Source organism: Shimia thalassica (assembly GCF_001458215.1).
Taxonomy (GTDB): Bacteria; Pseudomonadota; Alphaproteobacteria; order Rhodobacterales; family Rhodobacteraceae; genus Shimia; species Shimia thalassica.
In genome coordinates, this window is the sequence record NZ_CYTW01000003.1 from 55,233 (window position 1) to 164,776 (window position 109,544).

A 109,544-nucleotide genomic window follows, 5' to 3' on the forward strand; every position below is an offset into this window, starting at 1 on the left:
AGGGTCAAGGTCCAGACTCAGGGCCTAGGTCTCGGAGATTTCGTCTTTTTGCCGGCGCCACTTTTTACGGGCTTCCATCTTGGCGCGGTTCAACGCCTTGATGTCCAGATCGCTCTGGTTCAGCAAAAGAATTTCCGAGGTCAAAGGCTTGGGCAGACCTACATTTACAGGCGCAACCGGTTTGATTTTTTCGCAAATCTCGCGCGGCCACTGGAGCAAATCGGCGATAGGTTGCAGCGGACCCAATGGCGCATTTTGCGTATCATGCAGCCATGCGGTTTCAATGCGATGGGGGGCCACGGCAACGCGTACCCGGTCGACTGCATGTTGCAGGTCGGCCGCTTCGAGATGATCCGCAAAAAAGTCTTCTTTAGATTGGGTCATGCGCACGACACGTACATGGTGCGCGTGGCAGCTGGTCAGCCAGGAATGTGGATCACGAAGTGAATAATAGAAGATCAGCTCCGGCGGTTCCGGCAAAGCCTCTTCCAAGCTGAGCAACATGGCCTTCATCAACAAGGGCGCTGCGCCATACGATGACTGGTTTCGCCGCCCTGGCATCAGCCCGCTCAGGTCTTCGGCACTGATCACGATGTCGCGCGGATCATCCTTTGGCAGGGATTGAAAAAACGTCTTCATTCCTGCGGCGAATTTCTTGAGCGCAACAGAGCGACGTTTGGCAGAAAATGTGCGCGCCGCGTTGCAGGTCTCGGCCAGTTGCTCGTGCAGGTAAACTTGGGCCAGGGGCGCAAGTGTTTCACGATTTACGTCCAGCATTTTCTGAACGGTCGACGTGCCGGTTTTGTGAAAACCCGCATGTATGAGCATGCGAGTCATATCAGAAAAGGCCTTCTGGTGGATCCACGATGATCCGCCCGCCTGCGATGTCGACAGTGGGGACCGCTTGTTTGGTGAAAGGCAACAGGACCGTTGTTTTCAGGCCGGGGCCGTAAATCTCGAGAAGATCGGTTGCGCCGTGGTTCTGAACAGATTTCACGCGCCCAAGAACGGTGCCGCCAGTGTCGCGCACTTCGAGGTTAACCAGATCGGTGTAATAGAATTCATCGTCTTCCAACTCGGGAAACCTGTCCCGTGGAACAAACAGTTGCAGCCCTTTGAGGGCTTCAGCCTCTTCTTTGGTGCTGATTCCGGTTAGACGTGCGGCCAACCCGTTTTTAATGGCGCGGGTCACGGTGACTTCAAAACTGCGGCTGCCGTCTTCGGACATCAGTGGCGCGTAATCCGCGATGGCCGCTGCGTCGGCGGTAAAGCTTTTCAGGCGTACTTCGCCCCGAACGCCAAAGGCACCTGCGATAGCTCCGACACAAACCTGTTCCGACATAATGCGATCCGATTTTTAACTATGGGCCCTGTTTTCACTCATTGCGGGGGCAAGAGCAACCCGTTGGGCCCGTGAGTGCGACAGAAAACGTCTCGAATGCCGAGGGCTTAGCGCGTTTCCAGCGGCAGTTCCTGCCGGCGGGCTTCCCAGCCGACGGTTTCAAGTTCGGGCGTGTCCGACATCGCCTGAGGATATCCCACACAAAGGTAGGCCACCAGTGACCAGTTTTGGGGCACTTCCAGATCACGGTTCAATTGCTCGGGGTCAAGAATAGAGACCCAGCCGACACCAAGACCACGCGCGCGGGCGGCCAGCCAGAAAAGATTGATCGCCCCAACCACGGAATACCGCCGCATTTCCGGCATGGTGCCAGCTCCAAGACCGTGACCCTTGGGTGTGGTTTCATCACAGTAGATGGCAAATTGAACCGGCGCGTCCGTCATTCCGGACAGTTTCAGCTTGGAATAGTGCGCGGCTTTTTCGCCGGCATATCCTGCCAGGGCATCCGCATTGGCGGTTCTGTAATTCTCGAATGCGGCCGTGCGTGCGGCGGCACTGTGGATACGGATAAGACGCCATGGTTCGGAAAGCCCCACTGAAGGGGCCATCAGAAACGCGTCGAGGCACTCTGATAAGAGTGCCTCGTCCACCGTATCGGTGCGGAAGCTGCGTACATCACGCCGCCACCGCATCAACTGTGCGAGGTCGTTCTGGAACGATTCGGTAAATTCGGTCATCCCAGAGCGCGCCCTGCTTAGTCTTCTGCAGGTGCTTCAGCAGCGTCAGCGGCCTTGGCTGCTTTTTCTTCAGCACGTTCTTTGGCTTTTTTGCCTGGCTCACCCTTTTTAGGGTTGTTGCGGTCGGCTTTTGGCAATGTGCCCGAAGCTTCGAGGAAACGTGCAACACGGTCAGTCGGTTGAGCGCCTTGGTCCAACCAGTACTGAACGCGTTCCATGTCCAGTTTCACGCGCTCTTCGCTGTCTTTGGGCAGCAGTGGGTTGTATGTGCCGAGCTTTTCGATGAAGCGACCATCGCGAGGCATACGGCTGTCAGCCGCAACAACGCGATAAAAAGGACGTTTTTTCGAGCCGCCGCGGGCGAGACGAATTTTCATAGCCATGGTGAATACTCCTGTTTTAGCTATTTGAGGGGCAGCGCCCCGTCATTCCTGTTGTGCCTGTACCAGCGTTACTGCTGGTGTTTCTTGTGGTGCCTGATGACCTCATCGATGATGAAGTTCAGGAATTTTTTTGCGAATTCCGGATCAAGATCGGCGCGTGTGGCCAGATCTTCCAGGCGTGCAATCTGCGATGCTTCGCGGTTTGGGTCCGAAGGCGGCAGGTCGTGCTCTGCCTTCAGTTTGCCCACCGCTTGGGTGTGCTTGAAACGCTCGCCCAATGTGTAGACGAGGATCGCATCCAGACGGTCGATGCTTTCGCGATGTTCTTTGAGCACCTCGGCGGCGCGGGTCACGGCGTCAGTCAAGAGCGTATCCTTTCGGTTTGAACATCGGGTCGGCGTAATGGCTGATTTCCATTTCGATCCCGTGATTGATCTGGCTGTCAGACAGTTGTTCGGCGCTTGGGTGGCGATACACAACGTCATGGTTGTCGACAGTTTTGGCGGACTTGTCTTTTTGGGCGCCAAGACGTTCGGCCAAACGGATCGAGTCGAGGTTTTTCGGGTCGAGATACGACACGGCGCTGTCCCATCCGAGCTCACCATAAAAGTACTTGCGCGCGGCATGTGTGGCCTCAAGCGCATAGCCTTGACCGGCGGCGTCGGGCCAAATGATCCAGGCAAGTTCTTTTTCGGGCCAGGCTGCTGGCATCCAGCCACCCGCCATACCGTAGGTTTCGTCGGTTTCTTTGTCGTGGATCATCCACATGCCGTACCCGCGAATGTTCCAGTGGCCGATCTCGGCCGCATAGAGCATCCACGTTTCATAGGCATTCAACGGACCGCCCATAAACCGCGAACGATAAGAGGCAAAAGTCGCCTTGAAGTTCGGGTAATCCTCGGGCTCGGGGCCGCGCAGGACAAGACGTTTGGTTTCGATAATCGGGATGTTCTTGGTTGCCATTACGCGTAGGCCTCCATGCCGCCATTCACGAGCGAATCCGGTGAGGGATGCCGCCAGATTTCGGTCGTGCCGTATTCGGGTTCTTCGTAAAACTTTTCGAACGAGGCTCCGAGCCGCCGTGCGACGGCCTTGGAGGCCGTGTTCTCGGGGGCGATGCATGAGATCGCCGTGTCCCAGCCCAGCACGTCATAGGCGTGGGCGCGCGAGGCCATGGCGGCTTCGGTCGCCAGACCCTTGCCCCAGGCATGAGGCATCAGCGTCCAGCCGATCTCACGTCCGATCCATCCGTCGGGATACCAGAGACCGACACGCCCGACATACTGGCCGGTTTCCTTGTCTTCGAGAGCCCAAAGGCCAAAGCCACGCAAAGCCCAGTGACCGGTGACCATTGCGATCGAACGCCACGCACGGTGCGGCGGCATCGGGCCGCCGACAAAGCGCGAGTCTTCGGTGGCCAGAAACGCCTTTTCGAAGGTGATATCGTCTTCGCAGAACGCCCGCATGATCAGGCGTTCGGTTTCAAGTGTCGGGATGGTGAAGGTCGTTGCGGTCATGCCACGGCCTCCGCCTTGAATGCCTCTGCGCCCAGATGGCGGAAAACCATCTCTTCGCCCATGTGGACGTTGTCATAGGTGCGCTCGTGGTGCGCGCCCATACGTTTCGCCAATGCAATAGACCGCGCGTTGGAAGGAACGATCTGCGACGTCATCGTGGTAAAGCCCATGTCGTCATAGGCCCAGGTCAGTGCGCGCTGTGCGGCTTCATAGGCAATACCTTTGCCCTCGGCCCCGTCAAACACGACCCAGCCCAGCTCGGGTTCGGGCCAGCCTTCGGGGTTCCAAATGCCAACAATGCCAGCCGGAGCGCCCGTGGCTTTGTCCACAACCGTAAAATAGCCGTAGCCGTGGATGTGCCAATGTCCCACGCTCAGCGCGAACCAGCGCCACGCATCACTGCGGTTGGTGCAGTGCCCAAACCCTTTTGCGCGCTGTTCATCGCACAAAAACGCGATCACGGCCTCGGCATCCCCAACGAGGGGGCCGCGCAAGATCAGGCGTTCGGTTTCAAGAGTGGGGGCGTTGGTCAGCATGGTCTTACTTTTTCTTCCCGAATCCGCTGAGACCGGGGGGCAGGCCGCCGCCGCCAAGACCGGGCAGACCACCGGGCAGCTTGCCGCCCATGGCCTTGGCCGCTTGTTCCAGCGCCTTGGGGTCCATTGCAGACGGGTCCATTCCGGCAGGCAAATCGCCGCCTTTGCCCATCATGCCTTTCATGGCTTGCTTGAGCATGCCGCCTTTGCCCATTTTGCCCATCTTCTTCATCATGTCGGACATCTGACGCTGCATCTTGAGCAGTTTGTTCAGCTCGCTCACTTCCATGCCCGCACCTGCGGCGATCCGCTTTTTGCGGCTGGCTTGCAGGATCTGCGGGTTGGCGCGTTCCATCTTGGTCATCGAATTGACCAGCGCGACCTGACGTTTGATCATCTTGTCATCAAAGCCGGCTTCGGACACCTGTTTCGACATCTTGGCCATGCCGGGCATCATGCCCATCACGCCTTCCATGCCGCCCATCTTTTGCATCTGTTCCAGCTGCATTTTCAGGTCGTTCATGTTGAAGCGGCCCTTCTGGAACCGTTTCATCATGCGTTCGGCTTGTTCGGCCTCGATGGTTTCCTGCGCCTTTTCGACCAGCGCAACAATATCGCCCATGCCGAGAATACGGCCTGCGATTCGATCCGGCTCGAAGGTTTCCAGCGCGTCCATCTTTTCGCCAAGGCCGACGAACTTGATCGGCTTGCCTGTGACCGCGCGCATCGAAAGCGCTGCACCACCGCGACCGTCACCGTCCATACGTGTCAGGACAACGCCCGAAATGCCGATCTTGCCGTCAAACTCTTCGGCGACCTCGACAGCGACCTGACCGGTCAGACCATCCACAACCAAAAGCGTTTCGCGGGGTTTAACCACATCGCGGACATCTTCGACCTCTTGCATGAGGACTTCGTCAATTTGCAGACGGCCCGCAGTGTCGAGCATATAGACGTCATAGCCACCCAAGGTGGCCTGCTGCTTGGCGCGCTTTGCGATTTGTACGGCGGTCTCGCCTGCAACAATCGGCAAAGTGTCGACGCCGATCTGTTGGCCCAGAACCTGCAACTGTTGCATCGCGGCCGGACGATAGATGTCGAGCGAGGCCATCAGAACGCGTTTGCCGTTCTTTTCCGTCAATCTTTTCGCAAGCTTACCGGTTGTCGTGGTCTTACCCGAACCTTGCAGACCCACCATCAGGATGGGGGCTGGCGCATTGTCGATCTTCAACTCGCCACGTTCGTCGTCGTCGCCTGCGAGAACATGCTGCAGCTCGTCGTGAACGATTTTGACAACCTGTTGGCCGGGGGTGATCGACTTGGTCACCGCTTGGCCGGTTGCCTTGGATTGAACCGCTTTGACAAAATCGCGAGCCACCGGAAGCGAGACATCGGCCTCAAGCAGGGCAACACGCACTTCGCGCAGGGCGGTTTTGACATCGTCTTCGGACAGGGCGCCTTGTTTTGTCAGCCGGTCAAATACACCGGAAAGGCGTTCGCTTAGATTTTCAAACATCGCTCTTTCGGCTCCTTTTCACCGTTTCAATGTGGTCCGAACATAAGCACGCACCGCTCAAGTACCAGTCCAAATGCACGAAGGCCCCCGTGGGCGAAACTCGCTGACGGGGGGCGATCCCTGCACTAGGCAATGGGACCGGAAGCATTAACAGACTTCCGGATGTGGGCCGCGTTTATCTCTGGTGTCCCCAAGAGTCAAGCAACACAGGTCTTGGCCTTCGCCCGAAAGGTTCCCCGAAATCGTCCTAGGCTCACCCTAGTTCGACCTCAATCGCATTCTACCAAAATAATGAGGCAGTGTGTTGAGGTAAAAGCGAGCAAAATGCTCAATCCGGGAGACATCATATTCGTCGGTTGGGACGGGGATCACGACGACGTCGCGTTTGTGACGACGGTCGATGTGCCTGCGGGCGAGGTGATCTATTTTACCGACAGCGAATGGAATGGTTCCAGCTTCAACAACGGCGAGCAGCTCATTGAATGGGTGGTGCCCGCCGGAGGAATTGCCGCTGGTTCCCTGATGACGCTGGACATGGACAATTCCACCAACAGCGCACAAGTGATCGAAGGGGGCGATTTGTCCGGCCCCACCAGTGGCACAATAGATTACATTCAAGGCGGCGGAAATCTGGCGCCTGTGAACGAAATGATGTGGGCCTTTCAGGGCACGCGCGTCGGTGATGATGTCACGGCCGAGAATTTCATTTCCGTCATCGGCAACGAAGCAGACGGCGGCAACAATGCCACGCCAAACCTGTCAAACACCGGGCTCACCTCGGACAATGGCGCGATCATTATTGATGGCGACCATGACTATATGGTTTTCGATGGCTTCGATGCCTTGCCGGATCCGCTTACAGGACAAGGTGTCATCGACGCCGTTTCAGACACGTCGAACTGGACCGTGGATGGCGGTGGCCGAAATGGAGATGATAATAATCCTCTGATCAATGACGGCTTTACAAACATCACCCCGGTTCGGGTTTATGATGAAACCGACGTTACAACGCTTTACTTCTCTGGCGACAATGTCGCCTTCATTTCTGACGTATCCTCAAGCGATAGCGATGTTTCAACAGATTTGACGGTGTCCGAGCAGCCGTTTCTTTCCACGGATGTTATTGAAATAGACATTCTAAACAGTTCTATCCGTGCGGATGGAGAGTTTGATTTTGATGAGGTGATCTTTACCTCGGTGCGTGTCACCCGAGACGGTGCGACCTATGAATTTGTGGTGAACGACGGGTCAAAGGTTAAAGAATCCGGCGCCGAAGAGGATGAGTCCGGACAGGCGATTGAGCAGGGCGACACCTTCTTTATCACCAACGATGACGTGAACAGCTTTGTCGCGGCTCCTCTTGGTTTTTCGCCCTTTGCGGGGGTTCCCAGCGGGCAAATGGCGTTCGCTTTAGATGCGGTGTTTGTTGACGGCGGTGTGACCAACATCGTGCGCGAACAGGGCTTGGTGGATGGGGATGGTGATCCAGTCGGGACCATCAATGCCAATTTTTTCACCGGATTAAGCGAATTACCCCCTCCGCCTTGTTTTACGAGGGGCACCTTGATTGAAACGGCTTTGGGGTCTGTCGCCGTAGAGGATTTGTGCATCGGTGATCTTGTCGTCACGAAAGACACAGGCTTGCAGCCTGTGCGATGGATTGGGCGGCGCGAGGTGCCTGCCACCGGCAAGCTGCGACCAGTGGTTTTCGCGGCAAGCGAAATTGGAAATCAGCGCGAAATGCGTGTGTCGCAACGACACCGGATGCTGGTCTCTGGATGGAAGGCCGAACTGGTGATGGGTGTCGAAGAGGCATTGGTTCCGGCACGACACATGGCGGAAATGGGCATCGGTCGCATTTGTGGCGAGGGCGGGCAGGTTGAGTACTTTCACCTTCTTTTTGACCAGCATGAGATCATTTTTGCCGAAGGGGTGGCAACCGAAAGCCTTGATCCGGCTTGGCTCAGCAGTATGGCGTCGGATGACCCGGGCATCGAAGAGGTGCGCAGCCTCTTTCCCGAAGTCTTTGAAGGTACCGTGGCAGGTACAACTGCACGCCCTGTTGCGCGGGCCTTTGAGGCGCAGCTGATGCTGAGCTGATCAAATTGGCGATTTTGTAACAGTCAGATTGCGCATGGCGTCACATTGAGGCAAACCGCCTCTAAGACTTGCTTGGACCAAACGGGAAATCGCGCATGGACGCTTCTTCGACATATCAGGACAGTTTGCCAATATCTTCGGATGCTTTGCTGGAACAGCTTCGCTCTCTGGGCCTGTCCTTTACCTATCACGAGCATGTGCCACTTCGGACGGTTGAGGACGCAAAGGGCGTTGAACGCGGATTGATCGAAGATGGGGAAATCCCGTTTCGCGTTAAAAACCTTTATCTGCGTGACAAGAAAAAGCGCAACTACCTGATCACGCTCGAACAGGATCGGGAGATTGATCTCAAGGCGCTTGGGGCGCGTTTGGGGGTTGGAAACCTGTCATTCGGATCTGCGGATCGATTGCTTGAAAATCTTGGAATTCGACCGGGTGCCGTGAGTCCTCTTGCGATGGCGACGGGCGGGTCAAAAGGCGTGCGCCTGTTCATTGATGCCGCCGCCCAAAACGCGGATCGCATTTACATGCATCCTCTGGTCAATGATCGGACTATCGGCATGACGCCTGCGGATTTGCTGACCTATTTTGCCCAGATCGACGTTGCCCCTGAATGGCTTGATCTGGACGCGTGAACCCGATTTGCGGCGGGGTTTCAGCGTTGGCAAGTAAAAGTGTGCGAAAAGCGGACCCGCGCCGGGGTCCGCTATTCCCGTGTCGTGCTTACGCAGCCTTGGCGGCAACCTCGTTGCCCTCAATGTCGAGAATAGTCACGTCAGTGATGCCCACAAATCCGAGAACCTGACGCAAATAGGCCGAGGCAAAGTCATACTCGGTTCCCAGTTGCACGCCGCCGGTGGCAATCGTGATGATCGCCTTTTTACCTTCCAGCAATCCCTTTGGTCCTGTTTCGGTATAGGTGAACGTGACTCCGGCGCGGGCGATTTGATCGATCCATGCCTTGAGCACGGCCGGAATTGAAAAGTTATACATCGCAGTGCCGATCACGATTGTGTCTGCTGCCTGAACCTCGGCCACAAGTTCATTCGAAAATTCGAGCGCTTTGACCTGCGCCGCATCGCGTTCGTCGGGCGCCATGAAGGTGCTTGTGACCCAGGTCGCATCCAAAAATGGCAATCCTTGAGCAAGATCGCGCGTGAGCACGGTGTCTGCATTCTGGTCCGCGACGATTTCAGATGACTTGATACGTGAGAGAGAGCCTTCGGTGCGGGCCGAAGAGTTGATGTGCAATACTGTGTGGGTCATTGGGGTGTTCCTTGCTGAATGTCTTGTCTGCTATCTAAATTGGTCATTGCAAAATTGAACGCAATCTTATCAAATGCACCTTGTCTGTTTATAATTGCACAGGATCGCTGGTATGGATAACTGGGATGAAATACGCACGGCCTATCAGGTTGCGCGCATGGGCACCGTGAGCGGGGCTGCCGAAGTTCTGGGCGTGCACCATGCCACCGTTATCCGGCATATCGATGCGCTTGAAACGAAACTGGGGGTGAAGCTTTTCCAGCGTCACGCGCGGGGCTATACGCCGACCGAGGCTGGCGAAGACATGTTGCGTGTCGGCAAAGCCACGGATGACCAGTTTTCGCAACTCGAGGGCCGCATCAAAGGGGGCGGCGATGCCATGTCCGGAGAGCTGGTCGTGACCTCTCTTGAAAGCATGTCGCCGTTGTTGGTGCCGGTACTGACCGAGTTTCAGGAAGCGCATCCCGATATCGTTGTCAGATACCTGACCGGCACGCGGTTGTTCCGTTTGGAATATGGTGAAGCACATGTTGCCCTGCGCGCCGGACCGGCGCCCGAAGAACTCGATAACGTCGTACAATCACTGGGGCGTCTCGAGATCGGGCTTTTTGCAGGTGCTGCCTATATCGACAAACACGGTCTGCCCAAAAGTGAAGATGATCTGGCAGGGCATCGGTTTGTTGGGCCTGACGACTCACGTGTCAAAGCCCCGTTTCTGCAATGGATGAACGACAACGTAAAACGGGATCAGGTCGTTTTTCGGACAACGGACTCTCTCGCCAATGAAAACGCTGTGCTGGCTGGTGCAGGTATCGGGTTTTTGCCCAGATGGGTGACCATCGAGCATCCCGAGCTGGTTGAGGTTTTCCCCGCCCGTCCCGAATGGAGCGGTCAATTGTGGTTGGTGACCCATGTCGATCTGCATCGCACCACCAAGGTGCAGGGCTTTCTGTCGTTCCTGAAAGAGCGTGCAAAGGGCTGGAGCTGCGAATGACGCCATCCGCTCGCGGCCATTTGGCCATGCTTTTGTTCTCGGCACTTGTGGCGGGGTCATTTTCCCTTGGGGCGCTTGCTGCGAACGAGATTGCACCTGCGGCCCTGAATGCCGTGCGATTTTTGATCGCGGGCGTGGTGATCGGAGCGGTCGCATTGGCAACCACGGGCATCCCGCGGGAAGCGTTAAAGGCCCCTTGGCGTTACTTGGTCCTTGGCGGTTTGTTCGCGGCGTATTTTGTCTTGATGTTCGAGGGGCTGAAAACGGCGGTTCCTGTGAGTGCTGCTGCGGTCTTTACGCTGACTCCGATTATGTCAGCGGGATTTGGCTATCTTCTTTTGCGGCAGATAACGACGCCACGCATGGCATTGGGATTATCGATTGGCGCCGTTGGCGCGTTGTGGGTGATCTTTCGTGCAGATTGGCAGATTTTCCGAGAGTTCAGAATTGGTCAGGGAGAGGTTCTGTACTTCTGGGGCTGTGTCTCGCATGCGATCTATACACCAATGGTGCGCAAACTAAATCGTGGCGAAGCGCCGGTTGTGTTCACCTTCGGGATGCTGGTTGCCGGCTTTATTATACTGACGGTCTATGGCTGGAGCGATATTCGCGCCACGGATTGGGCTGCTCTTCCCGCAATTGTGTGGATCACGGTGGTGTATCTCGCGATTTTTGCATCGGCGGCCACATTCGTGCTTTTGCAATTTGCTACGTTGAACCTGCCGAGTGCCAAGGTGATGGCCTATACCTATCTGGTGCCCAGTTGGGTCATCTGCTGGGAGATCGTACTGGGCCATGGCGCACCGACGGGTCTTATTCTTGTTGGTGTCGCAATGACAGTGGTGGCCCTGTTGCTTTTGCTCAGAAATGAACACGACTAATCACGGTTAATCGCGTGTTTTAGGCGATTTTGGCGATTTGATGTATCGTGCCCGCATATTAACTTGGCGGCTTGCCGCTCTCTTATAATGAGGAGGGTATAGTATGCGTTTGAACTTTGTTGCTCTGTTTTTATTTATGACGACCTCGTGGGCTATGGCAGAAGTGTCAGTTGAACGTGGGGAATACCTTGTGCGCGGGCCTGCGGGATGCGGGAATTGCCACACACCGCAGACACCGACAGGTCCGGAAATGTCCAAAGAATTCGGCGGCACTCTGGTCGAGAAAAATCCTGCATTCGAGGCATGGGCGGTGAATATTACGCCCGCAAGCAGGATCGCCGGCTGGAGCGATGACGAGCTTGCCAAAGCCATCCGCGAGGGCATCCGTCCGGACGGTACGGTGATCGGGCCACCCATGCCAATGTCCCTGTATCGCGGTTTGTCAGATGATGATCTTTATTCGATTGTCGCCTTCATGCGCACGGTGCCAGCCGTCGAGAACGAAACGCCTTTTTCCACCTACAACATCCCGCTGCCTCCGGCCTATGGGCCGCCGGTGACGAGTGTGTCTGCGCCCGCGCGTGAAGTAAGCGTTGCCTATGGTGCCTATTTGGCAGGACCTGTCGCGCACTGCACGGAATGCCACACGCCAATGGGGGAACGTGGCCCTAAATTCGACACCCACCTTGGGGCAGGCGGGTTTGAGTTCCACGGTCCTTGGGGCACCTCGGTTTCGCCGAACCTCACTTCGCATGCGGACGGGCTGGCCGGATATTCTGATGAAGATCTTAAAGCTATGATCACCAAAGGCATGCGTCCGGACGGTTCACGTATGATGCCACCAATGGGATATCATCACTATGCGGCCATGACGTCTGACGATCTGGACGCGGTTGTCATGTACTTGCGACAGTTGCCGCCGCTTCCTGACGGGCACTGACCCCTGTCAGGGATCAACTGTCTCTTGAAGTTCCTCTTTCAGGAACCTTTCGAACGCGTCGAGGTTGACGGGTTCGAACTGACCAAACCCCTGCATCCAGACACTTGCAGACCGCATGGCGTCGGGCTGCAGTTTACACCACTTGACCCGGCCTCGTTTCTCTTGGCTGATGAGGCCCGCTTTGGTGAGGATCACCAGATGCTTGGAGATCGCCGCCAGTGACATGTCAAACGGGTCGGCGACATCGGTGACAGCCATGTCATCTTCCAGCAACATAGAGAGGATTGCTCTGCGTGTTGGATCGGCAAGAGCGGAAAAGACTGAATCGAGCGCATCTGACATGCTTTCCATAAACAGCGCCCCTCGCGTATCGTCAACCATTTGGTTGAATAACGCAAAAGCCCCAAATCCATCGAAATCTGCCTGCGACGGAATCGCACCGTAAAACCTAGCGCTCATAAACTTGTTTTATTTCAGCGTCTTAGATCCGTTCAGGAAGGGGCGTCTGCGCGGTTGACTCAGAGCGTGCTGCACCGTAGCAATGCCACAACGTTTGAACGGGGAATATGCGTGTGACCGATCCCGAACACCAAGAGCGCATGGCGCAACTGGAGCAAAGGATTGAGGCGGTCAAAAAGACCCAAGCCCCTAAGCCCCGGGCAGACGAGCACTATTCGGCGGCCAATCTGGCATGGCGCATGGTGATCGAATTAGTTGCCGGTCTTGGGATCGGTTTTGGCATCGGATACGGGCTTGACCTGTTGTTGGGAACTATCCCGATCTTTCTGGTGCTGTTTACAATGTTGGGTCTGGCCGCCGGTATCAAGACGATGCTGCGCAGCGCCAAAGAGATCCAAGAGGAACAAGAGGCCGAATTGGCCGAGAGAAACGAGAGGGACTAAGACGTGGCAAGCGAAGCACACGGCGCCGAAGAGGGCGGTCTTGTATTCCATCCGATGGACCAATTTATCATTAAGCCACTGTTTGGTGGTGATACGATTGCTTGGTACACCGTCACCAACGCAACTTTGTGGATGGCACTGTCAGTTGTAGCTGTCATCGTGCTGATGGTTCTGGGGACACGTAGCCGCGCTATCGTTCCAAGCCGCTCGCAATCGATTGGCGAGCTGGCATACGGCTTTATCTACAAAATGGTTGAAGATGTGGCTGGTAAGGACGCGATCAAGTTCTTCCCGTACATCATGACACTGTTCATGTTCATCGTAATGGCCAACTTCCTTGGCTTGCTGCCAATGTCCTTCACAACCACTTCGCACTTTGCGGTGACAGTTGTTCTGGCGCTGCTGGTGTTCCTGACAGTAACCATCGTTGGTTTCGTCAAGAACGGCGTTGGGTTCCTTGGCCTCTTCTGGGTTTCGTCGGCACCTCTGGCGCTGCGTCCGATCCTGGCCATTATCGAACTGATTTCCTATTTCGTGCGCCCCGTCAGCCACAGCATTCGTCTTGCTGGCAACGTGATGGCGGGCCACGCCGTGATCAAGGTTTTCGCAGGCTTCGCCGCGATCGCCGTTGTCAGCCCCGTTTCGGTGGTTGCGATCACCGCGATGTACGGTCTTGAGGTCCTCGTGGCCTTCATCCAGGCCTACGTCTTTACCATTCTGACTTGTGTGTATCTGAAAGATGCGCTGCATCCTTCGCACTAAAGTCTGAACTCGAACACTACCTATTAACTTCCAATCGTAAGGAGATACCCACATGGAAGGTCAACTCGCACACATCGGCGCAGGTCTCGCAGCAATCGGTTCCGGCGCAGCCGCCATCGGTGTTGGTAACGTTGCAGGCAACTACCTTGCAGGCGCACTGCGCAACCCTTCGGCAGCAGCATCGCAAACTGCCACACTGTTCATCGGTATCGCATTCGCAGAAGCACTGGGCATTTTCTCGTTCCTCGTTGCTCTGCTGCTGATGTTCGCCGTCTAATCCGAACGGAACCATCCTTACGTGCGGGTGTGGGCGCCGCTTTGTAGCGCCCCACTCGTAATCTAACGGAAGTTCCCAGGAGGACGACATGGCGACACAAACGCACGAAGCCGCAGGCCACGCCGCAGAAGTAGCCTCTGCGCCCGGCATGCCGCAGCTCGACTTCTCGAACTGGGGCAACCAGATTTTCTGGCTTTTGATCACGCTCACCGTGATCTATTTCGTCCTGTCGCGCATCGCGCTGCCGCGCATTGCCGCGGTTCTGGCCGAGCGTCAGGGGACAATTACGAATGACATCGCCGCAGCCGAAGGGCTGAAGGCGAAAGCCGTTGAAGCTGAAGAGGCCTATAACAAGGCTCTTGCAGATGCGCGTGCAGAAGCACAAAACATCGTTGCTGAGGCTAAGGCCGAGATTCAGGCCGGTCTGGATGCTGCAACCGCCAAGGCGGATGCCGAAATCGCAGCCAAAGCTGCCGAGTCGGAAAAGGCAATCGCCGAAATCCGCGCTGGTGCTCTGGAAAGCGTTAAGGAAGTGGCAACCGATACGGCGAACGAAATCGTCGCAGCACTGGGTGGACAAGCAGATGATGCTACCATCGCAGCCGCTGTAGACACACGGATGAAGGGGTAAGAGACATGCGTAAACTAGCAACTCTCGTCGCTCTGACAGCTGCTTCACCAGCTTTTGCTGCAAGTGGTCCGTTCTTTTCGCTGACAAACACGAACTTCATCGTGACGATGGCGTTCATCCTCTTCATTGCTGTTCTGTTCTACTTCAAAGTTCCTTCCATGTTGGGTGGAATGCTGGACAAACGTTCAGAAGGCATTCAATCCGAATTGGACGAAGCGCGCGCCCTGCGTGAAGAAGCACAGACTTTGCTGGCCTCCTACGAGCGCAAGCACAAAGAAGTGCAGGAACAAGCAGACCGCATCGTTGAACATGCTAAATCTGAAGCAGCAAATGCCGCCGAACTGGCCAAGCAGGACCTGCAAGAATCGATTGCGCGCCGTCTGGCCGCTGCCGAGGACCAGATCGCATCTGCCCAAGCTGGCGCAGTGAAAGAAGTTCGCGACCAAGCGATTGCCGTAGCTATCAGTGCCGCAAACACAGTTATCGCCAAACAGATGACTGCTGCCCAAGGCAACAAGCTGATCGACGAAGCGATTGCTGAAGTGGACGCTAAACTGCACTAATCAGCGTTTAGCTTATTGAATTTTGGACTCGGCCCGAAAGGGCCGGGTCCTTTTTCTTTGCCAAAGGTGAATTTGAAGTACTTGTTTTAAAGTGGAACTATTTATCGCAAAATACATCTTAAGATAGAAATCTTTAGCGCGTTCCCAGTTATTTTTTTAGAAGACACTGAAAATGGGAAGGGTCATATGATGGTCCCAAAATTGGTTAAAAAGGGAGGTCAGCCTTCCGAACCCGAAGCCCCAGGTCGGAGCTATCAGGTAGGTGAAACTCAGAAAGATACGCCCAAACGTGAATACCGTTTGCCTGAAAAGCTTTTAGTTTTTACAGTGGGCGTCCTGACGATTGTTTTGTTTTTAGAAATTTTCGGCGTGATTTGAGGATGTTGCGCTGAAGCTAACGCACAGGATCAAATCGCGCATTTGACAATGAACAATCTCTAACGACATCTTGGCCACATGGAACAGGCGAGAGATCTTTAGACAAGCACACTCGCGCCTCTTGGATAAAGCTGTCACGACATGTGATCGTTATCATGTCGGGCTCAAGCTGTGGGTTTGCTTTCAAAAAGGCATCTTCAACAACTGAGGCGGGCAGTTTGATCGTCTTGTCCAGTTTGCGAAAAACAGCGGGACGAGTGACACTTTCATAGGCTTTCCGCGACAACGCATAATACCCCTCGGCAGACAGGCCAGAACAGCGCCCGTGCTTTTTCCACTGATACCAAGCAAGTCCGGATGTCCCCATGATGTCTGCCATTTCATGTGTCATGGATTTTGGGGGATTCCGGTGTACGGTGTTACAGAATTCAGGCCATCCGCGATGGTATTGCGGCCAGAGACCGTGCAGCACCCAGCCGAAGTCTTCATCATAGTCACATTGGGGCGAGTTTCGTGCATCGCCTTCGATGGCGCACCAGTTCGGTGACCAGCTCAGTGCCATGACATAATAGTCGAATTCGCCCGATTTGTGGGTTTGTGCCGACGCCGAAGTTGCAAGCAAAAGCATGCCGAGCAGGATTTTCACGATTTGCATTCACTCTTCCCTTATTCCAACGTTGCTACTATATAGGCCAGAAGTTCCCCGACAACGGAAACCCGCACCCTTCAAAAGGTGCCGCCTGCGAAGTCAGGCAACGGGGAAGATATATGTGAAGGAGAAGTGCAAATGGCTAAATTGCTGCACCCCAAGGCGACTGCCGTATGGCTTGTGGATAACACCACACTCAGCTTCAAACAGATTGCTGATTTTGTCGGTATGCACGAACTGGAAATCCAGGGCATCGCTGACGGCGATGTGGCAACCGGTGTGAAGGGCTTTGACCCTGTCGCCAACAGCCAGCTGACCCAGGAAGAGATTGACGCGGCCGAAAAGAACCCGCTGCTCAAGCTCAAGCTGAAATTCAACGCCGCTGCTGCTGGTGAAGAAAAGCGTCGTGGTCCTCGTTATACACCGTTGTCGAAACGTCAGGACCGTCCGGCCTCGATCTTGTGGTTGGTCAAATTCCACCCGGAACTGTCCGACGGTCAGGTTTCGAAACTTGTCGGAACAACCAAACCGACAATTCAGGCGATCCGCGAGCGGACGCACTGGAACATTGCCAACATTCAGCCGATTGATCCCGTTGCCTTGGGCCTGTGTAAGCAGTCCGAGCTTGACGCCGTTGTGCAAAAAGCCGCTGCCAAGAAAGCCGCAGACGGTAGCGTGATGAGCGATGATGAACGTCGCAAGCTGGTGTCGACCGAACAGTCGCTGGACATGGAAGCCGAGCCCAGAATTCCTTCGGCGATTGAAGGTCTTGAGACATTCTCGCTTACTGACAACGACACCAACGATGAAGATGATCCAAGCAAGAGCGACTACTCGGACGCTGACAGCTTTTTCAATCTTCCCGGAAGCGATACCGACGAAGACGAGCAGCCCTGATTTTCAGGTCCGCAATCAAGTCTCTAGGCCGTTCCGATTGGGGCGGCCTTTTTTGTTTAAGAGGGGAGGGAAGCGCACCTTTTGCGCCTGACAGTGGCCTAGAGCGCCTTGCGCGCCGTAAGCGCCGCGCCGATGGTACCTTCGTCCAGATAATCCAGCTCGCCACCAATCGGGACACCTTGCGCCAAGGATGTCAGGCGCACGCGCTCCTCGAGTTGATCCGCGATATAATGGGCTGTGGTTTGGCCATCCACAGTAGCATTCAGCGCAAGGATCACTTCGGAAATATGTTCGGACTCCACCCTGTCTAGCAATCGGGGGATCGAGAGGTCTTCGGGACCAACGCCGTCCAGCGGAGACAAAGTTCCTCCCAACACATGATACCGGCCTCGAAACACATTGGCTCGTTCCATCGCCCACAGGTCAGAGACGTCTTCCACCACGCAAAGCTCGCCCGTTGCGCGTTTTTCATTACTGCAAATATCGCAAATCTCGGTTGTGCCGACATTCCCGCAATTCAGGCATTCCCGCGCTGTGACAGCAACGGCCTGCATCGCATCTGACAAAGGTGTCAAAAGCAATGCGCGTTTGCGGATCAGGTGAAGCACCGCACGGCGGGCAGAACGAGGGCCAAGCCCGGGGAGCTTGGCCATCAGTTCGATAAGGTTTTCAATTTCATTGTTGCTCATGACACACCCTATGCATCGCGCAGTTTAGAGAAAAGCTGACGCATTCTGATTGGTGAAAGCAAGATGAAACCGGGGGTTGGCACCCGTTTAGAAAGGCATCTTGAAGTCAGCCGGAAGGCCAAGATCACCCGCGATCTTTTGCATTTCTTCCTGAGCCCGTTCTGCGGCCTTGGTTTGCGCGTCTTTGATGGCAGCAAGGATCAGGTCTTCGACAACTTCTTTGTCGTCACCGTTAAAGATCGACGGGTCGATATCGAGCGCCTTGAGTTCGCCTTTGGCGGTGGCGGTCGCTTTGACCAGGCCTGCACCGCTTTCGCCGGTGACCGTCACATTGTTCAGGTCTTCTTGCATCTGGGCCATTTTGGCTTGGGCTTCCTGAGCCTGCTTCATCATTTTGGCCATGTCGCCAAGTTGACCGAGTCCTTTAAGCATTCTTTGTCTCCTGCGTATTCGGGGCGGCTCTGCCGCGGAAAGGGGTGAAGTCTATATCGTATCTGTTGCGGCGAAGGGCAAGATCAGTCCTCTTCAAAGGGATCCCATTCGTCTTCGACCTCTGGCAGCGCATCGGCCAAAGCTTCGTTAGCAATCTCTTGTTGGGTTTTGATCTCGGTGATCTTGGCTTTCGGGAAAAGCTCGATCACGGCTTGTACCATCGGATGCTTTAGGGCTTCGTCCCGCAGAGCATTTTCGGCGGCGTTCCGTTTTTCAACGATGGTTTCTGTGCCGCCCTGATTCACCAATGTCACGGCCCAACGATTACCGGTCCACGACTGAAGCCGCGCACCCAAGCGTTGTGCAAGATCGGAAGGGGCCGTCGGGGTGGGTTCGAATTCAATCCGCCCGGGGCGATAGCTGACCAAACGCAGATCCGCCTCGACATCCATCAGCAGCTTGCCGTCACGGTTTTTGCGGATCAATTCGATCACATGGTCAAACGTGGCGTAACGCGCCAGTGCATCATCCACCTGCGGCGCCAAAGCCGTGACTGTGCCACCCGCCGCGCCGGAAACCTGAGACGTGCCATAGGCCGTTGCATTCCCTCCTGCGCCACCGGCAATCTGGCCTCCGCCACCGCCGGGTCCACCTGTCGGAACAGGCGGCACAGGCGTATTTTGCAGTTTGCGCACCAATTCCTCGGGGCTGGGCAGGTCTGCGACATGGGTCAGGCGAATAATCGCCATTTCGGCCGCCATCATCGCATTGGGGGCAGCGGCGACTTCTTCCAGCGCTTTCAAAAGCATCTGCCACATGCGTGTCATCACGCGCATCGGCAGCTTGCCAGCCATATCAATACCGCGTCCGCGTTCATCCGGCCCGATTGTAGGATCATCAGCGGCGTCAGGCGTGATTTTGACAACACTCACCCAGTGGGTGATTTCTGCCAGATCCCGCAGCACAGCCATCGGATCGGCGCCATCCGCATATTGTGCGGACAACTCGGAAAGGGCCGCAGCAGCATCCCCTTTCATAATCATATCGAAAAGATCGAGCACACGCCCACGATCCGCAAGCCCGAGCATGGCACGCACCTGATCGGCGGTGGTTTCTCCGGCGCCGTGGCTGATGGCCTGATCCAGCAATGACGTCGCATCCCGGGCCGAGCCTTCGGCGGCGCGCGTGATCAGGGCCAGCGCCTCGTCTGTGATCTCTGCACTCTCGGCCGTGGCGATCTTGCGCAGGAGCGCAATCTGGTCTTCAGGTTCGATGCGGCGCAGGTCAAACCGCTGACACCGCGACAGAACGGTAACGGGCACTTTGCGAATCTCGGTTGTCGCAAAGATGAATTTGACGTGTGCGGGCGGTTCCTCCAGCGTTTTAAGCAATGCGTTGAAGGCGCTGGTCGACAACATGTGAACTTCGTCGATGATGTAAATCTTGTAGCGGGCACTGGCCGCGCGATAGTGCACACTGTCGATGATTTCGCGGATGTCGTTTACGCCGGTACGGCTGGCGGCATCCATCTCCATGACATCGACATGGCGCCCTTCCATAATCGCCTTGCAGTGCTCGCATTCGCCACAAGGTTCGGTTGTCGGGCCACCATTTCCGTCGGGGCCAATACAGTTCATGCCCTTGGCGATAATACGGGCGGTGGTCGTTTTCCCCGTTCCGCGAATGCCGGTCATGACAAAGGCTTGTGCAATCCGGTCCGCCTCAAACGCGTTTTTAAGCGTGCGCACCATGGCCGTTTGCCCAACGAGGTCGACAAAGGTCTCGGGGCGATATTTGCGGGCGAGTACCTGATAGCCTGTGTCGGGTGTGTCGGTCATAAGGTGCTTTCGGTGCAGGTTCGGATTCGTAGTCGATTGACAAGGTATGCCGGGCAGAGCGGCGCGTCTACCGGATTGCCAAGGCTTTCTGTGTCATCCGCGCCGTTGGGCCAATGTTGCGCTGGCAAGTGTCGCGCCCTATTGGCCAGAGACCCGTGGTTGGGGTAAAGTTTGCAGGGATTAAAGTGAGTAGGGTACGGTATGCGTCTGCGCGGGGTTCGAAAAAGTCAAAATGTAGAAGATCGTCGCGGACGCGGTGGCGGGCGTGGTCTTGGTCTTGGTGGGGTTGGGCTTTTGGTTGTTCTGGCAATCGGATATTTCGCCGGCATCGATATGACCCCTTTGCTTGAGAACGCGACTGCGCCACAACAAAGCAGTGCATCCCGTGAATTGTCAGACGAAGAACAGCAAGCAGGCGCCTTTTCCGCCGCGGTGCTGGGAACAACCGAACAGGTCTGGGACCGCGTATTCCAAGAGCAATTGGGGCAGGTCTATCAACCGCCCGTCCTTGTCTTGTTTTCCGGTGTGACCCAAAGCCCTTGCGGAGGCGCGAGCGGCGCGACAGGCCCTTTTTATTGTCCTGCCGATGAAAAGGCGTACCTCGACACAGACTTTTTCGCCACCATGGCCCGCCAATTGCAGGCAGGAGGTGATTTCGCTGCGGCTTATGTGATCGCGCATGAGGTCGCCCACCATGTTCAAAACGAACTAGGTATACTGGGCGAGGTAAACAGAGTGCGGCAACGGGTTTCCGAAGTCGAAGCCAATGCGCTGACCGTTCGGTTAGAGTTGCAGGCGGATTGCCTGTCCGGAGTTTGGGCGCGCAACGTTGACGGATTGTTGGAACCCGGTGACATGGAAGAAGCCCTAAACGCGGCGCGCATGATTGGTGATGACCATTTGCAGGCGCGCGCAGGGCGCGTCCCGCAACCCCACACCTTTACACACGGGACGTCGGCCCAACGCGCCGGTTGGTTCAAGCGCGGATACGATAGCGGTGAAATTCGGGTATGTGACACCTTTGGAGCATCACGCTTGTGAGCTTTGAAATTGCGTCTCTAGAAGCAGGCGGGGGCACCTTGGGAATATGTCCGATTCCCGGGCGGGACGGGGGCTATGCCGCCGATTTGGATTTGCTACTTCAATGGAAGCCGCAGATGGTTTTGACCATGACCGAACGGGTGGAACTTGAGCGTGTTGGCGCGAGGGACTTTGCCCAAGACCTTAGAGACGCTGGCATCGACTGGATACACTTGCCGATCCGAGATTTCGGGGCACCACAGGGCCAAACTCTGGATCGATGGGCGCAGGCCAGTGCAAACGTCAAAACCATCTTGAACGATGGCGGGCGTGTTCTGGTGCATTGTTTTGGGGGATGCGGACGGTCGGGCATGGCGATCATGCGAGTGATGGTGGAACTTGGTGAAGAACCGGATGCGGCGCTGGCGCGGCTGCGCAGTGTGCGGCCATGCGCCCTTGAAACTGCACGCCAGATAGACTGGGCGCGCAACGGTCAATAGAGCACGCCGGCAACAGAAGGGCGTTCAAGCCGCGCGCAAATGCGAGTTCGCCGGGCTACAAAACGTAAGAGGGAATAAGGTGAGAGGTTGGACATCGACCCAAGCGGGGCTCGTTGTGGCTGCTTCCTTCCGGACCTGACCAGGTTGGCGAGGCGCCTGCCCGCGCCAACCTCTCGAGGGGTCATATATGCGGTCGGTGCGTCTGATGCAAGCCGAAGCCGTCACGCAAGATCATAACGACAGAGTAAAAATCCGTCGGGCTGTTTCGAGACAAGGGTCACATCCGATGACGTCTGCAAATAGGGTTGCGCGGCGGGCCCGGTTGGAAACGTGGCCGCCGCACCAGAAACCGGCGCGAAGGCCCATGGGCATTGTGGTTTGCCCAACCTCCCATCAACATCTACCAGATAGGCAGTGATCAGATCGCGTACCTTGGTCGTCTTTTCCAGAATGATCCGGTCGGGCGTGATGTGAGGGACATACCCCCCGCCTCCAGCGCGATAGTTGTTTACCGCAACAACGAATTTTTGGGCCGGATCAATTGGTGCCCCTTCAAACTGGACGTCATGTATGCGGTTTGCGGCTGGGTTCTGAATACTGCCATCGCGGCCATATCGGGCGGGTTGGGACAGGTCGATTCTGTACCGCACTCCAAAAATTGTATCGCTGTTGTACGGGGGGAACTCAGGATCAAGCAAAGGCTGGTCCCCTTGATCCGGCAGAATCTGGCGATAGATGCTCGCGGACATTTCTAACCAGTCTACAAGCTCGGCTCCTGTCATGACCAACGCACAGATGTCATTCGGGAAGTATTGGAGATCGGTAATGTGGCTGAGGGCGATAGGTCCCGCCGGTATGTCGGTGAAATGCGCCGTCCCGCCACGACCGCCGCATTTCTGTGGCGCACTTGCCGAGAGCAGCGGAAGTTCCGCATAGGGGGTGCCGGACAGCTGTGCCTTTACGTATCGGGCTTGTGCTTCGGCCACGACCTGAACGCCCATGTTGCCGGGCAGCAGACCAAAATAGCTGTGAAGGGGTTGATCAACGCGCCCCACGGGGCGGCGAATTTCGTCCAGAAGCCAGTTGTGGGCTGGTTGCAGGATCTCGACCAAAGCAGGGTCTTCTTGGGCCGCCTCGGGGGAGGCATCCAGCAATTCGGCATGCACCGAAGTGACGCTCCATCCGGAGTCTGTTGGTGATAGAGTCAGGTCGAACTTGCCGAGAAAACGCCCGCCCGCCGCCGGCATTAGTGCCGGAGTGCCATGTATACGCGCGTTTTCAGGATCAAGTGCGGGGTGATCCGGTTGACCTTTACCCGGAAAGGCGAGGTGGGAATGTCCCAGAACAAGCGCATCAATCCCTTTGATGTCCGCGACGCCAACACCGGCGTTTTCCATGCCCGCAAACACCGGCACACCACTTAGGCCGGTATGGGCCAAGGCAATGATGACATCTGCCCCCTGCGATTTGAGGGAGGCCACACAGTCACGAGCCGTTTGCACGATGTCATGAGCAACCAGTTTTTCACCGATCCGCGAGCGATCCCAGCTTAATACCTGCGGCGGCATCACACCAAAAATCCCAATCTTGATGGTGTGCTGTGCACCTTCTTGATCGGTGACGGCCCGCTCAAGCATGACGTGGGGCTGCCATACACCTTTTGTTTCCGCAGCACCCGCCTTGGTTGGCACAAGATTGGCGCAAAGGCAGGGGAAATGGGCACCGGACAATGTACCCTTCAGGGCGCTCAGAGACAGGTTGAATTCGTGGTTCCCCAAAGCGGCCGCATCATATTTCAAATGGTTCATTGCCGAGATCACTGGATTTTCGAGCGTGTCCGGTGGCGACAGGTCAACGAACAGGTCCGACAAAGGAGTGCCTTGCAGGAAATCACCGTTATCCAGCAACAGCGTGTTTTCTGATTTGGAACGTTCCGTGGCAATCACGCTGGCGACACGGCAAAGCGCGGGACGGTCGGATGCTGCATCCGCGTAATAGTCATAAGACAGCAGGTTGGCGTGCACATCGCTGGTTGCGAGGACCGTAAGAGCAACATTTTTCGAGTTTGAATTGAGCACTGTATTGGCTGCCATTTCTGCATCGATAGTATTGAAAGAAAACAAGAAAACGAAAACGCACAAATTACCTGATTACAGAATCACCCTGACAGAAAATCTACAAGAGTAGAAATTCAGAAACTCCCCGGATCGAAAAGATATTGTGCATTCACATCTTTATGACGGTGAACGGCCACCTTTCGATTGCCCGCCCGCGCAAGGCATGGCAATCGGAAGGGAACAGGAGACGCACATGAAACATGCTGAAACGGTCACTTTTGGTGGTTCAGGTCTGGACCGGTTCGCGCATTTGCGCGGTGATGCCCAAGGATTAAGCAAAGCCAAGCAGTCTGCCGGAACAACCGCGATTTTGCTGTGGCGCGGCAAACCGTTGGTACATGCCGAGGATCGCGGGACACTTGTCCGGCTTCCGATGGATCATGTTGTGCTGAAGGAAGCGATTTCCGAGCCGATTTATCTCGGGCGGGAAGACAGCGGAGACTGCTTCGCCTACGATATTTCAAACTGGACGCCTGACGCCTTGGATAGTGATGCGCTGGACAGTTTCCTTGATCGCAGTGAACAGCATCATCCGCTTTTGGACGCGGGGCAGGTGTTTTGTGAACTGCGCGGTATCATGCCCGAACTGAGCGCAAGAGATGCGGAGCTGGCCGCGACGGCCAAGGCGGTTTTCGGCTGGCATCGATCCCACCGGTTCTGTGCCTTGTGTGGTGAGCAAAGCGTTATGGCTATGGCGGGTTGGCAGCGCGATTGCCCTTCTTGTGGGGGGCATCACTTTCCGCGCACCGATCCGGTTGTGATCATGTTGATCACGCGGGGCAACAACGTTCTGATGGGGCGCAGCCCGGGTTGGCCCGAAGGTATGTACTCGCTTCTTGCCGGATTTGTGGAGCCCGGAGAAACGCTTGAGGCCGCCGTGCGCCGCGAGGTTGTGGAAGAGGCCAACATCAAGGTCGGTGATGTCGAATATGTCGCCAGCCAGCCTTGGGCCTTTCCTTCATCCTTGATGTTTGGCTGTCGCGGCGAGGCATTGAGCGAAGAAATCACAGTGGATCCGGCCGAGCTGGAAGATGCCATGTGGGTCAGCCGCGAAGAGATGATGCAGGCCTTTACAGGGCAGCATCCTGTGCTGAAACCCGCGCGAAAAGGTGCAATTGCGCATTTCCTTCTGCGCAACTGGCTTGCAGACCGGATCGATTAACGCGAAACTGATAAAAACACCCTAAGAGCAGTGATATGGATATTTCAACAAAAGCAGATATGGACGTCCCGATCGCACAGGCTTTCGAGATGGTGACGGATTTTCCACGCCACGAGCGTTCGGCAATGCGACGCGGCGCCGAAATCTCTAGAACTGACACGCTCAAAGCGCCCGGTGTTGGCGCGGCCTGGAACATCCGGTTCGAATTGCGTGGCAAGACACGTGACATGTCTTTGGAGGTTGTTGAGTTTGACCGTCCGAACCAATTAGCGCTTGAGGGTACGTTGCAGGGTCTTGATTCGCGCATTGATGTGGAGCTTGTCGCCCTATCCCGCACCCGGACACGCCTGAACCTGCGGGCGAATCTCAAACCGCGCACTTTGACGGCGCGCCTGTTGCTGCAATCGGCCAAGCTGGCGTCCGGCAACATCAACAAACGTTTGAAGAATCGTATGGTCGCTTACGCAGAAGACATGGAAGCCCGCTATTCCAAGCTGGCTTAAACAGCCTTCAACCGGTCTTTTGGGCCGCTTATCTATAGATGGCGCGGCTCGGCAGACGGATAAACGCCCAAAATCGACAGCGAGTTGGTGAAATAATCCAGCTCTTCCAGCGCCCGCCGTACGGGCGGATCGTCGGGGTGGCCTTCAATATCTGCATAAAATCGCGTCGCCGTGAACGATCCGTCGACCATATAGCTTTCCAGTTTTGTCATGTTGACGCCGTTGGTCGCAAAACCACCCATCGCCTTGTAAAGCGCAGCCGGAATGTTGCGCACCTCAAAGACAAAAGTCGTCATCATCTCAAGTTCGCCACGGCGCGACATATCCGGTTCACGCGACATAATGACAAAGCGGGTGGTGTTGTGGCCGTGGTCTTCGATGTCTGACGCCAGAACATTGAGATCATAAATCTCGGCTGCCAACTCGGATGCGAGCACGCCTTCGGTTGTCGCGTCACTTTCCGCAAGCACTCTGGCTGCGCCCGCGCTGTCGGCAGCGGCGACGCCTTTGATGCCGTGCAGTTTCAGAAAATTCGCGGATTGTGGCAGCAAAACAAGGTGCGCACGCACCATGTCGATGTCTTCCAAGGTAACACCGGGTTGTCCCAAAAGGCTGATGCGGACGCGCACGAAAGCCTCGTCAACGATATGAAGCCCGCTTTCAGGCAAAAGACGGTGAATGTCGGCAACACGTCCATAGGTCGTGTTTTCGATTGGCAGCATCGCGAGGTCGGCCTCGCCGGTGCGTACAGCCGCGATCACTTCTTCGAAGGTATTGCACGGAAGGGCTTCCATATCCGGGCGGGCTTCGTGACAGGCCTGATGCGAATATGCGCCGGGTTCTCCCTGAAATGCGATGCGTTTGGTCATCTGTTGCTTTTCCGTCCTTTGCGCCAGCGTGGGCGTTTCGTCGCGGTAACTATACCTTGCGTTTGGTAAGAGGAAGCGGATAGATACCCCGCAAACGCCACGAGACGGAAACGTAGCATGTTTGACACGATGACAATGACCAAGACCCTCGGCGCACTGTGCGGGTCTCTTTTGATCCTTCTGCTGGGTGCATGGGCCGCAGAAACCCTGTATCACGTTGGTGGCGGTGGCCACGGCGATCACGCCGCACAGGCATATGTGATCGAAGTCGAAGGTGAAGACGGCAACGGTGCCGAAGAAGCCGAAGAAGGCCCGTCGCTTGAAGAATTGATTGCTTCAGCAGACGTTGCCAAAGGCGCAAAAGCCTTTAGCAAGTGTAAAGCTTGCCACAAGTTGGAAGACGGCGCGAATGCGACCGGCCCGCACCTGTTTGGTGTTGTGAACCGCGCAGTCGGTTCGGTGCCCGGATTTGGGTACTCTGGCAAACTGGTTGCAGTTGCAGACGTATGGTCGCCTGAAAACCTGAACGGATTTATTGAAAACCCCAAGAAATTCGCACCAGGCACCAAGATGTCTTTCTCTGGCATGAAAAAGCCAACAGATCGCGCAAACCTGATCGCTTATCTGGACAGCATCGGCAACTGATCGCGCGTCACAACAGAGTTAGTCAAAGGCCGCTGTAGAAATACAGCGGCCTTTTTCGTTTTGATCCTGCTGTGATTTGCATGGGGTTGCAGGCGCGCTAAATCCATAACCGCAGGCGGTATCACATCCGGAATGCCCCCCGCTTTGGGATCGCACGGGCATTTCACAGCTTGTTTATGCAATCTCACCTTGAAGTTGGGGGGGGTGGCACTTTAGCTTGAGCCACAAGAATAACGACGAAAAGTCCGGCAGAAAAAGGAAGAGCCATGTCTCGCACACGCGTTCAGGCTGTTGAAATACAGGGTTTTGCACATTTTGGTCGCTGGCTGGCCGCGGGTGCTGCCGCGGTGGCGCTGATGATCGCCGGGCAATCCGCCCGTGCCGAAGAGGGCAAAATCATTCAAAGCCACGGCTATTCCTACTTCGGTGATTTGTCTTATCCCAAGGACTACACGCATTTTAACTATGTGAATCCGGATGCCCCCAAAGGTGGTGAAATCGCACTTTGGGCACCAGGCACCTTTGATTCGATGAACCCCTACAGCCGCAAGGGCCGCGCGGGGCGCTATAGCTGGATGATGTATGAAAGCCTTCTTGGAGAGGCCCCTGCAGGTGGCGCAGGGCTTCCTGCCGATGTGTATGGCGAAACTTACGGGTTGCTCGCGGAAAGCCTCGAATACGACGAAGGCAAAACATGGGTCATTTTCCATATGCGTCCAGAGGCGACCTTCTCGGATGGATCGCCAGTTACCGCTCATGACGTGGTCTTCAGCCACAATCTTTTGCTTGAGCAAGGTCTGCCGTCTTATGCGCAGGCTGTGAAGAAACGGGTTCTAAGCTCGGAAGCTTTGGATGATCACACGGTCAAGTTTACCTTTGCCGAAGGCATTTCGCGGCGCAGCCTGATTGATCAGGTTGGTGGCGTACCGGTGTGGTCCAAAAAATGGTTCGAGGAAACCGGTGCTCGTCTTGATGAGCCGCGTATGGAGGCATCAATCGGGTCGGCACCCTATATGGTCGACAGCTATGATGTGAACCGGCGGATCGTCTATAAGCGTAACCCTGATTACTGGGGGTGGCATTTGCCGATCAACAAAGGGCGCCACAATTTTGATTTTATCCGGATCGAATATTTTGCGGACGACTCGGCGGCCTTTGAGGCTTTCAAAGCTGGTGAATACACATTCCGCGCCGAGGGCAATTCCAAACAGTGGGCCACAGGGTATGATTTTCCGGGTATCCAAAAAGGTTGGGTTCTGAAGGAAGAGCTTCCGGACGGCACACCGCCCACACCAAACGGGATTGTGTTCAACCTTGGCAAAAAGGATTTGCAGGACCGGCGCGTGCGCGAGGCGATTTCTTTGGCTTATAACTTTGAGTGGACCAATGAATCACTCCAGTTCGGCCTTTTCAAACAGCGTCATTCGTTTGTGCAAGGTGCCCCACACGAGGCAATCGGTGTCCCAGAGGGCAAAGAGCGCGAATTGTTCCTGAGCCTTGGTGATCTGGTGCCCGAGGAAATTCTGAGTGAACCCGCTGTGATGGCGCATGAATCAAGCCCCAAACGCGAGATCGACCGGCGGAACCTGCGCACCGCAATGGCATTGTTGGACGAGGCGGGCTGGGACGTTGGTGATGACGGCATGCGCCGTAACGCTGCTGGTGAAACGCTGAAGATCAACTTCCCACTGCCGTCTTCGGCATCAGGCACGCTGGGTGCTTTTGTGGAAGTATTCATTCAAAACCTGCGCCGCATGGGTGTTGATGCCACGACGGAAAAAGTTGACCCCGCACAATACACCTTGCGAGAGCGGGACCGTGATTATGATCTGGTCTTTGATAACTATGTCGCGTTTTTGGATACCGGAACAGGCCTGCACCAGCGCTATGGCTCCGCAGAAGCGGCGTTTAGTTTGTTCAACCCTGCTGGCCTTGCCAGTCCTTTGGTCGACAAGATTATCGACATCTCGTTGGAAACCGAAACCAGTGAAGATCGTGACGTCGCCCTGATGGCGCTGGATCGGGTCCTTCGTTGGGAACGGTTCATGATTCCCGTGTGGTACAATGACAGCACATGGGTTGCTTATTATAACCAGTACGAATATCCTAAACCGCTGCCGCCTTATGCGCTGGGCGAATTGGATTTCTGGTGGTTCAATGCAGATAAAGCGGCCAAGCTTAAGGCCGAAGGCGCGCTGAGGTAATAGCTGAATGGGCGCCTATATCCTAAGACGGCTGTTGTTGATCATTCCGACCTTGCTCGGGATCATGATTATCAACTTCACATTGGTTCAGTTCGTGCCCGGTGGTCCGGTCGAGCAGGTCATTGCCCAAATCCAAGGGCAGGGTGACGTGTTCGAAGGATTTGCCGGAGGCGGACAGGATGCCGGTAACCTTCAAGCAGATGACTTCACCGGTGGTGCAGGGGGCAGCAGCAAATATGCGGGCGCCCAAGGGCTTCCGCCAGAATTCATTGCGCAACTCGAAAAAGAATTCGGGTTTGATAAACCTCCGCTCGAGCGTTTCATCACCATGTTGGGCAACTACATGACGCTGGATTTCGGCGAGAGTTACTTTCGCAAGATTTCCGTGACCGATCTGGTTCTGGAAAAGATGCCGGTGTCGATCACGTTGGGGCTGTGGTCCACGCTAATTGCCTATCTTGTGTCCATCCCGCTGGGCATCCAAAAGGCCGTTCGCGACGGATCGCCCTTTGACACATGGACCAGTGGCGCCATCATCGTGGCCTATGCCATCCCCGGTTTCCTGTTTGCGATCTTGCTTCTGGTTCTGTTTGCCGGTGGATCATACTGGAAAATTTTCCCGTTGAGGGGGCTCACCTCCGACAACTTTGACGACCTGACGGCCATTGGCAAAATTCTTGATTATCTTTGGCACATCGCGCTGCCGGTGGCAGCATCGACGATTGCGGCCTTTGCAACATTGACCTTGTTGACCAAAAACTCGTTTCTGGACGAGATCAAGAAACACTATGTCATCACGGCCCGTGCTAAGGGCCTTTCGGAAAGCCGTGTTTTGTATGGCCATGTCTTCCGGAATGCGATGTTGATTGTGATTGCCGGTTTTCCTGCGGTCTTTATCGGTGTGTTCTTTGGCGGATCGCTGATTATCGAGACGATTTTCTCTCTGGATGGATTGGGTCGACTGGGGTTTGAAGCCGCTGTGGCGAGGGACTATCCAGTGATCTTTGGAACGCTGTTCATTTTCGGACTGATTGGCCTTGTTGTCGGAATTCTGTCGGACATGATGTACGTTCTGGTTGATCCGCGGATCGATTTTGAGAAGAGGGAGGGCTGATGGCTTTGTCTCCTCTGAACCAGCGCCGCTGGCGGAATTTCAAGCGGAATCGGCGGGCCTATTGGTCGCTGATCCTGTTTTCCATCGCATTCTTCGTGACCCTGTTCGCCGAAGTCTTGGCGAACGACAAACCCATCGTCGTCAACTATCGCGGCGAATACTATGTGCCCGTAATCAAGTTCTATCCCGAGACGGCCTTTGGTGGCGATTTCAAAACCGAGGCGGATTACAAGGATCCGGTCGTGCAATGTCTGATTGCCACCGGCGGTGTAGATTATTGTTTTGATGAACCGGAAGAGATCATTTCCGAGGTTAAGGCGGGCAACTACGCGGAAGACGGGTATCAAAAAGGCTGGGCCATATGGCCTCCTATTCCGTATTCTTTTGACACACCGGTTGATCGGCCCGGCGCGGCACCTTTGCCACCGAACGGCCATAACTTGCTGGGCACGGATGACCGAAAACGCGATGTTCTGGCGCGTGTGATCTACGGGTTCCGTCTGTCGATTTTCTTCACGTTGATCGTCACCACTCTGGCCAGCTTTATCGGTATTATTGCCGGCGCCATTCAGGGGTACTTTGGCGGTTGGGTTGATCTGATCTTCCAGCGGGTGATCGAAATCTGGAGCTCTACACCCAGCCTTTATATTATCATCATACTGTTCGCGATCTTGGGGCGCAGTTTCTGGCTGCTTGTGTTCCTGACGGTGCTGTTCGGCTGGACGGCCTTGGTGGGCGTGGTGCGGGCAGAATTCCTGCGCGCCCGTAACCTCGAATATGTTCGCGCGGCCAAGGCTCTTGGCGTCAGCAACCGCGTGATCATGTTCCGCCATATGCTGCCTAACGCGATGGTGGCGACGGTCACGATGCTGCCCTTTATCGTAACGGGAACGATTTCGACTTTGGCGGGTCTTGATTTTCTCGGGTTCGGCCTTCCGTCAACCGCCCCTTCGCTGGGTGAGTTGACGCTGCAGGCAAAGCAGAACCTTCAGGCACCATGGTTGGCATTCACGGCCTTCTTTACCTTCGCTTTGATGTTGTCGCTGCTGGTGTTCATCTTCGAAGGTGTCCGTGATGCCTTTGACCCACGAAAGACGTTTTCATGAGCGCGCCTGTCTGCGAAAACAAGCTGCAATGCCAGCTGAACGGGGTGGTTGGCACGGCTATGTTCCTGTCTGTCATGATCCTTCTTTGGGCGGGATATGACATGCTGAGTACGAGGATGTCTCTTAAGGGGGCGGTGTTTGCGACTCTATTGCTCGCACCAACGCTGGCGTCTGTGGCCTTCGCTGCCTTGATGAAACAAACGGGGCGGTCCATGGGCTGGGCCGGTTTGGCCTTTACTGCAGGTGGCGCGGCTTGGGGTGTGTTTGTCTTGAACGGGGTTACGCACCTATGAGCATTCTTGAAGTCAAAGACTTGCGCGTTGCCTTTCGCCAAGACGGGGAATCTGTCCAGGCCGTGAAAGGTGTGTCTTTTTCCGTTGATCGGGGAGAAACCGTTGCTTTGGTCGGTGAGTCCGGTTCGGGGAAATCCGTAACGGCCCTGTCGAGCGTGTCGTTGCTGCCCTCCAGTGCCGAGATTTCCGGCAGCATCACCTATGACGGCCAAGAGATGGTCGGCGCGGAAGACAAGTTGCTGCGCAAGGTGCGGGGGAACGATATTTCGTTCATTTTCCAAGAGCCGATGACATCTCTCAATCCGCTGCACACTCTTGAAAAGCAGTTGGAAGAATCCTTGGCCTTGCATCAGGGCATCGTTGGAGATGCCGCCCGCGCACGTATTCTTGAATTGATGGCCAAGGTTGGCATCCGCGATGCCGAAAGCCGGTTGGGTGCCTATCCTCACCAGCTTTCCGGTGGGCAAAGACAGCGGATCATGATCGCGATGGCCCTGGCGAACAAGCCCGATGTGCTGATTGCGGACGAACCGACGACGGCCCTCGACGTGACCATTCAGGCGCAAATTCTTGAACTGTTGGCAGATCTGAAAAAGACCGAGGATATGGGTCTTTTGTTCATCACGCATGATTTGGGGATCGTGAAACGTATCGCCGACAAGGTCTGCGTGATGAAAGGCGGCGAGATCGTCGAGGCAGGGCCCGTTGATCAGATTTTTGGCAATCCACAGCACGAATACACAAAAACCCTTTTGAGTGCCCGCACCGTTGGGGCGCCTGATCCTGTGTCGCAAGATGCGGAAACGATTACTGAGACGGAAAACCTCAAGGTTTGGTTCCCAATCCAGCGCGGCTTCTTTCGCAAAACAGTGGGCCATGTGAAGGCCGTCAACGATGCGACCATTTCCGTGCGCTCAGGCGAAACGCTTGGGATTGTCGGCGAATCGGGATCCGGGAAAACGACATTGGCTTTGGCCATTATGCGTCTGATTGCATCAGAAGGCGGGATCACCTTTAACGGTCAAGATGTGCGCAGCTGGTCGAGCCGTGAACTGCGTGATCTGCGCAAAGATATGCAGATTGTCTTTCAGGACCCGTTCGGAAGCCTTAGTCCGCGTATGACGTGCGAACAGATTATCGCAGAAGGCCTTGGGGTGCATGGCAATCCCGACGGGCGAAGCGAACGTGATCTTGTTGCGGAAGTTATGGAAGAAGTCGGATTGGATCCGGCCTCGATGGATCGTTACCCGCACGAATTTTCCGGTGGCCAGCGTCAGCGCATCGCAATCGCGCGTGCAATGATCCTACGGCCCAAGCTGGTAGTGCTGGATGAACCCACAAGTGCGTTGGATATGACGGTGCAGGTTCAGATTGTGGATCTGCTGCGGAATCTGCAGCGGAAATACGGGCTCGCCTATCTCTTTATCAGCCACGACCTGCACGTCGTGCGCGCGATGAGTCACAAGATCATGGTGATGAAGGCAGGGGACGTGGTCGAGCAGGGAGAGGCGGAAGCGCTCTTTCAAAATCCACAAACCGACTATACCCGCGATTTGCTGGCTGCAGCGCCTGATCTTTGAGTGATTTAGCAGGAAAAAGAACGCCCGCCTTTCATCAAAGGCTGGCGTTTTCTGTTCTAAATTGCCGAACTGTGCCCGGCTTTATCCAGATCATAGGCGTCAAATGCGCGCGCAATCATGCGCGTCAATGCCCGTGCTTCCATCGGAATTGAAAGACCGTCAGCCGTCAGGTTAAGCATATCAGGAAAGGCTTCCATCACGCCGCGATAGAGCTTTTGAAGATCGGCCTCTGGCAGGCCAAATGACTCTCGGATTTCGGCGGAATCAATTTTGAAATCGCACATCAAGGCTTCGATCAGGCGGCTGCGCAGCTTGTCTTCGCCGCTAAATACGTGGCCGCGGCTGGTTGAAAACCGTTTTTCCCGTACGGCGGTGGTGTAAGCGGACGTTGCAGGCGCGTTTTGTGCGTACCCTTGGGGGAAGCGCGAAATAGAAGAGGCCCCAACACCGATCAGCACCTCTGCGGTGTCGTCGGTGTAGCCTTGGAAATTTCTGCGCAGGGTTCCGTTTTTCTGGGCGATGGACAGACCATCCTGTTTGGTGGCGAAGTGGTCGATGCCAATTTCGTCATAGTTGTCCCAAAGAAACAGCTTCCGTGCGGTTTCGAACAGATCAAGCCGTTCCTGAGGAGTTGGCAAAGCTTCGGAGGGGATCATCTGCTGACGTTTTGCCATCCATGGAACATGGGCATAGCCGTAAAGTGCGACGCGATCCGGTGACAACGACAACAGTTTTTGCACGCTTTCCGTGATGCGGGCATTTGTCTGATGCGGCAGCCCGAACAAAATATCGGCATTGAGACTTTTGACGCCATGGGCGCGGATCATCTCTGCGGCATCGCGGGTGATTTCGTATCCTTGAATGCGGCCAATGGTCTTTTGGATTTCGTCGTCGAAATCCTGAACCCCGATCGAGGCGCGATTCATACCGGCCGCGGACAAGACCGCAAGGCGTGCGTCGTCAATCTCGTTCGGGTCAATTTCAACCGAGAATTCACCATCGGCAGCCATCGGTGCCACGTCAAAGATCGCTCCGGCGAGGTCTTCCATCATGGCAGGCTCGAGAAGGGTCGGTGTGCCGCCCCCCCAGTGTAGCCGCGACAATGTGATGCCGTCGGGCAGATTTGCCTTCAGGATCGCAAGTTCGGACTTGAGGGTCTCGACGTAGGCCGCCACAGGCGAGGCCGTTGCCGTGCCTTGTGTCCGACATGCGCAGAACCAGCATAGCCGCCTGCAGAACGGGACATGCACGTAAAGGGAAATCTGCGAATCATCTTTGATCGCACTGATCCAATTCCCGAAAGTTTCGGGAGTTACATCATTATGAAAATGCGGTGCCGTCGGGTAACTTGTGTAACGCGGTACTTTCGCGTCAAATAGACCCAGCTTTGCCAATTGTGTTTTCGTCGCCATGGAACTAGGCTTATGCGCATCGGGTCAAGGCTAACCTTGACACAGATCAAGCGCGAACAATGAATATGCTCAAAGAACCTTCACTAAGTAATCCGCATGATTGTGTGGATTGTCCCATCCGTCACCGGGCCGTTTGTGCACGGTGCGAAACGGATGAGTTGGAAGCGCTTGAGCAAATCAAGTACTATCGCTCGTTCCAGGCGGGACAGACCCTTATTTGGTCGGGCGACCAGATGGATTTCGTTGGATCGGTTGTGTCTGGAATTGCGACGCTGACGCAGACAATGGAAGACGGTCGCACCCAGATGGTGGGGCTTTTGCTGCCTTCGGACTTTGTCGGACGGCCCGGTCGTGATGGTGCGGCATACGATGTTGTTGCAACCACTGATCTTGTTATGTGCTGTTTCCGCAAGAAGCCGTTCGAACGGATGATGATGGAAACCCCCCATATCGCACAGCGTTTGCTCGAGATGACTCTGGATGAACTGGACGCCGCTCGGGAATGGATGCTTGTTTTGGGGCGTAAAACGGCTCGTGAAAAGATTGCATCTTTGCTGTCTATTTTTGCACGCCGCGATGCATCGCTGAAGGTCGACGTCTCGAAAGACACGCTGGTTTTTGACCTGCCACTCACCCGTGAAGCGATGGCGGATTACCTCGGACTGACGCTTGAAACCGTGAGCCGCCAGATCTCGGCGCTCAAGAAAGACGGCGTTATCCATCTGGAAGGCAAGCGCCACGTCACGATCCCGAATCTGTCTCGTTTGCTGGAAGAAGCCGGCGATGACGCAGACGGCGGTATCATGGTCTAAGACGGAACAGCCGCGACCTTTCTATTTAAATTCCGTATGTTGCAAAGAAAAAGCCCGACACTTGGCCGGGCTTTTCTATTGTTTCTGGGCCACATTATCAGTGGGCGAGGAAGACCGGTATGTCTGCCTGTTCCAGCATATTACGTGTCGCGCCGCCCAAGATGGCTTCGCGGAACCGTGAGTGTCCGTATGCGCCCATCACCAGCATGTCACACTCGGTGTCCTTGGCGTGGCGAATAAGAACATCCGAAACACGTGGCAGGGTCTTTGACAGCACATCAATCTCGACGCGCACACCATGCCGCGCAAGATATTGTGACAGCATGCCACCGGGATCAGACCGGTTCGGGCCATGGGTTGGTGGGTCAATCACAACCACATGCACCGAATCCGCTTTGACCAAGAAGGGCATGGCGGCGCGAATGGCGACCAGGGCCTCGCTGCTTTCATTCCAGCCGATCGAAATCTTCTTGGGGGTGCGGATCGGATCGCCTTCTGTGGGGATCATCAAAACCGGTGCCTGCCCTTCAAACAGGGCCGCTTCCATCGTTGGCTCGAGCTCTGCTCCGGTCTTTTCGCCGTATGGTTGGGGCAGAATGACCAAATCAGAAAAGCGCGCACGTGCCGCCACATGGCGGCCTAAGTCCGCGATCTGTGCAACACCTGCTTCGGTGCCCCACCGAATACCGGACGCCCCCAAAAGCGCGGTCGCCTGGGCTTCGAGTTTCTCGCTCTCTTTTTGGGCGCGGCTTAGCGTCTCTTGCAGGATCATCGCATTGGCACCTGCGTAATAGTATCCGGTTTGACTGCGATCGACACCAAGGCAAAGCGCGTCGTAGTGAGCATCCAGTACCTGCGCGAGGGCAATCCCCTGCGTGAGTGTGGGCTCCGTGAGGCTTGCATCGGTTACAACCGACAGCAATGATCTAAAAGCCATCTGGGTCTCCCTATGGAAAAAGGTACAAACATTGGGCGATCATGAGATAATCGGCCCGTCTGTTCTAAATAGGAGCGAATTCGATCAGTTCTGCTTTGACTCAGATCAAGGTATTGCTGCGCGTGCGAACGCAAAAGACAATCAGTCTAAAATCGTCGGAGACAACACGAATCATTTCCGGCAAGACGAAGGGACGCAAAATGTTGAATTATATCAAGCTTATCGCGCTTGCTGTGGTCACGCTGTTCGCGATGATTGCCGCAAACTATGCGCGCGATGTGGCTTACCAGATTCACGCTATTATCGTGGCGTTGGTGTCGGGTGGCCTTTTTATCTGGACCTTGCGGAGTGTTGGCGACACAAAAGTTGCCCCGCAGAACGAATATCTTGACGGCGTGGTCCGCGCCGGTGTCATCGCCACATCCTTTTGGGGTGTTGTCGGTTTTCTGGCAGGCGTCTTTATCGCTTTCCAGCTGGCCTTTCCGGCGTTGAACTTTGATTGGGCACAGGGCTATGCCAACTTTGGCCGCCTGCGCCCGCTGCACACGTCGGCAGTGATCTTTGCTTTTGGCGGTAACGCCCTGATCGCGTCGTCGTTTTTTGTTGTACAACGTACCTCGGCAGCCCGTCTTTGGGGCGGCAACCTGAGCTGGTTCGTTTTCTGGGGCTATCAGCTGTTCATCGTGCTGGCTGCGACCGGCTATTTGCTGGGTGGCACACAGTCGAAAGAATACGCAGAACCCGAATGGTATGTTGATCTGTGGCTGACTGTTGTTTGGCTCGCTTATCTGGCTGTGTTCCTGGGCACGGTTATCAAGCGTAAAGAAAAGCACATCTATGTTGCCAACTGGTTCTATCTGTCCTTCATCGTCACCGTTGCGATGCTGCACGTTGTGAACAACCTGTCGATCCCGGTTTCGGTTTTCGGTTCCAAATCGGTTCAGGTTTTCTCGGGCGTGCAAGACGCGATGACCCAGTGGTGGTACGGCCACAATGCTGTTGGCTTCTTCCTGACCGCGGGCTTCTTGGGCATGATGTACTACTTCATTCCGAAACAAGCCGAGCGTCCGGTCTTCTCGTATAAGCTGTCGATCATCCACTTCTGGGCCCTGATCTTCATCTATATCTGGGCAGGTCCACACCACTTGCACTACACCGCGTTGCCCGACTGGGCGTCGACACTGGGTATGGTCTTCTCGATCGTTCTCTGGATGCCGTCGTGGGGTGGTATGATCAACGGTCTGATGACCCTGTCGGGGGCTTGGGACAAGCTGCGCACCGATCCGATCATTCGTATGATGGTTATCTCGGTTGGCTTCTACGGCATGTCGACCTTCGAAGGTCCGATGATGTCGATCCGCGCTGTGAACTCGCTGTCGCACTACACTGACTGGACAATTGGCCACGTGCACTCTGGTGCTTTGGGCTGGAACGGCATGATCACTTTCGGTGCTCTGTACTATCTGGTTCCGGTTCTGTGGAAGCGCGAGCGTCTGTATTCGCTGTCGCTGGTTTCCTGGCACTTCTGGTTGGCGACAATCGGCATCGTTCTTTACGCTGCTTCGATGTGGGTCACCGGCATCATGGAAGGTCTGATGTGGCGCGAAGTTGATGCAAACGGTTTCCTTGTAAACTCGTTCGCTGACACGGTTGCTGCGAAGTTCCCGATGTACGTCGTGCGTGGTGTTGGCGGTCTGATGTTCCTGACCGGTGCAATCATCATGTGTTACAACCTGTATATGACTGTACGCGCTGCGCCGGCAAAAGAGCCGCTCGCAACTGCAGTCCCGGCTGAATAAGGAGGTCCGGAGCAATGGCAATTCTCGATAAACATAAAATCCTCGAGACCAACGCGACTCTCCTGCTGATCTTCAGCTTCTTGGTCGTAACCATCGGTGGCATCGTGCAAATCGCACCGCTGTTCTGGTTGGAAAACACCATCGAAGAGGTCGAGGGCATGCGTCCTTACACACCTCTCGAGATGGCTGGTCGTAACATCTATATCCGCGAAGGCTGCTATGTCTGCCACTCGCAGATGATCCGTCCAATGCGTGATGAGGTCGAACGTTACGGCCACTATTCGCTGGCGGCAGAGTCGATGTACGACCACCCCTTCCAGTGGGGTTCAAAACGGACAGGTCCTGATCTGGCTCGTGTTGGTGGTCGCTACTCGGATGACTGGCATGTTGACCACCTGCGTGATCCGCAGTCGGTTGTGCCGGAATCTGTGATGCCCAAGTATGGCTTCCTCGAGCGCAAGATGATCGATGGTAAGTACATTGGTGATGTCTTGGCGACCAACGCCCTCGTCGGTGTACCTTACACCGAGGATATGATTGCGAACGCACAGGCTGACTTTGCGGCGCAAGCAGATCCCGACAGCGACTATGATGGTCTGCTTGAACGCTATGGTGACAAGGTAAGTGTCCGCAATTTCGATGGCCATGAAGGTGTTTCGGAAATGGATGCGATGGTCGCATACTTGCAAATGCTGGGTACGCTGGTTGATTTCTCAACCTTCACTCCAGATGCGTCGCGGTAAGGAAGCTGAACATGGAAACATATTCCCTTCTACGTGAGTTTGCCGACAGCTGGATGTTGCTTTTCCTGTTCGCCTTCTTCGTTGGTGTGATTGTCTGGGTTTTCCGCCCAGGCTCCACCAAGGAATATAGCGAAACAGCAGACATCCCGTTTCGGCACGAAGACAAACCCGCCACGGATTAAGGAGGCGAGGACATGAGTAAGAAACCTGTACAAAAAGGCCAAGAGGTCGAAACGACCGGCCACAGCTGGGACGGTATCGAAGAGTATAACAATCCACTGCCAAAGTGGTGGGTGTATATCTTCTATGCATGTATCGTCTGGGCGATCGGTTATAGTATCATGTATCCGGCCTGGCCGGGTATCAAAGGCGCAACTGCCGGTGTGTTGGGGTGGTCTACACGTGAAAACGTACAGATCGACATCGACACGGCAGCGGCGAAACTGGCCCCGATCAATGCCAAGCTTGAAGCAGCTGAACTGACAGCCATTTCCGGAGACGCCGAGCTGAACGCTTATGCGGTTTCGGCTGGTGCAGCGGTGTTCAAGACCTGGTGTGCCCAGTGTCACGGTTCCGGTGCTGCCGGCGCGGTTGGATATCCCAACCTGCTGGACAATGACTGGCTGTGGGGCGGCGACATCGAAGCCATCCACACAACTGTCAGCCACGGCATTCGTAACGAAGACGACGATGATGCGCGGTATTCCGAAATGCCTGCTTTCGGCGAAATGCTGGAGCCAGAGGAAATCGTTCAAGTTGTTAACTTCGTGATGACCCTGTCGGGCGAAGAGGCCAACGATGCGTCTATGGTCGAGGCTGGTGCTGTTGTGTTCGAAGACAACTGTTCTTCGTGCCACATGGAAGACGGTACTGGCGACCGTGAGCAGGGTGCTCCGAACTTGACGGATGCAATCTGGCTTTATGGCGGAAGCTATGAAGATATCACGGAAACCGTAAACTACAGCCGTTATGGCGTTATGCCACCTTGGTCGCGTGAGGCCAGCGAGGCTGGTCGTCTGACAGAGGCGCAGATCCGCGCTGTGTCTGTCTATGTCCACCAGTTGGGCGGCGGCGAATAAAGTATCAAAGGCGGCGCGTTGAGCGCCGCCTTTATTTGAATTCCGGGGTTGTATGATCCTGGTTTGGCCACCGGCTTTCCGTCCTGTTCGCGCGTTTCCTGGAAAGCCGGTGTTTCCATTTCCTCACAACGTTAGCTTTGTATGCCTCGGTGAAATTCTCGCCGCGGTTTTTTCGCATTGGGATCAACGCTTCGGATTTGGCGGGGGGCTACTGGGCTTAGGGCCTTGGTTTATCGGGGTTTGGCCTGTGGCCAAATGGAACGAATTTGAAAGAATCTGTATCATGGCTGACCTCTATTAGTTGCAGGATGTGTCTTGAAAAATGAATGAATTTGGCCAAATCTACGAGTCTGGAATAAAGAGAACGTGTAAGTAGAGGTTACATATGGAGTGGCGCCATCTTCCCCCGCTCAGCGCTTTGCGTGCCTTTGCGGCCTTTGCCGAAAAAGGATCGGTGCAATCTGCCGGGGCGGCTTTGAACGTCAGCCATGCGGCAATCAGCCAGCAGATACGCAACCTTGAAACCCATTTAGGCATCGTCTTGCTGGATCGATCTGCGCGGTCGGCGTCATTGACGATTGAGGGGCGTCAGCTCGCAGAGGCGTTGCTGGATGGGTTTTCGACCATGATCCAACGGGTCGAGGATCTGACTGCAAAAGAGGTCGTGCGCCCACTTCATATTGCTACCACGCCTGCGTTTGCGTCGAACTGGCTGGTGCCGCGTTTGCCAGAGTTTCGGGAAAAACATCCCGACATCGATATCATGATCGATCCGAACCCTTCTTTGACAGACCCTTCGGCTGGCGGGATCGATGTCTGCATCCGGTACGGGAACGGACGATGGGATGGATTGCAGTCTGAAGAACTTTTGCCTTCATCTATTGCCGTTGTCGCCGCGCCGTCACTTATCGGCGATCAAAAAATCATGTCCCCTGCCGATCTGGTTCATTTTCCATGGCTTCAGGAATTTGGCACTTCGGAAAGCACGGTTTGGCTGTCTGAAAACGGCGTGCATGATGGCACGGTCAAAGGCGGGATGATCCACCTGCCGGGGAACCTGATGGATCAGGCTGCCCGAAACGGGCAGGGGGTTGCCGTTACCGCGCGCGCATGGGTCGAAGACGACCTAAAGGCAGAACGATTGGTGCTTCTGTTCGAGGGTTCGTGTGAAAAGGGCTATCACGTCGTGTATCAGCCGGATGCCCTGCGCCCTTCGGCGCGATTGTTTCGGGCGTGGTTGCGGCGCTTGGCGCAAAAACGTGACTAGCCCATCGCGCTGTCTGTTTTGCGCAGGGCCGCCCGCTTTGCATCGTTCTTTCCACTCCAGATCGCCAGACAAGTCCATGCGATCATGTAGACGAACCCAAACCCGACAATAACCTCTCCGGGCAGTGGGCCAACATCTGCACGACGGAAGGCTTCTTCGAAACTTTGCACGGCCGTCGGGTGCACAGCGATCTTGCCGGCAAAGGCCAGTGATTGAATGATCAGAATCCAGAGATAGTTGCGGCGGATTCGGCGCCCGACAGCAGTCAGAAAACCCACGTGGTATTTGGGGCGTAAATAATCGTTCGCCAGTTCTTTCTGCCAGTTCTCTTCCAGATGCAGATCCCCGTCATACAACATCGGCGCATAAAAGTGGGTTTCGAGCCAACGCGCCCGCGCACGCCAGACGTTGAAATACCGATACCTGCGCGCTTCGAGCATGAGAAAAAAGATGATGAGGACACCCACCAGCACCAAGGGCAGGGGAGATGCATCCGGCGAGGCAAAGGAAATCGATAAAGCAACGCCAAGTGTGACCACGGCCCAGTTGGTTGTCGTGTCCAGTCGCGTGCGCCAGATAGTGCTGCGATACACTTCGCCACGATAGAGGTGCGCTACGGCGCCGATCTCTGCGGCGTCGAGCGATTTGCGCTCAGTCTTAACTTCGGAAATTTTCCGGCCTCCCTCGGATATAAAATTTCCGCTCCCAAGGTGAATAATGCATGCCATTTGATCTGGGTCAAAGGACAAAGCAGAAGAATAGCTCAGATTAGGTGGCAAGAACCCCATGAACGAGATCGTTTCGTTTCGGGGCAAAGTTGCCAGCGGGGTATTTACCGCTGACAAAATGGTGTCGGCTTTCCGTCCTGTTCGCGCGTTTCCTGGAAAGCCGACATCGTAACTTCCTATAAAATATCATACTTGGATACATCTTCAAGCGGGAAGCACCGGAGTCGCCGAAGATCACCACGACGTGATCGCCAAGACTGTGGTATCTGTGGAAAACCTGTATCTGAAAAACATAATTTGACACATGTCAAAGTCATTGCGGTGGCAAAGCTGCAAAAGACAATCAGTGAATTCTATATGCGCGAGTGATTCCAGTGAGCACCTCCGACAACGAACCAGGTCTGTACGCAGCCCGAGAACCGATTTTTCCCAAACGGGTCAAAGGGACATTTCGTAACCTTAAGTGGATAATTATGGCCGTCACGTTGGGTATCTACTACCTAACACCCTGGATTCGTTGGGATCGCGGGCCAAGCCTTCCGGATCAGGCCGTGTTGCTGGATCTTGGAAACCGGCGCTTCTTCTTCTTTATGATCGAAATCTGGCCGCACGAATTTTACTTTGTTGCTGGGCTATTGGTGATGGCGGGGCTGGGGCTGTTCCTGTTCACCTCGGCACTGGGCCGCGTTTGGTGCGGCTATACATGTCCACAAACCGTTTGGACCGATTTGTTTATTCTGGTCGAACGATGGATCGAGGGCGACCGAAACGCGCGATTGCGCCTTCACCGTCAGAAAAAGTGGGATCTGCGCAAGGTTCGCCTGCGTTTGACCAAATATCTGTCGTGGATTTTGATCGCTCTGGCCACTGGCGGCGCTTGGGTGTTCTATTTTACGGACGCACCGACCCTGTTGGTTGATCTGATCCAGGGCACCGCCCATCCGGTTGCCTATACCACAATTGCCGTGATGACCTTCACGACCATTTTCTTTGGTGCGATCGCCCGCGAACAGATTTGTATCTATGCCTGCCCATGGCCCCGTATTCAGGCGGCGATGATGGATGAAGACACGCTGACGGTCGGGTATCGTGAGTGGCGTGGGGAACCACGCGGCAAAGCCCGCAAAGACGAACCTGAAGATGCGCACGGAGACTGCATCAACTGTATGGCCTGTGTGAATGTCTGTCCTATGGGCATCGACATTCGGGACGGTCAGCAACTTGAGTGCATTACCTGCGCGCTGTGTATTGATGCCTGTGATGACATCATGGACAAAATCGGCAAACCACGCGGGTTGATCGACTATCTGGCTCTGTCCGATGAAGAGAACGAACGGTCTGGTACAGAACCCAAAAACATCTGGAAGCACATCCTGCGCCCGCGCACGATCATGTATACCAGCTTGTGGTCGCTGGTCGGTGTTGCGCTTGTCGTGGCATTGTTCATGCGCAGCGAAATTGACCTGACAGTGGCACCTGTGCGTAACCCAACGTTTGTTACCCTTTCCGATGGGACGATCAGAAACACCTATGAGGTCCGCTTGCGCAACAAGCACGGCGAAGATCGACCTTTCCGCATCTCGATCAAAGGGGATCCGTCATTGCGCGTATCGCTTGAAGGCACACCATACGAAACTGTAACCGTGCCTGCGGACACAATGAAATTGCAGCGTGTCTATGTGCTGGCGCCACGCAATTCGGTTCCGGCAACATCCCAAAGCAGCGGATTCCGGATTTGGGTAGAGGATGCATCCAACGGGGATCGCGTGTATAAAGACACTGTATTCAACGGAAAGGTCAAATGATGTCTGAACGTCAGCTTACAGGTCGGCACGTCTTCATGATATTTGCGGGTGCCTTTGGCATTATCATTGCCGTGAACCTTGCCTTGGCCTTTTCCGCGGTCAAAACCTTTCCCGGACTTGAGGTCAAAAACTCTTATGTCGCAAGTCAGGAGTTCGATGTGCGTCGGGATGCACAGGAAGCTTTGGGTTGGGATGTCTCGGCGCGCCACGTTGGTGGTCTGCTGATCCTCTCGATCACTGATGATCTGGGAAAACCTGTCGAGGTGACAAACCTCGACGCGGTTCTGGGGCGCGCAACCCATGTCAAAGACGACATCCAGCCGAATTTCGAGTTTGATGGTACTGCATATGTGGCACCTATGACTTTGGCTGATGGCAACTGGAACATTCGGATGACCGCGCAAGCGGCCGATGGAACCGAGTTCAACCAACGTGTCATTCTGCATGTAAAAAGGTGATCCGATGACGGTTGCGATGCGCCCCAATGTCTCGGCTTGTCCGGCTTGTGCAGCAGGTCCTGCTGCCGAGGCACTGGCCGAGCAAGAGGCCCAGAAAGACGCACGGTTGGCCCTGTCTTTGCCGACAATTCATTGCGCGGCCTGTATCTCTGCGGTCGAGCGTGAATTGAACAAGCAGCCCGGCGTCAAAACGGCCCGGGTTAACCTGACGCTTAAACGTGCGACGATCGAGGCCGAAAGCGACGTTACCGCACAAGATCTGGTTTCTGTGCTTGAAGGTATCGGCTATGAGGCGCACGAACTGGATGCGGGCACATTGTCGGCCACAGAGAATGACAAGGCAGGTCGCGATCTGTTGATGCGTTTGGCGGTTGCCGGTTTTGCATCAATGAACGTGATGTTGTTGTCGGTGTCGGTCTGGTCCGGCGCAGAGGCCGCAACGCGCGACATGTTCCACTGGATTTCGGCGGCAATCGCGCTTCCGACAATCATCTTTTCGGGAAAGCCCTTCTTTGTAAGCGCCTGGTCGGCGCTCAAGAACGGCCGCCTGAATATGGATGTGCCGATTGTATTGGCAATCTCGCTTGCGGTCATGACCTCGCTTTGGGAAACCATGCTGTCAGGCGAGCACGCCTATTTTGATGCGGCATTGACGTTGGTCTTCTTCCTGTTGACCGGTCGTTACCTTGATCACCGTACACGCGCCGTGGCGCGCTCGGCCGCGGAAGAGCTTGCCGCGCTGGAAGTGCCGCGCGCAGTCCGCATCATTGATGGTGAAGAACACACTGTTCAGGTGACTGAACTGTCTGTGGGTGATCTGGTTCTGGTGCGTCCCGGCGGACGCATGCCTGTTGACGGCAATATCGTTGAAGGCCAGTCCGAATTGGATCGGTCGCTATTGACGGGTGAAACGCTTCCTGTGTTTGCCGAGCCCGGTTTGGGCGTGAGCGCGGGTGAAGTGAACCTGACAGGGCCGCTTGTCATTCGTGCCACTGCTGTTGGACAGGAAACCAGCCTTCATCGCATGGCTGATCTTGTAGCGGTCGCTGAATCCGGTCGATCACGTTATACATCCTTGGCGGACAAGGCTGCGCGGCTCTATGCGCCCGGTGTGCATATCCTGTCTGCCTTGGCTTTTGTCGGCTGGTATATCTACACGTGGGACGTGCGGACGGCATTGAATATTGCCGCTGCTGTTTTGATCATCACGTGTCCTTGTGCATTGGGCCTTGCTGTGCCCGCTGTGACAACAGCGGCTTCGGGGCGTTTGTTTCGCAAGGGGATGTTGATCAAACACTCAACCGCGTTAGAGCGTCTTGCACAGGTCGATACCGTTGTTTTTGATAAAACCGGAACCCTGACCGCCGGCACGCCAGAATTGACCAACTTGGGTGACTTCGATCAGGATGACGTCTCGCTTGCGATGGCCTTGGCGATGGGTTCGTCACATCCCTTGTCGATGGCGATTGTCTCGGCGGCCAGCGCCGCTGGCATCAAACCCGCCAAGCTGAGCGATATTGAAGAGGTTCCAGGATTTGGTACACAAGCGTTGTTGAACGGACAGCGTGTACGTCTTGGGCGCGCCACATGGGTGGGGGCAACCGCCCTGGCGCAAACGTCAGCCTTCCTTGCTTTGCCGGATGGCACCGTACGCGCGTTCACGTTTACAGACTCTTTGCGTGATGGCGCGGAGGAAGCCGTTCAAGCGCTTCTTGAAGATGGCAAAGATGTCATGTTGATCTCGGGCGATACTACCGGTGCTGTCGAGGCGCTGGCCAATCGTTTGGGAATTCAAAAGTGGATTGCCGAGGCCTTGCCAGAAGACAAGGCCGCGAAAGTTCAGGCGCTTTCGGCCAAAGGCAAACATGTTCTTATGGTCGGCGATGGTCTGAACGATACAGCGGCTCTGGCTGCGGCGCATGTGTCGATTTCTCCCGCTTCGGCGCTGGATGCCGCACGGGTTGCGTCGGATATCGTGCTTTTGGGCAGCGACCTGAGCCCGATTGCGGATGCATTGATCACTGCGCGTTCTGCGATCAAACGTATTCGCGAAAACTTTCGGATTGCCACGGTCTACAACATCATCGCGGTTCCCTTGGCCATTGCAGGCCTGTGTTCGCCGCTGATTGCGGCATTGGCGATGTCATCGTCTTCTATTACGGTCTCGCTGAATGCGCTGCGCCTGAGGTAAACTTACAAAATGGAAGTTCTTTCATACCTAATCCCGGTCTCCCTGTTTTTGGGGGGCATTGGACTGGCGTTCTTCATCTATACGCTCAAAAGCGACCAATACAGTGATCCCGAAGGGGACGCGCGTCGTATTCTGAGTGATGAGTACGATGATCATCCAAAGCCCTGAAATAGGGGATGATCCTACCGAAAACCGCCCGGCCAATAACCGGGCGGTTTCTGTTTGGATACGTCTTTAGCGATAGGTGACCGAGGCAGGGCTTAGGCCCTCGATCTCGACCTTGCAGGTTTGCCCATTCTGGATCGGCCCTACGCCTGCGGGTGTCCCTGTCATGATCAGATCGCCCGGTGCCAAGGACACCAGTTTGGACAGGAATGCGATGATCTGATCCGTGGGCCAGATCATCTCGGACAGATCACCAGACTGGCGAAGATCTCCATCGACCTTGCAGGTGATACGCCCCGCCGCCATAGGACCTGTCTGCGCCGCAGGGTGCAAAAGGCCGATGATGGCAGAGGCATCAAATCCCTTTCCCATGTCCCATGGGCGACGCAATGCCTTGGCATCCCCCTGTATATCGCGACGGGTCAGGTCGTTGCCTGCGGCATATCCCCAGATATGCGCGTCAGCGTCTTCAGCGGCAATATCTGCGCCACCTGTGCCAATAGCGACCACCAGTTCAGCCTCGTGGTGCAGGTTTTGGGTGACAACCGGAAAAGGCAGGGTGAGACCCGAGGTCATCGCAGCATCGGTTGGTTTTGTGAAAAAGAAAGGCGGCTCCCGATCGGGATCATTGCCCATTTCGCGGGCGTGTTCCGCATAGTTTCGTCCAACACAAAAAATGCGTCGTACAGGAAACAGCGCATCACTGCCCGCAATAGGCAGTAACGTCGGGGCGGGGGCGGGGAAGACAAGGTTACTCATGCACACAGTGTTGGCCCAGCCGTTGGCGGGACGCAACCGTGATTAAGAGGGGCCGATTGTATAACAGGTGATCTTGCGGGCCTGCAGGCGACGACATGCCAGATCCGCGGTTTCCTGTGACATTCCGACAAAGTTGGCATCAAACCCGCGAGAGTTTTTGACCACTTTGCGCAACGTTCCATCCAGTGTGCTCATTTCCGCAAGGGCGGTTTTCAACAGCTGCTTTTCGGCGGCATAGCGGCTTTGGAAGCGGCCAATGTTGATACCCCAGTGGCGCCCACCAGACGTCGAGATGCGTGTGACGACCTGCGGTTCGGGTTCCGGTTCTGCCTCGACTTTGGCCAAAACGACGGCGCTGTCGCTTTCACCAGAGCGTTCGCTCTGGGCTTCGAGCAAAGCCGATTGGATATCATGTTCGATTTCGGTCGCGGTGGCGACAACCACGGCCTGGTTTGCAGGCTCGTTAGCCCGTGGACGCAGCTTGGGGCGCAAGCTTTTGGTCACTGCCGTCGAAACCCGAATGGTTTTGCCAGCGGCGGGTTTTGCACCCGGATCCGCAGTATAGTTCGGGCGTGCGGGTTTGTTCACGGCAACGCGGCTTGGGGCGCGCTGAAAGCCCATATCAAGCAATTCGGCGACTCGGGCATTGCGGGTTGCGGTCGAGCGCCCCCCAAAAACCGTTGCGATGATCCGTTCGTTGCCACGTTCCGCCGAGGCAACAAGGTTGAAACCTGCGGCACGGGTGTATCCGGTTTTGATGCCGTCTGCACCACGGTAAGCCGCCAGAAGTTTGCGGTTCGTGTTGGACACTTCCTTGATCCCGGCATTCGTCGAACGGCGGGAGAACAGGTTATAGTAATCGGGATAGTCGTAAAACAGGTGGCGCCCCAAGGTTGTCATGTCCCGTGCGGTCGACAAATGGCCGGATTCGGTTAGGCCATGAGCGTTCTTGAAGGTTGTATTGCTCATTCCCAGCGCCCGCGCAGTCCGGTTCATCCGGCGCGCAAACTTTGCTTCAGAGCCGGAAATGGCCTCACCGATGGCTGTCGCGGCATCGTTTGCCGATTTAACTGCTGCGGCGCGGATCAGGTACCGGAACGCAATGCGCTGACCCGCCTTCAGGCCAAGCTTGGAAGGGGGCTCGGCGGCAGCGTTTTTGGAAATACGCACCTTGGTGTCGAGAGAGATTTCACCACGCTCGACCGCCTCGAAGGCAATATAAAGCGTCATCATCTTGGTTAAGGAAGCAGGGTGCAGACGTGTGTCAGCATTGCGAGAGTGCAAGACTTCGCCCGAACGGGCGTCAATCACCATTGCTGCATAAGGTGCCGCCGCTGCCGATATGGGAAGACATGCCAACAGCCATACAGCTGCCAACACAATTAGCCCCAATCGGGCCGGCTGAGTGTGCCGAACCTTCACTTGAAACTGCCTTTTTTTCTGCCTCGTGCCGCCGGTTTTCCGGTCTGGCCTGTTATTTTCTGCAGTCAGGCTAACACAGGCGCTGAATCGAATAAACCCCATGAATGCAATGATAACATCCACGTTACGTGAATGTTTTTTCAATATTTGGGGGGCAAAGACCGCTGTGCCGCAACATTGGCGATTGTGTCGAAAATGGGGCAAATATGATTTGGTTGTTTGCGACATGCTGGGCGTAGAGTCGCCTATATGAAACACGGATTACGCCGACCAGAGTCGCGCCGCTCGTTTTGCCCCCCATCGGAGGGAAGATATCATCCGATGTCCCGCACCAGATCGGGAAGGTTTGACAGCTCTTCCAGTGTTGAATACCGCGGTTCACCTTCCGGAGCTTCGGCAAATTCCAACTCCCACGTCTGGCCGTGAGGGATATAGACCCCCCAACTTCCTGCTTCGATTGCGGGGACGACGTCGGACTTCATCGAGTTTCCAACCATCATCGCGCGTTGTGGGCCATCCCCCTGTTGCGCGAACGTGGTCTGATAGATATCGGCTGTTTTGTTCGACACGATCTCGACCCAGTCAAAGAAATCACCCAATCCGGACTGCGCGAGCTTTCTTTCCTGATCCAGCAGGTCGCCTTTCGTGATCAGGACAAGTCTGTGACTTTCTCCAAGTTGTTCTACAACGTCTCGCACGTGGGGCAGCAATTCAATCGGATGCCGAAGCATCTCTCGTCCGGCGGCCATCAACTCGGCTATGACTGAGGTCGGTACTTTTTCGTCAGTGACCTCGATTGCGGTTTCGATCATGGACAGAACGAACCCTTTGATACCGAACCCGTAATGCCCCACGTTACGCTTTTCCGCCTCGAGAAGCCGCTGTTCAAGGTGGTCCTGGGCTACATAATCGGCCAGCAGTTCGGCAAACCGATCCTGTGTAATACGAAAGAAACGTTCGTTGTGCCAAAGGGTGTCGTCTGCATCGAAACCGATCGTTGTTAGGTTTTTGGTCATGCTTGCACTTGATTATTGCGCCAGAGGCTCTTTTCTAACGGGGTAGAGAGGTTATATACACCGTCGAACGTCAGTAGTGGATTCTAAACCAACCATGCAAGTGCAGCCTTTGATCATGTCCGGCGAAGACAACGACGACGGAGATTTCGGAGTCGCGGTCGAAACGCGTACACGCACAAGCCGTCCACCACTTTACAAGGTTATGTTGCTGAACGACGACTATACGCCAATGGAATTTGTCGTGCATGTTCTCGAGCGGTTCTTTGGCATGACCCATGCGGAAGCTTTCGAAATTATGCTGACCGTACACAAAAAGGGTCTTGCTGTTGTGGGTGTCTTCAGCCACGAGATTGCCGAAACCAAGGTCACTCAGGTGATGGATATGGCACGTCGGCACCAGCACCCTCTACAATGCACCATGGAAAAGGAGTGATCCGCGCCAACGCACGGATCCAAATCGCAGATGTCACAATCCCGCCTCACGATGGCCGTTCAGGATAACGGTCTCGATCTTTCGCATGCATCCCGTATTGCGGTCTTTGCGCCAATGGCGGGTTTCGATTTGTCATCGCTGCCGAAATCCAAATGCCAGATTATCCAGCCACTCAAAGTGGATCATGCTGCTTATGCGGCGGCCGGCTTTGACTGTGTGGTGCACGAAGACGGCTCTTATGATTTTGCATTGGTGTGCTTGCCACGTGCCAAGGCACAGGCCCGTGACCTGATTGCGCGGGCTGTAGCCTGTGCAGGAACCGTCATTGTGGATGGGCAAAAGACGGATGGCGTCGAAAGCTATCTCAAGGATTGCCGGAAACGGGCGGATCTTGACGGCAGCATGGCCAAGGCACATGGAAAATTGTTCTGGTTTTCCGGTGGATCGTTTGATGACTGGCGCGCGCCTTTGCGTCAAAAGATTTCGGATGATTTTGTAACCGCTGCCGGTGTGTTTTCGGCAGATGCAATTGATCCGGCGTCTCTTTTGTTGGCTCAGAGCCTGCCTGCGAAACTTGGGCGGAACGTTGCAGACCTTGGTGCCGGGTGGGGATACCTGTCCGCGCAGGTGTTAAAGCACGAAGAAGTGGAAACGCTTTACCTGATCGAAGGCGATCGCGTTGCGCTGGATTGTGCGCAAGACAACATCAAAGATGACCGGGCCGAATTCCATTGGGCCGATGTCAGAAGATGGCAGGCGCGTGCCCGTATGGATACGGTTGTCATGAACCCACCTTTCCACACAGGCCGAAGTGCAGAACCGTCTTTGGGCGTTGATTTCATCAAAGCGGCGGCCAAGATGATGGCCCCGAGTGGTCAACTGTGGATGGTTGCCAATCGTCACTTGCCTTATGAGGCAACATTGGACACGCTTTTTGCCAAGACCGAAGAAGTCGCGGGCGACAACCGCTTCAAAGTGCTCTGGGCCTCGCGCCCCGCGCGGGCACGCGGCTAATACACCATAATCTGATCTTCCAGAATCATTCGGAGGCCTCTCATGTCTTTTACGATTACAGGTAAGACTGCCATCATCACCGGCGCAGCCAACGGGATTGGCCTTGCTGTGGCGCGACATTTTGCCGATCACGGCGCGAATGTCATGTTTGCGGACATGGACGAGGGCCGTCTTGCGGACGAATTGGGGGGGCACCGTGAGGATGGCAACATCCGCTATTTTGCAGGTGATCTTCGCGAAAAACTGACAATCCAGAATTTGCTTTCGGCCACCATTGATGCCTTCGAGAGCGTCGATATTCTGGTTAATGCGTGTCGCCAGATCATGCCCAGTGATCCACTGGACCCCGATGACGACTCGGTCGAGGTGCTGTTGCAGCAGAATATGCTGACCGCGCTGCGACTGTCGCAATGTGTGGCCAAACGGATGATAAAACAGGCCGAGGGTCGTGAAGACGGGCCCGTTGGGTCCATCGTGAACCTGTCGTCCATTTCGTCTTGTCGCACACACCCCGATTTGTTGGCCTATTCCGTGTCCAATGCCGCGCTTGAACAGATGACGCGCTCGCTGGCCGTTGCTCTGGCGCCAGAGCGTATTCGCGTGAATGCGGTGGCTTTCGGGTCGGTTATGTCGGCCAGCCTTCAGGAAACCCTGAAGGAAAACCGCGAATTCCGCTTGGAAATTGAAAAGCGCACGCCGCTAAGTCGTATTGCCTCGGCGAATGAACTGGGCGACGCGGTGCAGTATCTTGCGTCAGAAGCGTCAAGTTTCATGACCGGACAGGTCGTAACGGTGGATGGCGGCAGAACGCTTGTCGATCCGGTGGATCTTCCGGCGCACTGACCCCGTCAGCCCCCGTTGACCCAAAGCCATTTGCGGGAGGCCACGTAATTGGCGCGGCACCTCGCGCTGCGGCCATAGTGCGCTGGCGAATTGACCACAGCCCTGCTAGCACTCTGGCAAAGAATTTGCAGAGGGAAGCAGATGAGCACTCAGATGGATACCGAAAAAGCACGCGCGTCTGCATGGTTTCGCGACTTGCGTGACCAGATCGTTGCGGCATTCGAAGGCTTGGAAGACAGTCATGCTGAAGGCCCTTTTTCAGATCAGGCACCCGGCCGTTTCGAGGTCACGGAAACCAAACGGTCAAGCGAAGACGGCTCGGATGCTGGTGGCGGATTGATGTCTGTCATGCGCGGCGGGCGGGTCTTTGAAAAAGTCGGCGTGAACGTTTCGACAGTCTATGGTGAATTGGGTGAGCGCGCGCAGGCGGCGATGGCCGCCCGAAAAGGTTTGCCCGGCATGAAAGACGATCCGCGTTTCTGGGCAAGTGGCATCAGCCTCGTGGCGCATATGCAGAACCCGCACTGTCCGGCGGTTCATATGAACACACGCATGTTCTGGACCCCGCATGGCTGGTGGTTTGGCGGCGGGTCCGATTTGAATCCCTGTCTTGAGTACGCCGAGGATACGACCCATTTCCATGGGGTCCAAAAAGCTCATTGCGATAAACACGACCCTGCGCATTATCCGCGCTTCAAAGAGTGGGCTGACGAATACTTCTATGTCCCTCACCGCGGGCGCGCGCGCGGCGTTGGTGGCATTTTTCTGGATGACTATAACACGGGTGAGTGGGAGGCCGATTTTGCATTTATTCAAGATGTCGGTCGCGCCTTCCTGCCAGCGTTTGTTCCGCTGATCGAAAAGCGGCGCACAGCGACCTTTGGTCAAAGCGAAAAAGACGCACAGCTTGTGCATCGCGGTCTCTATGCCGAGTACAATCTTGTCTATGATCGGGGAACCAAATTCGGGCTGGAAACCGGTCACGATGCGAACGCGGTGCTTATGAGCCTGCCGCCCATGGCAAAGTGGGTCTAAAATACACAAACGGCGGGGTCTTCCCCGCCGCTTATTGTTCTGGTCTGGTGCCTGTCAGGATTGCGCGATCCGGATAACCCGACAGAGTTGACGGTGCATCAATTCGATCTCTTCATAGGGTCCGCGAAGGGCTGAAATTTCCGGTTGGTCGCCCATCATTTTCACACGCAGCTTTGACGGAACGCCGGGTGTTTCGGCCTTCAGGACGTAGATGCTTTTGATCTGGCTAAGCGGGATATGTTTGGTGAGGCGTAGATTGCCGCGACGATCAAGTTTGGAAATGCAAATGTCCTGACGAAGCGGATCAAACACGATCTCGCTGCGGTGACCGCGTACTGCAAAGGAATACAAAGCGATCCCGACACAGGAAAACGCCACGGACAGAAGAACTTTGGTCATGGCCGGATTGCCGCCAAAGAGTGTGTCAGGGACCAAATGTTGAATGAATGCCCCAAGAATAATGACGATCCCTAGAAAACGCACCACTGCTTCGTTTCGAGAGGTATGGCGAAAATGACCGTTAACCTCGCGAACAGTAAACCCCGCTTTGCCCTGTGTTGCTGACAGGGTTTGATATCCGGCGACACCCATAATGTTTGTACCGACTTGCGCGTTCATGGCTCTCCCTTTCTGAATAGCCTTAAATGCGAACCATTTCGTCAGACAAACATGGCGGAAATGCGGAGCGGGACGTGCTCTTTTGAGGATTTAGTAGGATTTTGTTAGGAAATCGTTGTTTCCCACCCCAATTGTTTCGGGGAAGGAAACATGTGCGCAGTGGTAATGTTCATCCGCGCCAGTCAAAAAAGCCGGGGCCGGCTTTGGCCAAAAGGCTTTGCGCCATCTCGCGACCAAGCTCTGCGCCCTGCTCGATCGGGGCTGTGCGATCTTCGCTCAGGCTTTCTGAACCGTCGGGGCGCAAGACTTCACCGCGCAAGCGCAGGGTGTCGCCATCCAGCTCGGCCAGCGCGGCAATCGGTGTTTCGCAGGACCCGTCCAGCGCCGCCAGAAACGCGCGCTCTGCGGCAAGGCGTTGTCCGGTAGGGGTGTCATGAATTGTGACCAGCAATTCGGCCGTGTTGGCGTCATCGGCGCGGCGCTCGATACCAATTGCGCCCTGCGCAACGGCAGGCAGCATTTCTTCTGGCGAGATTGCCGAGGCGGCTGCCTCTTTCATGCCCAGCCGGCTAAGGCCGGCCATCGCGAGAAATGTACAGTCAGCCACGCCATCGCCCAGCTTTTTCAAGCGTGTTTGAACGTTGCCGCGGAACTCGACCACAGTGAGGTCTGGGCGATAATTCAACAACTGCGCGCGGCGGCGCAACGACGAGGTGCCCACAACGGCACCCGACGGCAGATCGGCCAGGGATTTGGCATGCGGAGACACAAAGGCGTCCCGCGTGTCTTCGCGTGGCAGGTAGGTGTCCAGCAACAGGCCTTCGGGTTGATCTACGGGCATATCCTTCATCGAATGCACGGCAATGTCGATGGCACCGGACAAAAGGTCTTCTTCGATCTCTTTCGTGAACAGGCCTTTTCCACCCAGATCTTTGAGGGGCTTGTCCTTGGCAATAAGCGCCGCATCGTCGCCAGTTGTTTTGATGATCACGATCTCGAACGCCTCTTCCGGCAGGTCGAATGCCGCCATCAGACGGCGGCGGGTCTCATAGGCTTGGGCCAAAGCCAGCGGCGAACCACGTGTGCCGATCTTGAGGGGCGAGGCGGGGGAGGGCAGAGTCAAAGTCATATCCGTTCATTAGTCGCGACAGGGTGTCCTGACAAGCCATCGGTGCTTGACATCACGCCGCGTGCGCGTGACCAAGCATGTCGAACGGCTTTGATCCCGAAGGGGCAGGACAATTTCCGGCCAGAAAAGGCATGATTTGACCGGCAGAGACATTGACCCATGTCAACGCTGGGCAAAATTGCCAGAACTATGAGGTGCGATATGACTGAGAAAAAGAAAATCCTGCGGGCATTGGCCGGTGAAACCCTCGATACGCCCCCCATCTGGATGATGCGCCAAGCGGGCCGTTATCTTCCTGAATACAAGGCCACCCGCGCCGAGGCCGGAGATTTCCTGTCGCTGTGTTACAACAGCGAGCTGGCCGCCGAAGTGACCCTGCAACCGATCCGCCGCTATGGCTTTGACGCTGCGATCCTGTTTGCCGACATTCTGTTGTTGCCGCAGGCGCTGGGCGCCGATCTGTGGTTTGTAACCGGCGAAGGCCCGCGCCTGTCGACCATTGAGACACAGGCCGACTTTGACAAGCTGTCCGGTGTGGACGGTATCCACGAGACGCTGAACCCGGTTTACGAAACCGTCCGCATCCTGCGCCGCGAATTGCCGTCCGAGACCACGCTGATCGGTTTTGCTGGCGCGCCATGGACCGTTGCCACCTATATGATTGCCGGTCGCGGCACGCCCGACCAAGGCCCGGCGCACAAGCTCAAGGATGAAAACCCCGCGCTGTTTGATCAGGTGATCGACCTGATCACCGAAGGCACCATTGATTATCTCTCGAAACAGATCGAGGCCGGTGCCGAGGTTGTTAAACTGTTCGACAGCTGGGCCGGATCCCTGAAAGGTGCCGATTTCGACAAATACGCGCTGGAGCCTGCGAAAAAGATTATCGCGGCGCTCAAGGCCAAACACCCCGACACGCCCATCATAGCCTTCCCGCGCGGTGCAGGTGAACGCTATGTCGGATTCGCAGAAGCAACCGGAGCCGACTGCGTGGCGCTGGATGATGGCGTGACACCCGAGTGGGCGGCAAAGAACGTCCAGAAAGACGGCTGTGTTCAGGGCAACCTCAAATCCTCGCACATGGTCACCGGCGGCGAGGAACTCGTCACGGAAACCCGCAAGATCGTCGAGGCCTTTGGCAAAGGCCCCCACATCTTCAACCTCGGTCACGGCATTACACCGGATGCCGATCCCGAGAATGTGCAGTTGATGATCGACACAGTGCGCGGCAAGTAAGCCGCTTTTTGAATAAGGCCAGCCCCTAACCCTGTGTCGGGGGAAGCCCTTTCCCACGGGGAGGGGCGGAGGCTGCTTGGCAGTCTTATGCAGGCCGACGTTTGGGCCGTTCTCCTACGGCCAATAAATAAAGGCAGAAAGCCCCAAACTTTCCCTTGCTAACTCACCGCCCCAACCGTATAAGCCGCCATCTCGCGGATTCCCGTTCAGGGGATTCGTGTGTTTATCATTTGTCCATCAGGTCAAAAGGTAACCCCTCACATAATCAGGGGGCCTTCTGATGTATGAGAAAGGAAAAGGCGATGAACGCCAACGAACTGCGTGATAAGACGCCGGATCAGCTTCGTGAAGAGCTGGCCAATCTGAAAAAAGAATCGTTCAACCTGCGTTTCCAACAGGCCACCGGCCAACTGGAAAACCCGGCTCGCATCCGTCAGGCACGTCGTGCCGCAGCACGTGTGAAGACCATTCTGAACGAAAAAGCCCAAGCGGCAGCGGAATAAGAGGAGCCATAAGATGCCCAAACGTATCCTGACTGGCACCGTAACTTCGGACGCCAACGCCCAAACAGTCACCGTATCGGTTGAACGTCGTTTCACCCATCCGGTTCTGAAGAAGACCATTCGTAAGTCCAAAAAGTACCGGGCTCACGATGAGCAGAACACCTACAAAGTAGGTGACCAGGTTCGCATCATCGAATGTGCGCCTAAGTCGAAAACGAAACGCTGGGAAGTTCTAGAAGCCTAAGAGTCTCATTCGAGACTCCTGGCGATAGACCTATCAGTTTATCGAAACCCTGGGGGCTACGCCACGCATCGGCGCCCCAAAGGTCGGGAGAAACCACATGATCCAGATGCAAACAAACCTGGATGTTGCTGACAACAGCGGCGCTCGCCGTGTTCAGTGCATTAAGGTTCTGGGTGGTTCCAAGCGTAAGTACGCATCCGTAGGCGACGTTATTGTCGTTTCGGTTAAGGAAGCCATCCCCCGTGGTCGCGTTAAGAAAGGTGACGTCCGCAAGGCCGTCGTCGTGCGCACCGCAAAAGAAGTCCGTCGTGATGATGGCACAGCGATCCGTTTTGATCGCAACGCAGCCGTAATCCTGAACAACAACAATGAGCCAGTAGGTACACGTATCTTTGGACCAGTTGTTCGTGAGCTGCGCGCCAAAAGCTTCATGAAAATCATCTCGCTCGCCCCGGAGGTGCTGTAAGATGGCTGCTAAGTTGAAAAAGGGCGACAAGGTCGTCGTACTTGCCGGCAAGGACAAGGGTAAAGAAGGTACTATCACTTCTGTTGACCCCCAAGCAGGCAAAGCCATCGTGGAAGGCATCAACGTTGCCATCCGCCACACCCGTCAGTCGCAAACCTCGCAAGGTGGCCGCATCCCTCAGGCGATGCCAATCCAGCTTTCGAACCTCGCGATGCTTGACGCCAACGGCAAACCGACTCGTGTTGGCTTCCGCATGGAAGGTGACAAGAAGGTCCGTTTCGCCAAAACCACAGGGGACGTGATCGATGCTTGATGATGCAAACTACACACCGCGTCTTAAAGCTCTTTATCAGGACACCATCCGTGGCGCTCTGAAAGAAGAGTTCGGCTATAAGAACGACATGATGACTCCAAAGCTGGAGAAAATCGTTCTGAACATCGGCTGTGGCCGTGCAGCCGTTAAAGACAGCAAAAAAGCCAAGTCCGCTCAAGCTGACCTGACCGTTATTGCCGGTCAAAAAGCTCTGACCACCACGGCGAAAAACTCGATCGCTGGCTTCCGTGTACGTGAAGGCATGCCGATGGGTGCCAAGGTGACCCTGCGTGGCGACCGTATGTACGAATTCCTGGATCGCCTGATCACCATCGCGATGCCCCGCATCCGCGACTTTCGTGGTGTGAAGCCGTCGTTTGATGGCCGTGGCAACTTCGCCACCGGCTTGAAAGAGCACATCGTGTTCCCGGAAATCGATTTCGACAAGGTCGACGAAAACTGGGGTATGGACATCGTAATCACCACCACCGCTGACAATGACGCGGAAGCGAAGAGCCTGTTGAAAGCATTCAACATGCCCTTCAACGCGTAAGGGCGGGAGAGGATATCATGGCTAAAAAATCTATGATCGAACGCGAGAAAAAGCGCGAGCGTCTGGTGGCGAAATACGCAACCAAACGTGCAGAGCTTAAAGAAATCGCGAATGACGAAAGCCGTCCAATGGAAGAGCGCTTCAAAGCGCGTCTGAAATTGGCGAAACTGCCGCGCAACAGCTCGGCAACACGTCTTCACAACCGCTGCCAGCTGACCGGCCGTCCCCACGCTTACTATCGTAAGCTGAAGGTAAGCCGTATTGCTTTGCGGGAGCTTGGCTCGAACGGCCAAATCCCCGGCATGGTTAAATCGAGCTGGTAAGGAGAGACAGAGATGAACGATCCTATCGGTGATATGCTGACCCGTATCCGTAACGGTCAAATGCGTGGCAAGTCGGTTGTATCGACTCCCGCATCGAAACTGCGCGGTTGGGTTTTGGATGTTTTGGCTGACGAAGGCTACATCCGCGGCTACGAATCGTCTGAAGAGAACGGCCACCCGGCGTTCGAAATCAGCCTGAAATACTACGAAGGCACTCCTGTCATTCGCGAAGTGAAGCGGGTTTCCAAACCTGGCCGTCGCGTTTACATGAGCGTCAATGACATTCCTGTTGTCCGTCAGGGCCTCGGTGTGTCGATTGTCTCCACCCCAAAAGGTGTGATGTCGGATGCAAGCGCTCGTGCCAACAATGTTGGTGGCGAAGTTCTTTGCACAGTCTTCTAAGGAGAGCTGACAATGTCTCGTATTGGTAAAAAACCGGTCGAGCTGCCCAGCGGCGTAACTGCCTCTGTCTCCGGCCAGACCATCGAAATCAAAGGTCCGAAGGACACCCAGTCTTTCACTGCAACTGACGATGTCACGCTTGCTGTGAACGACAATGTTGTGACCGTGACACCGCGTGGCTCGTCCAAGCGTGCACGTCAGCAATGGGGTATGTCTCGCACCATGGTTGCCCAATTGGTAACCGGCTGCACCAGCGGTTTCAAAAAAGAACTTGAGATCCAAGGTGTTGGTTATCGTGCACAGATGCAGGGCAACACCCTGAAGCTGTCGCTTGGTCTGTCGCACGAAGTGAACTTCGAAGTGCCTGCGGGCATCACTGTCACGGCTCCAAAGCCAACTGAAGTGATTATCGAAGGCACGGACGCACAGCTTGTTGGCCAAGTTGCAGCAAACATCCGCGAGTGGCGTAAGCCCGAGCCCTACAAGGGCAAAGGTATCCGCTATAAAGGTGAATTTATCTTCCGCAAGGAAGGTAAGAAGAAGTAAGGACCAGACAGATGGCAAACAGCAAACGGACCCTGTTCCTCAAGCGCCGCCTGCGCGTCCGGAACAAACTTCGCAAGGTCAACAGCGACAAGATGCGCCTTTCGGTACATCGTTCAAACAAGAACATCAGCGCTCAGCTGATCGACGATGTGAACGGCGTAACTTTGGCATCGGCCTCGTCGATGGAAAAAGACCTTGGCGTTATCGGCAAAAACAACATCGAAGCAGCCACGAAAGTGGGCGCTGCGATTGCCGAACGTGCCGCCAAAGCTGGCGTGACCGAAGCATACTTCGATCGCGGTGGTTTCCTCTTCCACGGCAAAGTGAAGGCTCTGGCCGACGCTGCGCGTGAAGGTGGCCTGAAGATCTAAGACTTGAGGGGGACGCTCGCGTCCCCCCGATGATCCGGGGGTTTCGGCAGCGAAACCCACCAGGATTGGATTTTACGGCGCCAAACGCGCCAGAACTGAAAAGGAATGCCGAATGGCAGAACGTGAAAACCGCCGGGGACGTGGTCGCAACCGCGAAGACGAAACTCCGGAATTCGCAGACCGTCTGGTCGCAATCAACCGCGTATCGAAAACCGTAAAAGGTGGTAAGCGCTTCGGCTTCGCCGCTCTGGTTGTCGTAGGCGATCAAAAAGGCCGTGTAGGCTTCGGTAAAGGTAAAGCGAAAGAGGTCCCTGAGGCCATCCGCAAAGCCACCGAGCAAGCCAAGCGCCAAATGATCCGCGTGCCTTTGCGTGAAGGCCGTACACTGCACCACGATATCGAGGGCCGTCACGGCGCTGGTAAAGTTGTGATGCGTACAGCTCCAGAAGGTACAGGAATCATCGCAGGTGGTCCAATGCGTGCCGTTTTCGAAATGCTCGGCGTCAAAGACGTTGTTTCGAAATCGATCGGTTCGCAGAACCCATACAACATGATCCGCGCAACCATCGATGGCTTGAACAAAGAATCAAGCCCGCGTCAGGTTGCTGCTCGTCGTGGCAAAAAAGTTGCCGACATCCTGAAAAAGGATGAAGCACCGGCAACCGAAGCCGCAGAAGCGTAAGGAGAGCGACCCATGGCAAAAACCATCGTTGTAAAACAGATCGGTTCTCCGATCCGTCGCCCCGCTGACCAACGCGCAACACTCGTTGGCCTGGGCCTGAACAAGATGCACAAAACCCGTGAACTCGAAGATACACCTTCGATCCGCGGTATGGTTCGCAAGATCCCGCATCTGGTTGAGATCATCGAAGAGCGCGACTAAGCGATTTTCGAAGTTGAGAATAGAAACGCCCTGCAGGAAACTGTGGGGCGTTTTTTCTATTTGTCGCGGCGAATTCGATCCGTCAGCCATCTTGGGGCTGAAGGTTGTGGCAAGGTTTTCATGTGGCAAGAGGCTTTGACGCAGAAAACCCGGGGGCACGGCAGTCTCGGAAAGTTACGGCATGTGTTTGAGTTGTTGAAAATGCAGACGCTGGTTGCCCTGCAACCGGCTGGAACAATCAAATAAATGAAAGACCTTAGCAGTCAATGAAGCGAATGGTCGAAACTTGGGCAGTTTTAAAACTGCCCAATCGTTATGCAATAGGTGCATGACGGGCTTGTCAGAACGTCAGTTGTTGCAGTGCAGCATAATCACTATCTGAGCTTCATCGCTAAACATAGCAATGAACTGAAACGGGTTGACCCAGTCCCCGGACCACCTACCTGAGGACAACAACATGACTACTGCAACTACTACATTCTCCGGCTTTGGCTTCTTTGACCGCGTAAACGCCTTCTTTGCAAACATCCGCAAAACGGCTTCTGCTCGCGTTGCTTACAACCGCACCTATAAAGAACTGTCGCGTCTCACAAACCGTGAACTGGCCGACATCGGTCTGCGTCGTTGTGACATCGAACAAGCTTGCGCAGGAAAGCTGTAAGGCACCGACGACTATCGTCGTGGCAACAAAGCATCGATCAAACGCCCGGGACACCCTTGGGCGTTTTGTTCGTAAATGAGCATATTACAAGTTCCTTTAACAACCTGTCAGAATGTAACAAGTTATGCACCGCTGGTAAGTCAGCCATGCGAATTCTGCACTGGTTAAGTAAATCGACGAAGCGTATTGAGCCGTCGAAGGAACTCCAAAAGACTGGAAGAAACGATGGCGTATCTCGCTCAAAAGCAAGGCAACACGTCTGTTGCGCTGAAACCTTTTGTCGCCTTGGCTGCGTTCTGGGCGTCTTTGGCCCATTCCAAGCCTGTACCACACTGGTGCGACTACCTCAGCGGTCGCGACGATCGCTAAGCCACTCATTAAGATGAGTTTGCGCGCCTCGGTTTCTCCGGGGCGTTTTGCATTTCAGAGGGTCCAGTGACGCGCTGCGTTTGGTTTTCTGGACTTGTTTGCCTTTCCCCACCATTCGAACTTTTGCCCTAAACAGTCTTCCAAGACGTCTCGGGCCTCCTCGGATGCTATGTCGACCTCGACATATTTTGGATCGTTGTCGAACCAAGTGCGCAGGTTCGTGTAGTGGCTGGTGACCCACCTCTCCAAGTATTCGGCATCTTGCGCGAAAGGCGCGGGAAGACCCGGCGCGCCGGTATTGGCCAGCCGCGCCTGCATGTCGAGCCATCCAACGATACTTTTCGCGACCTTCGCGGGATCACGTCTCAACAACAGAAAGGTGCATTCCGGGTGATGGGCGCGGATAGACCGCAGCAGGGCGAGATCCGTTTGCGGCCAAAACGAATAGTGGTCTGAAACCATATCAACCTGCGTGATCACGTCGAATTCAGCGAGGCCCTGAAGAGGGTCCAGACCCCGAAAGTGGTCCCGATACATGCGATAGCCAACATAGGTTTCAAGCTGTTCCAAATTTGCAGGTCCGATTACAGGCGCAACGGCCCAGTGCGCGGACGGGACGCCGGACGTTTCCAGGGCTCTTTGCAATGTGGTGGTGCCGGACTTGGGAAGTCCGAGATTTATCATCTTCATCCAAAACATCCGAAACAATACGATACAGAAACGGGATCAAATGGGCGTGAAGGGCGCAATCAAAAACTGACGACCTTGCGCTTCAGCCGTGTCAAAACGTGCCGGGCGCCTAGAAGTCTTGCATCAGCGGGGCACGTCGTCTATATGCCCCCGGTGGCCTTTGGGGTCATAGAATCAAAAATCAAGAAAAGCCGTGTTTGGCCCCTTACGCTTCATGGGTCAGTTCCGGCAAAAGGAGAAGCGACATGAAACTTCATGAACTGCGCGATAACGAAGGCGCAACCAAAAAACGCATGCGTGTTGGCCGTGGTCCGGGTTCGGGCAAAGGTAAAACCGGTGGCCGTGGTATCAAGGGTCAAAAATCGCGTTCGGGTGTTGCGATCAAAGGTTATGAAGGCGGCCAGATGCCTTTGTACCAACGTCTGCCAAAGCGTGGCTTTAACAAACCAAACCGCAAGGCATACGCTGTTGTAAACTTGGGCCTGATCCAGAAATTCATCGACGAAGGCAAGCTGAACGCTTCCGAAGCCATCACCGAAGAAGCACTGGTTGCTTCCGGTCTGGTACGTCGCACACTTGACGGCATTCGTGTTCTTGCCAAAGGCGAAATCAGCGCCAAGGTTGAGCTCGATGTAACCGGCGCTTCGAAGTCTGCTATTGAAGCAGTCGAAAAAGCTGGCGGCTCGCTCAAGGTCAAATCCGCGTAAGGCGGCATTTAACAGGTTGTGAGCGGCGCACGAGCCGCTTACATAACCTTTAGTTTTCCTAACGCCGCCAAACCGGAAAACGGTTCTGGCGGTGTTTTCATTCTACAGAGAGATCCTGATGGTATCTGCAGCAGAGCAAATGGCGGCCAACACAAGCTGGGCCGCGCTTGGTAAAGCCACCGATCTTCGCAACCGTATCCTGTTCACGCTGGGTCTGTTGATCGTCTATCGCATCGGCACCTTCATTCCGGTGCCCGGTATCGACGGCATCGCGCTTCGTGAATTCATGGAAGAGGCTGCGCAAGGTATCGGCGGCATTCTCACTATGTTCACCGGTGGTGCACTGGGGCGCATGGGCATTTTTGCTCTGGGCATCATGCCCTACATTTCGGCATCGATCATCGTCCAGCTGCTGACCTCTATGGTTCCAGCGCTTGAGCAACTCAAGAAAGAGGGTGATGCAGGCCGGAAGAAGATCAACCAGTATACACGCTATGGCACCGTGGCTCTGGCGACGCTTCAGGCTTATGGTCTGGCTGTATCGCTGGAAGCTGGCGAACTGGTTACAGACCCCGGCATGTTCTTCCGTATCGCATGTATGATTACCCTCGTCGGCGGCACTATGTTCCTGATGTGGCTGGGTGAGCAGATCACCGCGCGCGGCATCGGCAACGGTATCTCGTTGATCATCTTTGTTGGTATTATCGCTGAAGTTCCCGCCGCTCTGGCTCAGTTCTTTGCTTCCGGCCGTTCGGGTGCGGTAAGCCCTGCAGTTATCCTTGGCGTGATTGTCATGGTGATCGCGACGATTGCGTTCGTGGTCTTTATGGAGCGCGCCCTGCGCAAGATCCATATTCAGTACCCGCGTCGTCAGGTTGGCATGAAGGTTTATGACGGTGGCTCTTCGCACTTGCCTGTCAAAGTGAACCCAGCCGGCGTTATCCCTGCGATCTTCGCGTCTTCCTTGCTATTGTTGCCGACCACGATCTCGACCTTCTCGGGAAGCCAGACTGGCCCGATCATGTCAACTTTGTTGGCGTACTTCGGTCCGGGACAGCCACTGTATCTGTTGTTCTTCGTCGCAATGATCGTGTTCTTCGCTTACTTCTATACCTTCAACGTTTCGTTCAAACCGGACGAAGTTGCAGACAACCTCAAGAACCAGAATGGCTTTGTGCCCGGCATTCGCCCCGGCAAAAAGACATCCGAATATCTTGAGTATGTTGTGAACCGTATCCTGGTTCTGGGTGCAGCGTACCTTGCGGCAGTTTGTCTCTTGCCTGAAATCCTTCGTGGACAGTTCGCGATCCCCTTCTATTTTGGCGGCACCTCGGTTCTGATCGTTGTTTCGGTGACTATGGACACCATTCAACAAGTTCAAAGCCATCTGCTGGCCCATCAGTACGAAGGGCTGATCGAAAAGTCGCAGCTGTCGGGCAAAGGCCGCAGCAAGCGCAAGCGTAAAGGACCGATCCGCAAATGAACCTGATTCTTCTTGGACCACCCGGCGCGGGTAAAGGCACTCAGGCGCAATTCCTCGTGGAAGAGCGCGACATGATCCAACTCTCGACTGGCGATATGCTTCGCGAAGCCAAAGCCAGCGGCTCGGAGATGGGCAAGATTGTCGCCAAGGTCATGGACTCTGGTGGTCTTGTGACCGACGAGATCGTGATCGGCCTGATCCGCGAAAAGCTGGATGGTGACAAGAAGGGCGGTTTCATTTTTGACGGCTTCCCACGGACTTTGGCTCAGGCTGATGCCTTGGCTGATCTGCTGGCCGAAAAGGGCGAGAAGCTGGACGCGGTCATCGAGATGCAGGTTGACGACGAGACGCTGGTCAAGCGCATCGTCAATCGCGCTGCCGAAGCTGTCGCCGCCGGTAAAGAAGCCCGTGCGGACGATAACGAGGAAAGCGTGCGCTTCCGTCTGATGGAATACTACAAGAAGACCGCACCGCTGATTGGCTACTATCACGCCAAGGGCAACCTGTCGTCAGTGGACGGACTGGGTACGATCGACGCAGTTAAGTCGTCAATCGCTGCAGAGATTGATGCCTGATCTGACTGTCGTCGTTTGACGCGTCACACCATTTTGAAGGGCCCTTCGGATTTCCGTCGGGCCTTTTCTCTTCTCTGGAAAGCGATGTGTGCACCGCTCAAATTGGCATTTGGCAACGGCAGGCGGCGAGCGCATTTTCAAGGAAAATCGAACGGTTCGAATATGGCGGCCTCAAAAGACCTTGACGATGTGTGAATTTCCCAATACCCAGCACCATCTCTATAAGAGAATCATTTTTGCGGACGGGGTCGCACCCCGAAAGTAAGATCACCTGATCAGCTGAGGCCCGGCGCAAATCGTCGGGCTTATGTTGTGAAAAAAGGTTCCGGCACTACGGAACCGCAACGTAAAGGAAGTCACACTTGGCACGTATCGCCGGCGTAAACATCCCGACCCACAAACGGGTCCCGATCGCCCTGACATATATCACCGGTATTGGTAACACCTCTGCCGCTGCAATCTGCGAAGCCGTAGGCATCGACGCAACTCGCCGTGTAAACGAGCTGAGCGACGCCGAAGTTCTGGCTGTTCGCGAACACATCGACGCAAACTTCACCGTTGAAGGTGATCTGCGTCGTGAAGTTCAAATGAACATCAAGCGTCTGATGGATCTGGGCTGCTACCGCGGTCTGCGCCACCGTCGCAACCTTCCCGTACGCGGTCAGCGTACACACACCAACGCTCGTACTCGCAAAGGCCCCGCAAAGGCTATTGCTGGTAAGAAGAAATAAGGGAGGGCTGCATCAATGGCACGTGATACCCGTCGCGGAGGCAAAAAGAAGGTCTCCAAGAATATCGCATCGGGCGTAGCCCATGTGAACTCGTCGTTCAACAACACCAAAATCCTGATCTCTGACGTACAAGGGAACGCGATTTCCTGGTCGTCAGCAGGCACAATGGGCTTCAAAGGATCGCGTAAGTCGACTCCTTATGCGGCTCAGATGGCTGCAGAAGATGCTGGCAAAAAAGCCCAGGATCACGGTGTTAAGACGCTGGAAGTTGAAGTTCAGGGCCCAGGTTCGGGTCGTGAATCGGCTCTGCGCGCTCTGGCTGCTATCGGTTTCAACATCACATCGATTCGTGACGTGACCCCGATCGCCCACAACGGCTGCCGCCCACCTAAGCGTCGTCGCGTATAAGTATATTTTTTCTCTGGGGCCGCGTGTTTTTCGCGGCCCCAGTTCGCCGTTTTGAAACCTCGGGCGTCTGATCCTTTTTGGACATGGGGATGAGACAAGAATGGAGGGACGCATGATCCACAAAAATTGGGCAGAACTTATCAAGCCGACCCAGCTTGACGTGAAGCCGGGCAATGACCCGACTCGTCAGGCCACTGTTGTGGCCGAACCGCTGGAGCGTGGCTTTGGTTTGACTCTTGGTAACGCGCTGCGTCGCGTTCTGATGTCGTCGCTGCAAGGCGCCGCGATCACAAGCGTACAGATTGACAACGTTCTGCACGAGTTTTCTTCGGTCGCAGGTGTACGTGAAGACGTCACCGATGTGATCCTGAACCTCAAAGGCGTTTCGCTGCGCATGGAAGTCGAAGGCCCCAAGCGTCTTTCGATCCAGGCCAAAGGCCCTGGCGAAGTCACCGCTGGTGACATCTCGGACAGCGCTGGCATCGAAATCCTGAACAAAGACCACGTGATCTGTCACCTCGACGATGGCGCGGACCTTTTCATGGAACTGACTGTCAACACCGGCAAAGGTTATGTTTCGGCTGACAAGAACAAGCCAGAAGATGCTCCTATCGGTCTGATCCCGATCGACGCGATCTATTCGCCGGTCAAAAAGGTTTCGTATGACGTTCAGCCGACCCGTGAAGGTCAGGTTCTGGACTATGACAAACTGACCATGAAGGTCGACACCGACGGTTCGATCACTCCTGACGATGCTGTCGCTTTCGCGGCGCGCATCCTGCAAGACCAGCTTTCGATCTTCGTAAACTTCGAAGAGCCCGAGTCGGCTGGCCGTCAGGAAGAAGACGATGGTCTCGAGTTCAACCCGCTTCTGCTCAAGAAAGTGGACGAGCTGGAACTGTCTGTTCGTTCGGCAAACTGCCTCAAGAACGACAACATCGTTTACATTGGCGATCTGATCCAGAAAACCGAAGCCGAGATGCTCCGCACTCCGAACTTCGGCCGCAAATCTTTGAACGAGATCAAAGAAGTGCTGTCGGGCATGGGGCTGCACCTTGGTATGGACGTCGAAGACTGGCCACCAGACAACATCGAAGATCTGGCGAAAAAGTTCGAAGACACGTTCTAAGACTTTCGGGAGGGCCTTGGTCCTCCCGCGCAATGCCCGGACCTGCCGGGGAAAGCTGGGCACTTCCGCCCCAAGGAGAGGGACTGACACGCATCGGTCTCCAGACAAAGCAAAACACGCTATAAGGAATTGAAATATGCGTCACGCACGTGGTTACCGCCGCCTGAACCGTACTCATGAGCACCGTAAAGCCCTGTTTTCGAACATGGCTGGTTCGCTGATCGAGCACGAGCAAATCAAAACAACCCTGCCGAAAGCCAAAGAACTTCGTCCAATCATCGAAAAGATGATCACCATGGCGAAAAAAGGCGATCTGCACTCGCGTCGTAACGCAGCATCGCGTCTGAAAGAAGACAAGTATGTTGCGAAACTGTTCGACGTTCTGGGACCTCGCTATGCCGATCGTCCGGGTGGTTATGTTCGCATCATGAAAGCCGGCTTCCGTTATGGCGACATGGCACCAATGGCGATCATCGAATTCGTTGATCGTGACGTTGACGCCAAAGGCGCTGCTGACAAAGCACGCGTTGCTGCAGAAGAAGTTGCTGCTGACGAATAAAACATCCAGAGTTTTCTCTGACTGTTATGACCCCGCCTGTTTCTCAGGCGGGGTTTTTTCTTGCCGATTTGGGGACAGTGGCGCATGGCTTGTGGGTTGGCTGACTTGCAATCTTTGTCCGCCCCTCGCATATCCTTGAAGTAAGAACGAGGACCGATATGTACCGAGCTATTTTGACCGCCGCCGCCATTGGTATTGCCACCCTGAGCCATGCCGAAACCAAGGTTCCGCAATCACAAGCCGAGATTTCCTTGGGGTTTGCACCGCTCGTAAAGCAGGCGGCACCTGCCGTTGTGAATATCTATGCCAAAAGGGTTGTGAATGTACGTCAAAGCCCGTTTATGGGCGATCCGTTTTTCCAGAACTTGTTTCGTGACTTTGGTGAAACACGACCTCGCGTAGAAAACTCATTGGGGTCTGGTGTAATTCTGTCCGAAGACGGAATCGTTGTGTCGAACTACCATGTTGTCGGGCAATCAACCGATATCCGCGTTCACCTTAATGACCGTCGGGAATATTCGGCCGAAGTGCTGTTGGCGGATCAGGAATCGGACCTCGCGATCCTGCAGCTCAAAGATGCAAAAGACATGCCTCATCTTGAGTTGCGCAACAGTGATACGGTCGAAGTTGGCGAATTGGTTTTGGCAATCGGAAACCCGTTTGGGGTCGGCCAAACGGTGACAAGCGGCATTGTCTCCGGACTGGCCCGTTCGGGAACCGCGACCGGAAACGCCCGTGGATATTTCTTGCAAACCGATGCGCCAATCAATCCCGGAAACTCGGGCGGGGCATTGGTTGACATCAATGGCGACTTGATTGGGGTGAATACATCAATTTTGACACGGTCTGGTGGGTCAAACGGGATCGGTTTTGCCATTCCCTCCGCTCTTGTCGCGCAATTCGTAGATCAGGCGCGTCAGGGTCATGAGGGATTTGCGCGGCCTTGGGCCGGTATGTTTGGCCAACCTATTGACGCGGACATGGCTGAAGGGTTGGGACTTGATCTGCCTGGGGGCATTGTGGTGTCGGAACTGCATGATGAAAGTCCTTTCAAGATGGCAGGCTTTGAGACCGGCGATGTCATTTTGAAAGTCGACGGTCAGCCGGTGAATACACCGGCTGAGATGATTTTCCGGATGTCCGTTGCGGGCATCGGCAAAGAGGCAAAAATACTGGCGTTGCGAGACGGTGACATGGTCGAAACGACCGTTTCCTTGATGGCTGCGCCGGAAGACCCCGCACGAGACACGGTGACCACAGGGCGGCGATCCGCAGTTCCCGAGTTGGTGTTGTCCAACATCAACCCTGCGGTGCTGGGTCAGTATGGTTTGCCGCTTAGCCTAACCGGTGTTGTTGTCGAAAATCCGGGTCAGGTTGGGACGCGTTTGGGATTGCGGGCCGGAGACGTCTTGAGAGAAGTTGATGGGCGGACCATCGAAACGGTCGCGGATGCCGAGCGAGCTTTGGAAAAAGCCAAGCGTAAGGTGACAATCGAAATTCAACGCGGCACACAGCGTATCGTGTCCCGGTTCCGTCTTTAATCATGGCAGATCTGTTCGACAGTGACAGCCCGTCAGGCGGCACAGACACACCCGTTTCTGCGCCGCGTCCGCTTGCCGACCGGCTGCGCCCCAAGGCGCTGGGTGAGGTGATCGGTCAAGAGCAGGTTCTTGGGCCTGAGGCGCCCCTTGGTGTCATGCTCGCATCGGGCAGTCTGTCGAGTTTGGTGTTCTGGGGACCACCCGGCGTTGGCAAAACAACGATCGCGCGACTTCTGGCGGATGAGACCAAACTGCACTTTGTTCAAATCAGCGCCATTTTCACAGGCGTTCCGGATCTGCGAAAAGTGTTCGAGGCCGCGAAGATACGCCGCCAGAACGGGCAGGGGACACTGTTGTTTGTGGATGAAATCCACAGGTTCAACAAGGCGCAGCAAGACGGGTTTCTGCCCTATATGGAAGATGGCACCATTTTGTTGGTTGGTGCCACAACGGAAAACCCGTCGTTCGAGTTGAACGCCGCGGTCCTGAGCCGTGCACAGGTCTTGGTCCTCGAGCGGCTTTCTCTGGGCGATCTGGAACGTCTGGCGCAACGCTCTGAAAAAGAGCTGAACCGAAACCTGCCGCTGGATGGTGCCGCGCGCGAGGCCTTGCTGGAAATGGCAGATGGCGACGGGCGTGCGCTTTTGAACCTGATCGAACAGATCGCGGCGTGGAAGGTTGAGGGCAAGCTGGATACCGATGCCCTGTCCAAGCGGTTGATGAAGCGCGCCGCAAAATACGACAAGGGCGGCGAGGAACACTATAACCTGATTTCCGCATTGCATAAATCTGTGCGCGGGTCAGACCCGGATGCGGCGCTCTATTGGTTTGCCCGCATGCTGACCGGTGGAGAGGACCCCCGTTTCCTTGCGCGGCGGATCACCCGCATGGCGGTCGAGGATATCGGGCTAGCCGATCCACAGGCCCAAGCGGTCTGCCTGCAAAGCTGGGAAACATACGAACGGCTGGGCAGTCCCGAAGGTGAATTGGCGCTGGCGCAGGCGTTGGTCTATCTGGCGTTGGCGCCGAAATCGAACGGGGTTTATGTCGGGTACAAAAAGGCGATGGCCTCTGCCCGCAAAACGGGGTCCGAACCTCCACCAAAGCACATCCTGAACGCGCCAACCCGTTTGATGGAAGAGCAGGGCTATGGCACCGGATACCAGTACGACCACGATGCCGAAGACGGGTTTTCAGGACAGGATTATTTCCCCGAGAGCATGAAGCGTCCGGTGTTGTATGCCCCTGTCGAACGTGGATTTGAACGCGAGTTGAAGCGTCGCCTCGACTACTTTGCCAAATTGCGCGTGAAGCGAAACGGCTAGACGTGCTGGGGTGCTGCGCGGTCAATTTTCGATTTAGGCCAGAGTCTGCGTGGAATGAACAAGTTTCCGGCTGCTTTGCTTGACAAAAGTAAGGCGGCGGGTGATGGACGCGGGATGTTGACAAGCCTGACATATGTAGCTTTTGGCGGTGCGCTCGGGGCAAGTCTTCGCTATTTGGTGGGGCTTGGAGTCGTGCGTCTCGTGGGACATGGGTTCCCGATGGCGGTGATAACAGTCAACATCCTTGGGTCTTTCCTGATGGGGGTCTTTGTTGTGATCGCCCTGCAACGTGGACTGACCCATTTGTCGCCTCTTGTGATGACCGGTTTTCTGGGCGGGTTCACGACGTTTTCCAGCTTTTCTCTGGAAGCTGTGAACCTCTTTGAAAAGGGGCAGGTCGGGGCTGCGGCGGCCTATGTGCTGATCTCGGTGATTGGCTCGGTAGGGGCATTGATGTTGGGCATGTGGTTGACGCGGGGGATTTTCGCATGAGTGGTGTACAAATATTAACGGTTGCAGCTGAAGACGCAGACCAAAGGCTGGACCGCTGGTTGCGACGGTTGTTTCCGCAGCTGAACCAGATTCGCATCGAAAAGATGTGCCGAAAAGGCGAACTGCGCGTGGATGGTGGTCGGGTAAAGCCGGCAACCCGCTTGGCCGAAGGGCAGCAAGTGCGCGTTCCGCCCTTGCCTGCACCGGGATCTATTCCCGCACGTGTGGCCACCCGTGTTTCGGATGCAGACGCCAAGTTGATTCGGAACTGCGTGATTTACAAAGACGATGAGGTCATCGCTATCAACAAACCTGCGGGCCTTGCGACGCAAGGCGGCAGCAAGCAAACCCGCCATGTGGACGGTCTGTCAGAAGCGTTGAAGTTCGACTATGACGAAAAACCACGGCTGGTGCACCGTCTGGACAAAGACACTTCGGGCGTTTTGCTTTTGGCCAGAACGCGCTTGGCGGCACAGGCTCTGACGGCTGCGATGCGCCATAAAGACACCCGCAAGATTTATTGGGCGGTGGTCGCAGGTGTTCCAACGCCATATCTGGGCGAAATCAAATATGGTCTGGTCAAGGCTGGCGGTCACGGCAGCCGTGGTGAAGGCGAAAAGATGGTGTGTGTGCATCCGCGCGATGTCGCCAGCACACCGGGCGCCAAACGCGCCATCACGCAATACGCGACGCTCTACCGTGTTGCGAGTCGCGCCTCTTGGGTGGCGATGGAGCCTATTACGGGCCGCACCCACCAATTGCGTGCGCACATGGCTGAGATCGGACACCCGATTGTTGGCGATGGAAAATATGGCGGCTCTGGCCAAGAGAACCTTGGCGACGGCTGGGGGGCTAAACTGGGTGGTGTGATTTCGAATAAATTGCACCTTCACGCCCGCACGATGCAGTTCGAGCATCCGACGAACAAAAAGGTCATCACAGTCACCGCAGACCTTCCCGAGCATATGGCCCTCACATGGGAGACGTTTGGCTGGACACCGGATCTTGCGGCGGATGATCCGTTTGAGGAACTCAGATGACGGCTTTGCGGCTTGTTGTGTTCGATGTCGACGGCACTTTGGTAGACAGCCAAGGAGATATCCTTGCCTCGATGGCAATGGCATTCGAAGCCGTTGGCGCAACGCCGCCAAGTCGCAAAGAGGTTTTGGGGATTGTGGGTCTTTCGCTTGATGTGGCGATGCCGCGCCTTGCGCCCGATCTGGATCGGGACACCCACTATGCCATGGTTGATGCATACAAGGCGTCTTATATGACCCTGCGCGCCAAATCTGGAGCGGCGCAGTCTTCGCCGATGTATCCCGGCGCAAGGGACGTTCTCGAAACGCTGTCTTCGCGTGATGATATTCTGTTGGGAATTGCCACGGGCAAATCGCGACGCGGTCTGGACAAACTGCTCGAAGGGCATGGATTGGAAAAGATGTTTGTGACCGAACAGGTCGCGGATTTTCACCCCTCAAAACCCCATCCTTCGATGTTGCAGGCCGCCCTGTCCGAAACAGGCATCGCTCAGGAAGACGCGGTGATGATCGGTGACACGAGTTATGACATGGATATGGCCAAGGCCGCAGGCATGCGGGGCATCGGGGTGGCTTGGGGCTATCACAAACCCGAGGCCATGAGCGCGGCAAACCGAATCATTGATCGGTTTGATGCATTGCCTCAGGCACTGGACGACATCTGGAAGGACTAAGAAAATGAGCAGTTGGGCAAAAAAAGTTTTCTGGAAAACAGTAACTGTTGAGGACGTTGAAGACGGCTTCACGGTTAAGCTTGATGGGCGCAATCTCAAAACTCCGGCCAAGGCGGCTCTGGTCCTGCCGACTCGTGAAATGGCGAATGCCGTTGCCGCGGAATGGGAAGCCCAGGTTGACGAAATCAATCCGCTTTCCATGCCGACGACACGCTCGGCGAATGCCTCGATTGACAAGGTCGCCATCCAACACGCCGAAGTCGCCGATATGCTGGCGGAATACGGTGGCACCGATCTTCTGTGCTATCGTGCAACTTCGCCGGAAGAACTCATTGATCGGCAGGCTCAACAGTGGGATCCGGTGCTTGATTGGTGCGCCGAAACCCTTGAAGCGCGCCTGAAACCTGTATCTGGCGTCATGTTCGTCCGTCAGGACTCGGACGCTCTGAATCGCCTGCGCGCAAGGGTTCACGAGATGACAAATTTCGAACTTGCGGCCTTTCATGACCTTGTCAGTTTGAGCGGTTCACTGATCCTTGGATTCGCGGCAACACACCAAATGCGCCCCATCGAAGACATCTGGACGCTCTCGCGGTTGGATGAATCTTGGCAAGAAGAGTTGTGGGGCGAGGATGAAGAGGCCGTTAAGCAGGCCGCGATAAAGAAAGAAGCCTTTCTTCACGCGGATCGCTTTTACAAAATGTCCCGAAAATAGCGAAAAAAGTCCAATACTTGCGCACCCGAATTAGGTTTACTCGCAATGATTGTTTCCTGTGATACGGCTCTTGACGTTTCGCGATGAATGCGCCCAAACTGATGGACACTGAAGGGGGGGAACCCTTTTAAGTGACACTCACGGTCCAATGAGGCCGAAATAATTCCACCCGAAAAGGGTGTACCATCAGGAAGAGGTAAAAATGAAAAAATCCGTAATCTTTGGTGCGCTGACTGTTGCTGGCCTTGCTGCCGGCGCTGCTGCTGCTGGAACGCTTGACGATGTCAAAGCCCGCGGCAAGCTGAACTGCGGCGTAACCACTGGTCTGGTTGGCTTTGCGGCACCAGATGCGAACGGCAACTGGGACGGTTTTGACGTCGGCGTATGCCGCGCTGTAGCTGCTGCAGTGCTTGGCGACCCAACCGCAGTTGAATTCGTTCCAACCACCGGTAAAACACGCTTTACCGCGCTGGCTTCTGGCGAAATCGATATGCTGGCACGTAACACCACTTGGACCTTCTCGCGCGACGTGGACCTCAAGTTCACTTTCGTTGGCGTGAACTACTATGACGGCCAAGGCTTCATGGTTCCTTCCGAGCTGGGCGTTTCGTCGGCAAAAGAACTGGACGGCGCAACCGTTTGTATCCAGACCGGTACAACAACCGAGCTGAACCTGGCCGATTTCTTCCGTGCCAACAACATCAGCTATGAGCCGGTTCCAATCGAAACCAACGCTGAAGCACAACAGCAGTACCTTGCTGGTGCATGTGACGTTTACACCACAGACGCTTCGGGTCTGGCGGCGACACGTGCAACCTTCGAAAACCCAGGCGAGCACGTTCTGCTGCCAGAAATCATCTCCAAAGAGCCGCTCGGCCCGCTTGTTCGCCACGGCGACAACGAATGGGGTGACGTGGTTCGCTGGTCGCTGAACGCACTGGTGACAGCTGAAGAGCTGGGTGTGACATCGGCAAACATCGCTGAACTGTCTGCTGGCACCAACAACCCTGAAGTGAACCGCCTCTTGGGCACCGAAGGTTCGCTGGGTGAAATGCTGGGTCTGTCGGCTGACTGGGCCAAGAACGCCATTATGGCGGGCGGCAACTATGGTGAGCTGTTCGAGAAAAACATCGGTGAAAACACTCCGATCGGACTGGCCCGTGGCCTGAACGCTCAGTGGACCGATGGCGGCCTGATCTACTCGCCTCCTTTCCGTTAAGTATTACAAAGCCGAAGGGCGCGAGACATCTCTCGCGCCCTTCGCACTCTTACTAGTTTCAAAGCATCGGCCACCGGCATTCAAAAGCCATACAAAAACAAGGCCGAGTAACGGGGAACATCCCATATGACCACTATGACCGACCCTCCCAAGGCGTCGTTCCGGCTATCTATGCTGGTATACGACACTCGGTACAGATCGCTGACCTTCCAAGCGCTTGCCGCCGTGGCACTTGCCCTGTCGTTCCTATATTTGGGCAGCAACCTGATAAACAACCTGCGTGCAGCAGGCTTGAACATCTCGTATTCATTCCTTGGCGCACCTGCCGGATACGACATCAACCAAACTCTGATCGAATATGATAGCCAGTCCAGCAACGCGAGAGCGGCTGTTGTCGGGCTTATCAATACGCTGATCGTCGCCTTTCTGGCCTGTATTACGGCCACTGTTTTTGGTGTGATCGCGGGCGTTTTGCGTCTGTCAAACAACTGGCTCGTTTCCAAGTTGATGGCGCTTTATGTAGAGATCTTCCGCAACATTCCCGTGCTGATCTGGATCATCATCATCTTTACGATCATGACCGCAGTGATGCCGGCTCCACGTGCCTTCCGGGGCGACGAACCCGAAGCGTCGATGCTCTTTGACGCCATCGCCTTTACCAACCGTGGCGTTTATATTCCCGCGCCGGTTTGGGGCCCGGGATCGATGATGGTCGTTGCCACCTTTATCGCATCGATAATTGGCATCTTCGCCTATCGTCGTTATGCAACCAACCTGCTCTATGCCACAGGCCGCCTGCTTCCAACCACATGGCCAACCATCGCTTTGCTGATCGTACCTTCCGTGCTGATGTTCTTTATCATGGGGCAACCCATCGGACTGGATACACCGGCGCTTAAAGGGTTCAACTTTCAAGGTGGTATCAAGGTCGGTGGACCGCTGATCGCATTGTGGTTCGCACTTTCGATCTATACCGGTGCCTTCATTGCAGAGAACGTGCGCGCAGGTATTCAAGCTGTGAGCAAAGGCCAGACCGAAGCCGCAGCGGCACTTGGCTTGCGTCCACGTCGTGTCATGAACCTTGTGGTTCTGCCTCAGGCGTTGCGCGTCATCATCCCGCCGCTCATTTCGCAGTACCTCAACATCACCAAGAACTCGTCTCTGGCTATTGCCGTTGGTTACGCTGACATCACCGCAACACTGGGTGGTATTACATTGAACCAGACTGGTCGCGCCATCGAATGTGTTCTCTTGTTGATGCTGTTCTATCTCACGATCTCGTTGTGCATCTCGGCGTTCATGAACGTCTACAACAACGCCATCAAGTTGAAGGAGCGCTGAGCCATGTCAGACTTACATGCAAATAGTGTTGCCTTTGTGCGCACCGAAACGATTCCTGAATCACCGCCACCCGGCGTTGCCTCTGGGCCGATCAAGTGGATGCGCGAGAACCTGTTCGCCACGCCGGCCAACACGCTTCTGACACTTGTCGCGATTTACATGATCTATCTGATCCTGGCTCCGACAATGCCATGGATTTTGAACGGGGTCTGGAATGCCAATAGCCTTTCAGAATGTCGTGAAATCCTGAACGGCAAGTCCGGCGCGTGTTTCGCGGTTCTTAGCGAACGGTGGCCACAGCTTCTGTTCGGCTTCAAATACCCCGCTGAATACTACTGGCGGCCGACACTGGCATTCGTGCTTCTGTTTGCTGCGGTTGCACCGGTGTTGTTCTTTGACTTGCCGCGCAAGCTGCTGGTGATGACAGCTCTTTATCCCTTCATTGCCTTCTGGCTCATCTGGGGGGGCACCATCCTTGTGCCCATTCTGGCGCTGGTCGGTTGTGGCGTAGGCTATGCGGTGTACCAGCGTTTTGTGGCGTCCAACTTTGCTGCAGGTTTCTTTGGAGGAATCGCAGCAGCGTTTATCGTCTGGAGCCTCGGTGGTGCAATGATCCCGGAAGGTGCATCGGAAGCCGCGATGCTGCAACCGGTGCCAAGCCGTGATCTGGGTGGCTTTATGCTCAACATGATGTTGGGTGTTACCTGTGTGTCGCTGTCCATTCCGATCGGGATTGCTTTGGCGCTGGGTCGTCAGTCCAGCATGCCGATCATCAAATGGATCTGTGTCGTGTTCATCGAGTTTATTCGCGGCGTTCCGCTGATTACGCTCTTGTTCGTGGCAAGCGTTATGCTGTCTTACTTCTTCCCGCCGGATTCATCGGTGGATCTGTTCCTGCGTGTGGTCATCATGATTACCATGTTCTCAGCGGCATACATCGCCGAGGTGATACGGGGTGGTCTGGCCGCACTTCCAAAAGGACAGTACGAAGCAGCAGACTCGCTAGGTCTTGATTATGCGCAGGCTATGCGATTGATCATCCTGCCTCAGGCGTTGAAGATTTCGATCCCGGGTATCGTGAACGTGGCCGTTGGTCTGTTCAAAGATACAACACTGGTTTCGGTTATCTCGATGTTTGACCTCGTTGGCATGATCCGTGGACCGATTTTGGCTTCGACCGAATGGAATGGCGTCTATTGGGAGCTTCTGGGCTTTGCCGCGCTTCTGTTCTTCGTCGTCTGCTACGGTATTTCGCAATATTCACAATGGCTGGAACGTCGCCTTGCGACCGACCATCGATAAGGAGAGCTGACCAATGTCCGAAGCTCAAATGAAGGTCTCAGACGAGATCGCAATCACGATCGAGAACATGAACAAGTGGTATGGCACATTCCATGTTCTGCGTGACATCAACCTGACCGTTAACCGGGGAGAGCGGATCGTTATCTGCGGACCATCGGGGTCCGGTAAATCGACCTTGATCCGTTGTATCAACGCGCTTGAGGAACATCAGCAGGGATCAATCGAAGTGGACGGCACATTGTTGTCGTCGGATCTTAAGAACATCGACAAGATCCGGTCCGAGGTTGGCATGTGCTTCCAGCACTTTAACCTTTTCCCGCACCTGACCATTTTGGAAAACTGCACGTTGGCACCGATCTGGGTTCGCAAGACACCCAAGAAGGAAGCCGAAGAAATCGCGATGCACTTCCTCGAGAAGGTGAAAATCCCTGATCAGGCTGGAAAGTACCCCGGTCAGTTGTCCGGTGGTCAGCAACAGCGTGTGGCGATTGCCCGTTCGCTCTGCATGAAGCCGCGCATCATGTTGTTTGATGAACCTACATCGGCACTTGACCCCGAGATGATCAAAGAGGTGCTCGACACCATGATCGAACTCGCGGAAGAGGGGATGACCATGTTGTGTGTGACCCACGAGATGGGCTTTGCACGTCAGGTCGCAAACCGCGTGATTTTCATGGATCAGGGCCAGATTGTTGAACAGAACGAACCTGAAGCGTTCTTCAACAACCCGCAAAGCGAACGTACGCAGTTGTTCCTGAGCCAGATTCTGGGTCACTAAGGTCATTATCGTTCAAAAGAAAAGCCCCGCAAGTTGCGGGGCTTTTTCGTTGTCGTTGCTGTCGTCAGACCAACTCGCGCGGGACGACAAACTTTTTGACCTTACCACTGCCGAATTTGAGATCGTCCCAAGTGTCCGTTTTGAATTTGAACACCGTGGTCGCCCCTGTCGGATAGTCGAGAAAGCCGTCGTGTGATGGCAAACTTCTCGCAAGGCGTTCTGCGAATTCCGAAATCCCCGGATTGTGGGACACAAGCATGACCTTTTGGCCTGTCGCCCCCTGAAGATGTCGCAGCATCACATCTGCGCTGGCATGATACAGGCCTTCTTTCACTTCGGCGTCCAAGGCAAATCCCATCAATTCATAAGTTTGTTGGGCACGAACGGCAGAAGAGCAAAGCACTTGATCTGGTTGCATCTTTTGCTTGCGCAGCCAGGTACCCAGCGCCTCGGCAGAAGCACAGCCGCGTTTGTTCAAAGGGCGTTCATGGTCGGCCTGTTCCAGATTTTTCCAGCTGGATTTGGCGTGGCGGACAAGGATCAGTTTAAGGGCCATTTTCGAGAAAGACTCGCATGTGATAAGAGGATTGTTCTTCCAGTCTGCCATAGCCTGATGACGCTGGACAGGAGCGTCTCGCCGCACATCCGCGCGACAGGCAAGACTTGGGGTCCTGAGCGCCGATGACGTTGCGACAAGCGCCGACATCATACACTCCCGAAGCAAAAGCATCGACCGGACAAGTCGAGAGACAAGGTTTGTCGGCACAGCTTTCACATGGAGAAAGACCCGACTCGGGCAGATCAATTTCCTGTGGAAGCGCGATTGCCCCGCGGAAGGATACGAACAATCCAGCCGTGTCATGAACCAACAGGTTAATAGGCGAGGGATAGCAACGCCCTGTTTTCAGAGCCCACTGATAGAAGGGCTGGTAGGGCGGTCCGGTGAAGGGAAAAAACGGTTGCGCGCCAAGGGCCGCCGCCAGCGCCGTCACCACACGAGACGACCATTGGTCGACGGGATTGGGAACCTTGTCGATAAACTCGCGCTGAGTCGTGAAGTGATCCCAGAAATTGGGTTCCAGCGGGCTGAGCATCACAAGTGTGCCAAAGCCGGACAGTTCGGAATCATCTTCCTCGGGGTGAAACGCCCCCAGAATATCGAGGTGCATCGCCCGCGCGGCTTGCTGCAGTATGTCGTAGTTCATCTACGCGAGAAAGGGAGGCGCAGGCTCCATCCCAATTTGGACGGTCGGTCGTCCTGCCATTGTAAACCAATTGTCATGTCGTCGTGTCCCTCTTCCGGTTGCGCAATATAGGTCCCAAAGAATCGGTCCCAGATTGATAGAGAGAACCCATAGTTGCTGTCGTGTTCGCGACGCTTTACGGAATGATGCACCCGATGCATGTCTGGCGTGACCAGAATAAGCCGTAAAACACGATCTATGCCGAGCGGTAGTTTGATATTGGCGTGGTTGAACATCGCCGTGCCGTTGAGAATGATCTCGAAAAGGATGATGGCAACCGCCGACGGCCCAATGACGTAAACCAGACCGATCTTCAGGAACATCGACAGGGCGATTTCAACCGGATGAAAGCGGATTGCGGTTGTCACATCGATGTCGCGGTCCGCATGGTGAACTCGGTGCAAACGCCACAACAGCGGCACCTTGTGCGTGATCAGATGTTGCGCCCAAATCGCAAAATCAAAGATGAGAATCGCAAAAATAGTCTCGGGCACGACACCAAGGTTGATTTGGTTGAATAACCCCCATCCGTTTGCCGATGCGTCCATAGCCGCGCCTACGGCCAGCAGGGGCACGCCAAACGCCAGAAGGCGCAGTGTCAGGGTGTTGAGGATGGTCATGCCCCAATTGGTCACCCAGCGTGTGCGTCTGGGTTGGGATCGAATACGCCGCGGCGCAAGCGTTTCAATCCCTGCAAACAAAAGGAACAGGCACGCGAAAACGCTTAGGCGGATCAGGGCTTCGTTTTCCATTCGGTTATCCTTGGCTGCCGACCCGCTTAATGTATTCCGTCAGGGGAATATTTAAACCCTGGGATCAGTCACCACGGATCAAAGATCCGGCACCGTGTTCCGTGAACAACTCGAGCAAACAGGCATTCGGCGCGCGACCATCAAGAATAACCACCGCGCGCACACCATCATCAATGGCGTTCAAAGCGGTTTCGGTTTTGGGGATCATGCCTCCTGCGATCACGCCTTCGGTGGTCAGGTCGCGAATTTGCTGGGCCTTGAGCTCCGTCATGACCTCGCCTTCGCCGTTCTTTACACCGGCAACATCCGTCAACAGCAACAGGCGATCGGCCTTGAGCGAAGCGGCAATCGCACCAGCGGCGGTATCGCCGTTCACATTATAGGTTTCGCCTTCGCGACCCGCGCCAAGCGGTGCGATGACCGGAATGGTGTCATTGGCAAAGAGCTCATGCAGGAATTCGGGGTTCATATCGGCAGGCGTGCCGACAAAGCCCAGATCGGGGTTTGTCTGGTCACAGACCATGAGATTGGCATCTTTGCCGGACAAACCAACAGCTTTGCCGCCCTGACGGTTGATGGCTTGAACGATCCGCTTGTTCACGACGCCAGACAGAACCATTTCAACGACTTCGACTGTGGCGCTGTCTGTGACGCGCTTGCCGTTGACGAACTCGGACTTGATATCAAGCTTTTCCAGCATCGCGTTGATCATGGGACCCCCACCATGCACGATAACAGGATTAACCCCAACCTGACGCATCAGCACGACATCGCGGGCAAAGTCATCCATCGCTTCATCGCTGCCCATGGCGTGTCCGCCAAGCTTGATGACGACAATGGCGCCTGTATAGCGCTGCAAATAGGGCAGGGCTTGTGAAAGGGTGCGGGCAGTGGCGATCCAATCGCGATTCATATCTTGTTTCTTCATGCTAGACAGTCCTCTTGGCGGATGTTGTTAGACCGTTGAGAGCGTTCTGCCAAGGGGCATTGCCTCTGCCAGCCAGCACGTTACCAATAGTCCTAACCCGATTGGAGGCTGACCATGGCTGATTCCCAAAAAACTTTGTTGATTACAGGTGCAAGTCGGGGGATAGGCCACGCAACCGTGCGGCGGTTCAATCGGGAAGGGTGGCGGGTTGTCACCGTGTCGCGCACGCCTTGTGCCCCGGAATGTCCTTTTGCCAGTCCCGAAAACCACCTGATGCTGGATCTGTCGGATGCAGCCGATACCGTGAACGCCGTCGGAGTCCTGCAAGAGATGCTTGGCGGACGTCTGGATGCGCTTGTGAACAATGCGGGTGTGTCGCCCAAAGGGCCGGAAGGTGAACGCCTGAACACAATGAACACCGACCTGATGACATGGGGCAAGGTTTTCCACGTCAACTTTTTTGCTTCGGTCGTGTTGGCGCGCGGTTTGAAAGACGAACTCGCCGCGGCGAAGGGGTCGGTCGTGAACATCACCTCGATCGCTGGCAGCCGCGTGCATCCCTTTGCGGGGGCGGCTTATGCCACGTCCAAGGCCGCGCTGGCGGCGCTGACCCGTGAGATGGCTCATGATTTCGGACCACTTGGGGTGCGCGTGAACGCGATTGCGCCGGGTGAGGTCGAAACCTCGATCCTGTCACCGGGAACAGACAAAATTGTCGAAAAACTGCCGATGCGGCGTTTGGGTCAACCCGAAGAGGTTGCGTCGGCGATCTATTTCCTGTGTTCGCAGGAAAGTTCGTATATTTCTGGCACAGAGATCGAGGTCAACGGCGCTCAGCATGTGTGACGCCAGTCTCGCTGGCATCACCGCACAGGCGTGGTCTTAGTCAAGTCCAGCAATAATGGCGCGCAGGGTCGGAATGCCATCGCCCTTTTCACTGCTTGTGATGACAAGCTCGGGGAAGGCGGCAGGGTGTTTCGATAGTTTTTCGCGCACCTGTGCCATGACCTTTTCGCGGTCTTTTTCTTTGACCTTGTCCGCTTTGGTCATCACCACCTGAAATGTCACGGCAGAGCTGTCCAGAAGCGACATGATCTCTTCATCGACGTCTTTGATACCATGGCGCATGTCGACAAGAACAAATGCCCGACGCAGGGTCGCACGGCCCGACAGGTATTGCTTGAGCAAACGTTGCCATTTCTCGATCACGGGCAGTGGCGCATTGGCATAGCCATAACCGGGAAGGTCGACGAGGTAATGGCTGTCGGCCAAGGTGAAATAGTTGATTTCCTGTGTCCGGCCGGGCGTGTTTGACGCGCGCGCAAGGCGTGTGCGACCGGTCAAAGCGTTGATCAGCGTCGATTTCCCGACATTCGAGCGACCAGCAAAGCAGACTTCGATCCGGTCCGCAGAGGGCAGCCCAGACATGGCAACAACCCCTTTGAGGAAGTCACTGTTGTTGCCTGCAAAAAGCTTGCGACCCTTTTCACGGGCGGCGGCATCCGGCTCTTCTACAACTGGAAAAGAAAGCTTCATCAGATTACCTCGACTTTGTCGCCGACGGTAATGTCACCGCCTTTGGTCACAACTCCGTAAACGCCGAATTCACGGTGTCCGAATGTCCCGGACAGTGTTTTCAGAGTGTCGGCATCGCGCACACCTGTTTCAGGGTTTGCCGTCGTCGCGAGACAGCGGGTGATCTCTTCGCGAATTTCCAACTCGACATCACCAATACGCAGGGTTTTGCCAGGCCAGTTCTTTTCTTCCCACGCGTTGAGACCGTCGAGGATGATATTCCCGCGCCAACGATCCATTGAAAGGGGCGTCTGCATCGCCGCCGAAAGCGCCTCGTTTGATGCGAGGTTCAGAAGGCTGATCGACGGAAAATCCGTATCGGTCATGCCGCGATCCGCAACACGTACAATTCCAGCGGATTGCGCGCGGTTTTCAGGCATGATGGGGCGTACCCATTCAAGGAAAACGTTGGGGTTTCCGTCGGGATCAAAACTCAGATCGGACAGTTCAGGATGCGAGAGCGTCACGATGCCCGAAGTCTCGTCAGATTTGGCTGAAATCGCCATCAACGACGGCGCCTTGGCACCACGTGAAAAGTTCATGCATGGCGCCCAGTCCGAACCGTCTGTCTTGGCCGTCTCATGCGTCACGGCCCAGCGGCGATCCCAGGGCATTGTTTGCCCTTCGCTCAAGGCTACACGGTCGAGAGATTCTCGACCGTGGCTCTTGATTGGGTGGCGCCAAAGGGCGGCGACAGTAACAGACATCAGTCCTCAGCCTTTTCTTTGCGTTTGAAGCTGGTCTTGATGTTCCCGAAAACGTCGGGCTTGTACCCATGCCGGCGCATGATGAGGTACTGTTGCGAGAAGGTGATGACGTTGTTGGTGATCCAGTACAGCACCAGACCCGACGCAAAACTTCCCAGCATGAACATGAAGACCCAAGGCATCCATGCAAAAATCATCTGCTGTGTCGGATCTGTGGGGGCCGGGTTCAGTTTCTGTTGCAGCCACATCGAGATACCCAGCAAAATCGGCAGAATACCAAGGCTGATGATCGCAAGGAACGAACCGGCATCCGGCGTTGCAAACGGCAACAGGCCAAACAGGTTCAGGATCGACGAGGGATCAGGCGCGGAAAGGTCGTTGATCCAGCCCAGCCAAGGCGCATGACGTAATTCAAGGGTAACGAAGATCACTTTATAGAGCGAAAAGAAGATCGGAATCTGGATCAGGATCGGCAAACAGCCGGATGCAGGATTCACTTTTTCCTTTTTGTAGAGCTCCATCATGGATTGTTGGAGCTTCTGGCGATCGTCGCCAGCCGTCTCTTTCAACTTCTCCATTTGGGGCTGAAGCTCTTTCATCTTCGCCATGGACGCATAAGACTTGTACGCCAGAGGGAATACGATCAACTTGATGATGATGGTCAATCCGATGATCGCCCAACCCATGTTGCCGATCAAACCGTTCAACCAGTGTAGAAGAGCGAAAATTGGCTTGGTCAGGAAGAAGAACCAACCCCAATCGATCGAATCCAGGAAGCCGGTGACACCTTCTTTTTCATAGGCGCGAATGGTGGCCCATTCTTTTGCACCCGCAAAAAGCTGACTGTCTGTTGCAACGGTCTCACCAGCGGCAACCGTCAATGTCGGCATCACGGTTTCGGTCTGATAAATGTCGCGACGGTCATCATATTTGACAACCGATTTGAATGGGCGGCCCTGCTCGGGGATCATCGTGGCCATCCAGTAGTGATCCGTAAAGCCAACCCAACCGTTTTGTGTGATCTGTTTGACGTCGGCTTTGGCGCCCTCGCGCTGGTCGAACGCGAATTCGGTGACGTCGTCATAATCAACTTCGCTCAGTTCGCCGTCTGCCATCCCGACAACACCTTCGTGCAGGATGAAGAAGTTCTTCATTTCAGCCGGTTCGCCGTGGCGCGCAAGAACACCGTATGGCGCTAGCGAAACAGTGCCTGCACCAGTGTTTTCGACGCTTTGCTGCACATCGAACATATAGTTTTCGTCGATCGAGATTTCACGACGGAAAACAAGCCCGTTGCCATTGTCCCATTTCAACGTGATTGGCGCGGTTTCGGTCAGTTTGGAACCGTTTTCCAGCGCCCAAACCGTATTGGCCCCTGGGACGTCATCCAAGGTTAGCCCCGCACCCGGTGCCCAACCATATAGTGCGTAGAACGCGTTTGGTTCCCCACGCGGAGACAGGAAGGTTACAGTCGGCGATCCTTCGTCCAAGGTTTCGCGATAGTCGTTCAGTTTCAGGTCATCAATGCGACCACCCAAAAGAGAAATCGAGCCGGTCACGCGTGCCGTATCGATATCGACACGAGGGGCATCTGCGGCGTCGGCCGCGTCACCGGTTACAGCACTGGCGGTGTCTGCGCCGGTCACGGGCGCCGCTGCGACGGGCAGGGTTGCGCCTGCTGCTACCGCTGCTGCGTTAGGGTCTTCCACCTGCTCGGGCGGGGGAAACATGAAAAACCAGACCAAAATCACGACGAAACTTAGTACTGTCGCAAGGATGAGGTTCTTGTTTTGATCGTCCATTGCTGGTGGCCACCTGTCTTTGAAACGTTGGGGAGGTTCAACAGGGGCAGGGGCAAAAGGTCAAGCTGATTCGAGCAAAATGGCCTTTTGCGCCTTCTGGCGTTGCCAAAACCTGAAATCATCATGCCCAGCTTGGTCTTCGACTTTCCGAACTGCTTCAGCTGGCGCGACGCTTGAAATCAAGCGGAGGGATAAGTTTCCTGTTATAGGTGGTCATCCACTGAATGGTTTCCTCAAAAGACATTGGTTGAGCAACTCCAAAGCCCTGGACATGGGTGCACCCCAATTGAGACAGGATTGTGTGTTCGCCTGCGGTTTCGACCCCTTCGGCCAGAACTTCCAGCCCCAGTTGTTCAGCCATCGTGACGATAGCGGCAACAAGGCGCCTTTGCTGAGGGTCACGATCCGCGCGAATGACAAACGATCTGTCAATCTTGAGACGGTGCACCGAAAGGCGGCGAATGGATGAAATTGACGCATGGCCCGTGCCAAAATCATCGAGGTCAATATTGCACCCGAGTTTGGCCAGTCCGTTTATGTTTCGGACCACCATATCATTCGGGGCCCCAGCCACGACATTTTCCAAAACTTCGATGGAAAGCCTCTCTGGTTTCACATCGTGCCTGTCCAGCGCACCTTTGATGCGGTTGATCAGCGTCGGATCAGAGAAATCTTCCTTGGAAAAGTTAACGCCAACGGTTTCGACCCTGATGCCGGACTTTTGCCAGTTCACCAAGGCTTCCAGTGAGAGCCTCAACATCCGTTCCGAAAGCCGCCCCATTTGACCAGCCCTCTCCATCGCAGGCAGGAAATCTCTGGGCGCGAGTTTGCCGCGTGTTGGGTGTTGCCATCTTGCCAAGGCCTCAAAGCCGGTGATCTTGCCTGTGTCCGTCGAAACCTGAGGCTGGAACCACGCAATAATCTGCTCTTGGTCTAATGCAGACAATGCTTCTGCTTCTGTTCGGTCCCGCCTTGCGGCCCGTTGTCTCATATCGCCAGAGTAAGTGCGAATGGCGCTGGTTTCATTGCGCAACGCTTCTTCCAGCGCAAGAATTGCGGCATCGAAGAGGGCCTTGGCCTCTGGCCCGGGCGCGCGCGTTTCCTGACAAAAGCCGACGCTGGAACAAAGGTGCAAAGACGCGGCCTTGAGTGTGATTGGCTCCTCCACAGCCATCTGCAAGCGATTGGCAAGTTGAAGGCAATCTTCGAGATCCAGCTTTCGGATTGGGTCCAGACACACAACAAATCGAGCGTCGCCCACACGTGCGGTCAAATCGCTTTGTCTCAGCGCCGCACCAATCCGATCTGAAGTGACGCGCAATGCCTGCTCTGCCGCAGCGTCACCAAATTTCGAGCGCATTCGCGAGAGGTTGTTTATCTCGATCGCAACAACGGCCGTTGTCGATCCTGTTGCGCGCAGAGACACCAGATTTCTGGAAATCCCCTCCATCAAGCCGTTTTTGGTCAAAAGACCGGTCAATGCGTCTTCGCCCGAGCTTTGAAATGCGGGCGGTTGAGAGGTTTTGTATCCAAATATCAGAGAGAGAGGCAGAACGACGGCCGCGACCAACAACCAGTCTTCCCCCCCCAACAGCCAAGCCGTCAGGGTGAGTATGACGACAACCAAAGGCGCCAAAGACAGTCGTGCGAGCTGAAGGCGTATAGTGTGAAAAATTTCACGTGATCTCGCGTACATTAAGCGTAGGTTCCCGAAAATGGCAGTTTCAGGAAACCCTAGCGATTAATCGCTGAGCCTCTGGTTAACGCAGCTTCGGAATATCCGTCTCAATTTGTTCAAATTGCTCGTTTCCCCGCATAAGCCCTGCGAAGTCGAACAGTTTTGGGTCCAGCATGTGTGACGGGCGGACGTTCATCAAAGAGCGGAACATCACCTGACGGCGGCCGGGGCTGTTCTGTTCCCACTGATCCAGAATTTTCTTTACCTGTTGGCGCTGAAGCCCGTCTTGCGATCCGCACAGGTCACAAGGGATGATTGGATAGTTCATCGCCTTGGCAAATTTCTCGCAATCTTCTTCGGCAACATGCGCAAGCGGGCGGTACACAAAAAGATCGCCTTCTTCGTTCACCAGTTTTGGCGGCATTGTTGCAAGACGCCCGCCGTGGAACAAGTTCATGAAAAACGTCTCGAGGATATCGTCGCGATGGTGGCCCAGAACAACAGCTGAACACCCCTCTTCGCGGGCTATGCGGTACAGGTTTCCGCGTCGCAGGCGTGAACACAGGGCACAGTATGTCCGTCCCGCGGGCACCTTGTCTTTCACGATTGAATAGGTGTCTTGATATTCAATGCGATGCTCGACACCCATTTTCTCAAGAAACGCAGGCAAAACCGTAGAAGGAAAGCCCGGCTGTCCCTGATCCAGGTTGCAGGCCAGCAACTCGACAGGCAGCAGACCACGCCATTTGAGTTCATGGAGAACGGCCAGCAACGTATAGGAATCCTTGCCACCCGAGAGACACACCAGCCAGCGCGCTCCGCGCTCGATCATGCCATATTGCTCAATCGCTTCGCGCGTATACCGCACGATTCTTTTCCGTAATTTCTTGAAATTTGCGGAAGAGGGCGCGCCATGGAAAAGCGGGTGAATGTCGTCGAGATCATCTAGCATGCGCAGCCTTTAGGTGAAATCTGCGATCCGGGCAAGGGATGCGTCCCGCTGCATCCAGGTAGCGTGTAGTCCGTAGAGGTGTGCGGCTGCAGGGTTGGGGCGCTGCGACCACGACGCGGAACACCAAATTGATGTGCGCCCCGATCTGTTGATCAGGGCGCGTCATGCTTAGTTTGCCAGAACTTTCTGGTTACATTCGCGGCCCATTTCGATGGCCTTATAGGTGCCTGACAGATCCATAATGAAGCTGTAGCTGGTTTCGGGGAAAACAATCATTTCATATTGCTTTGCCAGATCCTCGACGAACTGGGGATCGTCGGTCAGGACATAGCCACCGGTATACCCTTTGGTAATGTTGCCACGCATGCCAGTCACTTCGCCGGTGTAGAGGTTCGAACCGATCAGGATGGCAACGGCTTGCTTGTCGTCTTTCTTGATGCTGGTTTCCGCTTTAGTGAACACACCAAGATAAGCAACGTCACGTTCTTTCGTGAGGCCCATTTGAACGACGTTTTCCAAAGAATCGATAGACTCGATCATGCAGGAATTTTTCTCATGGTCGATAAAGACATTCCAGCCTTCGACGCTTCCGAAATGCTCGAACTTCGAGTCTGCAGCTGCACTTGTCGCAACGGCGGCCAATACTGCGGCACCGGCAAGTTGTTTGAGTGTCATGTCAATAAATCCCCTTTAGACGTTCAAAATAACTAGGGGGACGATAGCACTTCCGCATTAGGGTTCCACTAATACGGGAGGGATTTTGCAGAAAATCAGCGTGAAATCGCTTAGGGCAGGTCGTCTTTGGATTGTGGGACCGGATCATAGCCATCGCCACCCCAAGGGTGGCATCGGCCTATACGCTTTGCCGCCAGCCAGCTGCCTTTGATCGCGCCGTGTTTTTCCAGGGCCTCCAAGGCATAGACCGAACAGGTCGGTTGATAGCGGCAGTTAAAGCCAACCCAGGGGCTGAACAGCAAACGATAGGCGCGTACAGGAAGAGCGACGATATGGGCAGTCAGTTTCATGGGCGATCAGTATGCAGTTTTTTCAGTGCATACATAAGGTCACCCTTCAGCACCTCAAAGGGGCGCACGGATGTTTCTGTTGCGCGCCCGATCAAGACATAATCCCAGCCGGGCTTGCCTTTGGCAGGAAGCACAGCCCGGGCAACCTCGCGAAGGCGGCGTTTGGCACGATTGCGTGCGACCGCATTCCCGACCTTTTTGGAACAGGTAAACCCGACGCGAATCGCATCGGGATCGGCGGCTTCGTCGGAACGCCGCTTGCGGGCCTGCACCATCATCGCCTTTGTGCCCTGTTTGCGGGCACGCGATGCGGCAAGGAATTCGCTTCTGTTTTTTAGGACTTCAAGACAAACGGACACCGCCGGTGGCTTTATCCCTTGGGTGGCTGTGCCATCCTCGGGGGCCTCCGGCGGTGTCATATCCGTCAGAACGTCGTCGTTGAGCTTAAGCGCTCAGCGACTTACGGCCACGTGCGCGGCGTGCATTCAGAATCTTGCGGCCTGCTTTGGTGGCCATGCGCGCACGGAAACCGTGGCGGCGTTTACGAACCAAGTTCGAGGGTTGGTAGGTGCGCTTCATCGCTCCGTCTCCGTATTAAATCAGGGCGCCCGGCGGTAGAATCGCAGGCCCATGTGCTATTTGAAGCTCGGTCTATAGGAGGGTGCCAAGGATAAGTCAAACGCCAGATGAAGGAATTGCAACAAATAGGATGCAGTTTCGGTGGTTACTGGCAGTTATGTTTCAAAACCCCTGCTGAAGGCCCCTTGTTATCACGAGAATGCGGGTCAAGATCAAGCGCGCGTGAGCAGGCTGTTGTTTTCGCGTGGGGTAACGCATTTTGAAAGGGAATGATGAAAGACAAGCCAACCATGACCGACACTTCCCAATCCCGCCCCGCATCCTGGGGGCGTCTGATTCCTTTCGCTGCCATCCTTGCTGTCGCTGCCATTGGCGCTGCTACGCTTGGCGATGTTCTGAGCTATGACATGCTGCGCGAGAATCGCGAGGCCCTGATTGCCTATCGCGACGCACATTATGTATTGGCGGCTTTGGTCTTTATTTCGATTTACGTGTTGATCGTTGCCTTTTCACTTCCCGGGGCGGTGGCCGCGACCCTGACAGGGGGCTTCCTGTTCGGCATTTTTCCGGGTGTCCTGTTTAATGTCACGGCGGCAAGTATCGGCGCGACCGCGATCTTTCTTGCGGCTCGCTGGGGATTCGGGGAACAGCTGGCCGCAAAGATGGAGACATCTGAGGGCCGGGTGAAACGGATCAAAGACGGTATTGATGAAAACCAGTGGTCAATGTTGTTTCTGATCCGGCTGGTTCCTTTGGTGCCTTTCTTTGTGGCAAACCTGATCCCTGCCATTGTCGGCGTCCCGCTGCGCAGGTTTGTGGTCTCTACGTTCCTCGGGATTATTCCGGGCGGGCTGGTCTACACCTCGGTAGGTGCCGGACTGGGCGACGTGTTTGAAAAGGGAGAGACACCAAATCTGGGTGTTATCTTCGAGCCGCAAATCATCCTGCCAATTCTGGGACTGTGTGCGCTGGCGGCACTGCCCATTCTGATCAAGGCACTTCGTGGCGGAAAGGAAATATAATGGAACAGATCAAAACTGATTTGCTGGTCATCGGGGCCGGTTCGGGTGGTTTGTCCGTTGCAGCCGGTGCTGTTCAAATGGGGGCAGAGGTTGTTCTGCTCGAGGGGCACCTGATGGGAGGCGACTGTCTCAACTTCGGGTGTGTTCCTTCCAAGGCGCTGCTCGCCAGCGGAAAGGTTGCGCACACACAGGCACATGCCAAGGCCTTTGGGGTCGCGGATGTTGTACCTGCTGTCGACTATGCCGCCGCCAAGGATCACGTCGCTGATGTCATTGCCCAGATCGAGCCGAACGATTCTGTTGAGCGGTTTGAGTGGCTGGGGGTGCGCGTGATTGAAGAATTCGGCGCGTTTACCGGTCCTAACGAAGTTCAGGCCGGCCCGTTCTCGATCACGGCGCGCCGCATCGTCATTGCCACCGGTTCGAGCCCGATGGTGCCGCCGATTCCCGGATTGGCCGACGTGCCTTATCTTACCAATGAGACCCTTTTCGAACTGCGAGAAAAACCTGATCACCTTTTAATCATTGGGGCCGGTCCGATTGGTCTTGAAATGGCGCAGGCGCACAGGCGCCTTGGGTGCAAGGTGACCGTAATCGAAGGCGACAAGGCGCTGGGTCGTGATGACCCTGAAATGGCGGCCTTTGTCTTGGATGCTTTGAAAGAAGAAGGCGTCCAGATCGAAGAAAACGCTCTGGCCGCGCAGATTAGCGAAGTTGAGGGCGAGATCAGGGTCGAGACGCAGGATGGTCGAAGCTTTTCAGGTTCACATCTTTTGGTTGCTGTGGGGCGCAAACCGAATCTCGACCGGCTTAACCCGTCCGCCGCAGGGATCGACACGACCCGCGCGGGCATCAAGGTTGATGACAGTCTCAAAACCAGCAACCGCAAGGTCTATGCAATCGGGGACGTCACCGGCGGCAAGCAGTTCACCCATGTTGCGGGCTATCACGCAGGGGTCATTATCCGCTCGGCGTTGTTTGGGCTGCCTGCGAGACAGCGCACCGACCATATCCCGCACGCCACCTATACCGATCCGGAATTGGCACAGATCGGCCCAACCGAGGCCGAAGCAAGAGAAACCTATGGGGACAAACTCGAAGTGGTCCGGTTTGATTTGCTCCACAACGACCGTCTGATCGCAGAGCGTAAGGCCAAGGGCCTGATAAAGGTGATGGTCGTAAAGGGGCGACCGGTGGGTGTTTCCATTGCGGGTCATCAGGCAGGAGAACACATCAACCTGTGGGCTCTGGCGATTGCCAACAAACTCAAAATGGGGGCGGTTGCCGCGATGGTAAGCCCGTACCCGACAGTCGGCGAAATTGGAAAACGCGCTGCGGGGGCCTATTTCTCTCCTCGGTTGTTTGATAGTGCTAAGGTCAAACGAGTGGTTGGTTTCGTGCAGCGCTGGCTGCCTTAGCGGGCAAGGGCAAGACGTCGATGTTCAAAACGCTTTCAGGACGGTTTCTTGTCCTCACCATAATCTTTGTAATGCTGGCCGAGATCCTGATTTTCGTGCCGTCAGTTGCCCGTTTTCGCGAGGATTATCTGCTCTCACGGCTCGAACGGGCGCAAATCGCGTCGCTGACTTTGCTTGCGGATGACATGATCGACGAGGATCTGGAACAAGAGCTTTTGCGCACCGCCGAAGTCTATAACGTGGCATTGCGTCGGGACGAGATGCGGCAACTGATGTTGTCCTCACCGATGCCCCACGCGATTGAGGCGACGTTCGATCTGCGTGATGCGGGGCCGATGGAACTCATCAGCGATGCGATGGCGCGTTTGTTTGACTCGCAAGACCGCGTCATTCGCGTGATCGGGGCACCGGTAAAAGAGGCGGGGCTTCTCATTGAAATTACGCTGGGCACCAAAGCCTTGCGCTCAGCCATGATCGATTATGGCCTCAACATCCTTTGGTTGTCAGCGGTGATTTCGGTCATCACGGCGTTCTTCCTGTTCCTTGCGGTGCGCGGGTTCCTTGTGAAGCCGATCAAAGGTGTGGTGCGATATATGCAGTCTTATGCCGCCGCACCCGAAGACGCGCGGCGCATTATTCAGCCCTCTGCCGGTGTGGTTGAACTGCGAGAAGCCGAAGAGGCCCTTCAATCTCTGCAAATGGAGCTGACAGCGTCCCTTAAGCAAAAAGAGCGTTTGGCCCAGTTGGGCGGGGCAGTGGCAAAGGTAAGCCACGATCTGCGCAATATCCTCACGTCGGCGCAGCTTTTCACGGATCGCATTGAAATGAGTGAGGATCCGTTGGTGCGCCGGCTTGCGCCAAAGCTGGTGAATTCGATCACGCGGGCCGTGCACCTGTGTGAAAGCACGCTGGCCTTTGGCAAAGCGGAAGAGCCGGCGCCAAAGCTGTGCCATGTGCCCTTGATCGAAATTGTGTCGGACGTGGTCGACAGCGAACGTCTTGCTGTTGGTGAGTTCGATTTGAGTTTCTCGGAAGATGTGCCTGCGGGCCTTATGGTTCGGGCCGACCCGGAACAATTGTACAGGGTCATTGCGAATCTGGTGCGCAACGCCAGACAAGCCATCATGGCAACCGGCATACCCGGCGAGATATCCGTGGCTGCGCGCGAAGAAGACGACGCGTGGTTTATCAACATCACGGATACGGGCCCTGGATTGCCCCCAAAGGCGCAAGAGTATCTGTTCACGCCATTTCAGGGCGGGGCGCGCAAAGGTGGTTCGGGTCTTGGTCTGGCAATCTCTTCCGAGTTGATGCGCGGTCATGGCGGAACACTGGTTTTGGCACGCACGGATGACGCGGGAACCGTCTTCGAAATTTGTCTTCCAAAAGGGGAAGTTGCAGAAGTTTGAGAAAATTTGATTTTAGCTCTTGCAACCCCCCCCGCTTAACTTTAAACGACCCAAACACGCGCTCTGGTAGCTCAGCTGGATAGAGTACTTGACTACGAATCAAGGGGTCGGGGGTTCGAATCCTCCCCAGAGCGCCAATTTCCTTCTATATCAAAACAGACCTGTTTGACCGGATCGCATTTGCGTTATTTGCTGTCGGTTGCGGGCTGTAGCCTACATCAAAACAATCACTGTTTTGCGTATTGCGTCCTGTCATTGCCCTATGAACCGTAAGCCACACGTTGCTGAAGTTTGGCGGACATTTGCGTGTTTATGCTGCGAGGTCCCACCACATGAAAACGGGGCCCTGCACATTTGCATTGGCCCCGTCAGGTTTTGTTCGACAGTCGAAGCGCGCCAAGAAGACCGCGATGATCAGCCGGGATTTCCGAGCAAGTTTATCCGAGAATGCCGGGCCAGTTCTTTGTGCCGGCTGCGATGTTGCCGGGAATGTCCTCACGCCAAAGCTCTTGCGCCCGAAGGTTGGCGTTCAGATACAGTTTGCCTTCATAAATCGTCCATGCTTCGGGGATCGTCGGGGCGAGATAACCGCGTGACGCAGCGAAAGCGCAGTACCCCCCAAATACCGGAGCATATGTTTCCGGATCAGATGCGAATTTATCCGCATTGCTCTGGTTCGCAAAATGCCATTCTGCACCGTTCCAGTTTCGCGTGTGAGACGTGGACCCTGGCACCGGTTTTTGTTGTTCGAAATACCCAACCGGATCAATCGCGTTGATCGCTACAGGATTCTGAAAAACCTCAGGCTCGCGGGCCAAGGCGATTGTCGGAACAAGGGTGAGCGAAACAGGTGTTGCGGCCAGAAGACCAAGTGTTTTGCGACGTGTCAGCATGATTTATCCTCCATGAGCTAAGTCCTAGATAAACCTTTCAGGTGCTCAAAGGAGCAGGGCTAAACGGAATGTGATGCAGATTTGATCCCCGACCGGCCTGCCTATTCATGGGGTGGGTTGAGCCCATCTTGGGTTTTCTGAATCCGGTCCGGCCATGTCGAGCGGATATAGGCGAGAATGTTCCAGATATCTTCATCCGAGAGGGTGTCGGCAAACTGTGGCATGCCGCTTGCAAAACCCGAGACGCCGCGTACGGCAAGTGCTTCTTGTCCGCCGAACTTTGTGTATTCAAACAAAAGCTGATTGTCGTGGTGCCACGTATGTCCTGTTTCGTCATGCGGCGGCGCGGGCAGAACGCCCTCTTCATCAGGTGTTCTCCAGTTGGGTTGCCCCTCGAGGTTGGCGCCATGACAAGCGGCACAGTGTTCCGCGTAAAGAGATCGCCCAGTGTCCAAATCGCGGCCTTCCATTTCGTGATTGGCCAAGGCGCTTGTTGCAGCAAGAAAAGCCGACATCATCAGCAAGTGTTTTATAGAACCTCTACCCACGTTTTCATGCCTCCGGCCTGATGGCTCAGCATATGACAATGAAGCATCCATTTGCCGGGATTATCGAAGACACAAAGAATGTCCTGCGTCTCTCCTGCAGGGACCAAACTTGTGTCGCGCAGGTCGCCGAGGGTGCCATCGCTTTGCACCTCATAAAAATGGTGCCCGTGCAAATGAATGCCATGCGGGAAGCTGGTTTCATTCACAAGCCGGAGTCGCGCGGTCTCTCCCCGTGAGAAGCTGGCGAAGGGGGCGGGTTGCATGTCGGAAAGATCATTGAAAGCCCAGATATTATCGCCGCCATGCCGGCCGCCCATCGCACCGCCCTGCATGGTCAGCACGAGTTCCTGTGCAACGTCCCCGGGGCGCGGCACCTCGTTGGGGGAAAGAACTGGGATCGGGATCGTGCGCGGCTCGGTGCTTCCGACCGGATCAATCTGGCCAAGAGGGTAGCTGCCGCCACGTGTGGCCATTGCGATCTCCAGCGTGGACTCGACATCTGCGATAATGTCGACGCGTTGCGCAGGGGCCAGCTCAATCGTCTCAAAATCCCTCGCCGCTGTCAGGGGCATGCCATCCAGGGCGACGATCTTGCCCTTTATTCCCGACAGGTTCAGCGGAAAGATCCTGTCGGTTGCCGCGTTGATCAGACGAAGCCGGATGCGTTCGCCTGTTTTAAGCGGCACATCAGGTAAAAAGGCCCGCGCGAAATTTCCCATGCGTCCCCCATGGGCGATGTCATGCATTGTCGCAAAATCATCGGTCAGTTGTCCGTTCTGATCCAGTCGCCAATCGGCCAGAACTGCAGTGATGTCATGATCGACGTCTGGCGGGGTGGCCTCTTCGATGATGAGGGGCCCCATCAGGCCGCGCGCCACCTGTTCGTGAGACAGGTAATGCGAATGATACCAGAAAGTGCCTGCATCCGGTGGCGAGAATTGATAGGTGTGGGTTGCGTCCGGATCGACAATTTTCTGTGTCAGGACCGGCACACCGTCCATGGCGTTTGGCAGTCTGATCCCGTGCCAGTGAACCGCGGTTCCCTCATTCAGTTTGTTGCGTAACAGCACTTCGAGGGGGTGACCCTGTCGGGTGCGGATTTCCGGTCCGGGCAACCCGCCGTTAAAGCCAAAAGACTGTGTTGCCGCATATTCTTCTGCAGGCAGGATTTGTGCCTCGACGGGTTCGGCCACCAGTTCGAATTGGCTTCTGGCAAAGGAAACCTGTGGGGCAAGCGCTGCGGCACTGGCGGTGATGAGAAAGTCTCTTCGGTTCATGAGAGGCCTCAATTCGGTAATGTGAGCACGCTGGTGAGTGTAGCAGTTGTTGCAAACACCGCCAGAATGACTGTGGTTTCTATTTCAATGGACTGCGCGAGATGGCGGGCGGCATTGGTGTTGCCGGCCTGCATTTCGGGTACGAATCGCAGTTTGTTTGCAGCGGCCAAAACAAGGACGCCTGCAACGAGGGCAATCTTGGTTATCAGAGCGAGGCCGTAGCCTGTTGTGATTAACGCTGTGGGCGTGCCAAGTAGCATCCAGCCCATCACGAGCCCGGCCAGTATCAAAGACGGGACGATGAATGTCGCGGCTTGGCCAAACAGATGCCCAAGACGGGCGGCATGGCTTAGATGATCCGGCCTTCGTGACAATCGATGCAAAGGTGACAAAACACCGATCCAAAAAGCCACGCCGACTAGGTGCAACAGCAAAAGAAGGCGCACACCCGTTTGGGCAATGTCTCGAACATGTCCGATTTGCGCAAAAGACCAAAGCAGCAGTAGGCCACCGACAAGGGCGATCCATTGGCCGCTGTGCGGGATCAGCAGCCCTGCGATCATCAGGATTGCACCGATCAGCCGATACAAAAGCACATCCCCCACCGGCGTCTGCCACAACAGGCCGAGCATCTCGGGGTCCGTCATCCCGTCTGCCCCGCCAGTCAGTGCCGCACCTCGCAGCATAAACCCCAGACCGGCGGCCACCAGCGTCAGCGCCGCTAGGCCAAGCGCCTGTTTGCGCATTCTTTCAGCGACCAAAGCGGTGGGTCCGGCAAAAACGATGCGAACAATCACTAACCCGGTCGCGCCCAAAGCGCCGATATACAGCAGAAATTTCGCAAGGATCGCGGCCTGTCCCCAGATATCCGGCATGTTCATTCCACCGTAAACTTGAATGCGCCCTGCATCGCGTGGCCGTCTATTCCCAAGCCGCGCCATTCAATGAGATAGCTGCCCGCCCCCATACTTTCCAGCGGCAGCTTGAAGGCGCGGCCAAAGCTTTTTTGACTACCAAGATCAAGTTGAACCGGCGGGTGATCTGCGTGGGTCATGTCCACCCGCGTCAGGCGAATGTCATTCGCAAAGCTGAAGCTGATCTCGGCAGGGGCTTCTGCAATCACGGCGCCATTTTCGGGCGTCGTCTTATCAATGCGGGAATGGGCAAACGCCCCCGAGGACAGGGTGGCGAGCAAAGCAAAAAGGACAAATTTTTTCATGGCCATGTTCCTTAGTTTATCCCGTTGGCGCGTTGGATTTCGCGGATGTAGTCGATCACCATTACAACGTCGCCGCGCGTGAGGCCGTCGACCGGCGGCATGTCACCAAATCGCCAATGGTGGGCACGAACGCCGTGTGCGACGGCACGCTGGAAACTTTCATCTCCATGATGGCTTGGTTCATAGATTTTGTGAATGAGCGGTGGCCCTGCTTCGGAATTTCCGGCGCCTTGCGCACCATGACAAGCCGCGCAGACATTTTCAAAGATGGTCTGGCCTACGGCTGCGTTGCCTTTGATTTCGGGCATCCTGACCGCAGCCATTGCCGTGCTGGCAACCGGGTCGGTTTGAGAGATATCCGTTGGCGATTCCGATCGGAGGAAGGTGAATGCGGCGATGGCCGCCACGGCACTCGCGCCGAGGATCAGGTACTTTGTGTTCATGGGAGATTCCTAACATGCTGAATGAAACGTCAAACGCCCGTCTGGGCGCGGCACATTGCGTTTTGCCCCGTCCTGTCAGGGCAAAATGCGTTGCGCGTGTTCAGCTATTAGGGGGACGTTCCAGCGTTTGAGGCCTGTTCACTGCGGCAAGTTGCCCGTTCTGCGCCCAAGAGACAGATTGATGCCCAAGGGGGCGCACCAGTGTTGGGCACTCTGCCAGAGAAGCCGTTTGGCAAAAGATCTGGTCACAGCATTCGTGCGTTGTTTGATCGCTGTCAGAACCTGAATGCACATGTTCGGAAAGGATCAGGTCTGAACTCATGTCGTTGGCTGACATTTGATCATGGCAGTGTTCGCCGACGCAATCCGGAACCGCGGCATGCACTTGGCTCTCGATCAGGTTCCCGATCAAGAGCATGGCAATCAAGGTGATTGCGAGTATGCCGCGAAGAATGCTCACGCCAAAACCCTAGCGGAGCGGGGCATGCGTTACAACTGTCACCGCCGATGCCCGCGATGACGTTTTCGTGGTGGGCAGTCAATCATTGGCAAATGCAAAAACGGTTTTGTTGGAGATCAGCCGATGACCCACATGACGGCTTGCCAGCGGAAATTTCACATCCTATACGAAAGTCACGCAGGGGAGTCCCGCCTATGGGACTGAGAGGCTGACAGGGTGAAAACCCGGTGACGCGACCCTTTGAACCTGACCCAGTTGACACTGGCGTAGGAAGCAAAAGGTTGTCGCAGGCGGTTGATCTGTCTCTTGCAACTGGACAAGCAGGTGGTGACCGCCTGCGCATCCTTCCCAAGTTCATCTGGTGTTTTTTTGAGACCCGAGCTTGAGGAGCGCCATTATGAATATCCCCACCCCTAAAATCACGACAGACGAACTGCCTGCATCGCGCAAAATTTACGTCAACGGTACATTGCATGCGGATGTGCGCGTGCCGATGCGCGAAATTTCGGTTCACCCAACAGCAGGCGAAGCGCCATTGCCCGTCTATGACAGTTCCGGCGCCTATACCGATCCGAATGTCCTGACCGACATAAAACAAGGCCTTGCACCGCTGCGCCAAGAGTGGATCAAAGCGCGTGGAGATGTTGAACCCTACCAGGGGCGCGAGATTATTCCCGCCGACAACGGGTTTGTTGAAGGGGATAGGCTGACCCCCGAGTTTCCCGTCAAACCCAGAGCATTGAGGGCAAAAGAGGGGCGTGCCGTAACCCAACTGGCTTATGCCCGCGCGGGGATCATCACGCCTGAGATGGAATTCATCGCGATCCGTGAAAACCAGCTTCGTGAATTGGCGCCGTGCCATCGTGACGGGAACGATTGGGGCGCGGATATTCCCGACTATGTGACCCCTGAATTTGTCCGCGACGAGGTTGCCACGGGCAGGGCGATCATTCCTGCCAACATCAACCACCCTGAGTCAGAGCCGATGATCATTGGCCGGAACTTTCTGGTGAAGATCAACGCAAATATGGGGACCTCTGCCGTCACCTCGTCGATGGAGGAAGAGGTCGACAAGATGGTCTGGGCGATACGCTGGGGGGCGGATACCGTCATGGATCTTTCCACGGGTCGCAATATCCACAACACGCGCGAATGGATCATCCGCAACAGCCCTGTCCCGATTGGGACGGTGCCGCTGTATCAAGCGCTGGAGAAGGTGAATGGGATCGCCGAGAATCTCACCTGGGAGGTTTTTCGGGACACGTTGATCGAGCAGGCCGAGCAGGGCGTCGACTATTTCACGATACATGCGGGCGTCCGTTTGCACATGGTTCCGATGACCGTGAACCGTGTGACCGGCATCGTTTCCCGCGGTGGGTCGATCATGGCCCAGTGGTGTCTGCATCATCACAAGGAAAGCTTTCTCTACGAGCATTTTGACGAGATATGCGACATTTGCCGCATGTATGATGTGTCGTTTTCCTTGGGGGACGGGCTGCGCCCCGGATCAATCGCAGATGCAAACGACGAGGCCCAGTTTGCAGAGCTGGAAACTCTGGGCGAGTTGACCAAGATCGCATGGGCCAAAGACTGTCAGGTGATGATCGAAGGGCCCGGCCATGTTGCCATGCACAAGATCAAGGAAAACATGGACAAACAGCTGGCCTGCTGTGACGAGGCGCCTTTTTACACGCTTGGGCCGCTCACTACGGATATTGCCCCCGGGTATGATCATATCACCAGCGGTATCGGTGCCGCGATGATCGGTTGGTTCGGCTGCGCCATGCTATGCTATGTCACGCCCAAAGAACACCTTGGCCTGCCAGACCGTGATGACGTGAAAACTGGTGTTATTACCTATAAAATTGCTGCGCATGCGGCCGATTTGGCCAAGGGGTTGCCCGGCGCACAGCGGCGCGACGATGCCTTGTCCCGCGCCCGGTTCGAATTCCGGTGGGAGGATCAGTTCAACCTGTCCCTTGATCCGGATACCGCGCGTGATTTCCACGATCAGACCTTACCCAAAGAGGCGCATAAGGTCGCCCATTTCTGTTCCATGTGTGGACCAAAATTCTGTTCGATGCGGATTTCACACGACATCCGCTCAATCGCGCAGAAAGAGGGCATGGAGGCGATGGCCGCCAAGTTCCGCGAAGGCGGTGACTTGTATGTGCCGGTGAAAGACGAAAACGCATGATCACGATTGCAGGTGGGGGGCTTGCCGGTCTTGCCTCGGCGGTCGAGATTGCAAGGCGCGGCGCCGCTGTGCGCCTTTTTGAGGCTGGTCCCGAGATCGGGGCCAGCAGCGTTGCGCGCTTTGCCGGTGGGATGCTCGCACCTTGGTGTGAACGAGAAAGCGCAGAAGAGGCCGTCATTTCATTAGGGGCAATGGCGGCGGACTGGTGGGGCGGGATCACCCCCGTCTCGCGACGCGGCACGCTTGTGGTTGCCCCCGAGCGTGATCGTGCAGAATTGACGCGTTTTGCCCGCCGTACTAGCGCATTTCGCAGGGTAAATGGCTCAGAGATCGATGTGTTGGAACCCGCCTTGGCAGGCAGGTTTTCCCAAGGGTTGATGTTTGATCAAGAAGCGCACCTGAACCCGAGACAGGCCCTACAGGATCTTGAAAAAGCTGCGCATGGTTTAGGGGTGGATATCGTGTTGGGGACCAAAGCACCGGCCAAGGTCGATCTTGATTGTACTGGGATTGCGGCTGACCTTCCCGAACTGCGTCCGGTGCGTGGCGAGATGGCCATATTGTCCTGCCCAGATGTCTTGATCACCCGCACCATCCGTCTTTTGCACCCGCGAATGCCGCTCTACCTCGTTCCTCGGGGCGATAGGGTCTATATGATTGGTGCGACAATGATCGAAAGCTCGTCGACCCGACCGCCAACGGTCCGGTCCCTGTCAGATATGCTCAATGCCGCGTTTACCCTGCACCCCGCTTTTGCCGAAGCCGCCGTGCTGGAAACAGGCGCAGGCTTGCGCCCCGCATTTCCTGACAACCTTCCGCGACTGGTCGAGAGGAACGGTTCGCTGCATTTGAACGGCTTGTATCGACATGGATTTCTGTTGGCCCCCGCGATGGCCACCAAAGTCGCAAACACCCTTATTCCGGAGACTTATGATGCAGATCATCGTCAATCAAAATCCGCGTGACATTCGGTCTGAAACTCTTGGCGAGGCCTTGACGGAATTGGGCTTTACCAGCACCGCGATTGCCACTGCGATCAATGGCCGGTTCATTCCGCGCGACGCCCGCGCAGATGTAATTTTGGCAGAGGGTGACCGGCTTGAAGTGCTTGCCCCGATGCAGGGAGGCTGAGATGCAACTTTATGGTACCGAGATTTCGTCGCGGCTCTTGTTGGGAACGGCGCAATATCCGTCGCCGGCGATCCTGACACAAGCGATCGAGGCAAGCGGGTGCGAGATCGTCACCGTCAGTTTGCGCCGCGAAACGGCCGATGGTTCCGGCGCGGGGTTCTGGGATGTATTGCGCGCGACTGGTAAACATATTCTGCCCAACACCGCCGGATGCCATTCCGTGGCCGAGGCCGTCACAACCGCGCACATGGCCCGCGAGATTTTCGGGACCCGCTGGATCAAACTCGAGATCATAGGGCATGCGGATAACCTTGCTCCGGATGTCTTTGCCTTGGTCGAGGCCGCACGGGTTTTGTCCGAGGACGGGTTTCAGGTCTTTCCTTACACAACCGACGATCTGGTGGTTGGGGAAAAGCTTCTGACCGCCGGGTGCGAAGTGTTGATGCCATGGGGCGCGCCGATTGGATCCGGTCAGGGGTTGCGAACCCCGGATGCGCTGCGCGCGATGCGAGCGCATTTTCCCGAAACACTTTTGATTGTTGATGCAGGTATCGGCCGTCCATCGGATGCGGTGCAGGCGATGGAACTGGGCATGGATGCTGTGTTGCTCAACACCGCAGTGGCCAAGGCCGGTGATCCTGTGGGCATGGCCCGTGCCATGTCTTTGGCACTGGACGCGGGCCGCGCTGGGCGGCGCGCGGACCCGATGGAACCCCGCGATATGGCAGTGCCCTCGACGCCGGTTCTTGGGCTGGCGGAGTTGGGTTGATGGAAAAATTCTACCTGATTGTCAGCAATGTCGAACAGCTACAGCGCCTTGTCCCTGAAGGCGTGAAACTGGTTCAACTTCGGATCAAGGATCAGACGGAGGGCGAGGTGCGACGGCAGGTTGCCGTGGCGCGCGACATCTGTGCCGCGTATGGCGCTCAATTGGTGGTGAATGACCATTGGCAGGTTGCTCTGGATTTGGGATGCGATTTTGTCCATTTGGGTCAGGAAGATATGGATCAAGCGGATTTTACGGCGTTGCGTCGTGCTGGTGTCCGCTTTGGTCTGTCGACACATGATGACGCCGAACTGGACCGCGCGTTATCACAGGACCCGGCCTATGTGGCCTTGGGGCCGGTGTATCCGACGTTGTTGAAAAAGATGAAGTGGGGGCCGCAAGGTCTCGACCGTGTGACCCGTTGGAAACAGATGGCAGGCCAGACGCCGCTTGTTGCGATTGGCGGCCTGACGCCCGAACGGTTGCCCGGCGTGTTTGCGGCGGGGGCAGATAGTGCGGCTGTTGTCACCGATATCCAGCAGGCAAGCGATCCGGTCGCGCGGACCCGCCTTTGGATCACGGCGTGCGCCACATGACCCGCTATGTCCGACAGATACAGTTACCTGATGTGGGGGACGAGGGTCAGGCACGGTTTGCGCGGGCCCGTGTTTTAGTGGTCGGCGCAGGGGGGCTGGGTTCGCCCGTTTTGTTATATCTGGCTGGCGCGGGTGTGGGTAATCTGACCATTCTGGACCCTGACCATGTGGAAGAAACCAATTTGCATCGCCAGCCCATGTTCCGGATGGCAGATATTGGCCGTGCAAAAGCGGTGGCCGCTGCCGAAGCCATACGTGCGTTGAACCCCGAAGTCGTGGTCAATGCGCAAACATGCGCATTGACCCCCGCAAATGCCCCGCGTGTTGTCAAAGATGCGGATGTGGTGATCGATGCGGCGGACAGTTTTGCGGTGTCTTATTGCCTGTCCGATGCCTGCCTTGCCGCCCGCACACCGCTAATTTCGGCCAGTGCGCTTGGGCAGACTGGGTATGTCGGTGGCTTTTGCGGCGGCGCGCCCTCGCTCAGGGCGGTGTTTCCCGATCTGCCGCAATCAGGCGCAACCTGCGCAACAGCCGGTGTCTTGGGACCGGTTGTCGGCACGGTCGGCGCAATGCAGGCGCAAATGGCGCTGCGCGTGATCCTTGCGAGTGACCCATCACCCTTGGGCAATGTCGTGTCGGTTGATCTGCTATGTTTTCGGTTTGGCGGCTTTGACTTTGCGAATAGCCCCGAGCCCGTTCACTCGTTTCCGTTTTTGTCGAAAGATATGCTGAAGGCCGATGATCTGGTGATTGAATTGCGGGACGTGGCCGAGGTAGCAGACCCTATTGTGCCCGCAGCCGTTCGCATGACCAGCGACATGCTGGATGATCTGCAGGAAACGAAGGGGCGTCGGGTCGTCTTGTGTTGCCATTCAGGCATGCGGGCGTGGCGGGCTGCATCACAATTGCAAAGCCGAGGGTTTGGATCGCTCGCGGTGATGGCAGCGGTGGCCTGCACATGACGCAGATAATGATAATTGGCGGCACCGATAGCAGCGGAGGCGCAGGGTTGACCCGTGATACGGCCACTGCGCATGCGTTGGGTGTGTCCGTATTACCGGTTGTAACCGCGGTGACGGCCCAGACGGATAGGGCCGTTGTCGACATGGCGTTGATGCCACCTGATCTGATCGAGGCCCAGATTTCTGCCAGCTTCACGGGTGGCGGGCCGTCGTGCGTCAAGATCGGCATGTTGGGCACAAGCGCAATTGCACAGGTCGTGGCAGAGGCCCTTGCCGATTGTCGGGTGCCGGTTGTGCTTGATCCGGTACTTGCCTCAACCTCCGGGAAAAGCCTTTTGGCAGGCGGGTTGCCGGAAGCGCTGATTGAACGCGCTGACTTGATCACTCCGAACTTGGTCGAAGCCGCACGTCTGACGGGCAAAGAAGATGCCGGAATTCCGGATCAGGCACGCGCCTTGTTGGACAGGGGCGCAGGGGCGGTGTTGATAAAGGGCGGGCATGGGCAAGGCCGAGACGCCGTGGATCACCTGTTTGATCAACAACGACATTACACATTCACCGCCCCGCGCCTTGCGAAAGGCAAACGTGGCACCGGCTGCACATTGGCCACCGCGATTGCTTGTTCACTGGCTCAGGGCAAGGCGTTGGATGTTGCATGTGGAGAGGCCAAGCGTTTTGTGCATGGATGGCTTTCTGCGTGAAAACTTGGCGCCTGATTAAGCGAGTTGCTTTGGTGAATGTCACCGACGCCGTCGGACGATTGACGACCGGTTTGGGGTGCGTCGCCGCATCGCAGCAGGGGCAAAGTGCCGCTCACCTTGGATTTATGGCAATAAACATGTATCTGGTGCGCGAAACATTCGGAGGGCTTTCTTTTGCTAAATCTTTCACACATGCGTTCGGAGCTGTCTGAGCACTACGATCTTGCCCCTTCACCCGAGGTGGCCGAGACGCTCAAGGACGTTTATGCGCGCATGGATCGTGTTGTGACGCCTCCCGATTGGGTGACATACGCGCCTTATGTGAAGGCAATTTCCGAGCTGAAGAAAAAGCGCAATGCAGTGATCTTGGGCCACAACTATATGACGCCCGAGATTTTCCACGGCGTGTCGGATTTTGTCGGCGACAGCCTGCAACTTGCGATGAAAGCCAGTGACGTCGAAGCGGATGTGATCGTGCAGGCCGGCGTCCACTTTATGGCGGAAACGTCGAAAATCCTGAGCCCGCAAAAGACTGTCTTGATGCCGGATATGGATGCGGGTTGTTCTTTGGCAGAAAGCATCACCGCCGAGGGCATCGACGAGATGCGTGCCAAATATCCCGGTGCACCGGTGGTCACCTATGTGAACACAACTGCCGCGGTCAAAGCGGCGTCTGATATTTGCTGTACATCGTCAAATGCGCTGCAGATTGTGAATGCGATGGAAAGCGATACCGTCATCATGACGCCGGACCAGTATCTGGCGCAAAACATCGCAAACCAAAGCCACAAGAACGTCGTCTACTGGCCCGGATCTTGCATCGTGCATGAACAATACACCGCACAGGATTTGCGCGACTTCCGCGAATGGAATCCAGGTACGCGGTTGATCGCGCACCCCGAGTGCCCGCCAGATGTGGTCGCAGAGGCGGATTTCTCGGGGTCGACCAGCGGGATCCTCAAATACGTGACAGACGAGAAGCCCGAAAGGGCGATGCTGATCACTGAGTGCTCAATGGCCTCGAACATTGCGGACGAGTTGCCAGAAGTCGATTTTGTCGGCCCCTGCAACATGTGTCCCTATATGAAAAAAATCTCTCTCGAGAAAATCTTGTGGGTTCTGCACACCGGCGAAAACGAGGTTTTTGTTGATCCAGACGTCGCTGAAAAAGCGCGTTTGTCCGTGCAGGCGATGATTGATTTGTCGCGCAAATTGGGTCTGTAACGGACATGCAAACCGTGGAAACCGACCGCATCGTGATTGTCGGTGCGGGTTTGGGCGCGCTTTATGCGGCGCTGAAACTGGCACCGCGTCCTGTGGTTATGATTTCGCCGGAAACTCTGGGCGAGGGGGCAAGTTCCGCTTGGGCCCAAGGTGGCGTCGCGGCCGCGATGGATGCTGCGGACAGTGCGCAAAGCCATGCCGCCGATACGGTCAAGGCCGGAGACGGCACGGTTGACCATGGGATTGCAGATTTGGTCACGCAAGAGGCGCGCGCCCATATCCTTGACCTTACCGAGTTGGGCACGCCTTTTGATCGCACCAAAGACGGCGGATACGTCATGTCGCGTGAAGCAGCCCACAGTTTTGCCCGAGTGGTGCGTGTCAAAGGCGATCAGGCCGGCGCCGAGATCATGGCCGCCCTGATCGACAAGGTGCGCCAGACCCCGTCAATACAGGTGCTGGAAGGCACGATGGCAACCGAACTTGAGGTCACAGAGGGCCGTGTCACAGGTATCGCGGTTCAAGCCGCGGATGATTTGCGATCCTTGCCGGTCATGTTGCGTGGTGCCGCCGTTTTGTTGGCGGGCGGCGGGTCAGGCGGGCTTTATGCATTGACCACAAACCCACCACGCATCCGCGGGCAGGTGATTGGAATGGCCGCACGTGCCGGGGCGATGATTGCCGATCCCGAATTCGTGCAATTTCACCCCACGGCGATGGATGTCGGTGAAGACCCCGCACCATTGGCGACAGAGGCCCTGCGGGGGGAGGGCGCGATCCTGATCAATGATCTTGGGGAACGCTTTATGCAGGCCGTGCATCCCGACGCAGAGCTTGCCCCGCGAGATGTGGTGGCACGGGCCATTTTTGCCCAGTCCCAGGCGGGCCGTCGTCCGATGCTGGATACAAGAGACGTGCTGGGAGAGGCGATCAAGACACAATTCCCTTCGGTTGCCGAAGCCTGTGCGCGCAACGGTATTGATCCCGCGGTTGAGCCGATTCCCGTTGCTGCCGCTGCCCACTACCATATGGGCGGGATTGCAACGGACGAGCACGGGCGTGCTTCGCTTGGCAATCTCTGGGTCTGCGGTGAGGCCTCGTCCACCGGTTTGCACGGGGCAAACAGGTTGGCGTCCAACGGCCTGCTCGAGGCGTTGGTGTTTGCCCGTATCTGTGCAGAAGAAATCGCTGAAGTGGTTCCGGAAGGCGCGGCCCCTTTGATCAACCTCGCCTTCGAGGCGGGGGGCAACCCTCCTGATCCGATGGCTGTCAGGACTTTGCGCGAAACAATGACGTCACACGTTGGCGTGGTACGCGACGCATCCGGTTTGAAGACCGCCCTGCGCAAGATTGCGGCGCTTGAAGCGGACTATGGATCAAGCATGTCGTTCCTGAATATGACAGCAACGGCGACTTTGATCGCGGCTGCCGCCCTGACCCGAAAAGAAAGCCGAGGAGCGCACGAACGCTCGGACTATCCAGAAGCGTTTCCAGGCGACGGAGAGCGTTCCCGCCTGACGCTGAACGATGCATTGGCTATACGATCCCAAATTTGTAAGGAAACATCATGAGCTTTGCCAGCATACCGGACCTGATCCTCGAACCGATGATCCGTGCCGCCCTGATGGAAGATTTGGGCAGCTATGGCGACGTCACAACCCGCGCCGTGATTGGTGATGATGTGACTTATGTTGCCAAGATCAATGCGCGTGCGGATGCCGTGGTTTCAGGAATGCAGGTGGCAAGGATTGCCTTTCACCTCGTTGACCCAAGTCTGGAAGTCGAAACCCATGTCGCCGACGGGCAGCACTGCACGGCGGAACAGTCATTGATGACAATCAAAGGGCGCGCGGCGTCGATCCTTTCAGGGGAGCGTGTCGCCCTGAATTTCGCAGGGCGTTTGACGGGTATTGCAACAATGACGGCGTCTTTTGTCGCCGAAACCAAGGGCACCAACACCCGTGTGACCTGCACACGCAAGACGACACCCGGTTTGAGGCTGGTTGAAAAACTGGCGGTGCTGCACGGTGGTGGTTTTAATCATCGTTATTCGTTGTCGGATGCGATCTTGATCAAGGACAATCATATCGCCGCAGCGGGCGGTGTTCGCGCGGTGCTTGAGGCGACGAAAGCGCACGCAAGCCACATGATGGCTGTCGAGATCGAAGTTGACCGGCTGGATCAGCTGGCCGAGGTTCTCGAGGTTGGTGGCGCATCCGTGGTGTTGCTGGACAATATGGACAATGACACCCTGCGCGAAGCGGTTTCACTTGTGGACGGGCGTATGATCACCGAAGCCAGCGGGAATGTCCGACGCGACCGGATCGCGTCAATTGCCGCAACCGGAGTTGACTATATCTCATCCGGGGCACTCACGCATTCGGCCCCGACGATCGATCTGGGACTCGATTTCTAAAAAGGGGTATCTGGCCCCCGTATTTGCCCGAAATGGGTTGGTAGCGCGATGAAGGTCGAGCTGGTCTTTTGCCGCTGATCATCAATCAGGCGCAAGGCACGCGGCACTCCAAATGTCTGGCACCTTCAAGAAAGACCAATGTGCCCGCACAGAATCAATGGCTTCTCTGACAAAGCCTCCAGACCGTCAAAATAGCGGGAGGGGTGAAGGTATGGACAACTGTCCGGGGCGGGTTGTTGCGGTGGTGGAAACAACTTCCTCGGCACCTATGAACTGTTCTGTTTCTTCTGACAGAAATTCCAAATTACTTGGATCGTGGGCCGAAGTTGTTAAGATGTTGCAAAAGCTTTTTTCAGGGGACTTGGTATGAAATCTTTCGTTTTGTTTGCGGCTGTTGCCGCGGCTTTGACTGCGTGCAGCACACCTAAATTCAGCTCACCCGAACTCAACGGTTTGCAAACCAGCTGTAGTGCCGGCGATATGACGGCCTGTTCAGAGCTGGCCCATCGCGTAAAGAGCCAGTGATTTAACGCCAATTAAATGTGACCACACGTTTTCAACGAGTGTTTGTGATTAACTTTGCGTTGTGAGCCAGTTTTCTGCTTACTTTTCAGTAGGGAGGAGAAACCATGTCTCACGTTACTTACGAAAAAGACGGGCGTATCGGGCGGATCATTCTGAACCGCCCTGACGTCATGAATGCCATTTCTATGGAAATGCCGGGGCAGATTGCCGCCGCGGTCGCCGAGGCGGATTCAGATCCTGATATTCACGTGATGGTTCTTTCCGGCGCAGGCGATGCCTTTTGCGCGGGTTATGATCTTATGGCGTTTGCCCAAACGGACGGCCCGAATCCCGGTGTGCAGGACATGCCATGGGATCCGATGAAAGACTTTCAGATGATGTGGGCGAACACGCAGGACTTTATGTCGTTGTTTCGCGCGATGAAGCCTGTGATCTGCAAGGTCCACGGGTTTGCCGTTGCGGGCGGGTCAGACATCGCTCTTTGTGCTGACCTCACGATTATGGCCGA

129 protein-coding genes, 1 tRNA gene and 1 other RNA gene (1 of these 131 only partly in view) are annotated in these 109,544 nt (G+C 55.6%); 84 read left to right on the forward strand and 47 right to left on the reverse strand.

All coding sequences use genetic code 11. From position 1 onward, the window contains the following. Positions 1–24: 24 nt before the first annotated feature. The 9 genes from PH7735_RS13435 to ffh form a co-directional block, all read right to left on the reverse strand. The gene (locus tag PH7735_RS13435) at positions 25–837 is read right to left on the reverse strand and encodes a hypothetical protein (protein ID WP_058311919.1); all 813 of its coding nucleotides are present in this window, start codon (positions 835–837) and stop codon (positions 25–27) included. A gap of 1 nt (position 838) precedes the next feature. Continuing rightward, entirely contained in the window at positions 839–1,342 is a 504-nt protein-coding gene (rimM, locus tag PH7735_RS13440; protein ID WP_058311920.1) for a ribosome maturation factor RimM, read from the reverse strand. A gap of 107 nt (positions 1,343–1,449) precedes the next feature. Further along, on the reverse strand, positions 1,450–2,079 hold the full coding sequence (bluB, locus tag PH7735_RS13445) for a 5,6-dimethylbenzimidazole synthase (RefSeq protein ID WP_058311921.1): 630 nt from the start codon (positions 2,077–2,079) through the stop codon (positions 1,450–1,452). A 17-nt stretch (positions 2,080–2,096) separates the two neighbouring features. Further along, complete coding sequence (gene rpsP, locus PH7735_RS13450; protein ID WP_058311922.1) at positions 2,097–2,462, reverse strand: 30S ribosomal protein S16; 366 nt, start codon at positions 2,460–2,462, stop codon at positions 2,097–2,099. Positions 2,463–2,530: 68 nt separating this feature from the next. Next, positions 2,531–2,827, reverse strand: a complete 297-nt coding sequence (locus tag PH7735_RS13455) for a chorismate mutase (protein ID WP_058311923.1) — start codon at positions 2,825–2,827, stop codon at positions 2,531–2,533. Continuing rightward, positions 2,820–3,425 (reverse strand): GNAT family N-acetyltransferase, encoded by a 606-nt coding sequence (locus PH7735_RS13460; protein WP_058311924.1) that lies wholly within the window; start codon positions 3,423–3,425, stop codon positions 2,820–2,822. Before PH7735_RS13460 ends, PH7735_RS13455 begins: the two co-directional genes overlap by 8 nt. After that, the gene (locus tag PH7735_RS13465; protein ID WP_058311925.1) at positions 3,425–3,979 is read right to left on the reverse strand and encodes a GNAT family N-acetyltransferase; all 555 of its coding nucleotides are present in this window, start codon (positions 3,977–3,979) and stop codon (positions 3,425–3,427) included. Before PH7735_RS13465 ends, PH7735_RS13460 begins: the two co-directional genes overlap by 1 nt. Beyond that, positions 3,976–4,515 (reverse strand): GNAT family N-acetyltransferase, encoded by a 540-nt coding sequence (locus PH7735_RS13470; RefSeq protein ID WP_058311926.1) that lies wholly within the window; start codon positions 4,513–4,515, stop codon positions 3,976–3,978. The genes PH7735_RS13465 and PH7735_RS13470 overlap by 4 nt, the downstream gene beginning before the upstream one ends. Before the next feature lie 4 nt (positions 4,516–4,519). Next, positions 4,520–6,031 (reverse strand): signal recognition particle protein, encoded by a 1,512-nt coding sequence (gene ffh / locus PH7735_RS13475; protein ID WP_058311927.1) that lies wholly within the window; start codon positions 6,029–6,031, stop codon positions 4,520–4,522. A gap of 324 nt (positions 6,032–6,355) precedes the next feature. Between ffh and PH7735_RS13480 the strand changes: the two genes are divergently transcribed. Both PH7735_RS13480 and PH7735_RS13485 read left to right on the forward strand, forming a co-directional pair. Next, positions 6,356–8,131: a Hint domain-containing protein gene (locus tag PH7735_RS13480; protein ID WP_058311928.1), complete on the forward strand. Its 1,776-nt coding sequence runs from the start codon at positions 6,356–6,358 to the stop codon at positions 8,129–8,131. A 95-nt stretch (positions 8,132–8,226) separates the two neighbouring features. Continuing rightward, positions 8,227–8,766 (forward strand): prolyl-tRNA synthetase associated domain-containing protein, encoded by a 540-nt coding sequence (locus PH7735_RS13485; RefSeq protein WP_058311929.1) that lies wholly within the window; start codon positions 8,227–8,229, stop codon positions 8,764–8,766. 88 nt (positions 8,767–8,854) lie between these two features. Here PH7735_RS13485 and PH7735_RS13490 read toward each other — a convergent pair whose 3' ends face one another. Continuing rightward, positions 8,855–9,397 carry an FMN-dependent NADH-azoreductase gene (locus PH7735_RS13490; protein ID WP_058311930.1) on the reverse strand — a complete coding sequence of 181 codons (543 nt, stop codon included), beginning with the start codon at positions 9,395–9,397 and terminating at the stop codon, positions 8,855–8,857. A 112-nt stretch (positions 9,398–9,509) separates the two neighbouring features. Here PH7735_RS13490 and PH7735_RS13495 point away from each other — a divergent pair, with 112 nt between their 5' ends. The 3 genes from PH7735_RS13495 to PH7735_RS13505 all read left to right on the forward strand — a co-directional run bounded on the left by PH7735_RS13495 (position 9,510) and on the right by PH7735_RS13505 (position 12,212). Beyond that, positions 9,510–10,391: a LysR family transcriptional regulator gene (locus PH7735_RS13495; RefSeq protein ID WP_058311931.1), complete on the forward strand. Its 882-nt coding sequence runs from the start codon at positions 9,510–9,512 to the stop codon at positions 10,389–10,391. Then, complete coding sequence (locus tag PH7735_RS13500; protein ID WP_058311932.1) at positions 10,388–11,272, forward strand: DMT family transporter; 885 nt, start codon at positions 10,388–10,390, stop codon at positions 11,270–11,272. Before PH7735_RS13495 ends, PH7735_RS13500 begins: the two co-directional genes overlap by 4 nt. 103 nt (positions 11,273–11,375) lie before the next feature. Continuing rightward, a complete protein-coding gene (locus PH7735_RS13505) occupies positions 11,376–12,212 on the forward strand; it encodes a cytochrome c (RefSeq protein ID WP_058311933.1) in 837 nt (278 codons plus the stop codon). Positions 12,213–12,218: 6 nt separating this feature from the next. Here the strand turns inward: PH7735_RS13505 and PH7735_RS13510 are convergent, their stop codons facing one another. Then, positions 12,219–12,554 (reverse strand): ArsR/SmtB family transcription factor, encoded by a 336-nt coding sequence (locus PH7735_RS13510; RefSeq protein ID WP_058312253.1) that lies wholly within the window; start codon positions 12,552–12,554, stop codon positions 12,219–12,221. Positions 12,555–12,784: 230 nt separating this feature from the next. Here PH7735_RS13510 and PH7735_RS13515 point away from each other — a divergent pair, with 230 nt between their 5' ends. From PH7735_RS13515 to PH7735_RS13540, 6 genes are all read left to right on the forward strand, one after another. Next, a complete protein-coding gene (locus PH7735_RS13515; RefSeq protein ID WP_058312254.1) occupies positions 12,785–13,114 on the forward strand; it encodes an AtpZ/AtpI family protein in 330 nt (109 codons plus the stop codon). A gap of 3 nt (positions 13,115–13,117) precedes the next feature. Next, the gene (locus PH7735_RS13520) at positions 13,118–13,876 is read left to right on the forward strand and encodes a F0F1 ATP synthase subunit A (protein WP_058311934.1); all 759 of its coding nucleotides are present in this window, start codon (positions 13,118–13,120) and stop codon (positions 13,874–13,876) included. A gap of 52 nt (positions 13,877–13,928) precedes the next feature. Then, complete coding sequence (locus PH7735_RS13525) at positions 13,929–14,153, forward strand: F0F1 ATP synthase subunit C (protein WP_022572950.1); 225 nt, start codon at positions 13,929–13,931, stop codon at positions 14,151–14,153. 88 nt (positions 14,154–14,241) lie between these two features. Next, a complete protein-coding gene (locus PH7735_RS13530; RefSeq protein ID WP_058311935.1) occupies positions 14,242–14,784 on the forward strand; it encodes a F0F1 ATP synthase subunit B' in 543 nt (180 codons plus the stop codon). Positions 14,785–14,789: 5 nt separating this feature from the next. Then, a complete protein-coding gene (locus PH7735_RS13535) occupies positions 14,790–15,347 on the forward strand; it encodes a F0F1 ATP synthase subunit B (RefSeq protein WP_058311936.1) in 558 nt (185 codons plus the stop codon). A 186-nt stretch (positions 15,348–15,533) separates the two neighbouring features. After that, positions 15,534–15,725 (forward strand): hypothetical protein, encoded by a 192-nt coding sequence (locus PH7735_RS13540; protein ID WP_058311937.1) that lies wholly within the window; start codon positions 15,534–15,536, stop codon positions 15,723–15,725. 16 nt (positions 15,726–15,741) lie between these two features. Here PH7735_RS13540 and PH7735_RS13545 read toward each other — a convergent pair whose 3' ends face one another. Then, positions 15,742–16,380: a ribonuclease T2 family protein gene (locus tag PH7735_RS13545; protein ID WP_058311938.1), complete on the reverse strand. Its 639-nt coding sequence runs from the start codon at positions 16,378–16,380 to the stop codon at positions 15,742–15,744. Positions 16,381–16,512: 132 nt separating this feature from the next. On the opposite strand from PH7735_RS13545, the gene PH7735_RS13550 reads away from it, so the two are divergent. Then, the gene (locus tag PH7735_RS13550; RefSeq protein ID WP_058311939.1) at positions 16,513–17,271 is read left to right on the forward strand and encodes a DUF1013 domain-containing protein; all 759 of its coding nucleotides are present in this window, start codon (positions 16,513–16,515) and stop codon (positions 17,269–17,271) included. A 98-nt stretch (positions 17,272–17,369) separates the two neighbouring features. Here PH7735_RS13550 and recR read toward each other — a convergent pair whose 3' ends face one another. The 3 genes from recR to PH7735_RS13565 all read right to left on the reverse strand — a co-directional run bounded on the left by recR (position 17,370) and on the right by PH7735_RS13565 (position 20,230). Continuing rightward, positions 17,370–17,960, reverse strand: coding sequence for a recombination mediator RecR (gene recR / locus PH7735_RS13555; RefSeq protein ID WP_058311940.1), 591 nt, complete (start codon positions 17,958–17,960; stop codon positions 17,370–17,372). An 87-nt stretch (positions 17,961–18,047) separates the two neighbouring features. Then, positions 18,048–18,392 (reverse strand): YbaB/EbfC family nucleoid-associated protein, encoded by a 345-nt coding sequence (locus PH7735_RS13560; protein WP_058311941.1) that lies wholly within the window; start codon positions 18,390–18,392, stop codon positions 18,048–18,050. Between the two features lie 83 nt (positions 18,393–18,475). Then, positions 18,476–20,230, reverse strand: coding sequence for a DNA polymerase III subunit gamma/tau (locus tag PH7735_RS13565; protein WP_058311942.1), 1,755 nt, complete (start codon positions 20,228–20,230; stop codon positions 18,476–18,478). Positions 20,231–20,431: 201 nt separating this feature from the next. Here PH7735_RS13565 and ypfJ point away from each other — a divergent pair, with 201 nt between their 5' ends. Further along, a complete protein-coding gene (gene ypfJ, locus PH7735_RS13570; protein WP_058311943.1) occupies positions 20,432–21,271 on the forward strand; it encodes a KPN_02809 family neutral zinc metallopeptidase in 840 nt (279 codons plus the stop codon). After that, positions 21,268–21,750 (forward strand): phosphatase domain-containing putative toxin, encoded by a 483-nt coding sequence (locus PH7735_RS13575; protein ID WP_233488319.1) that lies wholly within the window; start codon positions 21,268–21,270, stop codon positions 21,748–21,750. The genes ypfJ and PH7735_RS13575 overlap by 4 nt, the downstream gene beginning before the upstream one ends. A 77-nt stretch (positions 21,751–21,827) precedes the next feature. Here PH7735_RS13575 and ffs read toward each other — a convergent pair. Together ffs and PH7735_RS13580 are read right to left on the reverse strand one after the other, a co-directional pair. Further along, positions 21,828–21,926: signal recognition particle sRNA small type (gene ffs / locus PH7735_RS20340), an RNA gene on the reverse strand. Between the two features lie 45 nt (positions 21,927–21,971). After that, positions 21,972–23,843, reverse strand: coding sequence for a bifunctional 2',3'-cyclic-nucleotide 2'-phosphodiesterase/3'-nucleotidase (locus PH7735_RS13580; RefSeq protein WP_058311945.1), 1,872 nt, complete (start codon positions 23,841–23,843; stop codon positions 21,972–21,974). A 217-nt stretch (positions 23,844–24,060) separates the two neighbouring features. Between PH7735_RS13580 and nudC the strand changes: the two genes are divergently transcribed. Together nudC and PH7735_RS13590 are read left to right on the forward strand one after the other, a co-directional pair. Then, positions 24,061–25,029 (forward strand): NAD(+) diphosphatase, encoded by a 969-nt coding sequence (gene nudC / locus PH7735_RS13585; RefSeq protein WP_058311946.1) that lies wholly within the window; start codon positions 24,061–24,063, stop codon positions 25,027–25,029. Positions 25,030–25,064: 35 nt separating this feature from the next. Beyond that, complete coding sequence (locus PH7735_RS13590; RefSeq protein WP_058311947.1) at positions 25,065–25,532, forward strand: SRPBCC family protein; 468 nt, start codon at positions 25,065–25,067, stop codon at positions 25,530–25,532. A 32-nt stretch (positions 25,533–25,564) separates the two neighbouring features. Here the strand turns inward: PH7735_RS13590 and PH7735_RS13595 are convergent, their stop codons facing one another. Beyond that, on the reverse strand, positions 25,565–26,401 hold the full coding sequence (locus PH7735_RS13595) for a prephenate dehydratase (protein ID WP_058311948.1): 837 nt from the start codon (positions 26,399–26,401) through the stop codon (positions 25,565–25,567). A gap of 117 nt (positions 26,402–26,518) precedes the next feature. Between PH7735_RS13595 and PH7735_RS13600 the strand changes: the two genes are divergently transcribed. The 6 genes from PH7735_RS13600 (at position 26,519) to PH7735_RS13625 (ending at position 33,343) form a co-directional block, all read left to right on the forward strand. After that, entirely contained in the window at positions 26,519–27,046 is a 528-nt protein-coding gene (locus PH7735_RS13600) for a c-type cytochrome (protein WP_058311949.1), read from the forward strand. Between the two features lie 266 nt (positions 27,047–27,312). Next, the gene (locus PH7735_RS13605) at positions 27,313–29,250 is read left to right on the forward strand and encodes an extracellular solute-binding protein (protein WP_058311950.1); all 1,938 of its coding nucleotides are present in this window, start codon (positions 27,313–27,315) and stop codon (positions 29,248–29,250) included. A 7-nt stretch (positions 29,251–29,257) separates the two neighbouring features. Then, entirely contained in the window at positions 29,258–30,364 is a 1,107-nt protein-coding gene (locus PH7735_RS13610; protein ID WP_058311951.1) for a microcin C ABC transporter permease YejB, read from the forward strand. Continuing rightward, positions 30,364–31,470, forward strand: coding sequence for an ABC transporter permease (locus PH7735_RS13615; protein WP_058311952.1), 1,107 nt, complete (start codon positions 30,364–30,366; stop codon positions 31,468–31,470). The genes PH7735_RS13610 and PH7735_RS13615 overlap by 1 nt, the downstream gene beginning before the upstream one ends. Continuing rightward, the gene (locus PH7735_RS13620) at positions 31,467–31,763 is read left to right on the forward strand and encodes a hypothetical protein (RefSeq protein ID WP_058311953.1); all 297 of its coding nucleotides are present in this window, start codon (positions 31,467–31,469) and stop codon (positions 31,761–31,763) included. The genes PH7735_RS13615 and PH7735_RS13620 overlap by 4 nt, the downstream gene beginning before the upstream one ends. After that, positions 31,760–33,343, forward strand: a complete 1,584-nt coding sequence (locus tag PH7735_RS13625; RefSeq protein ID WP_058311954.1) for an ABC transporter ATP-binding protein — start codon at positions 31,760–31,762, stop codon at positions 33,341–33,343. Before PH7735_RS13620 ends, PH7735_RS13625 begins: the two co-directional genes overlap by 4 nt. 56 nt (positions 33,344–33,399) lie before the next feature. Here the strand turns inward: PH7735_RS13625 and hemN are convergent, their stop codons facing one another. Further along, positions 33,400–34,755, reverse strand: coding sequence for an oxygen-independent coproporphyrinogen III oxidase (hemN, locus tag PH7735_RS13630; protein WP_058311955.1), 1,356 nt, complete (start codon positions 34,753–34,755; stop codon positions 33,400–33,402). Between the two features lie 65 nt (positions 34,756–34,820). Here hemN and fnrL point away from each other — a divergent pair, with 65 nt between their 5' ends. Next, positions 34,821–35,567 carry a transcriptional regulator FnrL gene (gene fnrL, locus PH7735_RS13635; RefSeq protein ID WP_058312255.1) on the forward strand — a complete coding sequence of 249 codons (747 nt, stop codon included), beginning with the start codon at positions 34,821–34,823 and terminating at the stop codon, positions 35,565–35,567. Positions 35,568–35,664: 97 nt separating this feature from the next. On the opposite strand, the gene PH7735_RS13640 is transcribed toward fnrL, so the two are convergent. Then, positions 35,665–36,504: a universal stress protein gene (locus tag PH7735_RS13640; RefSeq protein ID WP_058311956.1), complete on the reverse strand. Its 840-nt coding sequence runs from the start codon at positions 36,502–36,504 to the stop codon at positions 35,665–35,667. Positions 36,505–36,704: 200 nt separating this feature from the next. Here PH7735_RS13640 and ccoN point away from each other — a divergent pair, with 200 nt between their 5' ends. The 5 genes from ccoN to PH7735_RS13665 all read left to right on the forward strand — a co-directional run bounded on the left by ccoN (position 36,705) and on the right by PH7735_RS13665 (position 41,392). Beyond that, positions 36,705–38,303, forward strand: a complete 1,599-nt coding sequence (ccoN, locus tag PH7735_RS13645) for a cytochrome-c oxidase, cbb3-type subunit I (protein WP_058311957.1) — start codon at positions 36,705–36,707, stop codon at positions 38,301–38,303. A gap of 14 nt (positions 38,304–38,317) precedes the next feature. Beyond that, complete coding sequence (ccoO, locus tag PH7735_RS13650; protein ID WP_058311958.1) at positions 38,318–39,046, forward strand: cytochrome-c oxidase, cbb3-type subunit II; 729 nt, start codon at positions 38,318–38,320, stop codon at positions 39,044–39,046. Between the two features lie 11 nt (positions 39,047–39,057). After that, positions 39,058–39,228 carry a cbb3-type cytochrome c oxidase subunit 3 gene (locus PH7735_RS20345; protein WP_082645249.1) on the forward strand — a complete coding sequence of 57 codons (171 nt, stop codon included), beginning with the start codon at positions 39,058–39,060 and terminating at the stop codon, positions 39,226–39,228. 12 nt (positions 39,229–39,240) lie between these two features. Beyond that, entirely contained in the window at positions 39,241–40,125 is an 885-nt protein-coding gene (ccoP, locus tag PH7735_RS13655; RefSeq protein ID WP_058311959.1) for a cytochrome-c oxidase, cbb3-type subunit III, read from the forward strand. Positions 40,126–40,510: 385 nt separating this feature from the next. Beyond that, positions 40,511–41,392: a LysR family transcriptional regulator gene (locus PH7735_RS13665; RefSeq protein WP_058311961.1), complete on the forward strand. Its 882-nt coding sequence runs from the start codon at positions 40,511–40,513 to the stop codon at positions 41,390–41,392. On the opposite strand, the gene PH7735_RS13670 is transcribed toward PH7735_RS13665, so the two are convergent. After that, a complete protein-coding gene (locus tag PH7735_RS13670; protein ID WP_082645260.1) occupies positions 41,389–42,120 on the reverse strand; it encodes a DUF2270 domain-containing protein in 732 nt (243 codons plus the stop codon). The two genes, PH7735_RS13665 and PH7735_RS13670, sit on opposite strands and share 4 nt — an antisense overlap. 374 nt (positions 42,121–42,494) lie before the next feature. Between PH7735_RS13670 and ccoG the strand changes: the two genes are divergently transcribed. The 4 genes from ccoG to ccoS are packed head-to-tail and all read left to right on the forward strand — an operon-like array spanning position 42,495 to position 46,742. Beyond that, on the forward strand, positions 42,495–43,925 hold the full coding sequence (ccoG, locus tag PH7735_RS13675) for a cytochrome c oxidase accessory protein CcoG (protein ID WP_058312257.1): 1,431 nt from the start codon (positions 42,495–42,497) through the stop codon (positions 43,923–43,925). Next, positions 43,925–44,383, forward strand: coding sequence for a FixH family protein (locus tag PH7735_RS13680; protein WP_199534999.1), 459 nt, complete (start codon positions 43,925–43,927; stop codon positions 44,381–44,383). The genes ccoG and PH7735_RS13680 overlap by 1 nt, the downstream gene beginning before the upstream one ends. 4 nt (positions 44,384–44,387) lie before the next feature. Next, entirely contained in the window at positions 44,388–46,574 is a 2,187-nt protein-coding gene (locus tag PH7735_RS13685; protein ID WP_058311963.1) for a heavy metal translocating P-type ATPase, read from the forward strand. A 9-nt stretch (positions 46,575–46,583) separates the two neighbouring features. Further along, positions 46,584–46,742 (forward strand): cbb3-type cytochrome oxidase assembly protein CcoS, encoded by a 159-nt coding sequence (gene ccoS, locus PH7735_RS13690; protein ID WP_058311964.1) that lies wholly within the window; start codon positions 46,584–46,586, stop codon positions 46,740–46,742. A gap of 66 nt (positions 46,743–46,808) precedes the next feature. Here ccoS and PH7735_RS13695 read toward each other — a convergent pair whose 3' ends face one another. The 3 genes from PH7735_RS13695 to PH7735_RS13705 form a co-directional block, all read right to left on the reverse strand. Then, the gene (locus PH7735_RS13695; RefSeq protein ID WP_058311965.1) at positions 46,809–47,498 is read right to left on the reverse strand and encodes a fumarylacetoacetate hydrolase family protein; all 690 of its coding nucleotides are present in this window, start codon (positions 47,496–47,498) and stop codon (positions 46,809–46,811) included. A gap of 42 nt (positions 47,499–47,540) precedes the next feature. Further along, on the reverse strand, positions 47,541–48,920 hold the full coding sequence (locus tag PH7735_RS13700) for a D-alanyl-D-alanine carboxypeptidase family protein (RefSeq protein ID WP_058312258.1): 1,380 nt from the start codon (positions 48,918–48,920) through the stop codon (positions 47,541–47,543). Between the two features lie 314 nt (positions 48,921–49,234). Further along, complete coding sequence (locus PH7735_RS13705) at positions 49,235–49,936, reverse strand: HAD family hydrolase (RefSeq protein ID WP_058311966.1); 702 nt, start codon at positions 49,934–49,936, stop codon at positions 49,235–49,237. A gap of 94 nt (positions 49,937–50,030) precedes the next feature. Here PH7735_RS13705 and clpS point away from each other — a divergent pair, with 94 nt between their 5' ends. From clpS to hemF, 4 genes are all read left to right on the forward strand, one after another. After that, the gene (gene clpS, locus PH7735_RS13710) at positions 50,031–50,369 is read left to right on the forward strand and encodes an ATP-dependent Clp protease adapter ClpS (protein WP_058311967.1); all 339 of its coding nucleotides are present in this window, start codon (positions 50,031–50,033) and stop codon (positions 50,367–50,369) included. Positions 50,370–50,399: 30 nt separating this feature from the next. Then, on the forward strand, positions 50,400–51,383 hold the full coding sequence (locus tag PH7735_RS13715; protein ID WP_058311968.1) for a class I SAM-dependent methyltransferase: 984 nt from the start codon (positions 50,400–50,402) through the stop codon (positions 51,381–51,383). Positions 51,384–51,425: 42 nt separating this feature from the next. After that, positions 51,426–52,226: an SDR family NAD(P)-dependent oxidoreductase gene (locus tag PH7735_RS13720; protein ID WP_058311969.1), complete on the forward strand. Its 801-nt coding sequence runs from the start codon at positions 51,426–51,428 to the stop codon at positions 52,224–52,226. Positions 52,227–52,367: 141 nt separating this feature from the next. Next, a complete protein-coding gene (gene hemF / locus PH7735_RS13725; protein ID WP_058311970.1) occupies positions 52,368–53,261 on the forward strand; it encodes an oxygen-dependent coproporphyrinogen oxidase in 894 nt (297 codons plus the stop codon). Positions 53,262–53,315: 54 nt separating this feature from the next. On the opposite strand, the gene PH7735_RS13730 is transcribed toward hemF, so the two are convergent. Beyond that, positions 53,316–53,879 (reverse strand): hypothetical protein, encoded by a 564-nt coding sequence (locus PH7735_RS13730; protein ID WP_058311971.1) that lies wholly within the window; start codon positions 53,877–53,879, stop codon positions 53,316–53,318. Positions 53,880–54,048: 169 nt separating this feature from the next. Then, positions 54,049–55,008: a hydroxymethylbilane synthase gene (gene hemC, locus PH7735_RS13735; protein WP_058311972.1), complete on the reverse strand. Its 960-nt coding sequence runs from the start codon at positions 55,006–55,008 to the stop codon at positions 54,049–54,051. Between the two features lie 201 nt (positions 55,009–55,209). On the opposite strand from hemC, the gene hemE reads away from it, so the two are divergent. From hemE to PH7735_RS20720, 14 genes are all read left to right on the forward strand, one after another. Next, positions 55,210–56,244, forward strand: a complete 1,035-nt coding sequence (gene hemE, locus PH7735_RS13740; RefSeq protein WP_058311973.1) for a uroporphyrinogen decarboxylase — start codon at positions 55,210–55,212, stop codon at positions 56,242–56,244. A gap of 302 nt (positions 56,245–56,546) precedes the next feature. Continuing rightward, positions 56,547–56,747: a 50S ribosomal protein L29 gene (rpmC, locus tag PH7735_RS13745; protein ID WP_058311974.1), complete on the forward strand. Its 201-nt coding sequence runs from the start codon at positions 56,547–56,549 to the stop codon at positions 56,745–56,747. Between the two features lie 13 nt (positions 56,748–56,760). After that, positions 56,761–56,991 carry a 30S ribosomal protein S17 gene (gene rpsQ, locus PH7735_RS13750; RefSeq protein ID WP_058311975.1) on the forward strand — a complete coding sequence of 77 codons (231 nt, stop codon included), beginning with the start codon at positions 56,761–56,763 and terminating at the stop codon, positions 56,989–56,991. A 97-nt stretch (positions 56,992–57,088) separates the two neighbouring features. Continuing rightward, entirely contained in the window at positions 57,089–57,457 is a 369-nt protein-coding gene (rplN, locus tag PH7735_RS13755) for a 50S ribosomal protein L14 (RefSeq protein WP_058311976.1), read from the forward strand. Between the two features lies 1 nt (position 57,458). Next, on the forward strand, positions 57,459–57,770 hold the full coding sequence (rplX, locus tag PH7735_RS13760) for a 50S ribosomal protein L24 (protein ID WP_058311977.1): 312 nt from the start codon (positions 57,459–57,461) through the stop codon (positions 57,768–57,770). Beyond that, positions 57,763–58,323, forward strand: coding sequence for a 50S ribosomal protein L5 (gene rplE, locus PH7735_RS13765; protein WP_058311978.1), 561 nt, complete (start codon positions 57,763–57,765; stop codon positions 58,321–58,323). The genes rplX and rplE overlap by 8 nt, the downstream gene beginning before the upstream one ends. 17 nt (positions 58,324–58,340) lie before the next feature. After that, the gene (gene rpsN, locus PH7735_RS13770) at positions 58,341–58,646 is read left to right on the forward strand and encodes a 30S ribosomal protein S14 (protein ID WP_058311979.1); all 306 of its coding nucleotides are present in this window, start codon (positions 58,341–58,343) and stop codon (positions 58,644–58,646) included. Positions 58,647–58,658: 12 nt separating this feature from the next. Then, on the forward strand, positions 58,659–59,048 hold the full coding sequence (rpsH, locus tag PH7735_RS13775; protein ID WP_058311980.1) for a 30S ribosomal protein S8: 390 nt from the start codon (positions 58,659–58,661) through the stop codon (positions 59,046–59,048). A 12-nt stretch (positions 59,049–59,060) separates the two neighbouring features. Beyond that, positions 59,061–59,594 (forward strand): 50S ribosomal protein L6, encoded by a 534-nt coding sequence (gene rplF, locus PH7735_RS13780; protein ID WP_058311981.1) that lies wholly within the window; start codon positions 59,061–59,063, stop codon positions 59,592–59,594. An 11-nt stretch (positions 59,595–59,605) separates the two neighbouring features. Continuing rightward, positions 59,606–59,965 (forward strand): 50S ribosomal protein L18, encoded by a 360-nt coding sequence (gene rplR, locus PH7735_RS13785; protein ID WP_058311982.1) that lies wholly within the window; start codon positions 59,606–59,608, stop codon positions 59,963–59,965. Between the two features lie 112 nt (positions 59,966–60,077). Continuing rightward, positions 60,078–60,647, forward strand: coding sequence for a 30S ribosomal protein S5 (rpsE, locus tag PH7735_RS13790; RefSeq protein ID WP_058311983.1), 570 nt, complete (start codon positions 60,078–60,080; stop codon positions 60,645–60,647). Between the two features lie 12 nt (positions 60,648–60,659). Beyond that, positions 60,660–60,848, forward strand: coding sequence for a 50S ribosomal protein L30 (gene rpmD / locus PH7735_RS13795; protein ID WP_058311984.1), 189 nt, complete (start codon positions 60,660–60,662; stop codon positions 60,846–60,848). Between the two features lie 457 nt (positions 60,849–61,305). Next, the gene (locus PH7735_RS13805) at positions 61,306–61,509 is read left to right on the forward strand and encodes a DUF1127 domain-containing protein (RefSeq protein ID WP_058311986.1); all 204 of its coding nucleotides are present in this window, start codon (positions 61,306–61,308) and stop codon (positions 61,507–61,509) included. 225 nt (positions 61,510–61,734) lie between these two features. Further along, positions 61,735–61,878, forward strand: a complete 144-nt coding sequence (locus PH7735_RS20720) for a hypothetical protein (protein ID WP_158503235.1) — start codon at positions 61,735–61,737, stop codon at positions 61,876–61,878. Between the two features lie 54 nt (positions 61,879–61,932). On the opposite strand, the gene PH7735_RS13810 is transcribed toward PH7735_RS20720, so the two are convergent. After that, positions 61,933–62,568, reverse strand: coding sequence for a sulfotransferase (locus tag PH7735_RS13810; protein WP_145865336.1), 636 nt, complete (start codon positions 62,566–62,568; stop codon positions 61,933–61,935). Positions 62,569–62,813: 245 nt separating this feature from the next. Between PH7735_RS13810 and rplO the strand changes: the two genes are divergently transcribed. The 17 genes from rplO to PH7735_RS13895 all read left to right on the forward strand — a co-directional run bounded on the left by rplO (position 62,814) and on the right by PH7735_RS13895 (position 78,584). Continuing rightward, on the forward strand, positions 62,814–63,275 hold the full coding sequence (gene rplO / locus PH7735_RS13815; protein WP_058311988.1) for a 50S ribosomal protein L15: 462 nt from the start codon (positions 62,814–62,816) through the stop codon (positions 63,273–63,275). Positions 63,276–63,393: 118 nt separating this feature from the next. Next, complete coding sequence (gene secY / locus PH7735_RS13820) at positions 63,394–64,758, forward strand: preprotein translocase subunit SecY (RefSeq protein ID WP_058312259.1); 1,365 nt, start codon at positions 63,394–63,396, stop codon at positions 64,756–64,758. Next, the gene (locus PH7735_RS13825) at positions 64,755–65,333 is read left to right on the forward strand and encodes an adenylate kinase (protein WP_058311989.1); all 579 of its coding nucleotides are present in this window, start codon (positions 64,755–64,757) and stop codon (positions 65,331–65,333) included. Before secY ends, PH7735_RS13825 begins: the two co-directional genes overlap by 4 nt. A gap of 362 nt (positions 65,334–65,695) precedes the next feature. Further along, positions 65,696–66,064 carry a 30S ribosomal protein S13 gene (rpsM, locus tag PH7735_RS13830; RefSeq protein WP_058311990.1) on the forward strand — a complete coding sequence of 123 codons (369 nt, stop codon included), beginning with the start codon at positions 65,696–65,698 and terminating at the stop codon, positions 66,062–66,064. Between the two features lie 15 nt (positions 66,065–66,079). Beyond that, a complete protein-coding gene (rpsK, locus tag PH7735_RS13835; protein WP_058311991.1) occupies positions 66,080–66,472 on the forward strand; it encodes a 30S ribosomal protein S11 in 393 nt (130 codons plus the stop codon). A 112-nt stretch (positions 66,473–66,584) separates the two neighbouring features. Then, complete coding sequence (locus PH7735_RS13840) at positions 66,585–67,601, forward strand: DNA-directed RNA polymerase subunit alpha (protein ID WP_058312260.1); 1,017 nt, start codon at positions 66,585–66,587, stop codon at positions 67,599–67,601. A gap of 136 nt (positions 67,602–67,737) precedes the next feature. Continuing rightward, positions 67,738–68,160 (forward strand): 50S ribosomal protein L17, encoded by a 423-nt coding sequence (rplQ, locus tag PH7735_RS13845; RefSeq protein ID WP_058311992.1) that lies wholly within the window; start codon positions 67,738–67,740, stop codon positions 68,158–68,160. 158 nt (positions 68,161–68,318) lie between these two features. Further along, the gene (locus PH7735_RS13850; protein ID WP_058311993.1) at positions 68,319–69,701 is read left to right on the forward strand and encodes a trypsin-like peptidase domain-containing protein; all 1,383 of its coding nucleotides are present in this window, start codon (positions 68,319–68,321) and stop codon (positions 69,699–69,701) included. Positions 69,702–69,703: 2 nt separating this feature from the next. After that, on the forward strand, positions 69,704–71,026 hold the full coding sequence (locus PH7735_RS13855) for a replication-associated recombination protein A (RefSeq protein WP_058311994.1): 1,323 nt from the start codon (positions 69,704–69,706) through the stop codon (positions 71,024–71,026). A gap of 114 nt (positions 71,027–71,140) precedes the next feature. Beyond that, positions 71,141–71,518 carry a fluoride efflux transporter CrcB gene (gene crcB / locus PH7735_RS13860; protein ID WP_058312261.1) on the forward strand — a complete coding sequence of 126 codons (378 nt, stop codon included), beginning with the start codon at positions 71,141–71,143 and terminating at the stop codon, positions 71,516–71,518. Next, entirely contained in the window at positions 71,515–72,558 is a 1,044-nt protein-coding gene (locus tag PH7735_RS13865; RefSeq protein ID WP_058311995.1) for an RluA family pseudouridine synthase, read from the forward strand. The genes crcB and PH7735_RS13865 overlap by 4 nt, the downstream gene beginning before the upstream one ends. Then, on the forward strand, positions 72,555–73,229 hold the full coding sequence (locus tag PH7735_RS13870; RefSeq protein ID WP_058311996.1) for an HAD-IA family hydrolase: 675 nt from the start codon (positions 72,555–72,557) through the stop codon (positions 73,227–73,229). Before PH7735_RS13865 ends, PH7735_RS13870 begins: the two co-directional genes overlap by 4 nt. Before the next feature lie 4 nt (positions 73,230–73,233). Further along, entirely contained in the window at positions 73,234–73,944 is a 711-nt protein-coding gene (locus PH7735_RS13875) for an ATP12 family chaperone protein (RefSeq protein WP_058311997.1), read from the forward strand. 202 nt (positions 73,945–74,146) lie between these two features. Continuing rightward, positions 74,147–75,163 (forward strand): amino acid ABC transporter substrate-binding protein, encoded by a 1,017-nt coding sequence (locus PH7735_RS13880; protein ID WP_058311998.1) that lies wholly within the window; start codon positions 74,147–74,149, stop codon positions 75,161–75,163. A gap of 126 nt (positions 75,164–75,289) precedes the next feature. Then, positions 75,290–76,504 (forward strand): amino acid ABC transporter permease, encoded by a 1,215-nt coding sequence (locus PH7735_RS13885; RefSeq protein WP_058311999.1) that lies wholly within the window; start codon positions 75,290–75,292, stop codon positions 76,502–76,504. Positions 76,505–76,507: 3 nt separating this feature from the next. Then, a complete protein-coding gene (locus PH7735_RS13890; RefSeq protein ID WP_058312000.1) occupies positions 76,508–77,806 on the forward strand; it encodes an amino acid ABC transporter permease in 1,299 nt (432 codons plus the stop codon). Positions 77,807–77,819: 13 nt separating this feature from the next. Further along, positions 77,820–78,584 carry an amino acid ABC transporter ATP-binding protein gene (locus PH7735_RS13895; protein WP_058312001.1) on the forward strand — a complete coding sequence of 255 codons (765 nt, stop codon included), beginning with the start codon at positions 77,820–77,822 and terminating at the stop codon, positions 78,582–78,584. A 64-nt stretch (positions 78,585–78,648) separates the two neighbouring features. On the opposite strand, the gene PH7735_RS13900 is transcribed toward PH7735_RS13895, so the two are convergent. The 4 genes from PH7735_RS13900 to argB all read right to left on the reverse strand — a co-directional run bounded on the left by PH7735_RS13900 (position 78,649) and on the right by argB (position 81,508). Further along, entirely contained in the window at positions 78,649–79,140 is a 492-nt protein-coding gene (locus PH7735_RS13900) for a SixA phosphatase family protein (RefSeq protein ID WP_058312002.1), read from the reverse strand. After that, positions 79,130–79,789: a hypothetical protein gene (locus PH7735_RS13905; RefSeq protein ID WP_058312003.1), complete on the reverse strand. Its 660-nt coding sequence runs from the start codon at positions 79,787–79,789 to the stop codon at positions 79,130–79,132. Before PH7735_RS13905 ends, PH7735_RS13900 begins: the two co-directional genes overlap by 11 nt. Beyond that, on the reverse strand, positions 79,786–80,580 hold the full coding sequence (locus tag PH7735_RS13910) for a sterol desaturase family protein (RefSeq protein WP_058312004.1): 795 nt from the start codon (positions 80,578–80,580) through the stop codon (positions 79,786–79,788). The genes PH7735_RS13905 and PH7735_RS13910 overlap by 4 nt, the downstream gene beginning before the upstream one ends. A 64-nt stretch (positions 80,581–80,644) precedes the next feature. Next, positions 80,645–81,508: an acetylglutamate kinase gene (gene argB, locus PH7735_RS13915; protein ID WP_058312005.1), complete on the reverse strand. Its 864-nt coding sequence runs from the start codon at positions 81,506–81,508 to the stop codon at positions 80,645–80,647. A 114-nt stretch (positions 81,509–81,622) separates the two neighbouring features. Between argB and PH7735_RS13920 the strand changes: the two genes are divergently transcribed. Next, positions 81,623–82,354, forward strand: coding sequence for an SDR family NAD(P)-dependent oxidoreductase (locus tag PH7735_RS13920; protein WP_058312006.1), 732 nt, complete (start codon positions 81,623–81,625; stop codon positions 82,352–82,354). A 36-nt stretch (positions 82,355–82,390) separates the two neighbouring features. Here PH7735_RS13920 and yihA read toward each other — a convergent pair whose 3' ends face one another. From yihA to rpmH, 9 genes are all read right to left on the reverse strand, one after another. Beyond that, complete coding sequence (gene yihA / locus PH7735_RS13925; RefSeq protein ID WP_058312007.1) at positions 82,391–83,044, reverse strand: ribosome biogenesis GTP-binding protein YihA/YsxC; 654 nt, start codon at positions 83,042–83,044, stop codon at positions 82,391–82,393. Continuing rightward, a complete protein-coding gene (locus PH7735_RS13930) occupies positions 83,044–83,790 on the reverse strand; it encodes an MOSC domain-containing protein (protein WP_058312008.1) in 747 nt (248 codons plus the stop codon). The genes yihA and PH7735_RS13930 overlap by 1 nt, the downstream gene beginning before the upstream one ends. Then, positions 83,790–85,592 (reverse strand): membrane protein insertase YidC, encoded by a 1,803-nt coding sequence (gene yidC, locus PH7735_RS13935; protein WP_058312009.1) that lies wholly within the window; start codon positions 85,590–85,592, stop codon positions 83,790–83,792. The genes PH7735_RS13930 and yidC overlap by 1 nt, the downstream gene beginning before the upstream one ends. A 157-nt stretch (positions 85,593–85,749) precedes the next feature. Continuing rightward, positions 85,750–87,288 carry a putative bifunctional diguanylate cyclase/phosphodiesterase gene (locus PH7735_RS13940; RefSeq protein WP_058312010.1) on the reverse strand — a complete coding sequence of 513 codons (1,539 nt, stop codon included), beginning with the start codon at positions 87,286–87,288 and terminating at the stop codon, positions 85,750–85,752. Positions 87,289–87,352: 64 nt separating this feature from the next. Then, on the reverse strand, positions 87,353–88,222 hold the full coding sequence (gene ttcA / locus PH7735_RS13945) for a tRNA 2-thiocytidine(32) synthetase TtcA (protein ID WP_058312011.1): 870 nt from the start codon (positions 88,220–88,222) through the stop codon (positions 87,353–87,355). A 168-nt stretch (positions 88,223–88,390) separates the two neighbouring features. Further along, a complete protein-coding gene (locus PH7735_RS13950; protein WP_058312012.1) occupies positions 88,391–88,897 on the reverse strand; it encodes a hypothetical protein in 507 nt (168 codons plus the stop codon). A gap of 110 nt (positions 88,898–89,007) precedes the next feature. Beyond that, a complete protein-coding gene (gene yidD, locus PH7735_RS13955; protein WP_058312013.1) occupies positions 89,008–89,247 on the reverse strand; it encodes a membrane protein insertion efficiency factor YidD in 240 nt (79 codons plus the stop codon). Next, positions 89,244–89,666, reverse strand: a complete 423-nt coding sequence (gene rnpA, locus PH7735_RS13960; protein WP_058312014.1) for a ribonuclease P protein component — start codon at positions 89,664–89,666, stop codon at positions 89,244–89,246. Before rnpA ends, yidD begins: the two co-directional genes overlap by 4 nt. A gap of 25 nt (positions 89,667–89,691) precedes the next feature. Then, on the reverse strand, positions 89,692–89,826 hold the full coding sequence (rpmH, locus tag PH7735_RS13965; protein WP_005980833.1) for a 50S ribosomal protein L34: 135 nt from the start codon (positions 89,824–89,826) through the stop codon (positions 89,692–89,694). Positions 89,827–90,116: 290 nt separating this feature from the next. On the opposite strand from rpmH, the gene PH7735_RS13970 reads away from it, so the two are divergent. The 4 genes from PH7735_RS13970 (at position 90,117) to PH7735_RS13985 (ending at position 93,812) form a co-directional block, all read left to right on the forward strand. Next, positions 90,117–90,848: a TVP38/TMEM64 family protein gene (locus tag PH7735_RS13970; RefSeq protein WP_058312262.1), complete on the forward strand. Its 732-nt coding sequence runs from the start codon at positions 90,117–90,119 to the stop codon at positions 90,846–90,848. Further along, positions 90,848–92,266 (forward strand): dihydrolipoyl dehydrogenase family protein, encoded by a 1,419-nt coding sequence (locus PH7735_RS13975; RefSeq protein WP_058312015.1) that lies wholly within the window; start codon positions 90,848–90,850, stop codon positions 92,264–92,266. Before PH7735_RS13970 ends, PH7735_RS13975 begins: the two co-directional genes overlap by 1 nt. Positions 92,267–92,286: 20 nt before the next feature. Then, positions 92,287–93,675: a sensor histidine kinase gene (locus PH7735_RS13980; RefSeq protein WP_058312016.1), complete on the forward strand. Its 1,389-nt coding sequence runs from the start codon at positions 92,287–92,289 to the stop codon at positions 93,673–93,675. A 60-nt stretch (positions 93,676–93,735) separates the two neighbouring features. After that, positions 93,736–93,812 (forward strand) — tRNA-Arg (locus PH7735_RS13985). 300 nt (positions 93,813–94,112) lie between these two features. Here the strand turns inward: PH7735_RS13985 and PH7735_RS13990 are convergent. From PH7735_RS13990 to PH7735_RS20555, 7 genes are all read right to left on the reverse strand, one after another. Beyond that, positions 94,113–94,568: a YHS domain-containing (seleno)protein gene (locus PH7735_RS13990; protein WP_058312017.1), complete on the reverse strand. Its 456-nt coding sequence runs from the start codon at positions 94,566–94,568 to the stop codon at positions 94,113–94,115. A gap of 101 nt (positions 94,569–94,669) precedes the next feature. Next, complete coding sequence (locus tag PH7735_RS13995) at positions 94,670–95,086, reverse strand: c-type cytochrome (protein WP_058312018.1); 417 nt, start codon at positions 95,084–95,086, stop codon at positions 94,670–94,672. Between the two features lie 11 nt (positions 95,087–95,097). Beyond that, complete coding sequence (locus PH7735_RS14000) at positions 95,098–96,393, reverse strand: multicopper oxidase family protein (protein ID WP_058312019.1); 1,296 nt, start codon at positions 96,391–96,393, stop codon at positions 95,098–95,100. Positions 96,394–96,401: 8 nt separating this feature from the next. Next, positions 96,402–97,268, reverse strand: coding sequence for a CopD family protein (locus tag PH7735_RS14005; RefSeq protein WP_058312263.1), 867 nt, complete (start codon positions 97,266–97,268; stop codon positions 96,402–96,404). A 2-nt stretch (positions 97,269–97,270) separates the two neighbouring features. Next, a complete protein-coding gene (locus PH7735_RS14010) occupies positions 97,271–97,612 on the reverse strand; it encodes a copper resistance CopC family protein (protein WP_058312020.1) in 342 nt (113 codons plus the stop codon). Between the two features lie 11 nt (positions 97,613–97,623). Then, on the reverse strand, positions 97,624–98,055 hold the full coding sequence (locus PH7735_RS14015; protein ID WP_058312021.1) for a c-type cytochrome: 432 nt from the start codon (positions 98,053–98,055) through the stop codon (positions 97,624–97,626). 100 nt (positions 98,056–98,155) lie between these two features. Then, the gene (locus PH7735_RS20555) at positions 98,156–98,515 is read right to left on the reverse strand and encodes a hypothetical protein (protein WP_145865337.1); all 360 of its coding nucleotides are present in this window, start codon (positions 98,513–98,515) and stop codon (positions 98,156–98,158) included. Between the two features lie 397 nt (positions 98,516–98,912). On the opposite strand from PH7735_RS20555, the gene thiC reads away from it, so the two are divergent. The 12 genes from thiC to PH7735_RS14070 all read left to right on the forward strand — a co-directional run. Then, positions 98,913–100,712, forward strand: coding sequence for a phosphomethylpyrimidine synthase ThiC (gene thiC / locus PH7735_RS14020; RefSeq protein WP_058312022.1), 1,800 nt, complete (start codon positions 98,913–98,915; stop codon positions 100,710–100,712). Continuing rightward, positions 100,709–101,677, forward strand: coding sequence for an FAD-dependent oxidoreductase (locus tag PH7735_RS14025; protein ID WP_058312023.1), 969 nt, complete (start codon positions 100,709–100,711; stop codon positions 101,675–101,677). The genes thiC and PH7735_RS14025 overlap by 4 nt, the downstream gene beginning before the upstream one ends. Further along, positions 101,646–101,843, forward strand: a complete 198-nt coding sequence (gene thiS, locus PH7735_RS14030) for a sulfur carrier protein ThiS (protein WP_058312024.1) — start codon at positions 101,646–101,648, stop codon at positions 101,841–101,843. The genes PH7735_RS14025 and thiS overlap by 32 nt, the downstream gene beginning before the upstream one ends. A gap of 1 nt (position 101,844) precedes the next feature. Beyond that, positions 101,845–102,612 carry a thiazole synthase gene (locus tag PH7735_RS14035; RefSeq protein ID WP_058312025.1) on the forward strand — a complete coding sequence of 256 codons (768 nt, stop codon included), beginning with the start codon at positions 101,845–101,847 and terminating at the stop codon, positions 102,610–102,612. Next, positions 102,612–103,205 (forward strand): thiamine phosphate synthase, encoded by a 594-nt coding sequence (locus tag PH7735_RS14040; protein ID WP_058312026.1) that lies wholly within the window; start codon positions 102,612–102,614, stop codon positions 103,203–103,205. Before PH7735_RS14035 ends, PH7735_RS14040 begins: the two co-directional genes overlap by 1 nt. After that, a complete protein-coding gene (locus tag PH7735_RS14045; RefSeq protein ID WP_058312027.1) occupies positions 103,202–104,170 on the forward strand; it encodes a HesA/MoeB/ThiF family protein in 969 nt (322 codons plus the stop codon). The genes PH7735_RS14040 and PH7735_RS14045 overlap by 4 nt, the downstream gene beginning before the upstream one ends. Further along, a complete protein-coding gene (gene thiD, locus PH7735_RS14050; RefSeq protein ID WP_058312028.1) occupies positions 104,167–104,871 on the forward strand; it encodes a bifunctional hydroxymethylpyrimidine kinase/phosphomethylpyrimidine kinase in 705 nt (234 codons plus the stop codon). Before PH7735_RS14045 ends, thiD begins: the two co-directional genes overlap by 4 nt. A 192-nt stretch (positions 104,872–105,063) precedes the next feature. Then, positions 105,064–106,095 carry a quinolinate synthase NadA gene (gene nadA / locus PH7735_RS14055; protein ID WP_370737390.1) on the forward strand — a complete coding sequence of 344 codons (1,032 nt, stop codon included), beginning with the start codon at positions 105,064–105,066 and terminating at the stop codon, positions 106,093–106,095. Positions 106,096–106,100: 5 nt separating this feature from the next. After that, positions 106,101–107,666 carry an L-aspartate oxidase gene (locus PH7735_RS14060; protein ID WP_058312030.1) on the forward strand — a complete coding sequence of 522 codons (1,566 nt, stop codon included), beginning with the start codon at positions 106,101–106,103 and terminating at the stop codon, positions 107,664–107,666. Continuing rightward, positions 107,663–108,511, forward strand: a complete 849-nt coding sequence (gene nadC, locus PH7735_RS14065) for a carboxylating nicotinate-nucleotide diphosphorylase (protein WP_058312031.1) — start codon at positions 107,663–107,665, stop codon at positions 108,509–108,511. The genes PH7735_RS14060 and nadC overlap by 4 nt, the downstream gene beginning before the upstream one ends. Positions 108,512–108,877: 366 nt before the next feature. Then, positions 108,878–109,036: a hypothetical protein gene (locus PH7735_RS20725; RefSeq protein ID WP_158503237.1), complete on the forward strand. Its 159-nt coding sequence runs from the start codon at positions 108,878–108,880 to the stop codon at positions 109,034–109,036. A gap of 104 nt (positions 109,037–109,140) precedes the next feature. Continuing rightward, positions 109,141–109,544, forward strand: the 5' end (the start) of a protein-coding gene (locus tag PH7735_RS14070; RefSeq protein ID WP_058312032.1) for a crotonase/enoyl-CoA hydratase family protein. 457 nt of this gene lie beyond the right edge of the window; only the first 404 of its 861 coding nucleotides appear in the window; its start codon is at positions 109,141–109,143; the stop codon falls past the right edge of the window.

Bases quoted from the DNA above. Each gene is read 5' to 3' on its own strand.
- PH7735_RS13435 (WP_058311919.1), bottom strand. From the start codon at position 837: ATGACTCGCATGCTCATACATGCGGGTTTTCACAAAACCGGCACGTCG.
- rimM (WP_058311920.1), bottom strand. From the start codon at position 1,342: ATGTCGGAACAGGTTTGTGTCGGAGCTATCGCAGGTGCCTTTGGCGTT.
- bluB (WP_058311921.1), bottom strand. From the start codon at position 2,079: ATGACCGAATTTACCGAATCGTTCCAGAACGACCTCGCACAGTTGATG.
- rpsP (WP_058311922.1), bottom strand. From the start codon at position 2,462: ATGGCTATGAAAATTCGTCTCGCCCGCGGCGGCTCGAAAAAACGTCCT.
- PH7735_RS13460 (WP_058311924.1), bottom strand. From the start codon at position 3,425: ATGGCAACCAAGAACATCCCGATTATCGAAACCAAACGTCTTGTCCTG.
- PH7735_RS13465 (WP_058311925.1), bottom strand. From the start codon at position 3,979: ATGACCGCAACGACCTTCACCATCCCGACACTTGAAACCGAACGCCTG.
- PH7735_RS13470 (WP_058311926.1), bottom strand. From the start codon at position 4,515: ATGCTGACCAACGCCCCCACTCTTGAAACCGAACGCCTGATCTTGCGC.
- ffh (WP_058311927.1), bottom strand. From the start codon at position 6,031: ATGTTTGAAAATCTAAGCGAACGCCTTTCCGGTGTATTTGACCGGCTG.
- PH7735_RS13480 (WP_058311928.1), top strand. From the start codon at position 6,356: ATGCTCAATCCGGGAGACATCATATTCGTCGGTTGGGACGGGGATCAC.
- PH7735_RS13485 (WP_058311929.1), top strand. From the start codon at position 8,227: ATGGACGCTTCTTCGACATATCAGGACAGTTTGCCAATATCTTCGGAT.
- PH7735_RS13490 (WP_058311930.1), bottom strand. From the start codon at position 9,397: ATGACCCACACAGTATTGCACATCAACTCTTCGGCCCGCACCGAAGGC.
- PH7735_RS13495 (WP_058311931.1), top strand. From the start codon at position 9,510: ATGGATAACTGGGATGAAATACGCACGGCCTATCAGGTTGCGCGCATG.
- PH7735_RS13500 (WP_058311932.1), top strand. From the start codon at position 10,388: ATGACGCCATCCGCTCGCGGCCATTTGGCCATGCTTTTGTTCTCGGCA.
- PH7735_RS13505 (WP_058311933.1), top strand. From the start codon at position 11,376: ATGCGTTTGAACTTTGTTGCTCTGTTTTTATTTATGACGACCTCGTGG.
- PH7735_RS13510 (WP_058312253.1), bottom strand. From the start codon at position 12,554: ATGTCAGATGCGCTCGATTCAGTCTTTTCCGCTCTTGCCGATCCAACA.
- PH7735_RS13525 (WP_022572950.1), top strand. From the start codon at position 13,929: ATGGAAGGTCAACTCGCACACATCGGCGCAGGTCTCGCAGCAATCGGT.
- PH7735_RS13530 (WP_058311935.1), top strand. From the start codon at position 14,242: ATGGCGACACAAACGCACGAAGCCGCAGGCCACGCCGCAGAAGTAGCC.
- PH7735_RS13535 (WP_058311936.1), top strand. From the start codon at position 14,790: ATGCGTAAACTAGCAACTCTCGTCGCTCTGACAGCTGCTTCACCAGCT.
- PH7735_RS13540 (WP_058311937.1), top strand. From the start codon at position 15,534: ATGATGGTCCCAAAATTGGTTAAAAAGGGAGGTCAGCCTTCCGAACCC.
- PH7735_RS13545 (WP_058311938.1), bottom strand. From the start codon at position 16,380: ATGCAAATCGTGAAAATCCTGCTCGGCATGCTTTTGCTTGCAACTTCG.
- PH7735_RS13550 (WP_058311939.1), top strand. From the start codon at position 16,513: ATGGCTAAATTGCTGCACCCCAAGGCGACTGCCGTATGGCTTGTGGAT.
- recR (WP_058311940.1), bottom strand. From the start codon at position 17,960: ATGAGCAACAATGAAATTGAAAACCTTATCGAACTGATGGCCAAGCTC.
- PH7735_RS13560 (WP_058311941.1), bottom strand. From the start codon at position 18,392: ATGCTTAAAGGACTCGGTCAACTTGGCGACATGGCCAAAATGATGAAG.
- PH7735_RS13565 (WP_058311942.1), bottom strand. From the start codon at position 20,230: ATGACCGACACACCCGACACAGGCTATCAGGTACTCGCCCGCAAATAT.
- ypfJ (WP_058311943.1), top strand. From the start codon at position 20,432: ATGCGTCTGCGCGGGGTTCGAAAAAGTCAAAATGTAGAAGATCGTCGC.
- PH7735_RS13580 (WP_058311945.1), bottom strand. From the start codon at position 23,843: ATGGCAGCCAATACAGTGCTCAATTCAAACTCGAAAAATGTTGCTCTT.
- nudC (WP_058311946.1), top strand. From the start codon at position 24,061: ATGAAACATGCTGAAACGGTCACTTTTGGTGGTTCAGGTCTGGACCGG.
- PH7735_RS13590 (WP_058311947.1), top strand. From the start codon at position 25,065: ATGGATATTTCAACAAAAGCAGATATGGACGTCCCGATCGCACAGGCT.
- PH7735_RS13595 (WP_058311948.1), bottom strand. From the start codon at position 26,401: ATGACCAAACGCATCGCATTTCAGGGAGAACCCGGCGCATATTCGCAT.
- PH7735_RS13600 (WP_058311949.1), top strand. From the start codon at position 26,519: ATGTTTGACACGATGACAATGACCAAGACCCTCGGCGCACTGTGCGGG.
- PH7735_RS13605 (WP_058311950.1), top strand. From the start codon at position 27,313: ATGTCTCGCACACGCGTTCAGGCTGTTGAAATACAGGGTTTTGCACAT.
- PH7735_RS13610 (WP_058311951.1), top strand. From the start codon at position 29,258: ATGGGCGCCTATATCCTAAGACGGCTGTTGTTGATCATTCCGACCTTG.
- PH7735_RS13615 (WP_058311952.1), top strand. From the start codon at position 30,364: ATGGCTTTGTCTCCTCTGAACCAGCGCCGCTGGCGGAATTTCAAGCGG.
- PH7735_RS13620 (WP_058311953.1), top strand. From the start codon at position 31,467: ATGAGCGCGCCTGTCTGCGAAAACAAGCTGCAATGCCAGCTGAACGGG.
- PH7735_RS13625 (WP_058311954.1), top strand. From the start codon at position 31,760: ATGAGCATTCTTGAAGTCAAAGACTTGCGCGTTGCCTTTCGCCAAGAC.
- hemN (WP_058311955.1), bottom strand. From the start codon at position 34,755: ATGGCGACGAAAACACAATTGGCAAAGCTGGGTCTATTTGACGCGAAA.
- fnrL (WP_058312255.1), top strand. From the start codon at position 34,821: ATGCTCAAAGAACCTTCACTAAGTAATCCGCATGATTGTGTGGATTGT.
- PH7735_RS13640 (WP_058311956.1), bottom strand. From the start codon at position 36,504: ATGGCTTTTAGATCATTGCTGTCGGTTGTAACCGATGCAAGCCTCACG.
- ccoN (WP_058311957.1), top strand. From the start codon at position 36,705: ATGTTGAATTATATCAAGCTTATCGCGCTTGCTGTGGTCACGCTGTTC.
- ccoO (WP_058311958.1), top strand. From the start codon at position 38,318: ATGGCAATTCTCGATAAACATAAAATCCTCGAGACCAACGCGACTCTC.
- PH7735_RS20345 (WP_082645249.1), top strand. From the start codon at position 39,058: ATGGAAACATATTCCCTTCTACGTGAGTTTGCCGACAGCTGGATGTTG.
- ccoP (WP_058311959.1), top strand. From the start codon at position 39,241: ATGAGTAAGAAACCTGTACAAAAAGGCCAAGAGGTCGAAACGACCGGC.
- PH7735_RS13665 (WP_058311961.1), top strand. From the start codon at position 40,511: ATGGAGTGGCGCCATCTTCCCCCGCTCAGCGCTTTGCGTGCCTTTGCG.
- PH7735_RS13670 (WP_082645260.1), bottom strand. From the start codon at position 42,120: ATGGCATGCATTATTCACCTTGGGAGCGGAAATTTTATATCCGAGGGA.
- PH7735_RS13680 (WP_199534999.1), top strand. From the start codon at position 43,925: ATGTCTGAACGTCAGCTTACAGGTCGGCACGTCTTCATGATATTTGCG.
- PH7735_RS13685 (WP_058311963.1), top strand. From the start codon at position 44,388: ATGACGGTTGCGATGCGCCCCAATGTCTCGGCTTGTCCGGCTTGTGCA.
- ccoS (WP_058311964.1), top strand. From the start codon at position 46,584: ATGGAAGTTCTTTCATACCTAATCCCGGTCTCCCTGTTTTTGGGGGGC.
- PH7735_RS13695 (WP_058311965.1), bottom strand. From the start codon at position 47,498: ATGAGTAACCTTGTCTTCCCCGCCCCCGCCCCGACGTTACTGCCTATT.
- PH7735_RS13705 (WP_058311966.1), bottom strand. From the start codon at position 49,936: ATGACCAAAAACCTAACAACGATCGGTTTCGATGCAGACGACACCCTT.
- clpS (WP_058311967.1), top strand. From the start codon at position 50,031: ATGCAAGTGCAGCCTTTGATCATGTCCGGCGAAGACAACGACGACGGA.
- PH7735_RS13715 (WP_058311968.1), top strand. From the start codon at position 50,400: ATGTCACAATCCCGCCTCACGATGGCCGTTCAGGATAACGGTCTCGAT.
- PH7735_RS13720 (WP_058311969.1), top strand. From the start codon at position 51,426: ATGTCTTTTACGATTACAGGTAAGACTGCCATCATCACCGGCGCAGCC.
- hemF (WP_058311970.1), top strand. From the start codon at position 52,368: ATGAGCACTCAGATGGATACCGAAAAAGCACGCGCGTCTGCATGGTTT.
- PH7735_RS13730 (WP_058311971.1), bottom strand. From the start codon at position 53,879: ATGAACGCGCAAGTCGGTACAAACATTATGGGTGTCGCCGGATATCAA.
- hemC (WP_058311972.1), bottom strand. From the start codon at position 55,008: ATGACTTTGACTCTGCCCTCCCCCGCCTCGCCCCTCAAGATCGGCACA.
- hemE (WP_058311973.1), top strand. From the start codon at position 55,210: ATGACTGAGAAAAAGAAAATCCTGCGGGCATTGGCCGGTGAAACCCTC.
- rpmC (WP_058311974.1), top strand. From the start codon at position 56,547: ATGAACGCCAACGAACTGCGTGATAAGACGCCGGATCAGCTTCGTGAA.
- rpsQ (WP_058311975.1), top strand. From the start codon at position 56,761: ATGCCCAAACGTATCCTGACTGGCACCGTAACTTCGGACGCCAACGCC.
- rplN (WP_058311976.1), top strand. From the start codon at position 57,089: ATGATCCAGATGCAAACAAACCTGGATGTTGCTGACAACAGCGGCGCT.
- rplX (WP_058311977.1), top strand. From the start codon at position 57,459: ATGGCTGCTAAGTTGAAAAAGGGCGACAAGGTCGTCGTACTTGCCGGC.
- rplE (WP_058311978.1), top strand. From the start codon at position 57,763: ATGCTTGATGATGCAAACTACACACCGCGTCTTAAAGCTCTTTATCAG.
- rpsN (WP_058311979.1), top strand. From the start codon at position 58,341: ATGGCTAAAAAATCTATGATCGAACGCGAGAAAAAGCGCGAGCGTCTG.
- rpsH (WP_058311980.1), top strand. From the start codon at position 58,659: ATGAACGATCCTATCGGTGATATGCTGACCCGTATCCGTAACGGTCAA.
- rplF (WP_058311981.1), top strand. From the start codon at position 59,061: ATGTCTCGTATTGGTAAAAAACCGGTCGAGCTGCCCAGCGGCGTAACT.
- rplR (WP_058311982.1), top strand. From the start codon at position 59,606: ATGGCAAACAGCAAACGGACCCTGTTCCTCAAGCGCCGCCTGCGCGTC.
- rpsE (WP_058311983.1), top strand. From the start codon at position 60,078: ATGGCAGAACGTGAAAACCGCCGGGGACGTGGTCGCAACCGCGAAGAC.
- rpmD (WP_058311984.1), top strand. From the start codon at position 60,660: ATGGCAAAAACCATCGTTGTAAAACAGATCGGTTCTCCGATCCGTCGC.
- PH7735_RS13805 (WP_058311986.1), top strand. From the start codon at position 61,306: ATGACTACTGCAACTACTACATTCTCCGGCTTTGGCTTCTTTGACCGC.
- PH7735_RS20720 (WP_158503235.1), top strand. From the start codon at position 61,735: ATGGCGTATCTCGCTCAAAAGCAAGGCAACACGTCTGTTGCGCTGAAA.
- PH7735_RS13810 (WP_145865336.1), bottom strand. From the start codon at position 62,568: ATGAAGATGATAAATCTCGGACTTCCCAAGTCCGGCACCACCACATTG.
- rplO (WP_058311988.1), top strand. From the start codon at position 62,814: ATGAAACTTCATGAACTGCGCGATAACGAAGGCGCAACCAAAAAACGC.
- secY (WP_058312259.1), top strand. From the start codon at position 63,394: ATGGTATCTGCAGCAGAGCAAATGGCGGCCAACACAAGCTGGGCCGCG.
- PH7735_RS13825 (WP_058311989.1), top strand. From the start codon at position 64,755: ATGAACCTGATTCTTCTTGGACCACCCGGCGCGGGTAAAGGCACTCAG.
- rpsK (WP_058311991.1), top strand. From the start codon at position 66,080: ATGGCACGTGATACCCGTCGCGGAGGCAAAAAGAAGGTCTCCAAGAAT.
- PH7735_RS13840 (WP_058312260.1), top strand. From the start codon at position 66,585: ATGATCCACAAAAATTGGGCAGAACTTATCAAGCCGACCCAGCTTGAC.
- rplQ (WP_058311992.1), top strand. From the start codon at position 67,738: ATGCGTCACGCACGTGGTTACCGCCGCCTGAACCGTACTCATGAGCAC.
- PH7735_RS13850 (WP_058311993.1), top strand. From the start codon at position 68,319: ATGTACCGAGCTATTTTGACCGCCGCCGCCATTGGTATTGCCACCCTG.
- PH7735_RS13855 (WP_058311994.1), top strand. From the start codon at position 69,704: ATGGCAGATCTGTTCGACAGTGACAGCCCGTCAGGCGGCACAGACACA.
- crcB (WP_058312261.1), top strand. From the start codon at position 71,141: ATGTTGACAAGCCTGACATATGTAGCTTTTGGCGGTGCGCTCGGGGCA.
- PH7735_RS13865 (WP_058311995.1), top strand. From the start codon at position 71,515: ATGAGTGGTGTACAAATATTAACGGTTGCAGCTGAAGACGCAGACCAA.
- PH7735_RS13870 (WP_058311996.1), top strand. From the start codon at position 72,555: ATGACGGCTTTGCGGCTTGTTGTGTTCGATGTCGACGGCACTTTGGTA.
- PH7735_RS13875 (WP_058311997.1), top strand. From the start codon at position 73,234: ATGAGCAGTTGGGCAAAAAAAGTTTTCTGGAAAACAGTAACTGTTGAG.
- PH7735_RS13880 (WP_058311998.1), top strand. From the start codon at position 74,147: ATGAAAAAATCCGTAATCTTTGGTGCGCTGACTGTTGCTGGCCTTGCT.
- PH7735_RS13885 (WP_058311999.1), top strand. From the start codon at position 75,290: ATGACCACTATGACCGACCCTCCCAAGGCGTCGTTCCGGCTATCTATG.
- PH7735_RS13890 (WP_058312000.1), top strand. From the start codon at position 76,508: ATGTCAGACTTACATGCAAATAGTGTTGCCTTTGTGCGCACCGAAACG.
- PH7735_RS13895 (WP_058312001.1), top strand. From the start codon at position 77,820: ATGTCCGAAGCTCAAATGAAGGTCTCAGACGAGATCGCAATCACGATC.
- PH7735_RS13900 (WP_058312002.1), bottom strand. From the start codon at position 79,140: ATGGCCCTTAAACTGATCCTTGTCCGCCACGCCAAATCCAGCTGGAAA.
- PH7735_RS13905 (WP_058312003.1), bottom strand. From the start codon at position 79,789: ATGAACTACGACATACTGCAGCAAGCCGCGCGGGCGATGCACCTCGAT.
- PH7735_RS13910 (WP_058312004.1), bottom strand. From the start codon at position 80,580: ATGGAAAACGAAGCCCTGATCCGCCTAAGCGTTTTCGCGTGCCTGTTC.
- argB (WP_058312005.1), bottom strand. From the start codon at position 81,508: ATGAAGAAACAAGATATGAATCGCGATTGGATCGCCACTGCCCGCACC.
- PH7735_RS13920 (WP_058312006.1), top strand. From the start codon at position 81,623: ATGGCTGATTCCCAAAAAACTTTGTTGATTACAGGTGCAAGTCGGGGG.
- yihA (WP_058312007.1), bottom strand. From the start codon at position 83,044: ATGAAGCTTTCTTTTCCAGTTGTAGAAGAGCCGGATGCCGCCGCCCGT.
- PH7735_RS13930 (WP_058312008.1), bottom strand. From the start codon at position 83,790: ATGTCTGTTACTGTCGCCGCCCTTTGGCGCCACCCAATCAAGAGCCAC.
- yidC (WP_058312009.1), bottom strand. From the start codon at position 85,592: ATGGACGATCAAAACAAGAACCTCATCCTTGCGACAGTACTAAGTTTC.
- PH7735_RS13940 (WP_058312010.1), bottom strand. From the start codon at position 87,288: ATGTACGCGAGATCACGTGAAATTTTTCACACTATACGCCTTCAGCTC.
- ttcA (WP_058312011.1), bottom strand. From the start codon at position 88,222: ATGCTAGATGATCTCGACGACATTCACCCGCTTTTCCATGGCGCGCCC.
- PH7735_RS13950 (WP_058312012.1), bottom strand. From the start codon at position 88,897: ATGACACTCAAACAACTTGCCGGTGCCGCAGTATTGGCCGCCGTTGCG.
- yidD (WP_058312013.1), bottom strand. From the start codon at position 89,247: ATGAAACTGACTGCCCATATCGTCGCTCTTCCTGTACGCGCCTATCGT.
- rnpA (WP_058312014.1), bottom strand. From the start codon at position 89,666: ATGACACCGCCGGAGGCCCCCGAGGATGGCACAGCCACCCAAGGGATA.
- rpmH (WP_005980833.1), bottom strand. From the start codon at position 89,826: ATGAAGCGCACCTACCAACCCTCGAACTTGGTTCGTAAACGCCGCCAC.
- PH7735_RS13970 (WP_058312262.1), top strand. From the start codon at position 90,117: ATGACCGACACTTCCCAATCCCGCCCCGCATCCTGGGGGCGTCTGATT.
- PH7735_RS13975 (WP_058312015.1), top strand. From the start codon at position 90,848: ATGGAACAGATCAAAACTGATTTGCTGGTCATCGGGGCCGGTTCGGGT.
- PH7735_RS13980 (WP_058312016.1), top strand. From the start codon at position 92,287: ATGTTCAAAACGCTTTCAGGACGGTTTCTTGTCCTCACCATAATCTTT.
- PH7735_RS13990 (WP_058312017.1), bottom strand. From the start codon at position 94,568: ATGCTGACACGTCGCAAAACACTTGGTCTTCTGGCCGCAACACCTGTT.
- PH7735_RS13995 (WP_058312018.1), bottom strand. From the start codon at position 95,086: ATGATGTCGGCTTTTCTTGCTGCAACAAGCGCCTTGGCCAATCACGAA.
- PH7735_RS14000 (WP_058312019.1), bottom strand. From the start codon at position 96,393: ATGAACCGAAGAGACTTTCTCATCACCGCCAGTGCCGCAGCGCTTGCC.
- PH7735_RS14005 (WP_058312263.1), bottom strand. From the start codon at position 97,268: ATGCCGGATATCTGGGGACAGGCCGCGATCCTTGCGAAATTTCTGCTG.
- PH7735_RS14010 (WP_058312020.1), bottom strand. From the start codon at position 97,612: ATGAAAAAATTTGTCCTTTTTGCTTTGCTCGCCACCCTGTCCTCGGGG.
- PH7735_RS14015 (WP_058312021.1), bottom strand. From the start codon at position 98,055: ATGAACACAAAGTACCTGATCCTCGGCGCGAGTGCCGTGGCGGCCATC.
- thiC (WP_058312022.1), top strand. From the start codon at position 98,913: ATGAATATCCCCACCCCTAAAATCACGACAGACGAACTGCCTGCATCG.
- PH7735_RS14025 (WP_058312023.1), top strand. From the start codon at position 100,709: ATGATCACGATTGCAGGTGGGGGGCTTGCCGGTCTTGCCTCGGCGGTC.
- thiS (WP_058312024.1), top strand. From the start codon at position 101,646: ATGCAGATCATCGTCAATCAAAATCCGCGTGACATTCGGTCTGAAACT.
- PH7735_RS14035 (WP_058312025.1), top strand. From the start codon at position 101,845: ATGCAACTTTATGGTACCGAGATTTCGTCGCGGCTCTTGTTGGGAACG.
- PH7735_RS14040 (WP_058312026.1), top strand. From the start codon at position 102,612: ATGGAAAAATTCTACCTGATTGTCAGCAATGTCGAACAGCTACAGCGC.
- PH7735_RS14045 (WP_058312027.1), top strand. From the start codon at position 103,202: ATGACCCGCTATGTCCGACAGATACAGTTACCTGATGTGGGGGACGAG.
- thiD (WP_058312028.1), top strand. From the start codon at position 104,167: ATGACGCAGATAATGATAATTGGCGGCACCGATAGCAGCGGAGGCGCA.
- nadA (WP_370737390.1), top strand. From the start codon at position 105,064: ATGCGTTCGGAGCTGTCTGAGCACTACGATCTTGCCCCTTCACCCGAG.
- PH7735_RS14060 (WP_058312030.1), top strand. From the start codon at position 106,101: ATGCAAACCGTGGAAACCGACCGCATCGTGATTGTCGGTGCGGGTTTG.
- nadC (WP_058312031.1), top strand. From the start codon at position 107,663: ATGAGCTTTGCCAGCATACCGGACCTGATCCTCGAACCGATGATCCGT.
- PH7735_RS20725 (WP_158503237.1), top strand. From the start codon at position 108,878: ATGAAATCTTTCGTTTTGTTTGCGGCTGTTGCCGCGGCTTTGACTGCG.